This is a genomic window from Bacteroidota bacterium, assembly GCA_020402865.1.
Taxonomy (GTDB): Bacteria; Bacteroidota; Bacteroidia; order Palsa-965; family Palsa-965.
Genome location: JADBYT010000009.1, coordinates 1 through 115,343, shown reverse-complemented (window position 1 = coordinate 115,343; position 115,343 = coordinate 1). Strand labels below are relative to the sequence as shown.

Below are 115,343 nucleotides of genomic sequence, written 5' to 3'. Positions count from 1 at the left end.
GCGATGAAGTGGTGATTGGTTTTCTCAACGAAGATCCCCGCTACCCGGTTATTCTGGGCAGCATGTACAGTGGAAACCGGAAGCCATTTAATACGCTTAATCCGGCCAGTGATAACCCGCTGAAAGCCATCGTTTCCAAGTCGGGTATTTACATTCAGTTCGACGATAAAAACAAAGTGCTTACGCTTACCACGCCCGGCAACAACAATATTGTTTTTAGCGATCAGGATAAAAACATTGTGATCACTGATCAGAACGGAAACAGCATCAAGATGTCATCAGACGGTATTGATGTGAACAGTAGCAAGAATATAACGGTTCAGGCCGGGCAGAATCTTTCGCTGCAAGGGAATCAGGGAGTGAGTATTCAATCTTCGGGAGGCGATGTACAAATCAGCGGATTGAATATCAAGGAATCTGCACAGATGCAATATTCTGCTGAGGGCAGTATGACTGCTCAGGTGCAGGGCGGAACAGAACTGGTGCTGAAAGGTGCCATGGTAATGATTAATTAAACCCATTGATAGTATGCCACCAGCTGCACGAATTACTGATTTTCATGAATGCCCGATGGTAACTCCGGGTGTTCCTCCGATTCCGCATGTGGGCGGACCGGTAGTGGGCCCGGGAGCGCCTACAGTATTGATTGGTGGTTTACCAGCGGCGCGCGTAGGCGATATGCTGACGTGTGTAGGCCCGCCCGATTCAATAGTGAAAGGGTCATCATCAGTGATGATTTCAGGTATGCCTGCCGCTCGGATGGGTGACCAGACGGCTCATGGCGGACAAATACTATTGGGTGCATTTACTGTGATGATCGGTGGCTGATAAGTATTTAAACCGCAAGCAGAATTTTCAGGGATCCGGGTGGGCGTTTCCTGTTGAATTTTCGTTGGGTAACCACCAGCTTGTGTTATCTGCCTACGAAGAGAATATTAATGATTCGATTTATACCATTCTTACCACCAAGAATGGTGAACGCAATTTCAATCCTCAGTTCGGATCCAATCTGCAGCGGTTTATGTTTCGCAGTATGGATGATTCGCTGAAAGGTGAAATGAAAAATGCGGTGAAAGCATCGCTGTTATACAATGAGCCTCGGATTACGGTGCAGAATGTGGAGGTTGTATTTACTGATATTCAAAGTGGAGGGCTGGAGGTGAATATTTCATACATATACAATCAGACCAATACCCGACACAACTATGTGTTTCCGTTTTATCTGAAAGAAGGAACCAATCTCAGGCAGCTGAAATGAAAGGCAATGAAGAAAGCATGATTCTGGCTTCTGTTCAGGAAGCGCTCGTTCCTGCTCCCGATCTGATCGATGGCAGAACGGCCCGGGATCGGCTTGCTTTTTTGGCCCGGTTCGGAAGGCTGATTAATTATTTCGATCAGACGAATACCGTAAACGGAAACTGGCAACCCTTTCTGCTAAAGGATCCGGTTATACTGCTGGCCTATATTGCCTCTGAATCATGGACGCAACGTTTTTGGGTTTACCGGCAAACCTGCAACAGGATGCAGAGCCTGGCGGAAATGCTCAACGCCAATCAGCATACAGCTTTGTTGTTCAGGCAGCTTTTCAATGAACTGATGCCCGTGTACGAATCCATTTCAGAGTGGTTACGTTACATGAAGAACAGCGAGGAAAATTACAATCTGAAACGCTACCTGACTAAACAGGCTGCTGAATTTCTGATTCCGAATTTCTACGCTACACTTGAACTTTGGAATTATCTCAGCAATATATCAGGACTTGATGAGGTGTATAAGCCGCATCAGTATCTGTACGGATTATATCGAAACGTGATCTGGCAGGAAAATTATTCCGGCCAGTATTTTACAGATACATTCGGTATTACAGAGCCAGAAAAAAATATTCTGGAATCTTCCGTTCCGGTGGCAGGCAGTTTACCGGAAATGCATCAGCTGGTACTGGCCTGTTTTAACGGATTGAAGGCGAGTGCTGATCAGGTGTTCAGCATTTACAAAACGGCTGTTCGTCAGGCAGCGGTTGATTATCAATTGCAGGAAGAATTGCAGAGCCGGTTTCCTGATACTACACTGGTGCGCACACTTACGCATCTGATGGAAATTTACAAGAAGCAGGTCAATGAAATTTCCGGCAAGCATCTTGATTTTTATTATCATGATGTATTGCTCCAGAAGGAACAATCAGCTTCACCCGATCAGGTAGTGGTAAGTCTTGGTTTGGCGCCGGGAACAGCTGTATATACACTACCGGCAGGTACAACGTTTAACGCCGGTGTTGACCAGGAGAAGAAGGTTATTCTTTTTAAAAGTGAAGCTACAGCGGGACTGAATGCCGGCGTGATCAGCCAGGTGTGCCGGTTATCGGTTACAGCTGCTCAGGAACTTCTTCTTTCGCCGGTTGCCACTCCGGGTGTGATTCAAACTACGAAAACCGGATCGGTGATCTCGTGGAATACCTTTGGACCACCGGCAAGCGGCGAAGCGAATAGTGCACAATCGGTTCAATTTGGCTTTGCAATCGGCTCTCCGATGTTGTTTTTGCCCGAAGGCAAGCGGATTATCGACATCAGCTTTCGCTTTGCCAATCCGGTTACTGATTTGTTGATGGACAGTGCCAGCGTTTTTCTGAGCGGAACCAAAGCGTGGACACCAGTAAAACCGGAAGTAATGCGTGAACCCGGTTTAACCGATGAAGAAGCCGGATATTTTCTTTTCCTGAAAATTACATTACTACCCACTGATTCACCAGTAGTGGCTTTTGCATCTAATCCCGACGGCGTGGTTTCCGACTGGCCGCTGTTGAAGATTATGTTTGGAAATGCAGCACTGCTTACCGATCCTCCTGTTATTCATTCAGTAAGGTTTAATGTTACTGTAAGTGGTGTGCAACATTTTTTACTTTATAATGATTTCGGAGCAATCAGTCCAAAAAACCCATTTCAACTTTTTGGCCCTGCTCCCGGGATCAATAGCAATTTTATTCTTGGAAGCAGCGAAATTTTCAGTAAACCACTCTTATCGCTCGATTTTACATTTAATTGGAGTAATCTTCCGAATACTGATTTCACTACTTATTATACAGCCTATACCAATTATCTGGCTTCAATTTCTTCCTCGAGTTCCTCAAGTTCATCAAATTCATCGGTTTCCTCAGGTTCTTCAACATCCTCAAGTTCGTCGAGTTCATCGGTATCTTCAAGTTCATCAGGTACTTCCAGTTCATCGGTATCTTCCAATTCATCCGGTACTTCCAGTTCATCCGGCTCTTCATCACCGGCTTCTTCGCGGAATACAACGCCTGAAGCCGGTTGGTTTCGCAAAGCAATCGGCAGAATCGGCAGCGTGCTGCGTTTTCTGGTTACTTTCCGGTGGAGTCCGCCCGTTGTAACCACAGTAGCTGATACTCCTATTGATGAAGTACCGGTTGAGTCTATTTCATTAACTACATTTTCGAATTCGAGTTTCAGATCAATCTTTGGTCTCGGACTTGTAAATGGTTGGATGACATTGCAACTTAATGAAAGTTCATCCTCATCCTCTTTATCGTCCTCATCCTCGTTATCCTCCTCATCCTCTTTATCGTCTTCATCCTCTTTATCGTCCTCTTCACTTGTAAGTTCCTCCTCTTTTTCCTCAATTTCATCTACCTCCTCAATTTCTTCCTCCTCTTCATCTTCTATTGAACCGGATGTCCCGTTGTTTGATTCGCATTCGGTTACAGAACCTCCGCTGTCTGTCCGGAAATTCAGCTTTAAGCTGAATGGTGTGCTGGATAAAGCAGTGCTTGCTCCGTCCATTCAAAACACGAACTTCCAATGGACGGGAGCCGATGCTTCGGGTTTTTTGAGGATGACGCTTGTGGATCCGGTATATGGTTTTGGTAATGAAGTTTATGCAGCAGTTGTATCCTGGGTGGCGCTTCAGAATGCAGCAAAACTGATGCAGCTTTCTCATGGTTCTTCATCCTCCTCCTCCTCTTTCTCTTCGTCTTCTTTGTCAATTGAATTGATGGCTTCTCCTAATCCGCCTTTTGCGCCAAAGGTAGCGGGTATTACTGGCGATTATGAAGCTGTTTGTGTTTACGATTTCACTTCCGCGGAGCAGACTTATCCGTTTCAGTATTTTTATTATACACCGTTTACTAATTATAAGCAATATGACAGTGCAAGCGGAGATTCACCTGCTATGCTTGCGAGTGCTGCATTAGCCGGCTCCGTTGCGGTTTCTTCAGGAAGCAGTTCGTCCGAATCATCTTCTTCCACTCCGTCTGTATCTTCATCATTGGCTGCTTTTTCAACCTCATCAACCACATCATCATCTCCGGAATCATCAATTCAGCCAGTAAACGATTTTTATCTTTTCCCTGCATTTACAGCAGAAGGTTGTTTGTTGATTGGTTTCAATAAACTTACAAGCGGCAATTTACTGAGTTTATATTTTGAGCTGGCATCTGCAGCTAACAAAGGATCTGCCGGTGCGTTGGGCTACTATTATCTCAATTCTACATCATGGCAGCCTCTGCACGTAGTTTCAGACAGCACGAACGGGTTCAGCTGTCCGGGAATACTTGTACTTGATATTCCCAATGACATTGTCGCAGGTTCGGATCAAATGGCGGGAGAGAACAGTTGGATCTGTATCACCGCGAATTCAGGAATAAACAGTTTTGCACAAACAATTTTGCTGGCCACCAATGGCGTTTCGTTGGTAAGAACAGGTAGTGAATACCTTAGCGATACAACAGCTCCGTTTATTGCGGCAGGCAGTATTACCAAACCCGAAGTGCTGATTCCGGCCATAACTACGGTAAATCAGCCATTTGCATCTTACGCGGGGAAAGCAGCTGAGAATGCATCACAACTTAATCTGCGGGTGAGCCAGTGGATCAGGAACAAAAACCGGGCAGTCGGGAAATATGATTTTTACAGTTTAGTTACGCTTCAATTTCCACAAGTATATTACACCTGCGCGGTTTACAACAGACTCCTTCGCAAAAGTGTGGTGTATGTGATTAAAAAGGTAAATACGGTTTCTGATGCCAATGCCTTTACTCCGCTTGTAAGCAGTTGCGACCGTGACAAAATTCTCAACTTCCTTCAGCCGAAATGCCCGGCAAATGAAACACTTGCTGTTAGCAATTATCGTTACAGCATCGTTGCAGTAACAGCTACAATTACAACCACGCTTGGATATGCCCCTTTTTCTGTAGCCGGCGCAGTTTCTGATGCATTAAACCTGTATCTGTCTCCCTGGATTTCTTCTGCCTCCTTGCAGTTGCAGGTGGATGAAGCATTAAGTGGCGAAAATCTGCTGCGTGTGATCAATGCAGTGCCCGGAGTTGAATCAGTGGTTGCCGGTACGCTGTCATTTACAGTTACTACCGGTAGTATTCAAAATGAGGTGAGTGATTTAACAACACTGATAAATGCCCGGGAAGGATTTCTTTTTGTGCCTTCCGGAACGCATGCAATTCAATATTAAGCAATGAGCAGTATCGAATATCAGATCAAGAACAATGCTTCTCCCCTCAGCCAGGATTTCGACAGGCTGAAGGCTGAAGGACTTGGCTATATTCAGATGCATTCAGATACAAGCTGGACTAACCTGAACGATAGCGATCCGGGCGTGACCATTTTAGAACAGCTATGTTTTGCGCTCACTGAGTTGGGATATTGCAATGATTTTTCGATCAGAGATATTCTCACCAAAGCAAATGGAGAACTTACACTTGAAGATCAGTTCTATTTGCCGGAACAAATTCTCACCACTTCGGCAATTTCGGCAAACGATTACCGGAAGTACCTGATTGATGGAATAGCTGCTCTTACAAATGCCGTGCTGAAGATACAGCCCGACAGCGATCTGCCTCAGCCACTCAAAATTTTGTTTCAGTCATCGTCAGAAAATTCTGAAACCCTTGATACGCTTGCCGATGAGGTATATTATTATTTGAATAAAAGCCGTAACCTGGCGCAACTTTTCGATCAGCCGTCCAGGCTTATTCCCAAACTATTCCTGCTCCGGTTTTCACTTGATGTTACGGATGAAACCGAGTTGCCTCAGATTCTTGCAAACATCGGATCAGCTATCTCCGAATATATTTTGCCGGCAGTAAGCCCCAAAGGATTTTCCGTACTAATAGCAGAAGGTTACTCTACGGATGATTTGTATGATGGTCCTGCATTGCTGCACGGTTTTATTCCGGATGCTGCTCTGGGTTCAAAAACCGACCAGATTGATACATTCACATTGATCGATGTAATGCAGGCGGTGGAAGGAGTGAATGCTGTAAAATCCATGCAACTGGCTTTTGAATATTCATCATCTTCTTCCTCTTCCTCTTCCGGAGAAGTGAATTCAGATTCTGACTTTTCAGGAGATTCTTCATCAGTATCAGGCAATACAAATTCAGATTACGTGTGGCTTTCATCAGTTACTTGCCAGCCTGATGAAATTCTCACCCCCGATCTCGCGGCTTCCTATGCGAAAAATCTGATTACAGTGACTGTAAACGGTATGGCACCGTCTGCACTTCCTCCGATCGGAGATCTGAGTGCTTCTCAGTTGCCCTCGCACGATGAATCGGTGAGTTATACTTCCAGCACCGAGGAAGAAAAACGCCTTCAGCCCGGCAATTTCAGAGATATTGGTTCGTATTATTCCATTCAGAATACATTCCCTGGTATTTACGCCGTTGGTGAAAATTCGGTATCTGAAAATGCCAATGATTATACGATTGCACTTTCCCGTCAACTGAAAGGATACCTTACGCTTTTTGATCAGTTGCTGGCCAATCAGTTTTCGCAACTTGCTTATGTGCCTCTGCTTTTCTCTTTTCGCAACGCACTTACGGGTACACCTAGAGATCGTTACGAATATTTTACGAAAAAGAATCATTTTGATTTTGATCGACAGATTTATCCAGTGCCTTACCTGCGTTTTTCGCCTACTTATTTCTATCAGTCGCTATATGATGTGCCTTCAATCTGGCCGTTGTTTAAAGATTATCAGTCCTACACCTATTCCATTCTGCCCGAGGATACTAAGCTGATTGAGAAAAAAGGCCGTGAAAAATATATCCGTTCACCCTATAATGCATATATCCATGGATTAATGATGATCATGGAAGACGACGAAATCGGGTGTGCAAGAAGAAATAAACTGTTGGATCATCTGCTGGCCCGACATGGAGAGTCGCCTGCTGAATTTGATGCTTTGATTCGCGGTTCAATGTATGCGGGTGATACGGATATGGATAAGGTGATATTCAAAAGTTTGTATCTGCAAAATCTGGCATTACTTACCTATTACCGCTGCAAAGCTTACAATTTTCTTGGTGCCGATTCACTTTCAGGAACTTATATTGTAATGCCAGCATCAGGTTCTTCAAGCCCTGTTGTGTTACCCATGCAGAGGTTGGAGAATAAAGCGCATCGCATTGCGCGCATCCGCACCAGCGATTTCATTGTGAATACAGCGGCCATTAATGAACTTGAAAAAATTCCGGCATCAGATTTCGTAAACTATTCGGCCATAGAGCTTCTGCTTTCGTTATTACTTGGCTTGAATCCGTTGTATGCCAATTTTATCAATCATCCGCATGAAGCTGATTCGGGTAAAAACAGTTCCGAACAACCCGATGTTCCTTCGGATACCGATGTGATGGTGCGGCAGGCGTTGTGGTTGATTGAATGGAGAAAGGGATCAATACTGACTGAAACGGCATTGCTTTTACAGTCGCTACTTTTCGGTGCACGGGTTATTGTGAATGGCAATAATTATGATTTTAAAAATGCGAGTTACGAAGTGTTGAAAGCACTTGCTGCAGCCATGAGTTATTATGGACAGACAGGTGATTTTGATCCGGCTTTGGAAATCATTCATACATATTCAGAAACAACGGGCTCTTTATCCGGTTTATCAGTTTCTTCTTCCGGTTCCGGAATTGCAGGTGCTGAAACGTTTACTTACACACTGGAGATTTACGCATCTGATCCTGTTTTGCAACAGGATCTAATTGTACCGGTAGCATTTTTTGCTAATGATTTGTTGTTTTTATTCCCTCAATATATTCCCACACTCAATACCGATGCATTTAAGGGAAGGGCAAATAAAATTATTCAAAGCAGGCTTTCTGTCAATCTTGAATCTCAGCTCTGTTTATTCGATTCTGATCAGGGCGAGCGGTTGATTCCAGCTTATATCACCTGGCACGATAACCTTCGCTTTCTTGATCCATCCACACTTCCGGCAGGTGTTACGCTGCAGCAGGCACAACAACAACGCAAGAAAGATACCACAGCGTCGGCATTCGAACTCATGAAATGTATCTGTTCCATTCTTAACAATACAAATTCATGAGTAGAGCCGGCACACATATCATTACCAAACTGAATTGGGCAACTTCGATCGATAATCGGAAGTATGCTCAACCTTTTCAGGAACGGATAAGCCGGTGGTCAAATCATGACTTTATCCGGATTGTATCGGATGTGTTTGATCGTTTTTGTCCGTCAGATCAGGTTTGGAAAATCAATACGCTTACGCTTGATTTTGGTACGATCGAATACGACTCGTTGGAAGAACATTTGGAAAAGCATGTAATTGAAATGCTTGAGCAAAAAATTACTGAATTGCTTCTCCATAAAAATACAGGCAACGGCGAGTCCATTCAGATTGACGATTTACAAACATCAGTTCTTGATTTACTTGAGACGTTTTTGTTGACCGGTTTTTTGCGTTTACCCGAGCAATTGAAAAAAACATCGGCAGAATCATTATTATATACCCAACTCGAAGAAAATAGCCGTGAGCTTGTAAGGTTGCTGAAACGAATTGGTAAGAACCGTGAGCAGGTTTCGCGCCGGCTCGCGCTTCAGTTCAGCGATTCTCTGATTATTCAAATTGTGGCCCGTATTGAGCCCGGACATCATGAAGCGATTGTGTCTTTTGTACAGGAAATCAGGCAGGCACAGGAACAGCAATCAGTTGTGGCTACCGGCTCTGACGAGTTCAGAAAAACGGTTTGGTTTACCGTATTGAGTTATTTGCTCATGGAGCGCGGTTCTGTGTTTAACCGCTACTCATTTATGAAGAGTTCGCTGCGTAGCATGGCCAACCATTATCATGTGGAATATGCCAGTTTGCTCCTGCTTATTTCTCAGGCTGCACAGGCTGTTCCTACAACGACTTCAAATCGTACTGCTTTTTTGGATACGCTCAACAGGCTGCTTGATGAGTTAAATAACACATTTGCTCCTGTTCAGACGGAAATTTCGTCCGAGCAACCGGCCCGAATGCTTGAAGACTTGTTTGGCGAAGAAGCCGGACCGGTTTCGCAGCGCAGAAAGGAATTTACCGATCTGATACTGTTTATGGCGGAGAACGATTCGGATACCGCAGCATTCACACTCCGTACACTTTTTCGCCAGGGTAAGATTGATGAAACAAAAATCGGTTTGCTTGAGCGTTCGGCGCTTGAATCGGCGTTGGAAGTGTTGGCCGGTGCCAGCCGGCAACTCATATCGGAGAGTATTCGCTTTCTGGATTTTGCCATACAGCAAACACGAATTTCACTTGCGCCGGATTTTGTGATTTCACGTGCACTGATGTATCTGCTCGAAAAGGAAAATCAAAGTGCAGGAAGCCTTTTTTCCGCGCTCGTTGCTGAACTAGCCGGACAGGTGAAGGTTGACATGCGTCGTTTCATTTTCCTGCTGTATCATCTGGCTGAAAAAAATACATTCAGATCGGCCGAACTGGCCGGACTGCTTGATGAAGCTTCCGTGTTTGCCGGAAGTGAATTACTAAATCATAAACCTGCAGGTACGCTTTCTGAAACAGGTTTTCATACACTACTCCGTTTCCTGAAGAAATCCGATTTGCTGGACTTTACTTCAGGACATGCTGTATTACCAGTAAAATGGCTGCTAAGTAATCCGCTGGAAGCCTTTGAAACGGTTACGCCTAAGAACAGGGGAGAGGTTGCTGAAAAAATTGCCCGATCCCTTTCATGCAAAGAAATACATCAGCTTGCTGTTCATGCGTCATCAGATCTTGCTCAGCGAATTATACTAGTGGCCATTCAGCTTGAAGCGAAAGATTTAGAAAAACCATACGCTGCGCTGGCTCGACGGCTTCTGCTCTTCTTCAGACAACTTGCAGTTAAGACTATTTTTTTACCGTTAAATTTTAGCGGAACTTCTGATTTCGCGTATCGCTTACGTCGGTTTCTTATTACAGCTTCCCTGCAAAATCGCCTCGAAACCATTGCTTTAACGGAAGTTCTGGCTTCGCTTTGTGAAGAACCGGAACGAGCCATGCTGCATTCGCTTGCGTTGCATCTGCAAAGTAGAGCCCAGTTGCATGTTAGCCGTTTAGCCGATCTTAATACTATTCTTCAACATCCTGAACAGGCATTTACCGCTGCGCCCGATGTAGCACGCGCTGTATTACGTGACGCTATGTCTGATGAGGTTTTTATACGGTTCAGAAAACAAAACAGTCAGTCACGTACCCGTTTATTGCGCGCAGTACACAGCGGCAGCCAGATGCTATTTGAGGAGTTTTTGCCAAAACTTTTGAAATGGATTAAGCAGGAGAATCCTGCAGTACCGCTGAGTTTTCTGGATGCAAAGCTTAACGATATATTCTGGAGCATATTGCTTGGGCAGACTTCAGCCAAACAAAGCAAACAAGCATTGATCTGCGAAATGGTTCGGGCTTCGGTTTTTCTTTTCCCGGAAACTGTAAAGAGCAGCCAACTTCCCGAATATTTTTTCAGGTATTTTTCAATGGAAGAGTTGAGGCGTTTGTTCCCGTTGGCGACTAAACCGGAAATGATCAAGATGAAGGTGAAATCCGAATCGCGATCACTTATTCAGCTTGAATTGCTCACGTTGCATAAGCTCCCCGGGCCGGTTGAGCGTATTTCTGTTCCGGAGTTAGTCCGCTTGCTCAGGGATTGTATTATTACTAAATCTCATGAGGTTACGGTTCAGCAAAAAGTAATTGATTTTGCTTCGCTGTTTCGTTTAGCGATGCAAAAGCAACCGTCTCAGCTGCGCGCGCTCTTGAATGAAATTGCTCAGGGAGAAGTATCAAGACGGTTTATATCCGAACATATTTCTCTTGAAGAGTTTCTGATGTGGATGCATCCGTTGTTTGTTTCACGTGCAGCTCAACTTGCAGAGACCTTTCGATTTCTTTCACTTCTTGCTGCCCGGTTGTCACCTGCTGTTTCGGCACAACTTGTGTCGAATTATTGGACACTGGTGTTTGATCTGCTCCGGGGAAGTCAGCCTGGTGCCGATGAAATTGAAAAGACATTGAAAGCATGCATTGCGCAGCTTTTACGTGAAGGAGGTACTGATACTGAAACAATTTATGTTGAAATCCGCCGCCGGCAGCCAACACTTTCGCCTATGCTGAATAAGTGCATTGCATCCGTTTATCCTGCCCTGGTAACGTCCGACAAGATACACGAAACAGATACGGCAGAAAGTCTGCTTGAAGAAGCCGCAAGCCGGAACCTGCTTTCCTGCTGGGTACGTAATCTTGTAGCTGAAGGGGAAATTCCGCATTGGGCGGGTGCCGCAGGTGCTACAGAAAACGAACAGTTGCTTGTGCAGATTGTAAAACGGTATCCGGCTGAATTTTATCGCGCATTGCACGGTCAAAAATACACTATTGATAAATTGGAGACTCTGGCAGACAAGTTACCGTTAAAGTATCTGCTCGAAGGCATGTCTGCCTTGTATCCGGAACGTGAAAGTTACTTCGAGCAGTTGCTTGCCGCTTTTCATTTGCTTGGTAAGACGAATGTACAGGGAATTACGGCATCGAAGTTACAGCACGTTTTTTATGGTCTTATTCTTCACGCCTTTATTTCCGGCAATCTCCGGATAATTTCATCTGATCGTATCTGGCAGGAATTCTTTTGGGAACTCATTACCCGGCAGGGATTGAAACATACGTGGATTGTAAGCGGGCTCATGGTGCATCGTTTGCTTTTCCCGCCCGTGTTGCGAATTGCGCTCGAAAAAATGGCTGCAACCAATCATGCAACAACATCAAATGCGAAACAGCCACAGCCCGCACTCAGGTTGCCTTACGATAAAACACAGTCCACTCCAGCCAGTAGCCCCGTTCGAAATGCCGGACTTGTGTTACTGAATTCATATCTCGGAATGTTGTTCAGTCGTCTTGGTCTTACCGCAAGTGATCACTTTGTTGGTAAAATGCAGCAGGAGCAGGCTATTCATTACTCACAATATGTGGTTTCCGGTCTTACGCGAACGGACGAAACAGATCTTTTGCTGAATAAGGTGCTTTGCGGATGGCCTGTACACGAACCGGTTACAGACGGCATCGAAATTTCGGAAGAAAACAGAAAGCTGATTGATAGTTTGATCCGTGCCGCAGTTTCACATTGGCCTGTAATCGGAACCACGTCGGTTGAAGGATTTCGGGGCAATTGGCTTGTGCGCGACGGGCTGCTTACTCAGTATGCTGATAAATGGGAACTCACAGTAGAAAAGCGACCATACGATGTGTTGCTTAATAAAGCCCCGTATTCATTTTCAATTATTCGTTTTCCATGGATGGAATTTCCTGTTCATGTGAAATGGAATTATTAACTCAAAAAAACCGATATGTCATACCAGCATCATCTGAAGAAAATGGACAGTAGTTGAAGAACTTTTGTCAGCAAAAATATTACCCACATAATTAATTGAGTACTCAAATCAAATTTATCAAGCATGAACACGTATAACGACAATCTGCACAATTCAATTGTCTCGTCGCTTTCCACGCAGGAAGTGAACAAGAAGACAATCCACGGGCAGGCCATCGCATCTATGTTCACACTTTTCCATGCGCAGGGAGCAACCATTGACGCATCGGATAAGCTCAAACATGCACGGCTTGACCTCGACCTGAAGAAAAGAATAAACGATTACACAGTTTCGGCATCCAATATTTCTACCAATATGCTGAGCTCCGCCACACAGGCAACCTCCTCCATGAAGCAGTCGATCAGCAATACTGCTGTTGCTGCGGCTAATGTGCAGGTGGCTACTGATGCAATTGTGCGGCTTTCGCGCGATATGGGCGGAGTATATAGCATTGTAAATGCTGCCGATTTCGATTCCGATATCTATAAGCTGACAGCTGATGCACACCACCATATCGGTGAAACAGCCTATCACGCCGAAACGATGTCTGATCATTCCATGCAGTCATCAATTGATACTGCAGAGGTGGTTACTCAGGCTATTCTCGATAAAGCCAAAAATTCAAATACCAGCCTGAGTAATTTTCTGTCCACTTCAACCGGCGATTTTAATGCTGCATCACAGAACGTTTTGCAGGATACACTCGATGTAGCCGCTGCCAGCGTAATTGAACAACAGGCAGAAGGAAATTTCTCGGATGTGGATATTGAATATAAGGGTGCTGTGAAGGCATATTATTCAGTGAACCAGAAACTCAATCTTGATCTTGGGGTTACCTGGCTTGGCGGAAATAATGAGCCCACCGATTTGAATCCTGATACCAGCCGTAAAATTTCCTTCAATCCGATCCGTAATCCGTTCTGGTGGGATATTTATACCCACAATTCAACGGTAACACATGAAGTTAAAGATCCGGATGTTTCTCCGGTGAAGAATTACTACATCATGCTGGCCAAAGATCAGGCGAAATTTACTTTTTCGCTGGTTAATGCTGAAAATATCCTCACCAACGGATCGAAAAGTCAGTATGTGCTGTTACCGTCGTCTTTTGCAGATAACGCAAATTTGCCGCTGGCTTCCAACAGTTCAGCCAGTTCTGCTTCCAGTTCCAGTTCAGGATCTAGTTCACCGTCATCTTCAGCAATCAGCTACACGGTTGTACAGAACCCTTACGGAGCGATTGAAGTGGATATTGATTTCTTTCAGGCAGGCGGATCCCCGATGATTGATACTGACGGCGATCCGGTGGCCATGGGCACTAATTATGTAGTGTTCATTGTTGCAGTGTACAAGGAAGCATACAAAAAGCGGATCAATGTATTTGAAGATTATCTCTCGGCTTTCTCACCCACCTTCGCATTGACGAACCAGTTGCAGGCTGCTGATATTACGACGTACAACATTGCTCCGTCAAATTCTTCTTCTTCGTCTTCGTCCAGCAATTCCTCCACCTCTTCGTCTTCACGTACACGAGCATCGCGCAGACGCGAGCTGGAAGCAGCGGCTCCTGATAAGCCATTAACAGACACCAGTGCCACGCAGCCCTATTCATTTACATTCACGGTGAGTGAATTTCAGCAATACAGTGTGGATTACCGGTTGATGTTTTTGCCGGTAAACGGGTTTGTAAAGAGCGGCATGATGGATCAGACAGATATCCGGAATCTGGAGCAGCAGATTGCTGAATCAATGAAAATTGCTGCCCAGTATGATCCGATGATCGATCGCCTGGAAGATCAGCTTGCCGTGCCGGGTATCTCTGCACAGGATGCTGCAAACCTGCAGGCTGAAATTACCAAACTCAACAAACAACGTGATGCCGCGTTGAGGAATCTGATCGGCACCAATCTGTTAACATCGGGTAGATACGGGGCGTTCCCCAAAACGGCATTTGACGTGGGTTACGTATTCAATCTCACTATTGCAGAACAGGTAAGTGCGGGCAATTATCTTTCAGTGTTATCTACTCCGCTTGCTCCTGATAGCAGTTCTTCTTCATCTTCTTCCGATTCCAGTTCAAGTTCCGCTGTTGTTCCGGCAAGTATGTCCACGTTCTCCTATTCACTCGGTTTTGGTGAAGGAACTACAGATATATTCGGGAATCTTTTGGAAAAGGGACAGTCTTACATGCCCGTAATTCTTTCCATGAATAATGATTCCGGAAGCGAGGAGAATGCAAACGTATTCAATAGCGCCTGGACAGGTAAAATGGATACCCGCACATTTACCATTACCAACGAAGGTATTACCATTAATCCGGTTCCTGTTGAACCCGGTGCAGAAGCAGCCCAATAATCATCTAATTCCATACAGCTATGTCAATAACAACACCTAGAAGACGCTATGGAGTGACCGAAAAGAAAAAATCGGAACTCGACAACCTCACACTGCAGGTGCTTGAGGCGCAGCAACAAGTCGATCAGTTTCAGTCGATTGTTGTTTCTTACACTTCCAAACTCGCCAATTTTCAGACCCGGCTTGCTGAGGCTGATACCAACCGGACAAATGCACTGAATAATGTGAATAGTCTGAATCAGGTTATTCAGAATTTTTCTGATTTGCAAACCAATTCGTTTAACGCATTTAATGCATCGGTAGAGGCGAACATCAAAACAACCCGTGTGGCAGATAACATTGCGAAAGTGATGAATAAACTGATTTACTCGGTTGAACTGATCAACAAGCTGGCAGTTAATGTAGCTCGTAAAAAAGCATTAAATCCGCTGGTTTCTGATGATCTGGTGAGTGCGCTCAATAAATTGGGCAGCGATGCAAATAACACCATTGCATTGTGCATGACGGCCATGCAGTCGGTGTTTACTGCGCAGGCATCCAGTATTGAAGCAGAGGCCTCGTTTGCACTTGAATACTTTCAGGCAAACGGCACCTATCAGTACATTCTGGGGCAACAGAGCGATGGTCTCAAAACCGCCGTGCAAAATTGTTTTGATTATTGGGATAATCACTACTGGGAATTGTACAACGCCACCAATATGGTACAAAACCAGTTGAACCAAAGCCAGATCGATCTCGCACAGGCTACGCTCACGCTGCAATCGCTGCAGGCCGGACTGGCAGCCGGAAATGCAGCCGCGCTGGCTTCCTGATCCATTTTCCAGCCACCGTCCCGAAAATTCAATCGGGACGGTGGCTAAAACCAGTTAGCTATGGATAGTGTTTACCAGAATTTTTTCAGAGGCTGTTATCAGCGTACCGGAGGTTTTGTGCCTTCGGGTGTGCTTGGCGTTACGGTTTTTCCCGGCGATTTCTTTCAATTGCGCAACGGCGAATTTATCCTGCTTGGAAATATTTTCAAAGCCGGCCTTGTGCTACGTGAAGATGTCGATTTCGGATATGCAATCGGGCAAAATCCGGTAATGTGGAACTTCAGTGAGGGCGTTTCAAAATCGTATTCTGGCCGGGGAAGCGGTCATCATCCGGTGGACGGAAATTTTCAGTTCAGTCGCCAGATCATCAGTTTTGCCGATGCAGGCAGTTATCTGTTCAAGTCGGGTTTGCCGGAGTCTGTGAAAATGCTCAATTGGAGCGAGCTTCAAAATGCACTCATCATCAAACTCACGCAAACTGTTTATTCATTCAGGCAACTTTATGTGGTGACTGAGACAGTTGCGGCGGCTGACTGGACATTGGCAATTAGTGGTGCGCACAAAGGAGAACTTGAAATTGCCACGGATGTGGAAAATTTCGGACTGACGGAAATTTTCGGCATGGAGCAATCGTACACGGTACAAACGAAGGGGATTGAATATTACAACCGGGAAACGGGTAAAATTCCTTCGTTCTTCCGCGCAAAAAAACTGGTTGTTCAGGACGAACCACTGGATGTGTTCATTGGTGAGCTGATCATGCAAATGACCGATCGTCACAGTTGGGCTGCTGATTATTTCGATTTTCAGTTCACTCCATCAAACCGGGGCAATGCACCGGTGCCGATGCAGGCTCAGGCCAGTTTGCTCGATATGATGCAGGCCAATCAGTTGAATCCCAATACCGCCCTGCGTTATTTCAAATGGGCTGATTTTTCGCTCGATGATCTTGCTAAACTATTTGTAAGGCATGAATAATCCGGAGTACATACTCACCTTGCAAGCCGAAACAGACTGGCTGGAAGCTGTGATCAATCAGGTCATCCGAACCTATCTTGTGCAGGAAGGCCATGAGATGAACTGGTATGATTTACCCCTGCCTGATCTGGACGATGATGAATCGCCTTATGCGCAGACAGTGAGAAAGTATCAGCTCGACCGGTTTGGCAGGCTGGCACTTGTGCTGGCAATGGCTCCTCATTTTAAACCCGAAGTACTTGATATTTTCTTTGGGAAAAATCAGTTGTATGATCGCGGGTTTACGGAGTTCGGAGGTGTTCTCGATAAATCGCACAGCGGATTTGTCCCTACCGGGCAAACACTTGTTTTCCTCATTGCCGGCAATACACCTGAATGGAGAACCCATGCTATGCAACTGCTTAATCATTCGAACGAGTTGTATCAGCACGCTATTTTGCAAATACCCGATCACGAAGCAAATCTTACCGAAACTTCTGGCATTTTATTGCTTGATCGAAGTTGGTATCACTATTTTCTTACCGGCCGGCATGTTGCACCCGAGAACAGCGATTCTTTTCCCGCGCAGAAAATAACTACGCGTCTTAATTGGGATGATGTGGTACTCGATCCGCGAACGATGGAACAGGTTTCTGAAATACAAACCTGGCTTGAACACGGTGATACAATTCTGAACGAATGGGGATTAAACCGACATCTCAAACCCGGTTACCGTTCCTTGTTCTATGGGCCGCCGGGTACAGGGAAAACACTCACAGCGTCTCTGCTCGGTAAAGCTTCCGGACGCGATGTGTTTCGGATCGATTTGTCGATGCTGGTTTCAAAATACATTGGTGAAACCGAAAAAAACCTGGCTAAGGTTTTTGATATTGCAGCGCATAAACAGTGGATACTATTCTTCGATGAAGCTGATGCATTGTTCGGGAAAAGAACAGCAGCAAATTCTAGTAACGATCGTTTCGCGAATCAGCAAACAGCATACCTGCTGCAACGCATCGAAGATTTTCCGGGAACAATAATTCTCGCCACTAACCTCGACTCCAATATGGATGAGGCATTTACCCGAAGATTTCAGTCAATCATTTACTTCGGTATGCCCGATGCCGAAGAACGCCTCAGGCTCTGGAAAAATGCATTTTCAGGTCACTTCCGGCTTGATAACGAAGCCGACTTATTGCCAATTTCTGAAGAGTTTGAACTGGCCGGCGGATCAATCATTAATGTACTCCGTTTTTGTGCAATTACAGCTGCAAAATCAGGAAATACAACCATTTCACGCACTCAGCTGATTGACGGGATCAGAAAGGAAATGAATAAGAGTCACAAAACATTGGTAAGCTTTCCCTGAACTGCATGAGAGATATCGAAAAAATATTTTTTGAAGAAGTTTCGCCGAAATATGATCCGTATGCCCGGCTTGGAAATGTAATGTTGCGTATCGGTTCGTGGAAAAAATTATTCACCGTGGCTGATGTAAAGTCGATGATCGCACGTGGATTAAACAATACCCTTCATCAAAGAGAGTTCAGAAATGTACTGGTTGGATATCTTATCACAGACTCCAGGCTTTTTCTTGTCTTCGATTTACCACAGTGTGATGTGGATTCTTTTATGCAAATATTTATCAATGAACTGAAACCGATTATTAAAGCATTTTTTCTTGTTCAGATCTCTCATTCGCATGAACCACTTGGGTTTGATGAGGGACGTACACATGCCAGTCTGAACAAAGATCTTTTCGAAGAGTTGCCTTCGATGAATTATTTGCTCATTTATCTGCTTGCAGGGCGTGTAATTAAACTACCCTACACAGATCCACGATTGACACGCTTGCAACACACACTCGATAAGGAACCTTTTTGCTCACGTATAGATTATTCCGGAGCCAAAGGGCCGGTAAAAGTGAAACTGTATAAACCTCCGGTGAAAGTTGTGCTGATCGAAGAAAAAGAAGAGGTAAGAAAACCCCGCCGGCGTCGCCCCAACCGGCCACAATAAACCTAGAACCTGTTAAGCTATACCGATGCATTCAACACACGCACATAAGCCGAATACAACTGTACCTGATTTTCAGACACAGGATTCTGATACTGTGCAGCAGAAGAGCTCGGGATTTTTTTTCGAAGATAATAGGCAGACTAATGCTGGCCGATCCCAAGTAGCAGAAGGAGCATCTGCTGTACAGTTAAAACAAGCTTCAGTTCCGGATACTGATTCAGGCAGCAATCATGCTGATTTTTCTGAAGAAAGTGCATCCATGCAACAGCCCTCAGGTTATTTATCTGATCATCGTTTAACCGGAGTCGTTCAACGGGTTATAGGTCCAGGAGGGATGTTAAATCGTGGGAAAAAGGTTATCCGGAAAGATGGGAAAAAGTTTGTTATTCTGAATGATCACGTATTTCGCGGTCAACTCGAATATCTGCTTGGAGACGATGATGGGAACGAATTCTATGTTCAGGCTGATAATCCTGCGTATGACCTTTTTGATCCTACACGTCCACCGGCGCATAATAAACAACGTGTTGAGTCGTCAGATGAAGCTGATGAACTCGACAACTCAGACGGATTTTCGGGAGAAGATGTACATGATTCCGAAAATGGTACTTCATCAGAAGATAGCGAGTTATCAGATGATGATTTAGAAAAGGGGAAGGACAAAGCCGGCTCCTCAGCTCCGGTATATGTGAAGAAGGAATGGGATAAAGCATCGGCCTTGAAGCGTTTGAGTGAAAGTAAACCTACTGAACCGATTCCGGAAGAGGAACTTGCTGATTTGAATGAATGGTTCAATACACATCTTTCTTTGTTTAATCGTCGTGAATCGGCTGGGTTTAGAAAAGCTATTGGTAAAGCGAAAGAAGATAGCAGCCAGTATTTTGCCACAATCAGTTCGGTTCGTCCTGCTCCTTCGCGGAAAAGGAAGAATAAAGGTGAAAAAGCAGCAGTGAATACATTTGATAATGTGGCTGACTCAGAACTGAGCGATGATGAATCAGAGCCGGATACACGATTGAAGAAATATCCTGCAGTAATGGGAGCTGTTTCGGGCCGGTCACATGTATATGGTATTGACGATAATGCCAGATTCCATTATCTGGTAACCGGCTTACCTTATGCTGATACCTATCTCATGCTTTTCAAAAACGGAAGGCTTGTGCCGAGGAGTATTAACGGGCAGGCAAACATCCGCGCAATTCGCAAACGTATGCGTGATGTATGGGGAAAAATTAAACCATCGTTAGTAATTAGGGATAATTTATTTGCACAATTAAAGAAATTGAATGATGAAGTCAATTCAAAGAATTTGAAAGGGGAGAAATTGATTGCATGTATTACTGAGCGTGATCGAGTTTATAAGGAATTACAGCAGTTATTATCAACGTCAATCAGACCTCATGTAGAGGGAATTCTTTTTGGCAGCAGTTCCAATGCCGGAGCTACACCAGAAGAAATTGAGAAAACACAATCGGCCGCCAAAGCACGTGAAAGTATTAAGGCCGATTTATTAAAGGAAAAGATTCCAACAGCTGCTTCTGAACTCATTGGCGGAGCTGTTCCTAAAGGACTCACTACCGGATTCAATACGTCAACCCACGCCGAACAAACTACAATTAGTTCTGTCGGTTGGGTGAATCTCATTAATCGACTGGTTGCCTCAATTAAAAAAAATAAAAACACCCCGGAACAAATTCTTCATTCTTCTGTCAATCGACTGCAGCTTACACTTAACCGTTCAACTTGTGTAGGATGTGCACGCGAACTTACCGCTGAACTTATACGTTTTTGGATTGAGGTGAGTAAAGCTTTAGGGCTCAGAAGCTGGCGTGAGGCACAGTATATGTTTGAACGATATGTTAGTTTCAGAATTAATTTTCCGGCTATTTATGAAAACGACGCTGAGAAACAATCTGATTATAAGAACCTGAAACGCATCATTTCCGGCTTGCGCGACGCCGGATGGACGGTAGTAATTACCACCGGAGTAAATGCCAGCGAGTCCAGCAATCAGCAAAATCAGGCAGCAAGATTGCTTGTGGACAGTTTCACGGCAGTTCCCAGATTTTATGTTGAAGGCTGGGATGCCAATATTACAGGTTTCAATACTCCTCCCTCGTTAACCGCAGTTATCGGAAAAAACGAGCAGATAACAGTAAATGGTATTCGATACCATCTAACCAAAAGCGGCAACGCATTTACCCGGACAGATGATGAACAGGTAAGTCTGAAAGATGCGAGTGGCATTAAATTTAATCAGGTGGGCGTTCAACGAGCCACGGCCGTGAAACCCAAACCCGGTGGTGATTCTTCCGATGACGATAGTTCTGAAGGTACACACAGCAGCTCTGATGACTCTTCTTTAAGCAGTAGTGAATCAGAGAATGATGACTGGCGGCATGAACCTCATTATGCTTATCCTACCGGACGCATTGAACATATTTTAAACAGCTGTTACATCGCTGCAATCGTACATTTATTCGCCAGCCATAATCAGTTACTGCAACTTTTTGACCGTGATGTTCCGCTTGAAGATGACCCGCTTGTGGATATTAACCTTCGCCGGCAGGATCAGGCACGGGGTATGGCAATTCAGCAAAATAGCAGAATCGGACAACTTGCAACCCGTTTGCGAAAGCCAGATGCGAAGATCAGTAAGTATGATATTAATTATGTAATGACTTTTCTCGGGCAGGTCGGACAAATCTTACCCGCAAATGAAGTGATAGTTCCGGTAAAGGCACTCGAAAGTTCTGCAAAGGCAAAAGCCGAAAAATTAGTTGCCGAAACAACGCCGGTATCTGTATCTTCTTCAACCAGTTCAACAAGCAAGAAAGTAGAGCCAATGGTTGTTGATGTGTCAACAAAACCGGCCAGTTGGGGTGTACAGCAGGATGCCGCTGAAGTGCTTACTCGTTTATTGCAGTATCTCAGGCCCGATAACAACATTACCATCGGGCAGAATAGCCACCTCGGGGCAGCACACGACAATAGTTTCGGCCCGTCAGACCATAATATAAATGAAACTACGCTGCAGCTCGAAATCAATAGTGATGCGATAACTAGTATTCCCGATGCCTTACGTCATTATTCAAGGGTAGAGCCGGATGTTGATTACCGGCAGAAGCGGGTAACCAAACAAGTAAGATTCAACAGATTGCCCAACGTTCTCATTATTAACCTGAAGCGTTTTTTACAAACACCCCAGGGACGAATTAAACTTAATAAAGCAGTCACAGCACCGCTGTTGCTCACCATTCCGCCTGTATGTCTTACCGGAGTACTTGCAGGGCAGAATATACGCTACCGGCTCATTCATTTCAGCAGCCATGAAGGAAAGGGATTTGGCGGTGGTCATTATACATCGTTTGTGCGAAGTAATGCTGATAGCTGGCACAAGCATGATGATATTCACGGAAGAAGTGTACCGGATCATGAAACGTTTACGCAAGCGAAAAATACCAGTTACATCTATGTCTATGAATTAGTGCCCTGAGAAATTATTTGCACACAGCATACAAAGAACAACGCCAAATTCCAAAAAGTAAACACAATGAATACATCGCCAATTCATCGCCCTGATAACAGGCCTGATCATGAGCAGAGCCCTTCCCGAAAGCCTGCTCAGCTGGCCTCGCTTTCGTCGTGTTTAAATCGATAAAATAATACCATGTAAGATGATCAGGCCATATATATCGCAAACGAGAAATACAATGCAACTGGCAGCATTGCATACTGGTAAAAGCAGCGCATCACTTACCGATAACCGGACAGCATCCAACGCGCTTCGTAACCTGTTTCAGGCAAAATGGGATCAGGTAAGTATGGAGAAAAGTATAGGAAGTGCAAGGTCTGTATCCGATGGAACGCCTGTGCAACTGGTATCATACACGAATTTATGGACCACAGAAAAAAGTAAATACCAGTCTGGTAAAGTAGGAAGTGAAAGATTGGATGGTGATGCGGAATGGCTTGCTATTGTGAGATTTTGTAAAGATGTGGTCAAAAATTCAACCGATACGGTTAACGATGTGATTGCAAAAGCAGAACAAAAAAAGGGCGTTTCATTTGCCAATTGGAAAGGAAGCCAGTCAACCGGAACCGGCCAGGAAGCACAGCATCTGGTTTCTGCATCATACGCTACAAAAATACTTCGATGGCCTTATGAATTTATTAACAGCGAGGACAACGGAAAAATGCTTCTGGCTGGCAGAGGAGGAACGCAGGTAAACACAAATCCACAGTACACAACCGCAAAACAGCAAAGCGGAAAACAGCCTGCTCGCGGACTTTTTCATATTGTCAAGGGCGTGGCCCACAATGCTTACGACAAACATCTGAAAGCTTATGTAACCCAGTATTACCAGCAGCATGGATTAACTATCGGACAGGATATTCCCTATGTTCATAAGAAAGCGATTACGGATTACCTGCGTGCAAAACACAAGGAGTTTGATGGTGTCCCAAATCCCAATAGTCTTGGTGTAGATAATTTAGATCTGACAACACCTGTTGCAATAAAGCAAGCACCGCTGGCGGCCAAACCTGTTAAAACAAACAGCCCAACGGTTCCTGCTTCCGTTGGCGTGTTAGGAGGTGCCGCCGGTTTGGCTGCAGGACTCAAATTGGCAACCCTTGCCGGATACGGTGCATTGGGAGCAACCGCGCTGGCTACCGGCGGTACAGTGTTGGGTGGGTTGGCCGCTTATTATCTGACCAAAAAATTAATCGGATAACACTTTTATCTCATGGAAAAACATTCAACTATCCATAAATCAGCAAGTTCATATTTGCCTGTTCAGCAACAGGTATCATCGCATGCGGCAGCACTCAGCGATAACCGGCCTGCATCTGTGGCGCAACGGAAAAAAAGTGAATCAGCGCCGCCATCAGCTGAGCAGCCGGTTCAGCGCAAGCCCAACAATACCGGTCTGCCCGACCAGCTCAAAACCGGTATCGAAAACTTATCCGGGCATTCGATGGATGATGTGCAGGTGCATTTTAACTCTTCGCAACCCGCACAGTTGAATGCGCATGCCTATGCACAGGGCAATCAGATCCATCTGGCGCCCGGGCAGGAAAAACATTTGCCGCATGAGGCCTGGCATGTGGTGCAGCAAAAACAGGGGCGTGTGAAACCTACCATGCAGATGAAAGGGAAGGTGAATGTGAACGATGATCATGCGCTGGAGAAAGAAGCGGATGTTATGGGAAAACAGGCATTGCAGAGAAAAGTCACAGATAGCGATACACCCAATGTTCCGATTCAGACAAACTCAAATCAAACACAAAATCCGGTTCAGCGTAAAGTAGGGTTTGAGTATGAAATAGGTAGTATTGATGTGGAAAAGCGAACCGGTTTTTTCGGGGGAAACTGGATAGCGTATAATAAAGGCGATGTTATTTTGCGCAAAAAAGGATATTCCATTACGGCTGATATTGATCCTGTGGGAGGAACACATGTCGAATTTATTCTTGATCCCATCAATGAACACAGTCCGCAAGACCTGCAGAAGATGCTTATTGCCACTCAGAATATTGTGTTGGATATTCAGGCACTCACCGCACCTCCTGTGAACAACTGGAAACAAGCCAATACAATAGCCCGAATCAATGGATACAATTGGACACGCTTTCTGAGTGTAACGGGTTATCCAGCTACAATAGGCCAGCTGCAGATGACAGGAGGTGTGAGAATAGATAAATTGTATCAGGTAACCAGCGGCTCGGCATTAGGCCGTGAAGCGCCCAATTGGTTTCATGGAGCTGGTCCACTTCAGCCACAGCATTATAAAGAGTACGCCAGAAACTATGAAGCTACCGACCCGTTTGGAAATGTAAGTCAGCCTATTTATCAGCATGCGATCCAGAGTGTGCGTAATCATTATCATTTTCTTACCGGTCCTGAAAAGAAAGCGGTTGCCAGCGTAATAAGTATTCTGGTTCAGCTACCCCTGCATGGTCATAACGCCTTGCCGGGGGCAGTGGGTTTGTTGCAGGCACGCACCGACTATTCCAAAATCATCTTCACGCTTGAAGAGTATTTAAATCAAAACAGGATACTCAGTTTGGGGTATAACCGCTTCCGAGCAGCAGTAATTCAAACACTCAACCCTTACATTCCCGGAGTGAATGCGGGAACACCGGTTTTTTCACCGGCATTTGTAATTCAAGGACAACAGTTTCATCAGGTTAGCATAGGTCAGTGGTTAAGAAACATGATGCCTTCTGATGGTTACATTTTCCGCAGATCGCAGGGCAAAGACTTAATTACCAGCAAGCATTTTCCGGGCACTCCGCAGCAAAAGAAAGAACTGCGCGCATTTGGTGGTTTCGGAAGTAAAACGGATCCGGGCGACAGACCTGTATTTGAATGGAGAGGAATACGGCAGTTTCATCCAAACGAATTGCTGCTGGTTGTAGCTGGAATGGTGAAGTATTTACGAAAAATTAATAAATAAATACAACCGATGTTTCAGCCGAAAAAAAGTTCAGAACAGGCTCCCAAACCTGCCGGTATGCATTATGCGAAAGGTTTTTTGTTAGCAGATAACAGGCCTTCGACAATTGCGCAACGCAAACAACTTGAATCTGCACAGTTATCAAAAGAGCAGCCGGTTCAGAATAAGCCCAACAATACAGGCCTGCCCGACCAGCTTAAAACCGGTATCGAAAACTTATCCGGGCATTCGATGGATGATGTGCAGGTACATTTTAACTCTTCGCAACCCGCACAGTTGAATGCGCATGCCTATGCACAGGGCAATCAGATCCATCTGGCGCCCGGACAGGAAAAACATTTGCCGCACGAGGCCTGGCATGTGGTGCAGCAAAAACAGGGGCGTGTGAAGCCTACCATGCAGATGAAAGGCAAGGTGAATGTGAACGACGATCATGGGCTGGAGAAAGAAGCAGATGTAATGGGACGGCAGGCATTGCAAGGGAAACAAAATTCAAGTCAGTTCAAACAACATGAAGCAGCTGATTCCCCCCTCCACATTGCACAAAGCGTTCAGCGGTTGAGCATCGGATCTGATCAGCATGTTGTGCAATGTTTGTTAACTTCAGCAACATTAACCAATAATATTAATGGTGTTGCCGGTAATTTGCACGATCCTCATATTGCTGCAATAATTAATGCACTTAATGTATTTCATGCTCAACGAAGGCCATGGTTTTACGGGAGACAGCAATATTCTGATGCCGTATTGGCAGCCTTAGATACTATGGAGCATCAGGTTTACGCTTATTTAGTAGCCAATAAAGCCCAACCCGGAGGCGCTGGTACCGAAAAACATGTTATTCATGCACTGCTTAATGAGATTCAAACAGCTCATACTGATGCCATTGAATATTTACATTATTATAATCTTAGACTTTACACTCCCGACAGGGCAGGAATGACAGCTGCGCAATCAACCCGGCTCGATCAAAACTGGAATTCATTGCGACGTAATACAGGTACAGTGAACGTGGATACGCGTGCCAGAAGCTATGGCCCTGGTACTCATGATCAAAATTTGCCCGAATTTGCCAGACATAACCGAGCCATGTTTGCCCGTATCATGAGTCGACCCATGGGACGTAGTCTTATCAATGAGCTTCTTGATAACAGTGATGGCCGAAATATTCCTATTGATATAAGACCATATCATCCTGATCTTGTGGGAATGGGAATAATGACTGGAGCCGAAGCAAATAATATTGATGCCAACGCACTTGCGTTGGGTAATGCAAAATTCAAACGCCGGGGAACTGGTTCGGGAAGCCTTATTGGCATGGAAAGTGGCCTGACCGATGGTGCAAACACAAATACTGATACAGCAGGCCATCAAATACCTTCACCTGCATTTATTGTTGTTGCACACGAATTAATTCATGCACTCCACAATAAACAGGGAAATAACCGAAGAAATATAGCACAACAGCGATATGCTGCTGGCGGTGTGCATCATGGTTGGACCAACAAGGAAGAGCATTCAACAATTGAAACCGGGTTTGGCGTTACTGAAAATAAATTACGGCTTGAACATGGTTTAGGTACGAGACACGGACACTAATTCTAATTTCCTCTACTCATTCTCAATCCGTGGCTGAATCTTTCGGCTGCTCACCGATGAATACTTAATTTAACTTTATTCATCCCTTTTCCCAAGCAACATTCCCACTCTTTCCTGCAATGTCATTTCAACCAGCCTGCCGCTATCTGCCAGCTGCTGTGCCCAGATCATAAATTCCTCAGGATGCAGTTCCTTTTTACCGGTTTTCAAATTGATGAAGGTTAGTCTTGAGCGTAGAATTGATTTGTAGTGCGACCGTTCTTCGTTGAGCATGGCAATTTCTACACACAAATGATCTTTGCCAAGATGAAGGAGTTGTGATTCAATAATTACACGCTCGTCGAATACGGCAGGACGCAGATACGCAATTTCATGTGTGCTGATTACCCATCCGAGTTGCTTGCGGTAAAAATCATGAATATTAAATCCGTAAGCCTCCACAAGGTGCTCCTGACGGGCATTAATCATATAATCAATAAAACGCGCATTGTTCAGATGACCGAACATGTCGCAGTCGTGAAAACGGATTTTTTCGAAAGAAGAAGGTCGTAGTTGCATGACGATGATTTTTGTTGATGGATATGTAGTTGATTAGTATGATTGGTTTTCTGTTCTTTTTGATTTGATTGAATGTATATTCTTTTGAAAAATACCGATCGGTATATTAAATGGTAAAAAAATTAATCTTTCAGTGCATTGATTTGTTTTTCGAGAAAATTCATGGCGATGTGCAATTCCTGATTCCGGCCGGTAAGTTTGGCCTGCATTACGGCACCTTCAATAATACAGGTAAGCATCGTTACAAATTCCTGTACATCGGTTTTCGGATTGATTTCGCCTGAATCAATGCCCTGCTGAACGATTTTTTCAATTGATTTTCGCCAGAATTGCAATGCCTGTCGGGCTTTTTCGCGCAGGGCGGGGTGGGTGTCGTCGGCTTCTACAGCTGTATTTAACAGCGGACATCCGGCGCGCAGAAATTTCAGACTCAGGAAATTCCGGTATTCCTCGGGATATACTTTCAGCCTGTCTGTGGCCGATTGGCGGCTGTATATTTTCTCGCGCAGGTACTCGGTTATACGTGAGAAATTGTATTCGAATGCAGCCAGCGCCACTTCGTCTTTGTTTTCAAAGTTGCCGTAAATACTGCCTTTGGTTAAACCGGTGGCATCTGCCAAATCAGTAAGCGAAGTTCCTGCGTATCCTTTTTCATTGAATACGGGAGCCGTTTTCTCAATAATATACTGACGTGTGCGTTCGGCTTTCGACATGCAGAAGTTTGTTTTCGGGTACAAGTATAATAAAAATACCGATCGGTATATAAATGAGGCCGGTTTTTTATCAGATCATTTCACCAAGTCGCCACCCGGTTTTACCCATTCTTCTTCCGAAGGCAATCCGGCTTGCCGCATCTTTGGCTCAACAACAAAATTGAGCCATGAAAAAGATATTCCTTTCAATTCTCGCAGGTTTGGTTGCCTTGCCGGCTTTGGCCGGAGGTTTCTACCAGCAGCTTTGCGCATTTAATCCCAACTGGAAAAAATATGCCCACCGCGCTCCGGCCGGCGATATGCGCCGCATTACTTCCGACCGCGAATACGTGCAGGCGCATCTCGGTGCGGTGCTCGATATTCTGCACGGAAATCAGACTTCGCACCTCAGCAAAACACAATTGCAAAACCGCATGCAAATGCTGCAATGGTTGGGCGAATACCGCGAAGCCGGACAGTTTCCGCTCAACTACTATCGCCTCGATCGTATTCCGGTGTTTATTGACGAACACAATACGCATTGCGCGGTTGGCTACCTGATGATGAAAAGCGGACATGATGCCCTTGCCCACAAAATTGCTGCGGCCGATAATTATATCTGGGTAAAAGACATTAAAGATCCGGCGGTAATTGAATGGCAATCGTGTTCGGGTTTTACACTTGAAGAACTCAAGCTGATTCAGGGTGTGTATGATTCGTATCTCGTTAATGCTTTTTTCCTGCCTAACAAACACGAAATTCCTCAAAAGCCGGAAGTAATTCTTGCCTACTTCGACGATGAAAAAACAGGAAAGCCCGCAAAAGGGAATCCCAATTATGTATGGCTGAAAGGCGAGGGCAGTGGCGGCATACTGAACGGAAAATGGATTCAGAATTTTGCAGCAGGTATTCCGTGGATTATCGGCTGGTTCGAAAATGGCAAGAAAACCGGACAATGGGCCGAATACTATCAGGGTACCAATAAACTTTGCCGCACCGAAATCTGGCGCAACGATAAACTCAACGGCCTGCGCATCCGTTACGACCGCGAAGGCAACATCATCGAAAAAATTCTTTTCCGCGATGGAAAAGTGGTCACCAAAACCAACTACACAAAGGAAGATACATTGACGTGGGTCCGTCGTCCGCTCAACGATTCGATGCTATATACCGAAGTGTATAATGCAGGCGGCGCACTCATTGCGCAGGGTAAGGAAAAAGTTTACAATCCGGGCAACCTGCAGTGGTTTCAGAACATTGAACTTACGGCGCTCAATACTGCCGCCATTCATGCAAGCTCGCCGGTGGAGTATGTTACATCTTCGGGCAGTGCCAGTCTGGGTCGTTCGCAAAGAAGTATATATAGTCCCGGCCGTGTTCAACTTTTTGGCAGCCCGCAGCTGGTTACTTATCTCAAGGAAGGTACGTGGACGTATTACAAGGAATACAATTACAATGCAGGTAATTTTCACGGTTCGCTGCATCGTTCACTGCGTGCCAATTACAGGCATGTGGCCGGTAAGCTGATTGAAGGAATGAGTATGTTTGGTGATCTTTCGCTTACACTTATGTACGATTCAATACAAGTAACTTATGCAGGCGATCAGGTGCTTGAACTGAAATCGAAAGCGCCCGGTGGCGATGTACATCTGAAAGTGAATTATTATGAGGCCGCTTCTGTATCGCCGAATATAAATTTCATTTATCTCGGCTATTATCAGCAACGTCAGCCACTTATTGTGAAAGAATGCGGACGGTATTCGCCACAGGGCGAGCGGATAGGCGAGTGGCGCTGTTTCAATCAGAACGGACAGTTGTATAAAACGGAGAATTATCTGATTGCGTGGAAAGAAGATTGATTGTTTAACTGAACAAACCGGGCGGCGGAAAGTCTTTTTTGACAAGACTTTCCACTGCCCGTTTACGCAGGCTATTGTTTATCTTTACCCGTACCGATGCAGTTGCTGAACTACTTTTTCTTTATGTGTGTAATGTGTGTGGCAATGATTTTGCCCGCGCAAAATACATTGCGGCAGGATACTTCACAGCGCAATTATGTGCTTCCTGTTAATCAGGCATCCACACAATTGCTTAATTCCATTGCCGAAAACAAGCCTGCGGCTGAGCTGGCCAACAACTATGCTCAGCTTGCCCAAAGCCTGAGTACTACCGGCGATTATGCGCGTGCCGAAGCGTACCTGAACAAAGCCATTGAACTGGAAAAAACGGTAAAAGGGCAGAAAAATTTACCAGCTTATTACCGCGAATTAGCTAAAGTGCAGGAAGCACAAAGGAAATTTGCGCAGGCATCTTCCAGTTATTCAAATGCATCCCTGCTTGCGGCTGATACACTGAACAAACAACTCAACCGCAATGATGCCCGGCGCATGCAGGTAAAATCATCGCCCGAAACTGAGCTTGTGTATCTGAATAACAATGCAAATTTGCTGAATAATTCGGGCAACCGGCGTGAGCAGATTGAAAACCTTACGCAAATTGCAAATACCAATGTATCGCTCAACAACAATACGCAGGCGCTCGAGAATTACCGCGAAGTGCTGAATGCCATTGACAGTATGCCGGCAGGAAATTCGGTGGCGATAAAAAGCAATATGGTGGATGTGCTGGTGGCTTCCAGCAACTTGCCCGAAGCACTTACACTGCAAAAGGAAATTGTGCGCGAAGCACCAACTGCCGCAGTACAGGCCGCCCAGCTGCGCAGCCTCTCTGAAATTTATCTGAAACTCGATAGTGCCGATGCAGCACAGCGTGTGCTGGAAGATGCATACTCGCTTGCGGTGAAGAATGCCAACGTAAAGGAAGCGCGGCAATGTGTACTTGCACTTACATCGTTTTACAGCACCCGCAGACAAGCCGAAAAGGCAAAAGCCCTGCAACAAAACTTTATTCAGCAGCTTGATACGCTGCTTGCGAGAGACAGCAGTCTTATCGACAAGCGACTGTTTCTGCTCAACGAAGCCCGCATAGCGGAGTTGCAGCAGCAGCAAACGCTTAAAGATGAATTGCTGCACCGCCGGAATCGCTCCAACTATATACTTATTGGCTCGGTGCTGCTGCTGCTTACCCTGCTGGGCATACTTGTAAAAGGCTGGCTCTCCATCCGCCGGCGCAACAAACTCATCGCCCTGCAATCGCTCCGGCGTGAAATGAATCCGCACTTCATCTTCAACAGCCTCAACAGCGTGAACCAGTTTATTGCCACCAGCAATGAACGAGAGGCCAACAAATACCTTACTTCATATTCCCACCTGATGCGCAGCATCATGGAAAATTCAAACAAAGACTACATTCCGCTTTCAACCGAAATTGACCTGTTGCGCAAATACCTCGAACTCGAAAAAATGCGCTTCCCCGATAAATTCAACTGGTCAATCGAAATCGACCCGGCAATTAATCCTGAGGCAGAACAAATACCCAACATGCTCCTGCAACCCAACCTCGAAAACGCCATCTGGCACGGCCTGCGATACAAACAAACACAGGGCATGCTCACACTCCGTTTCCGCAAAGAAGGCACGTTGCTGCTTGCGGTGATTGATGACAACGGCATCGGCCTCGAAGAAAGCAAGCGCATAAAAACAGCCAATCAGAAACGCTACGAGTCGCTTGGTCTCAAAAATGTGCAGGAGCGAATTGACTTACTCAATAATTTGTACAAATCAACCATCCGCTTTGAAGTGACCGAAAAAGCCGGCACCGAAAGCGGCACAATTGTAACTCTCCGATGGTAGCGCGCCGCATACAAGCCGTAATCGTGGAAGACGAGCTTTCAGCACGCGAAGCACTGAAGGCCTATTTGCAAAAATATTGCCCGCAGGTAGAAGTAATTGGTGAGGCGCACGATTCAAAACAAGCGGTGGCCGTGTTACACGAATTAAAGCCTCAACTTGTTTTTCTTGATGTGGAACTGCCTTTCGGTAATGCGTTTGATATTCTCGATAATTGCAAAGACCTGCATTTCGAAACTATTTTTGTAACTGCATTTTCCGAATATTCGCTGCGTGCACTCAACCAGAGTGCAGCCTACTATCTGCTCAAACCGGTGAGTATCGAAGACCTGATTGCAGCCGTGGATAAAGCTGCGCAGCACATTGATGCCCGCGAAAGCATTAACCGTAACCAGATTGCCGTTTCAAATTTTCGTGAGCAGCAGGTGCGTAAACGGCAAATTATTCTGCCCACACTTGAAGGCTTTGAGGTGATTAAAATGGAAGATATTATCAGGCTGCAGGGCAATGGTAATTTCACCGATATTCATCTTAAAGACGGCTCAAAGAAAATGGCCTGCCGCTTTCTGAAACATTATGATGAACTACTCGATTACCCGTTTTTGCGTGTCCATAAATCACACATCATCAATCTCGAATGTGTGAAATCATTTCACAAAAATATGGGAGGATATGTGATACTTGAGGATAATTCGCAGATTGATATTTCTGCAAATTATAAGGAAACGTTTTTGCAGTATTTCAAATAAACAGGAGTCTGTCCTTTTAAGCAATCAGCGAATTACATTTACATGCCCGACTGCCTGGCGGGTGCGGTTGCTGGCGTCGGCATACTGAAGTGTCCATACATACGTATCAATCTGTACTTTACTGCCCTTGTACGTTCCATCCCATCCTGTAGCAGGCGATGTGGTTTCGAAAAGCATTTCACCCCACCGGTTGTATATTCTGAAAAGGTAATTTTCGGTGCTGATATTTTCGCCAACGGGAATAAAGATTTCATTTTTCCCATCGCCGCCGGGAGTGAATGTATTGGGTATGTAAAGTGTGGTTTCGAGCACAAAGCAAATTTCCTCTGTGGTACTGTCGGTGCATCCGGCAGCATCAGAAACAACAAGTTGAATTGTGTAACAGTCAGGGTCGGGGTAGGTGAAGTTTGGATTTTGCTGTACCGAAGTACTGGAAGCCGGATCGCCAAATTGCCAGAACCAATTTGTGGCACCGGTTGAGAGATCATTAAACTGCACCTGACCATTAAAGCCGGATGAAGCTGTGAGCTGATAATTGAAATCGGCTACAGGCAGCATGTTTACCGTAACAACCGCATTTTGTGTAACGGTGTCGCTGCAACCATCAGCAGATATAACAATGAGTGAAACGTTTACCGCACCAGGCTGATTGAATGTGGGCGTTACGTTTGCCCCTGTAGCGGTATTGCCGTTGCCAAAGTCCCAGTTCCATTGTGCAATAACACCCGGTGCCTGAATGGTGGATGTACTGGTAAATGCTACCGTACTTCCTTCACATACACTGGTCTGTGCCACATTTAACGCGGCCACGGGTACTGGCCACACCGCAAATGAACTTTGAGCAGAGTCTGTACAGCCGTTGGCATCAGTAGCCACAAGTGTGTATGTAGTGGTTTGTTGGGGAGTAACCGTGAGTGTATTGCCTGCTACTGCGCCGGGCAGCCACAGGTAGTTTATCAGGCCTGTACCACCAGCCGCATTGCCGTTAAGCTGAGCCTGTGTGCCGCTGCATCCGCCTGCCGGGGCATTAATGGCGGCAATCAGCGGGGAGGGTTGTGTAATGATTACGGTAAGTGTATCGATACATCCGGCGGAATCAGTTACAATGCAATCGTAAGTGCCGGCAGAAACATTGGCAATAGAATTGGTTGTGTTGCCTGAGGCGGGCCATAAATAGGTAAAGGGTGCTGCTCCTCCCTGCACGTTTACCGTTGCCGATCCGGTTAAATCGCCGTTGCAGAGCGGCGAGGCTGTGAGCGAGGTAAGGGTAAAGCCATTGTTGTTAACGGGGACAATTTCAGTGGCCAAACCCACTATTGGCGTAACGGGCAGATTAAGATTGCAAAGCAAACTCGTGGCTCCGGTGGTGGCATTAATCGTATAAAGCGAACTAAAATCGCCGCCAATCAGAATTTCGGGATCATTGCAACTTGCACCGGGAACGGAACCCATACCCCAAAACTGGAAATTGGGAATGAAGCACGAAATCTGTGTACTGAACGGGGTCAGGTTAATCTGTATCAGGTTATTGTTGATATCGCTGAGGTAAAGGTTGCCGTTGTAAAATGCCAGATCACCGGCAGATTGCATGGGTACCATGCCCTGAAATGTCCATACACCGGTAGCGGTATTGTAAGAATATAAATCTGTTCCTGCGGCATATAAAACCCCATTACCGTCGCACACCAGCGAATTGAGCGAAACCGGCATTGCCGAAACAAACGACGATGCACCGGTAAAAGGATCAATCGAATACAAATTGGTTCCGTCGGTACCATAAAGTAATCCGCCACAGGTGGCAATATCAAATAAAATCAGGCCCGAATTACCAATAAACTGCGTGTTACAGGTATTGGGATCCACGGCATAAACATCGCCGTTGAACATTCCTACATATACAATCTGCGCCCTTGCCTGACCACGAAATGCAATTATCAGTAGCAGGAACAGTATTGAGCGGTATAGGTATTTTACTCGCTGCATGTTGACTGTGGAGAAGTTAGGCGATTAGTAATGGATACCGGATTAAAAGTATGCAATATATTTTTTTTTATTGCTCGATGATATGGTTTGTCCCGATTATTTCAGGTTGAATTTCGGTCTAAAGACGCCTTCATGCACTTTTTGAAACGCTGTTATTGAAAACGACAAAGCCGGTCAGCAACGACCGGCTTTGTAATTTTATCGCAGTTGCGGAAATGTGCAATTACGAATATTCGTGAATTTTTCTGCATGTCACGAAGTACGTGCAGACCATTTTAGAGCCTGTTGGGGAATTTTTAGTTTAATGATCTCATGCCTTTTTTGATTGCTTTTCCTGGCTTTTTTCTCAGTGACCTTCCGGATATCCGGTCAAAAAGCGCCTCAATCAATTTAAAAATTCATCAAAATCAAATCAAAATTTCCTGTCAGGCTCATAGAATGAAGCAGCGCGTTATGCAATGCGCACATTTACGGCATTAAGGCCTTTTTTGCCCTCTTCTGTATCAAACGTAACCTGATCGTCCTGACGAATTTCGTCTCTGGTTCCGCTGATGTGAACGAAAATTTCCTGTCCGTTGCTGTCATCAGTAATAAAACCAAAGCCTTTGGTTTGATTGAAAAATTTTACTTTACCTGTTTTCATTGTATTGAATGATTAGTATTGAAACAGATGCACGATAAGTGCACCCGGCCTGAAATTGTGTTTACTGCCGGCCAACAGTCTTTAAGTATTCCACGTGCGATTTAACGGCAGCGAGGAAAGTGGGATATTCCGAATAACGGATGTTGTATTCTTTGCACGTATCCTTTACCAGCAAATTAATGGCCGGGTAATGCACATGACTGATTTGAGGAAACAAATGATGCTCAACCTGAAAATTGAGTCCGCCGGCAAACCATGAAACGAATTTGCTTTTTGTACTGAAGTTTGCAGTAGTCTGCAGCTGATGCACAAACCAGTCGCTCATATCGCTGGCTTTTCCCTTTTGGGTTGAATGCACACTTGTACCTTCAGTTACATGTGCCATTTGAAACACAATACCCAGAATGAAACCGCACACCACAGACATTACTGCGTAGCCGGTTAACACAGGCAGCAGTCCGAGACGCAGCGAGGGCAGTGCAATGAAAATACCGAGATAAAGCAGCTTGCTGATCCAGAAAATGAAATGTTCACCACGGCTCATTTTTCTGAATTGGGTGTCTGCAATTCTCCCTCCGAAATATTTTTTAAAATCCTTAATGTAAATCCAGGCAAAGTAAACCATACCATAAAGCACCACCCAGTAAATATGCTGATAGCGGTGATAGCGGTGCAGGGGCTGGTCGTTGCCGGTGCGCAGAAAAGGACGTATGTCAATATCTTCATCAATCCCGTCAATATTGGTGAATGAATGATGATTGTAGTTGTGTTTGATTTTCCAGAGATAAATATTACCTCCAAGCAGATTGAGTGAATAAGCCATTAGTTCATTCACCCATTTTTTATTCGAATAGCTGTTGTGTCCGCCATCGTGCATAATATTAAATCCGATTCCGGCGAATGAAATGCCAAGCAAGGCACAGGTAAGCAGTGCCGCCCAATTGGGTAATACATCAATCATTAACACGGCATAACAACTTACTGCCAGCGTAATGAAAACGATGGTTTTGATATACAGCCTGAAATCTCCAACGGGTTTGAGGTTATTCTGGGCGAAGTAATTATTTACCTTACTCTTGAGTGCAGCCGTAAATAATTTATGATCGTTGGCAAAACGTACTTTCTGCATATTCCTGTTTTGTATAAAAACCAGTGCTCGGCACACGGTCCTGAATCTTGCCCTAAGTCAGGGAAAGATGCAAATTGGGTCGTGAGCTGCAGGACGTTTTTGCAGTACACGATTTCAGGAAAGAGTAGAAAAAACTGCATAAAAGGCGGGGGCCAGAGCAGCAGAAGAGAATACCAGATCCAGTGACTTGGGCGTAAGATACAACTATTTTCTGCCCGACGACTTTTTCTTTGCAAATGCGCCTGATTTGGAACTGCGTTCGTAATGCAGGTGTGTAATTGCTGAGCGGCTACAATTGTGAATCAGGTTGGCTGAGGGTTGGATCGGGTTTAGAGGTATTTTCGGAGAGCTGACGTGAGCGTTCTTCGGCACGGATAATTCCTTCCACAATGGTATTGTGCAGGCCTTTTTCTTCAAATACATTCAGTGCTGCTTCCGTAGTACCGCCGCGTGAAGCTACTGCTTTGATGAGTTCGTTAAACGGCCGGTTTGAATTATTTACCAGCTGGAAGGCCCCGTTCATGGTATGTTTTACCAGCAAACTGCTTTCGGTTTCGGAAAGGCCGAGGTGTTTGCCGGCATCAATCATGGCCTGCAGAATGTAGTAGAAATAGGCCGGACCGCTGCCACTGAGCGCCGTTACGGCATCCAGCAGCGATTCATCTTCGAAATACAAGGTGCGGCCGGTGCTGGCCAGCAGGTGTTCCACTTTCTGTATCTGTGCCCGTGTGGCCGAGAGGTGGGCGCTGAAGCCGGTTATGCCCATGCCCACTTCTACAGGTGCATTGGGCATGGCACGCACCAGCGTGGTGTGTCCCAGCATTTCCTCCAGTTGCGCCAGCCTGATGCCTGCCATAATGGAAAGTACCACTGTGCCCGGCTTCAGGCGGTTTCGGAATTGCGGCGCCACATCCGGAAAATCCTGCGGTTTCACGGCCAGAATCAACACATCACTTTCCAATATGGCGGGGTCATTTACCAGAACTACTTCGCCCAGGTGAAAATGACGGAGTTCATCGCGGCGTGCTTCGTTTTTCTCGGCCAGCAGGAGCTTGCCGGGTTTTACCAAGTTGTAGCGCGTAAATGCACGGGCATATACAAGCCCCATATTGCCGCAGCCGATTATGGAAATTCGCATAAAAGAGGTTTAGATAAAATGCGTGTGGAGCGTGTAATTTCACTGCGAAATTAACAGAAAACCTTAATTCTGTTCACAAGTTTGCCATACTTAACCACCCGTTTACCGCTATTTTTGCCCCACTATGGCAAAAGCGAAGGCCGGTCCGAACGGCGAACCCGCCGAAACACCGCTTATGAAGCAGTACAACAGCATCAAGGCGAAATACCCTGATGCCCTGCTGCTTTTCCGCGTGGGCGATTTTTACGAAACCTTTGGCGAGGATGCCAAACGCGCCGCCGCCGTGCTGGGCATTGTGCTCACCAAACGCGCCAATGGCGCCGCCTCGCACATTGAACTGGCCGGTTTTCCGCATCATTCGCTCGACAGCTACCTTCCCAAACTCGTGCGCGCCGGCATGCGCGTGGCCATCTGCGATCAGCTCGAAGATCCCAAGCTCACCAAAACCATTGTAAAACGCGGCGTTACCGAGCTGCTCACCCCCGGCGTTTCATTCAACGATAAAATTCTCGATCACCGCTCCAACAATTTTCTGGCAGCGGTGCATCTTGGCGAACGCCTCACCGGCGCAGCTTTTCTCGATGTGTCCACCGGCGAGTTTCTGGTGGCGCAGGGCGATATGGCTTACATCGAAAAACTCCTGCAGGGCCTGAAGCCAAGCGAAGTACTTTTCCAGAAAAACCGCCGTACCACCTTCACCGAACACTTCGGCGAAAAGATGTACATCTTCGGTCTCGAAGACTGGGTGTTTACCGAAACCTTTGCCCAGGAAAAACTGCTCAGCCATTTCGGCACACTTTCGCTCAAAGGCTTTGGTATCGAAAACATGCCGGCCGGTGTAATTGCCGCAGGCGCCGCGCTGCACTACCTCAGCGAAACACAGCACGAGCGCGTACAGCATATTGCAGGCATTGCACGCATTGAAGAAGACAGCCACGTGTGGCTCGACCGCTTCACGATGCGCAACCTTGAGCTGTTTGCCTCACCAAACGATAATGCCCGCACACTTATTGATGTAATCGACCGCACGGTTTCGCCCATGGGCGCGCGTTTGCTCAAACGCTGGCTGGCGCTGCCGCTTAAAGATGCAGCGGGCATAAACGATCGTCTTGAGCGCGTGCAGGCTTTGCTGGGCAATGCCACGCTGCGCGAACAGATGGCCGAACTCATCAAACAAACCGGCGATCTCGAACGCCTTGTGGCCAAAGCCGCTGCCGCACGCATCAACCCGCGCGAACTATTGCAGCTGCGCCGTGCGCTCGATGTGCTGCCCGAAATACAGCAGGGCTGCGAATCGGAACCGGCACTGCAGGCCATTGCCGGACAAATCAATCTTTGCACGGCCATCCGCAGCCGCATTGCCCACGAACTCAGCGCCGATCCTCCGGCATTGGTCAACAAAGGCAACGTAATTGCCACCGGCGTGGATGCCGAGCTCGATGAGCTTCGCCACCTGGCGTACTCGGGAAAAGATTACCTGCTGCAAATTCAGCAGCGCGAAAGTGAACGCACGGGCATCACCTCGCTCAAAGTGGCGTTTAACAACGTGTTCGGCTATTACCTCGAAGTAACCAACGCGCACAAAGACAAGGTGCCGGCCGAGTGGATACGCAAGCAAACACTGGTAAACGCCGAACGCTACATTACGCCCGAACTCAAAGAGTACGAAGAAAAAATTCTGGGTGCCGAAGAAAAAATGCTGGCCATTGAGGCAAGGTTGTTTGCCGGTCTGGTGAGTACGCTGGCCGAGTGGATTGTGCCCATTCAGCACAATGCCGTGCAGCTTGCCCGGCTCGATTGCTTTATTGGTTTTGCCACGCTGGCACAGCAACACGGCTACGTGCGTCCGCACATCAACGATTCGTACATCATTGATATCAAAAGCGGCCGCCATCCGGTTATCGAGCAGCAGCTTCCGCCCGGCGAGCCTTACATTGCCAATGATATTTACCTCGATCCCGAACACCAGCAGGTGTTAATGATTACAGGTCCCAACATGGCCGGTAAATCTGCCCTGCTGCGGCAAACGGCGCTCATTGTGCTGCTGGCGCAAATAGGTTGTTTTGTGCCGGCCACACACGCCGAAATCGGGCTGGTGGATAAAATCTTTACGCGCGTGGGCGCAAGCGACAACATCTCTTCCGGTGAATCAACCTTTATGGTGGAGATGAACGAAACGGCCAGCATCCTCAACAACCTTTCCATGCGCAGCCTTGTACTGCTCGATGAAATAGGCCGCGGCACAAGCACCTACGACGGTATTTCCATTGCCTGGTCCATTGCCGAGTTTCTGCATGAGCATCCCACCGCGCGCGCCAAAACACTTTTTGCCACACACTATCACGAACTTAATGAAATGGCCGAACGCTTTCCGCGTATCCGCAATTTCAATGTAAGTGTAAAGGAAGTAGGCAATAAAGTACTGTTCATGCGCAAACTCGTGCCCGGCGGCAGCGAACACAGCTTTGGTATTCACGTGGCCCGCATGGCCGGTATGCCGCGCAAAGTGGTAGAACGTGCCGGCGAAGTACTCGTGCAGCTGGAAAAATCGCACAGCGCCGGCGAACTCATGAACAGCCCTAAAAAGCAGAAAGCCGTTAAGCAGCAGGAAGAAAACTTTCAGCTCAGCTTCTTCCAGCTCGATGATCCTGTGCTCGAACAAATCAAGGAAGAAATTCTGCAAACCGACATCAATCAGCTCACCCCGGTAGAGGCGTTGATGAAGCTGAATGAAATTAAGAAATTGATTGGCGGGAAGTAAACCCGTCACCGGGTTTCACCGGCTTTATCGCGCAAACTCACAGACTTCACAAAAAAAGCGGGAAATTATGTCAGTTTTGCTGACATAGTTTCCCGCAGTTGATGAGCGTATTCACTTGTTTGTTTGTTGGCTCTTCCGTCAGCAGCCGATCATACTTCTTCCTCAAACTCCGGCGCCCAGGCGTTGAACAGCAGAGCGAGGTAGTGATTTTCGTTTTCTGAAATCACATTATCCGTTTTGGTAAGTTTCACGGCAAAATCGAGGAAATGATTACGCTCATCGTCGGTTGAATCATCGTAAAAATCATTCATACACCGCTCAAAATGGGCTTCATACTGATCGGGTGTAAGCATGCTGAGTTCTTCTATTTCGTAATCGAGGTTTACGCGGAAGGGGAAATTTTCCCGGAGGTATTCTACGATAATATCGCCCGCTTCCTTGTCAAATTTACCGTCAACCTGAGAGAGAATCATCAGCAGATGATAGCCCGCCAGCGGTTTATTGAGTTTGTGTGGCATTTTGTATAGATAGTTTAGTTCGTTTCAGTGGTGCTGATTTGCAGTTTAAATGTAGCGCATTTCTATGGAAATAAACAATTTGTTTAACAGGCTTTTAATCGTATTTCCTGCACAACGGCAGGGTTTGTGTGTTTCTTACAGTACAAATAAAACCCTTAAAAACAGTATAATATGAAACTTATCTCAGGAAAAATGATGATTGTGGTTACCATTTTGGTAGCCATTTTAACGGGCTGTACAGTAATCAGGCAGGGAGAGGTAGGGGTGAAGCGCCGTTTGGGAAAACTGGATCCGAAAACCATACAACCCGGAGCCAAGCTGTTTTTCCCGTTTACCACACGTATTATTAAAGTGCCCATCCGCACGCAGAATGTGGAGCTGAGGCTCGATCTGCCCTCGAAGGAAGGTGTAAACGTGTCAACCAGTGTATCCATTCTTTACCACATCAAGCCCGAAATGGCTTCGAAAATCATCGAAACCATCGGGCCTGATTATGAGAGTGTGATGATTTTAAGCGTGTTCCGCTCCAAAGCGGCCGATGCCACAGCGCGCTATGATGCCAAAGACATGTATTCGAGTGCCCGCGCCATCATTGAAAAGGAAATAGCCGACAGCATGAATGCCGTGCTCAATGCACGGGGCTTTGAAATTGAACAGGTGCTGCTCAAAAGCATTCAGCTCCCGCCCGGACTTGCACAGGCCATTGAGCAGAAGCTGAAAGCCGAGCAGGAAGCGCAGCAAATGCAGTTTGTGCTTCAGCGCGAACGTCTTGAAGCCGAACGCAAACGCATAGAAGCCGAGGGCGTGCGCGATGCCCAGCAAATAGTAGGACAAGGCCTCAACGATACCACCCTGCAATGGCTGCAAATTCAGGCCATGCGCGAACTGGCGCTGTCGCAAAACGCCAAAGTAATCCTCATGAACGGCCCCTCGCAGCAGGTCATGATTCAGGCCGACCCGAAATAAGGCAGCCTCATTGGTTCTGAAAGCATACACATCCCCGTCCAAATCAGCCCGCCGCGCCTTCAAAAGCAAATTCGGCGGGCTGATTTACAGTGATTTGTAAAAAAGACGTAAAAAATTTTGCAGAATTGAAACACAGCACTATTTTTGTGCTCCCAAATCAACACGAACGGTTTGGGACGTTCTTTAGAAACACCTGCGGAAATAGCTCAGTTGGTAGAGCGCAACCTTGCCAAGGTTGAGGTCGCGAGTTCGAACCTCGTTTTCCGCTCCAAAAGCCGGTATATCCGGCTTTTTTTTTGCAACCAACCTAAACCGTTGATGCAAGCCCGGGTGGTGGAATCGGTAGACACGAGGGACTTAAAATCCCTTGGCCTTGCGGCCGTGCGGGTTCAAGTCCCGCCTCGGGTACGGATACAGAGCGAGGAACAGAGCGAGAGCGATGTTCCTCGCTCTGTTTTTTTTGCTCTCGTTCTCATTCTCGCTCTTTACCAGCTTCCCTACACAATTGTATTTTCTTTTCCCCGCTCTCGTTCTCATTCTCGCTCTTTACCAGCTTCCCTACACAATTGTATTTCTTTCCCCCGCTCTCGTTCTCTTACTCGCTCTTTACCAGCTTCCCTACACAGTCGTACTTTCTTTCCCCCGCTCTCGTTCTCATTCTCGCTCTTTACCAGCTTCCCTGCACAGTCGTACTTTCTTTCCCCCGCTCTCGTTCTCTTACTCGCTCTTTACCAGCTTCCCTACACAGTCGTACTTTCTTTCCCCCGCTCTCGTTCTCATTCTCGCTCTTCGCCAGCTTCCCTACACAGTCGTATTTGCTTTCCCCCGCTCTCGTTCTCTTACTCGCTCTTTACCAGCTTCCCTACACAATCGTATTTTCTTTCCCCCGCTCTCGTTCTCTTACTCGCTCTTTACCAACTTCCCTACACAATCGTATTTCTTTCCCTCGCTCTCGTTCTCTTACTCGCTCTTTACCAGCTTCCCTACACAGTCGTATTTTCTTTTCCCCGCTCTGTGTTTCTCCACAAAAACCTGAATCTGAGACCTCAGCTTTTCGCGTTGCCTCTTTTTATTTTACCTGTAGTTTTCCCACTACCCGCCTTTTTCTCCTTCACCCCGAATTCCTTCATCAATTCCAACCCATAATTACGGATATAATCAACCACCACAATAGCGCGTTTGCCGCGTGCGGTTAAGCTGTATTCCACCTTTGGCGGCACCACTGCATACACCTTTCGGGTAATGAAGCCTTCTTCTTCAAGTTCGCGGAGCTGGCTGGTGAGCATTTTATGGGTGATGTGCGGAATATCGTTTTTGAGTTCGCTGTAGCGTTTTTTGCCATCGCGCAGCCGCCAGAGTACAGGCATTTTCCAGGTACCGCCAATGCGATCCATGGCAAATTCAACTGGATTGTAGTAGAGTTTGTTGTTGAAGAGAAATTCAGGCATGTGCTGTATGTGTTGATTTTACTGATACTTTCCTAAAAGTGAGTATCGCTTTAAAGAGTAAGTATATTGACTAAGGTAATACATGTTGCCAGATTTGCAGTGTGAAAACAACAAACGCTGTGCTGATGCGGAAGAAAATTTCAGTTAACGGACATGGCGTTCATTCATTCATCGATCACACTACATAATATGTCAACTGTAAAAGAACAAGTGAAGTATGTGCACTTTCATGGTGCGCCTGCAAAGGGAAAAATTCTGCTGGTGCTGAGTTCGCCGGCTGTATCAGGTCAAACGGGCTGGCCCATAGGTTTCTGGGCGGCTGAGCTTACGCATCCGCTGCGTGTGTTTGAGGAAGCCGGTTTTGAAACGGAATTTGTTTCTACCGAAGGCGGTATGGTAATGATGGACGGTTACTCGGATCCGAATGATGCGAGCGGCTATTCGGCGCACGATGTGATTTCGCTGGGTTACTTGCAGAAAGCCGATTTTAAGCAACGGCTGGAAAATACTCGCAAGCTGAGCGAGGTAAGTCACCATGACTATGCTGCGGTGTTTCTGGTGGGCGGACAAGGGCCCATGTACACATTCCGTGGTAACGAAGCGCTGCAGCAACTTTTTGCCTCGTTTTACGAAGCGGGTAAACCAGCTGCTGCCGTGTGTCATTCCACCGCACTGCTGCTCGATGCAAAAAAATCAAACGGCGAACTGCTGGTGAACGGTAAAACGTGGACAGGCTTTGCCAATGCCGAAGAAGACTTTGCCGATCAGGCTGTGGGGCAGAAGATACAGCCTTACCGCATTGAGGACGAGGCCCGCAAGCTGCATGGCACCACGTTTAAAGTGGCCGCGCCGTTTTCCTCGTATGTAATTCAGGACGGAAACCTGATTACCGGACAGCAGCAAAATTCGGGTGCTGCTGCGGCTGAGCTGGTGGTTGAACTTTTAAACGTTCAATAATATGGCACACGCACTAAACTGGTTCGAACTGCCTGCACTTGATCTTGAGCGCGCATTTGCATTCTACACCGCCGTGCTCGACGGCAATGTGCGTAAAGGCACATTTGGTAACGGCGACTTAATTCTTTTCAATGTGCCTTTTGGTACGGGCGAAGCAGTTGGCGGCTCCATTGTGGTGCGGCCCGACCTCAAGCCCTCGGCCGACGGCGCGCTGATTTACCTCAACGCATTCGGGCCGCTGCATGCGGCGGTGAAGCGTGCAGAAAATGCCGGCGGCAAAATACTGGCTGCCGAAATTGATCTCGGTAAGTTTGGCTTTGCGGCTATTCTTATCGACAGCGAGGGTAATAAGGTAGGACTGCTTTCCAATGAAAAGTAAACGGCTTATGTGGTGCGTGGCTGCATTTCTTTCGGGAAGTGCAGCCCTGGCACAAATTCCGGTTGAGTTTTTTGCCGGGCAGCAGCGGGCTACAGCCGATGTGATGTTTTTCCGGTTCTTCAAAAAGAACGACACCACATCGTCGCGCTGGTTGTTTTTCAACCGCAGCCGTGCGGCAGTTGATTACCGTATTACGTCAGCCAGCTTTTTGCCGCAGTTCGGGCTCACCAATGCCGTATCGTGGAATCATGCACGTGCACGGGGCTTTGCGCCGGTGCTGGTGGGGCAGGTGCTTTACACAGGTGTGTATGCAAAAGCAGGCATGCAGTATGCATGGATGAAAAACCACGTTACTGTTTTTTCGTGGTTAGTAAGCGAACTCAAACGGCAGCCTTCGCTCGATTATTTTTTGCTGCTGCGCCTCACTCCCAGACTCAGCGATAAAATAAAACTGTTTACGCAGTTTGAAAGTATCAATACGCTGCAGCTTGCAGCTGATGTGCCGCAAAGTTTTGTACAGCGTTTCAGGGTTGGTCTTGACGCATGGCAGTTTCAGTTTGGGGCCGGTGCAGATGTAAGCTTTTTTGGTCGCAGTGTATATGTACAAAACACCAATGCCGGTGTTTTCATTCGTCATTTATTTTAAGCATGATACTCAAACGCAATTTCAACCCGCTTAAAGTGGTGCAGTATGTGAAAACCGAATTGATGTTTTCGCTTTTCATTTCTGCGTTGGCCTATTGGCTTTACCGGCAAAAACTGCTGGAAGTAAGTTTGCCGTTTTCCATTGCAGCCATACTGGGCAGTGCGCTGGCTATTTTTATCGCCTTTCGCAACAACAGTGCCTACAGCCGCTGGTGGGAAGCACGCACGCTTTGGGGCGGTATCATCAACTCAAGCCGCGTACTCGGCAGACTCATCATTACATTTACCGATAGTCATGCCCACCAGCCCAACTACGAAAGCAGTCGCAGCGAAGTGTTTAAGCGTGAAATGATTTACGTAACCATTGCGTGGGCACATGCACTGCGTCTGCATCTGCGCCGCGAAAACAGCTGGCAGGAACTGCGCCATTTGCTGACTGGGGAAGAATTTGACGCTTTGCAAAAGGTGCAAAACAAACCCAACTACCTTCACCTGCTTGCCGGGAAGAAAATTTATGCAGCCATGAGTAACGGTACACTCGGAGGATTCGACAGTTTCCAGATGGAGGGACAATTGCTGGCGCTGGCTAATTATCAGGGTGGTTGCGAACGGATAAAGAATACACCATTGCTCAGGCAATACGATTTTTTTACACGCGTGTTTCTTTACACGTTTATACTATTACTCCCCTTTTCACTCACCGGCGATTTCTTTCGCATGCAAATCGGCTACCTTGTGGTGCCGGTATCCTTCATTCTCTCGTTTGTATTTGCCATTATCGGTAAAGTAGGTGAGGTGAATGAAGATCCGTTTGAGAACAAAATTACCGATGTACCGCTCACGGCATTGTGCAACACTGTGGAGCGCGATTTGCGTGAAATGCTCGGCGAAACTGATTTACCGGCGAAAAAGGAACCGGAACGCGGATTTTTATTTTAATGATTTACGCAGCTCAAACAGCATTACAGTTCACTAACTTCAGTATCATACAAATACATACACCATGAAAATAGCCATAATTGGAACAGGAAATGTAGGCGGCGCGCTGGCTGCACACTGGGCTGCACGCGGTCATGAAATTAATCTCGGCGTGCGCGATACCGGAAATTTCAAAGGCAAAGAGTTACTCAAGCACGCCAACATACGTGCGTTTACCGTGAAAGAAGCTGTACAGATTTCGGATGTTATACTAATAGCCGCACCCGCCATGCTTGCCGTGGAAGTGACACAGATGCTGGGCGATACTACCGGGAAGGTAATTATTGATGCCATGAATATTGTAATGGGACGAGGCCCTGCGGGATATACGAATACCGCATCAGCCATTCTCGATCACACACAAACGCGCGATGTGGTGAAATGCTTTAACACCACGGGCTTCAATAACATGGTTAATCCGGTGTATGGCAATACCGCTATCGATTTGTTTGTGGCAGGCGACAGTGTGAAAGGACGTGAAATTGCCACACAGCTTGCTCTGGATGCCGGTTTTGAAAACTGCTACAGCATTGGCGGCAACGATAAGTTTGAACTTATGGAGCAGTTTGCCTGGTTCTGGATTAACCTCGCTATGTTTCAGGGGGCAGGACGCGATATAGGTTTCAAACTGCTCAAACGCTGAGTAATTATTGAGAAGGATTTACAGGTAAACTGAGTATGGAAAAGGAAAAAGTAGCGCTGGTAACCGGTGCATATAAAGGCTTGGGTTTTGAATGGTGCCGCCAGCTTTCAGCACTCGGCTATCGTGTGGTACTTACCGCCCGCGATCAGCAAAAGGCCGATGAAGCTGCGGCTTCGCTCAATACTGCTTCGCAGCAGGTGTGGGGCAGGGCACTTGAAGTAACCAGCGAACCTCAGCTTGCGGCGCTTGCCGGTTGGGTGCAGCAAACTTTTGGCCGCCTTGATCTTGTTGTGAACAATGCCGGTGTGAATCCGAAAGATTATGCCGACAAGTCGCGCATGGCTGCCGCCTTTTACCTCGATCAGCTTTCGGCCGCAGAAATGCTTGACGTAATACATATAAACAGTATTGCGCCGCTGCTGGTGGTAAAGCATTTCAGAAAACTGCTTGCGGCAAGTGAAACGCCTGTGGTAATCAATATTTCGAGCTGGCTGGGCTCTGTAAGTCAGCTTGGGTTTGGCGGGCATTACGGGTATGTGGGAAGTAAAAACCTGCTTAACGTGCTCAATAAATCAATGGCTGCCGAACTGCGCAGTGATGCTATTATTTCGGTAAATGTAAATCCCGGCTGGGTGCAAACCGACATGGGCGGCTCGAAAGCCAATTTTACTACCGCACAGGCAGTAAAACAATTAATTGATAATGTATTGCTCAAACTCACTCCGGCACAAAGCGGTCAGTTTTTAAATTACGACGGTTCTGTACATCCCTGGTAGCTTCTTCGTATAGATTTCCCCTTCTGCCAAAACCGGAGCTGATTATCCAGTCTCCGGTTTTGGCATTCCAGCTTTTCAGATTAGTCTGTTTCCTAAGGCCCGCATCTTTTACTAATTAAACTTTCAAAAATATTTGGAAGTTCAGGAAATATCTCTACCTTTACCACACCAAACAGCATTATTCATTTAATACCTGTGTGTTATGAAAACCCGAAAACATTTTTATCCTGCGGCAGATCCCAATAAGCAACCCTCCTCCGGCTGGTATTTTGGCCGGGCAGTGTATGTAAGCCGTATCGACTATCGTAAAATTTTCCTCGTATTTATTTCGGTTGGTATTCCGGCCGGGCTTGCCGGTTTAATTTTTGAACTGAACTGGCTTTGGTATGGTGCGCTGGGTTTGGGTGCATTGGGTGTGTTGCTGTTAATGTATTCGCTTTTTGGTTTATACCGTCAGTACGGAGCTCCGGCCAGAAACTATTTTGCGCGTATGTTGCAAAATGCAGGTGTGAGCGGAAAAATTACATTAGCTGATATTCATATTGGCACCTACCGGCATACCTATCAGTTTGCCAACCTGCTGCCCGAAGCTGTAATTCACTCCATCGACTGCTGGGAAGACGGCTTTTCGTCAGAACAGGCCATCAGCGATGTGCGTGCGCTTGAGCCTGCTCCTGTTCACGAACCCCGCATCAAACCTGTGAAAGCGAAAGACTACAGCATCCCTTTGGCCGATGAATCGTGCGATGTGGTGGTGTTTGGCTTCGGCACACACGAAATACCCGAAGGCCGCGAGCGCGATACAATTTTTGCTGAAGCACGTCGTATCCTCAAACGTGGCGGTAAACTGATTATGTTTGAGCATGGCATTGATTTTCACAACTACCTTATTTTTGGTCCTGTGATTTATCATGTAACCCAGCACAAAGCCTGGCTGGCAAGACTGCAGAAACAATATACCCGCGTAAGCGAAGACCGCATGTATGCCGTGAATATGATAACCGCCGAAAAATGAATACGCAGCCCGAAACCAGTTTTGATGTGGTAGTGGCCGGTGCCGGAATAAGCGGACTGGCTGCGGCTTATACGCTGCAGCAGGCCGGTTTGAACGTATGTGTGCTTGAACGTGAAAGCCGCGTGGGCGGAAGAATGAGTACCGACCGCGTAAATGGTTTTGTAATTGACCGCGGGGCAACCATACTGGGGAATAATTTCAGGCACATGCGCAAACTGAGTGAGGAGTTGCAGCTGAAAGCGATGGAGCAGTCGTTTGAGTTTGCATTCGGACTAAAAGCTGAACGTAAATTGCACATTATTCGTCCGCGCCGTCCTTACGATCTTTTTCGCCGCGGGTTGCTCACACTTTCATCGTTGCCGGCTTTGCTGCGGTTTCTTGGGGGCATGCTTCGTCTTGGAAACAGCTTGCTGCATGGCAACAGCCTGCACACTGCCGCGCGGTATGATGATGAAAGCATCGAAGCGTTTTTGCAAAAACACGGCGGGCACGATTTGCTTTCGAAAATACTTGAGCCGGGGCTGAATGGCCCCATGGGCGGCCATTTCAGGCAGAACTCGCGTTTGATTGTGTGGCAAACGTTCTGGAATGTTCTTTTTCATAACGTGTGGGCCTACCGGAAAGGCATGGATGTGTTGCCCGAAGCGCTTGCTGCAAAACTGCAGGTGCGTGTAAATACTGCCGTGGCGCGGATTGAAACCGGAAAGCCCTGCCGTGTGACGTTGCAAAGCGGCGAAGTGATTACTTCCAAAGCTGTTGTAGTGGCACTGCCGGGCAATATTGCCGCACAGGTTTGTAAAAATCTTCCGGCCGATGTGGAACAAACGCTAAGTGAAACCGCTTACGGAAAAATGAGCATTGTGCATGTGATGCTGAGCAAACGTCCGGCCAACGATGCGCCCGGTATTGGCTTTTATCCGCTTGCCGGCGAATATTGCGAAATAGAAGCCGAACACCTTCGCGGCAAGGAGTTTTGTCCGCCCGGCAAAGGCATGCTTTCGCTTTATTTCTGGGATCATGCGCAGGAAAAAGTTTCTGCACTGAGCGATGAAGCGTTGCAGGAGAAAGCACAAAGTCTGCTCAACCGCCATTTTCCCGACTGTGCCGGCGCAGTAGAAGGCATGCACATTGTGCGCTGGACCGAAGGCATTGCGCGTTTTCCGGTTGGCCGGTTGCAGCAAATGGCGGCGCTGCGGAAACGCATGCAGCAATGGGATTTACCCCTGCAGCTTTGCGGCGATTATTTAGACGGCATTGCTACGGAGAGTGCGCTGGCTACGGGTGTGGGGGCGGGGGAGGTGCTGGTGAGGAAGTGGAAAGTGTTGCATAGTCAATAATGGCGACTGTATGTTTGATTGAGCGTTTATTTGATTATATTTCAATGTTAATTAGATCAAGTCATGCTTAGATTATTTCTTATTTTACTCATATCAGCCTTTTCAGGTATAAAAATAGCTGCACAACCAATTAGTATTGAAAAAAACTATGGAACACCCGGCACAACGGGCCAAATAATTATTCCTTATTCAGAAGGTGGTTTTGTAGCTGAAATAAAGGGAGCCGGATCGCCGGGCAGAATAACAATTTTACGACTGGACACAGAAGGTAATGTAATATGGTCAACCTCATTTCGTGATTCGCTTGAGAATTTATCCGTAGGGTCGATTATTGAAACCCGTGAACAAGGTATTCTTGTAACCATGCTGGGTATATCATCTCTTCATTTGCTTAAACTTAGTGCAACCGGAATTGAGGAATGGACAGTAAAACTTGGATTAACTTATCCCGAAGTTTTCTCCGGTGTATCAGTCGTTCAAAAAAGTTATGGTGATCTTTTCATTGCCACGAGTTTGGGCTCCATGTCGCCTTCGGTACCCTTACATGAGAAGTATATTATGCTCAGCAAACTGGATGAACAAGGCAATTATTTATGGAACAAAAAGATAATAAATGCCACTGCGCAGGTAAAAGAAATCGTAAATACTACTCAGAACCAACTCCTGATTTTTGCTGATAATATTGGTAGTTATGGTTGTTACTCTACTGCGGCAGTTGTTTTGGACACTGCTTCTAATTTGGTTGGAATAACGAATTACCGGATATCAGCCCCGCAATTGCCGGTCAGTTATTTTAATTCGGTTTGGGTAAATGAGCAATTACAGCCTGAAGTGCTAATTTTTCATCGTTCATATCCAAGCAATGGTTTGTTTCTTGTACAACTGGATTTGAATCGTCAGGTAATCCGAACCGACAGTATTTTTCCTCAAACATTTACTCATTTATTCAGTAAAGTGCTTGCTAAAACAGATTCGGCATACATTATCGGGAGTGCAGCTGGCACCGGTGGTGCCGAGTTTGTGGAATGGCCGTTTAACGGAGGTGCGGCACGCGGGCTGAAGTTGATAAATACAAACGGACATTATTCTGGTTTTTCTCGTACACCGGATGGGAGTTTGTATGTGTATGGCTATCACTGTATGAGCAATTCCCAAAGTTGTCAGGTCAGTTTTAATAAATCAGAAATTGCCACCACCGGTAATTTGCCTTTAGCTGGCTGCACTATGCAATCGTATCAAACTTTTGTTGAGCCAGCCAACACAGATATTATTCCTTTAACTCTTTTGCCTCCTGTAATTGATTATCCGCTTACATTTTCCAGTCCTTTGTATATACAGTTAGCCTATACCGTTTCGCCAGTTGTGAATTGTTCAGTAGTGTCTGTTGATGCGAGTAGTGAGCATCCGGTGACGATGGTTGTGTGGCCTAATCCAGCGGAAGATTTTGTGTTACTAGATGGCCAGTTTGAAGGTGAAGATGTACGTATTGAGTGTTTTTCGATGGATGGAAAACTCGTGCAGCGTGAAACGCAGTATGCAAGCAATTCACAGATCAGGTTTTTTGTTCAGTCGCTAAACAATGGTAGTTATTTATTGACGGTTACCCGGCTTACAACAGGGCAAGTAATGCACACGCGGCTTATGGTTTTTCATTAAGTATCAATTTTAGGGAATCGGTTAACTATCAAAATTCCCTATTCCTCATTACCTTTAACCCATTGTGCTAAAACTCAACCTCACCGAAGGCTATACGCCGCGCTGGATAGTATTGCTCATCGACCTGGCTATTGTGCTGGGTGCAGTGGGGATGGCGTATCTGCTGCGGTTTGATTTTGCCATTCCGCAGGTGGAGGTTGATGCTTTTCCGGTGGTTATTCCCACGCTCATTGGCGTGAGGCTTGTAAGTTTTCTGCTGGCGCGCATTCCGTGGGGTATTGTGCGCTATATGAGCCAGCGCGATGCCATGCGCATACTCATTACGCTGCTGTGTGGTACGCTGGTGTTTTTTGCCATCAACCAGATTACCCGTTTTATAAACGGACTTTACATCATTCCGCATTCCATCATTTTCATTGAGTTTCTTACTACCACCTTTGGCATGATTGCCGCGCGGCTTATTTACAAAGCGTTGTGGATGGAACTGAAAAATCCCACGCGCGGCAAAACCGACGTTATTATTTTCGGTGCGGGCGAGTCGGGGCTGATTACCAAGCGCACGCTTGACCGTGATGCAGCCACGCGTTACCGTGTGCTGGCATTTATTGATGATGATAAAGCCAAGCACGGCCGTAAGCTGGAGGGCGTAACCATTTACGGGCCCGACAAACTTCCGCAACTTGCCGGAAAAGCGGAGGGTGCACAGGTTATTCTTTCCATACAGCAAATACCGGCAGCGCGCAAGCAGGAAATTGTAGATTACTGCCTTGCGCATCACATGCCTGTGCTTACGGTGCCGCCTGTGCGGAGCTGGATAAACGGCGAGCTGAGTTCGGGGCAGCTGCGTAAGATACGCATTGAGGAATTGCTCGAACGCGAGCCTATCCAGCTTGATGAGGCCAACATAAGCAGCCAGCTCAAGGGCAAAACCATTCTGGTTACCGGCGCGGCAGGTTCTATTGGCAGCGAAATGGTGCGCCAGCTTGCCCGTTTCGAACCCGGCCTGCTGGTGCTGCTCGATCAGGCCGAATCGCCGTTGTATGATATGGAGCTTGAGCTGGCCGAAATGGGCGGACTCAACTACGAAGTAGTAATTGGTGATGTGCGCAACCGCGAACGGATGCACAATGTGTTCCGCACCTTCCGTCCGCAGCTTGTATATCACGCTGCGGCTTACAAACATGTGCCCATGATGGAGCTCAACCCATCGGAAGCCGTGCGCACAAATGTGCAGGGCACCGTGGTTACGGCTGATCTGGCGGTGGAATTTGGCGTGGAGAAATTTGTAATGGTTTCTACCGACAAAGCCGTGAATCCGACTAATGTAATGGGCGCATCAAAACGCATTGCCGAAATTTATACGCAGGCGCTCAACAACCACATAAATTCTACCCGCTTTGTAACTACGCGTTTTGGTAATGTGCTGGGTTCGCAGGGCTCGGTCATTCCGCGTTTCCGCCAGCAAATAGAAAATGGCGGGCCGGTTACCATTACACATCCCGAAATTACACGCTATTTTATGACCATTCCCGAAGCCTGCCGCCTTGTGCTCGAGGCCGGCTGTATGGGAAAAGGCGGCGAAATTTTCATCTTCGATATGGGCCGCTCGGTAAAAATTATCGACCTCGCCAATAAAATGATTCAGCTCTCGGGACTGGAACCCGGACGCGATATAGAGATCCGGTTTACCGGCTTGCGTCCCGGCGAAAAGCTTTACGAAGAACTCCTCAGCAACAGCGAAAACACCCTCCCCACACATCACGAAAAAATAATGATTGCCCGTGTGCAGCCTTCGGCCTATGAAAGCGTGAACACGCAGGTAAATGAACTCATCGGCCTGTTTGATACACAGCAAAACATGACCATTGTGGCGCTGATGAAAAAGCTGGTGCCCGAATTTATCAGCAACAATTCCGTGTATGAAAAATTAGATCAGGAAACTGTCTGAACCAACAACATCAATAAAAAAGGGAAGCACGGCAAGCGCTTCCCTTTTTTATTTTCGCTTACAAATTATTCAGTGGTGCGGGTCCATACTGAAGTACGACCGAGCAGTGAAACCCCCATGTAGCCGCGCAGGCTCAGCGTATTCTTATCGGTCATTTTTACGGTAAGGCTGTAGCTGTTGCCTGATTTCGGGTCGTAAATTTCACCATCAGCCCATTCCTGCTCTTTCGCATCCCAAACCAGATTTTTCATAATCTCAAGTCCTTTGATTGGACGGGTTTGCTTGGCTTTATCGGAATTTTTCTTGTCGAGTTGGGGTTTTCCGGTTTCGGGATCGTTGGGAGTTTTCAGCCAGATGATGTAGCCGAAATGTTTTCCTCCGGAGGAATACACTTTGATTTTGCCATCTTTTTCCTGATTAAACCAGATGCCATTGATATCAGCATCGGCATAGCGAACGGTAGAAAAAGAGCTGAGGCCGATAAAGGCCAGCAGAAAAACGAGTGTTCTGATCATTTGCTGTAATGGTTGACGGTTTTAAAATATGAAATTTTACAAAATCAATGCCACATCAAAAGCGGGCTTTATTCTGTAAAACACGGCGGGCCCTGATTTTTTCGATGGGCCGGGCCACAAAATGCATCAGCAGAAAGGCAAATACAAGGCTTGAAGCCAGCGAAACCACGCCGTACCACTTCAAAATTTCGGTACCGAAAAACCATTTCCTGAACAGCATTACAATAAGCAAATGACCGATGTAAAGCGGGTAGGAAAGTTCACCGAGCCACCTGTCGGTGCGGAAATGCTGCGACCAGCGGAAGATAAAAGGTAAACTGCAAAAGAAAAAAGTGTAGAATACAAATGGTCTTACATCCTCATCAATAAACCTGAAATAGTCGTAGCCAATGATGCACACAATAATCAGGCTCCAGCCAAGCGGTCCTGCCCATTTGGGCACTGATACGTTTTTAAGGCGATGATAGACCTGCCAGGCCAGACTGCCCAGCATAAACAGGGCAATTTCATTGGGAAAAAAGCGATACGACCACGGATCCCAGCTACGGAATTTTTCAGTCACCAAATAATAGCGTAATGCTCCGCTGGCCAGAATAATAAGTACCTGCAGCCACCATTTTCGTCTGACCAGCAAGGGTGCCAGCAAGTAAAACGTAAGCTCGGCTCCCACCGACCAGGCTTGTGGAACCAGCATAAACGTAAACGTGCGCGGTGAACCTGAAAATGCGCTTGAGGAATAATGCAGCAAACCGTCGTTTTTGCCAATGACCGAAAAAAACAACCAGTCGCTGCCAAACAGAAACAGGTTGACCAGCACAAATGCAAGTATGGTTGACCAGTGCAGGTGCGAAATCGAGCTGATCCACGCATACAGAAAAAACGAATTCCCCAATGTGAAATAGCCAATTACCGATACCAGCAGCACAATGAGCAGCACGGTCCAGTAAAGCGGATAAATACGCAGCAGGCGGTTGCCCATAAACAGTTTCCATGAGCCGGGCCCGTTGTATTTTTCGTTGAGGATAAGGGCCATGTAAAAGCCCGAAATCATGTAGAATGCCTGCACGGAAACCATGCCACCGGTCATTCTTACGCCAAAAATGTGGTAAGAATGAAAAAGTACCACAGCTGCAGCGAGCAGTAAACGCAGGGTTCCCACGCCAGTATATTATCCGTGAACTGTTTCTTTTTTTCCGTAGCGGGCAACTACTTCAGCTTCGTAGGCCAGAAACTCCTGCCAGCGGGCATCTACGTTCACACCTTGTCCGTATTTGCGGGCAAAGCCAATAAATACGGTGTAGTGGTTAGCTTCGCTGATCATAAGCTCGCGGTAGAAACCGGCCAGTGTCGGGTCTTTGATGTTTTCGGAGAGTACGCGGAACCGTTCGCAGCTGCGGGCCTCAATCATGGCCGCAAAAAGAAGGCGGTCAACCAAAGTAGCCTCGCGCGAGCGGTTGGGCGCTTTAATGAACTGCATGAGTTCATTCACATAATCGTCTTTGCGTTCGCGGCCAAGTGTGCCGCCGCGTTGCAAAATAAGCTGATGCACCTGCTGGAAATGGTCGAGTTCCTCGCGGGCAATTTCGCTCATTTTCTCCACCATATCGGAGTATTCCGGGTAATGTACAATGAGGGAAATAGCGTTCGACGCGGCTTTCTGTTCGCAGAAAGCGTGGTCGGTAAGAATTTCGTCGATGTTTGATTCAACGATGTTTACCCAGCGCGGGTCGGTGGCAAGTTTGAGGCCGAGCATCAGATTTCAGTTTGCACAAATTTAAGCAACTCAGGCCAGTTCCTGCTCACACAAAATCGCCCGCCGCGCTGTTCCATACCCGTTTGCCTAACTTCCCGGCATCGGTAAGCCGTTTTATCTCAGCCGAAAGTGTGTCGATTCGGGTTTTGAATTTATCTGCTCCGAGTGCAAGCAGGTTGTTCAGCGCCTTTTCGGTGTTGCCGCCGGTATTTATCGCGTTCAGAATAGCCTCACTCTTGGCCCTGCCCTGATGGCGGATGTCGCAAACTACGAGGCAAACACGGTCGCTCATGCCGTTCATGTTGTAGCGTTTATCGTAGAGGGGCATTTGTTTTTTGAAATGCTCCACGGCGCTGGTAATCTGCAGTTGCCGGTGAGCCTGATCGTTTACGGCCCAGTGTATGAATTTGGCGGCGTTTAAAATTTCGGCCTGCTCTACTTCCTGCAGCGTAGGGTTGAGGTAATCCATCAGCGCCTGCGTGCTGGTTTTGCTTTCAAGGGGAATGATATTCGTGCCGCTGCGCTGAACAATGCGTCCGCCGCTCACTGTCAGATCGGGGAAATAGCTGGCGGCTGCAGGCAGTTGAAGAAGTTTGCGAAAAAACACGACAAAATCGCCGCCGGGCACATGTGCGGCATACTGCATAAAACTGAACGTGAATTTGGCCCGGTCGTAGGTGTTCAGTACGGTTAACGATCCGCCGCTTTCGGCTTTTGCGGTGGGTGCAATAAAGTTTGCCCACCAGCCCAGAGCGGGTTCATAGGCTTCGGGTGTAAATACCGCCCCCATGTTGCGCAGATTAATAAGGCCGGTATTGCCGAGGTAAGTTGTACGACGGCCCACAATAAACGGCGTGGCTCCGTTGAAAGAGGCCAGATGGTTACTGCCGTTTGTACTGAGTGTGATGGTGAAAGGCATAGGGGTAATTTTTCACCAATTTACGAAATCTCAGCCCGCCCGTTTTACCCAGTCTTCCACCCGACGCAACAAAAGCTCCATTCGTACAGGTTTGCTGATATAGCCGTCGGCCTCAAGTTTGATGCCCAGTTCACGGGCATAGGATTCATTCAGGGCCGAGAGGAATAGAATACGGGTTGTGCTGAATTCGGGGTTTCTTCGCAGGCGCATGCAGGTTTCATAACCATTCATTACCGGCATAAGAATGTCGAGAATAATGAGGTGCGGACGGAAGATCAGCGCGGCCTCGTAGCCGGTTTTGCCGTCGGATGCAGTTTCCACCACATAACCGCGGCGTGAGAGGTTGTAGCTTACAAATTCGCGGATGTCGGGCTCGTCGTCGATAATGAGAATGCGGCCGGGTTCGTTTGTCATTTTACGTTGATGCGTTTCGGCAAACGTAGGGCGGCAATGTCAATCAATTATTAAGGCTGTATCAAATGGATATGAGGGGAAAATCAATTTATCGGGGGCACATCCGTGTGATCCTGGTTTGATGGTGTTTGCCGAGCTGTCTCCTCTTTTGTTGTTTCGGCCTTTTCGGCTGCATGGCGATGCCGGCGGTAGAGCACCACACCTATATAGATTGCCAGTGCAGTCAGTACAAGGGCAAACAAAGCCCATACCCAGCCATCGTTCTTTTTGGGGATAACCAGAAAAATAATCACAAAAAGCAGCAGTGTAGCCCCCTCGTTCCACATCCGCAAACGCATGGATGTCCAGCGAAAAATATTCTGCTGCATTTGTTTGTAAATGAAATGGGTTTTAAGGTGATACAGGGTTAGTGTAAGCACAAACCCGAATTTGAGAATAAACCAGATCTGGTTCCAGGGGTAGGGAAATGCAAACGGGTAGGGGTTAAATGCAGTCCAAAGTCCGAATATCCAGCTCAGCGTCATACCGGGCCAGGCGATGAAATTCCAAAGGCGGCGTTGCATAATCTTCAGCTGTTCGCTGAGTATGCCGCGCTCGGGTTCAGGCTTGTCCTGCGCCTCGCGGTGATAAATGAGCAGGCGTGGCATGTAAAACAACGCTGCAAACCAGGTAACCACAAAAATTACATGGAGCGATTTGATGTAAAGCATATACATAAATCCAAAGGTAAGGATTGCCCGCGTTTCCGTACCTTTGTGCTGAAATGGATTCAACCCGTCAGCAAAAATTTTCCCGCCTCATCCAGAAAGAGATGGCGGAAATCTTTCAGATAGATACCCGCAACACCTTCGGGCCGGTAATGATTACTGTAACCATGGTGCGTGTAAGCCCGGATCTGGGCGTGGCGAAAATATATGTGAGTTTATTTCCGGTAAAAGACAAGGAAGCCCTGCTGCAAAGCATCCGCGACAAAGGCCACGAGCTGCGCCGCCTGCTGGGCAACCGCATCCGGCATCAGGTGCGGGTTATTCCTGAACTTATTTTTTACCTCGATGATTCGCTCGATTATGCCGAGCGTATTGATGAACTCCTGAAAAAGTAATTTTTCGCGGCCGCCGCCATGAATGTATCGCTGTTTATAGCCCGCCGCTATTTATTCTCCCGTAAATCGCACAACGCCATCAACTGGGTGACGTGGATTTCGGTGAGTTGTGTGGCGGTGGTTACGGCGGCACTCATCATTATTCTTTCGGCCATGAACGGTCTTACCGGCTTGGTTGAATCGCTTTATAATTCGTTCCATCCCGACGTGCGTATTGCGCCTGTACGCGGAAAAACATTTGCCTTTACCCCCGAACAAATAAAGCAGCTGCGTGCAGTGCCCGGCGTAGCCTGGTACAACGAAATTGTGGAAGAAAGCGCACTGGCCGAAAACGACGGAAAGCAAATAATTGTAACCCTGCGCGGCGTTACCGACGATTATGCCCGCAACTGCCGTTTTGATACAGTAGTACGCGAAGGTACTTTCGATTTGCATCCGCAGGGCTATCAGGGCGCTGTGCCAGGACGCGAAATTGCTGCAAAGCTCGGACTTGGCTTTATGACACCCGTAAAAATGTACATGCCCCGCCGCGACCGCAATCTGGCTGTGGATATGACCAATTTAGACGAAGCGCCTTTTCGGGAAGAACTGTTTTTTGTAAGCGGATTTTACGCGGTGAGCAATGATTTCGACGGGAAATATGTGATTGTTCCCATTGCCAGCGTGCGCAAACTGCTTGATTATACCAACGAGTGCACTTCAGTGGAAATTGGTCTTAAACCCGGAACCAACGCCGCTGAAGCATTGCAGAAAATTGCGGCCATTGCAGGAGCGGAGCTTCGTATTCAAAACCGCTATCAGCAAAACGAAATTCTCTTTCGTACCCTGCAATCAGAAAAACTCTGGACCTCCATCATTCTGCTTTTCATTTTGTCGATAGCCATGTTCAACACCATAGGCTCTCTCACGCTGCTCATTATCGAAAAGAAGAAAGATATAGGCGTACTCTGGAGCATGGGTGCCGACAACCGCATACTGCGGCGCATTTTCTTTACCGAAGGCCTGCTGATTTCAACGGCAGGGGTGGTAATTGGCCTTGTCATTGGTTTGCTGGTTGTTTTTCTGCAACACCAGTTCGGACTGGTGCGGTTTGACGAAGGGTTTGTGGTAGAAGCCTATCCGGTTGATGTGCGGCTGAGTGATATTTTACTCATTACTGCTGCGGTTACGGGCATTGGTTTGCTGGCGGCCTGGTATCCGGTGCGTGTTTATACAAAACGTTTTCAAACGATTAGGTTTAATGGCTGATTGAGTTAACAGATACTTTGTATTACAGTTAACATTCCGTCATTTTCATCGTCGTACAACAGGCCGCATCCATCCCGTTCATAATCAGGGTTAACATGTATTCTTTTCAGGTTATCGAATAATTTTCTGCTTCATATTGCCATAACATACCCGGTAAACGATGGTTCTACATTTGTTGTAGGGGAAATGTTAATCAGATTCATGAATTTAATCAGGAGAAAAGGGAACAGCCGGCGCCGTTTGCGTATGGTAATAAGTGAATATGTAGAACAGCATACGCGAAAAATAAAACAGGAAAATCAGTTGCTGCTCAGGCATTATATGGATGGGCAAACGCGGATGATTGAAATGGATGATAGTTTGCGTTATGCACGGCATCTTCAAAATTCGCTTCTGCCCGACGAGGCACGTTTGCGTGAACTTGCCGGCGATGCGTTTCTGCTCAATATTCCGCGCGATGTGCTGAGTGGTGATTTCTGCTGGTGTTACAGCAAAGACGATCTGTTTATTCTCGCCGTGGCCGATTGTACCGGGCATGGTGTGCCGGGCGCACTTATGAGTATGCTGGGGTTAAACCTGCTCAACCGCGCGGTAATTGATCAGGGGCTTACAAGCCCGGCGCAAATTCTCACGGCGGTAGATCAGGGCATGCAGGAAACTTTCGTGCAGCACACCGAGCAACACACCCGCCGCAGTTACGATGGTATGGACATTGCGCTCTGCACCATCAACCGCAGCACACAAACCCTCCGGTTTGCCGGTGCCATGCGTCCCATGATGCTGCTGCAAAACCACACACTCACCGAAATAAGTGGTGCACGCTATCCCATTGGCGGCATGCGTTTTGAAACCGAACGTACCTTTCCCGAACACACACTACGTTTTGAAACCGGCGCACAACTCTATTTATTTACCGATGGCTTTGCCGATCAGTTTGGCGGCCCTCAGAATAAAAAATTCTCCCGCGAACGCTTGCGTAAACTCATCCACTCCATAGGTCACAATACCCCCTCCGAACAACGCCGGCAACAGTTTCACGAAACATTTGTACTCTGGAAAGGAATGACCGAGCAAACCGATGATGTGCTGGTGGCGGGGGTAAGGTTATAGCGGAGATTTGTTATTACTCCTTGAATATGCGGAGTGGTGATCCTTATATATATCAATTTTTGAATTGAAATCAGTAGTTCTGATGATTTTTTATTGAGAGCGTGTATTAATATTTGTATTGAATAATTAATAAATATAATCATGAAGAAAGTACCTGCAATCACTCTCCTTGCATTTGTCTCAATTATTTTTTCATTCAATGAATTGTTTTCACAAGTACCAACATTGGTTGAAGATTTATTTCAAGGAGGGCAATCTTCCTACCCGAAAAATATTACAGCAGTTGGGAATAAAGTTTATTTTGCTGCGACCAGTAATTTTGCTTCAGGTGAAGAATTATGGGTAAGCGACGGAACTCAAAGTGGAACCTTTCAGTTAGCCGAAATTTATCCCGGAGCTACAGGGTCTGAACCTAGAAATTTTATTGAGGTAAACGGAATGCTATTTTTTACTGCTAAACATCCTACTTATGGAGAAGAACTATGGATGTATGATCCGGTAACTAATGATACTAATTTTCTTAAAGATATATATGCAGGTACCTCTGACTCACAAATTTCTAATATGTTTAATTTTAATGGAACTCTCTTATTTACAGCTATTTCTGCAAACGAAGGGAATGAAATTTGGAAAAGTGACGGAACCCGACAAGGAACCATGTTAATTAAGGATATAAACTTATCTGGTAATGCCATTGATATTGGATTTCCTGCATATTTTACTTCAATTGGAAATTATGCATACTTTGTAGCCGCTGAACCATTTATCGGAAAAGAAATATATAGAACAGACGGAACAGCAATAGGAACAGGTCTTTATGAAGAAATTGATACTAATTATACCTCTAATCCACAGGATCTTATAGCTGTAGATTCCATTCTTTATTTTAGAGCTATTACTGCGCAATATGGAGCCGAACTCTATAAAATTAATTCCAACGTTGGTGGATGGGAAATAGTAAAAGACATTAATCCTCAGTTTACAGGCGCTTACTTTAGTATTAATAATCCGGCAAGCTATAAAATGGTAAATCTTCACGATACATTATTTTTTGTTGCAAATAATGGACCAAGTGGTTTGGGAGATGAGTTATGGATGACATCAAGTCAAGATACAACAGCTCATAATATTTCTAATCTTAATGGAGGAATTGGGGATTCAAATATTTCACATTTATACGTATTTAATGGTAAGGTGTATTTTTCAGCAACTAATGGAGTGAATGATAATGGTCAAGAGTTATTCTGTACAAATGGTACACAATATCTATCACCGGCATTATTCCCCTTTGCAGATATTATTAGTGGCCCTAATTCTTCATCACCCTATTCATTTGTTACGTTCAACAATCGATTATATTTCCTTGCTGCAAGTTTTGATACTCTCTATGAAACAGATGGAGTAAGCTGGCAGAGTATCGCTGGCCAAGCCAGAGTTTCAAACCTCTGCCCGGCATCCAATGCACTTTTTTTTCAGTCTTACGATCTAACAAATGGCTACGAACTCTGGAAATTAACACCCAATACCACCGGTGTTGAATCTACTCTTTCACGTATTTCTCTTTCTCCCAATCCCACCCCAAACACCTTTACAATAACAACCAGCAGCCCCATACAACAGGTTGAAATATATACACTCACCGGTCAGTTGGTTTATACACAGTTAATGTCGCCAACACTCACCCATCAGATTGATCTTGGAAGTTTTGAGAGCGGCATGTATATCGCCACCATCACCACATCCGAAGGAAGATCAACACAGCGAATAATCAAACAATAAAGAACCACAGAATCATATAAAAAACAATCACAGAATCATACAAAAAAGTCCCCAGAATCATACAAAACAGCCTCTGTCATCCCGAGCGGAGCAGAGGGAAGACAGAGGCCTTACCACAAACTCCGCAACGCCTGCCACGTAATCAGTGCTCCGTCGAGAATGGCGATGCAGGCAAAAACGAGCTTACTTTGTTTGATCGAAATCCATTGTGAGAGCCACGGACCGAGGCGACCGCCCCAAAGCACGCCAAGCATGGTAAATATGGCCATATCCCACGGCACACCACCGAAATAGAAGCTGTGCAGCAAGGCCAGTACAATAGAATTTACGGCAAGCAACACCACGCCCAGCCCGATGGCACGTGTGGCGGTTAAGCCATAAACCAGCATGCAGAACGCGGCAATAATTTCGCCTTCGCCAATAGCTACCCAGCCTGTAATTAAGCCACCCAGCAGGGATATAAGGAACACGGGCACCATGGCTTTTTGAGGAAGCTCTTGCAGCGTGCCTGAGCGGTTGAGAGTAACAAGTGTAAGCACACCCGCCACTAACGATACCGGCCCGAACAAGCTTTTCACCACCATGCCATTGGGATGAAACACAAACGTTGCAATGAGTGTACCGATAAGCAGCGATGGAATAGTCCACCAAAGCAGTTTAAGCGGAACTTCGCCACGCTTCAGCCAGCCGCTTGCCCCGCTGCTCATGCCCACGGCCTGTGTTACAAAAGCCAGTTTCAGCGCACTCAGCGGATCGGTTTTATACACAAACATCAGCACAGGAATAAATACTAATCCGCCGCCAATGGCTGTAATATTGCCAATAAACGCACCAAGCACACCAATGAGTATCAGTGGCCAGTTGCGGGAAAGCAAGGAAACGGGCTCGGGAAAAACCGTGAAATAAATTACACCCCAAATTGCGGTGAGCACAAAAAGTGCGGATGTAAAATACCTGAATCGAGGTGTCGGTGCTGTTGATTCCATATACTGAATATTGTCAAAAATAACAGATAGCCCGGCAATCTGTTCAGTAATTTCCAAACAGGCTCCTGCGCATGCGTACGATCATAAAAATAAAGGAACCGGTTTTCCGCATCAGCGAATCACATTGACATGCCTGATACGAATGATGGTGCGGGCTGTGGCGGACTGTACCTGTATTTTCCATACATAGGTATCGGTTATTACCTTTTCTGCATGTCCTTCCACACGGCCATCCCATCCCGCACTCAGGTTATGACTTTCAAAGAGAAGATTGCTCCGGCGGTCGAATATCAGCAGCTCGTAATTGTTGTTTTCAAGGCCGTTGCATGCGGGCATAAACACATCATTTTCCGTCGCCGTTTGGGGTAAATGAATTGGGGGCGGGTGTGATGCACACCTCCTGCAACGTATCATTTGCAGTTGGCGAAACCGTAATGCTGCTGCCTGTGCCCGGAACCAGCGGCAAAAATTGCGAATAAACAGGTGAGTGTATGTTATCTATCCTCAATATTGAATAAAGAAACCAGCCTGTAAAGACTGGTTATCGCACAAAGTGATGTACACGTCGGATTGATTTGTTCATTCATTCCCGAAGGTATCGGGTTGAGCGGGTTATACACATTTATTCACTCACCCCGGCTTACTTCAGCAAGCTGACTCAATTCCTCATCGGTAAACAACCGCGAGCGGATAATGAAGCGTTTTCCGGTAGGAATTTCGAGCGAAAAACTTGAACCACGTCCGTTCACTACATCAAGTGTAAGCTGGGTGTGTTTCCAGTATTGAAACTGGTCATCGCTCATCCAGAAAGGTGTATCGTTGTTTATTGTGCCGATAAGTACATCGGATGCACCGGTTCTGAATTCGCCGCGTGCAAAACACATCGGAGCCGAACCGTCGCAGCAGCCGCCACTCTGGTGAAACATGAGCGGACCAAAGGCCACTTTGAGCATATCAATAAGTTCGAGCGCGGCCGGTGTGGCATTGATACGCAATACAGCCGGCTGATTGTTTTCGGTAAGTTGCATAAACTCGATACCTCTTGCGGTGTTAATTATTACGCTTGCCATCACTGATTTATTTTTGAAATCATCGCCCGGAGTGTTTTTCCGGGCGATGATTGTGAAAACCGGTTAAAAGAAACCGAGTTTCTGTTTGTTGTAAGAGATGAGCATGTTTTTGGTTTGGCGGTAATGGCCAAGCATCATTTTATGCGTTTCGCGTCCGAAGCCTGATTTTTTGTAACCACCAAACGGAGCGTGTGCAGGATACGCATGGTAGCAGTTTACCCACACGCGGCCTGCCTCAATGGCACGCGGCACAGTGTAAAGCTCATGCGCATCGCGCGTCCACACACCGGCACCGAGTCCGTAGAGTGTATCGTTGGCAATGGCAATGGCTTCTTCGGTGGTTTTGAATGTGGTTACGCACACCACCGGCCCGAAGATTTCTTCCTGAAACACACGCATTTTGTTGTGGCCTTTCAATATGGTAGGCTCAATGTAATAGCCTTCGCTGATGTCGCCGCCAAGTTTGGCTGCATTGCCGCCGCAAAGTACTTCGGCGCCTTCTTCCTTACCAATCTGGATGTACGAAAGAATTTTCTCGTACTGATCGTTCGAGGCCTGCGCGCCAATCATTACCGAACCATCAAGCGGATTGCCGGCTTTGATGGCTTTGGTGCGCTCAATTACACGATCCATAAACTTGTCGAAAATGCTTTCGTGTACCAGCATGCGCGAGGGGCAGGTGCATACTTCGCCCTGGTTGAGCGCAAAGAGCACAGCGCCTTCTACGGCTTTATCGAAAAACTCATCATCGGCATCGGCCACGCTGGGGAAGAAGATATTGGGCGATTTTCCGCCCAGTTCCATGGTAACCGGAATGAGGTTTTCGGAAGCATACTGCATAATGAGGCGGCCGGTAGTGGTTTCGCCGGTGAATGCTACTTTGGCAATGCGGGTGGATGTAGCCAGCGGTTTGCCTGCTTCGGGACCAAAGCCGCTCACTACGTTAAGTACACCGGGAGGCAGCAAATCGCCGATGAGTTCCATGAGTACCATTATGGAAGTAGGCGTTTGCTCGGCCGGTTTCACTACGGTGCAGCATCCGGCCGCCAGTGCCGGCGCAATTTTCCAGCTGGCCATAAGCAGCGGGAAGTTCCACGGAATAATTTGTCCTACCACACCAAGCGGTTCGTGCAGGTTGATGCTTACCGTGTGTTCGTCGTGTTCGGAAATAGTGCCTTCTTCGGCGCGGAGCACACCGGCAAAGTAGCGGAAATGGTCGATGCAGAGCGGCAAATCGGCTGCGCGGGTTTCGCGGATGGGCTTGCCGTTGTCAATGGTTTCAACTGTGGCCAGCAGTTCGAGGTTGTCTTCCATTACCTGCGCAATTTTGAGCAGGATATTGCTGCGGTAGGCGGCTGATGATTTGCTCCATGTGGCAAAAGCCTTGTGAGCGGCATCTAATGCCAGTTCAATATCCTCCTTGCCCGAACGTGCAGCCTGCGTAAAGGCTTTGCCGGTAACCGGTGAAATATTGTCGAAGTATTGTCCGCTTACCGGCGCTACAAATTTGCCGCCGATGTAATTGTTGTAGCGGGTTTTAAACACAGGCACCTGTACACCCGGAAAGGCCGAAAGGGCATTCGTATAAGCGGTGCCGTTGGCTGAAGGGGCTGTTGTTTCTACTGAATTTGACATGATGTTGAGTTTTTAGGTTTCAACCGCAAATTGGAAAAATCAATTTCCCGGAGCCTGTATTCAAATCCCGGCCAATAGCACTGATTTCCCAAACTGATAACGATCAGGAAAATACAAGCTCACATTCGTTTAAATTTGGGATAAGTCCAAACAAGCACACTACATGCATCAACTTGGTCAGGTCCCCGTTACTCCGCACCATTTGCTGCGCACTGAAATAGAACAGCGCACCACCTTCAGCCTCAACCGCTGTGAGCTGAATGTGTTTGAAACGCACCGCCGTGCCGAGAAAGTGCGGCTCACCTTTGGCGGGTTTACCATTACCTCCATGCTTCGCGGCAAAAAAATACTGCATGGGGGCAATCAGCCCCTGAACTACATTCCCGGCGAAACCTATCTGGTAGATGCATCGGAAGAAATGGTGATTGATTTCCCCGAAGCGCATTACAAAAATCCCACACAATGCACCGCGCTGGTTATCGAAGAAGATTATCTCAATAAACAGCTTACTTATATTAATGAACAGTTTCCGCGCAATCCTGAACTTAATCAGGAATGGAAACTCAACCTGCATCAGGCATTTTTACGCAACGATAAAACCATTGCCGAACTCAGCACACGCCTTGTCCGCATCTTCCGCAGCACCGATCCGCTCAAGGATGTGCTGGTTGATTTAAAGCTGAAAGAGCTTGTGCTGGCCCTGCTGCGTTTGCAAAACAACACCTCGCTGTTTATTGAGCCGGGACAAACCAACGAACGCTTTCGGGCCGTTATTGAATACATCCGCAAAAACATCACGGCCGAAATTTCAATGGCCGAGCTCAGCAAAATGGCCTGTATGAGCAAATCGGTTTTTTACCGCACGTTTGCCAATGAGTTTGGTATGTCGCCTTCGCAACTGTTGTTGCAGGAAAAAATCAATCACGCCAAAAAACTGTTGGCTGATTCGCAAATGGCCGTGAAAGAAGTGTGCTACGCATCGGGCTTTTCGGATCCGAATTATTTTTCACGCGCCTTCAAAAAGCTCGAAGGTGTTACGCCGCTCGAATACAAGGGTAAATTTGGCAGCCCGTTTTTGTCTGCGCTGTAAATTACGCTTCCTTTTTATAACTGCGTTTCAGCGTACCGTTTTCCAGCCGCTTCACAATTTCAAGTGCGCGGTTTACACGGGTATCAATTCCTTTCGCGCTGTTTATCCAGTAGCTTAGGCTGCGCTTGTAGCCGGGCGTAAGTGCATCAAATTTTTCTTTTACCTGTGGTTCCAGTTCCAGCGCGGCAATAAGTGCTTCGGGCAATTCCACAAAATCATCGGGGCGTTCGTCGCGTTTCAGTTCTACATGCACCACATCGCCTTCGCGCAATTTTAATTTACGGCGCAGCGTGCCGCCAATGCTTATGTAATGAAATCCGCTGCGGCCGGGCATAAGGGCCTGTTCAACCGGCACACCGTTTATGGTTCCTGTAAAACGCACACGGCTTTTGGTGCCGAATACTTCTTCCACCACATGCGGAAAGGTGATGAGGTAAAAGGTGGATTTACTTTTCCACGCTTCCAGCGGGGCCGAAAAGCGGAATGTGTCGGGCTGTTTTTTGCGTGGCATGTGAAGTATAGCTGCCGTTCAGCGTAAAAATAATGCATTCCATATAGTCAAAACCGGCTTTTATGTGTTTATACACGGTTTTAATACAGGTTCCGTATTTTTGCACGCTTGAACTCAAATGTCCTGATACGTTTTTTATTCGTGCTGGTGCTTTTGGCTGCCGGCCCGCTGCAGGCGCAAACCATACGCGGTATGGAGGCGCTGCGCACTGCCGCTGTTCCCGAAATTGACGGCGACGGCAGCGATTCCTGCTGGAAAGCAGCATCCGTAGCGGCCGATTTTGTGCAGCAGCAGCCCAACCCCGGCAATTCACCCCGGCAGCACACCGAAGTACGCGTACTTTACAACGATCAGGCGATTTTTATTCTGGCCGAAATGCACGACTCATCGCCCGACAGTGTGCTGGCGCAATTGGGTGCGCGCGACGATGAAAACACCAATTCCGATCTGTTTGGCGTGTATCTCGATACCTACCGCGACCGCCGCAACGCATTTTACTTTGCAGTATCGGCCGCAAACGTGCAGATTGATGCCCGTGTAACGGTAGATAAATTCGACTACAGCCTCAACAGTGTATGGTACAGCCGCGTAAAACGTCATGCCAAAGGCTGGACCGCCGAACTGAAAATTCCCTATTACTCGCTGCGCTTTCCCAATCAGCCCGAGCAGATGTGGGGACTGAATTTTGTGCGCGGGCTGCGCCGCCACCGCGAGTTTTCGTACTGGAACAACATCGACCAGAACGTGCAGGGTATTGTCAACCAGTTTGGCGACCTTAAGGGTATCCGAAACATATTGCCGCCGCTTCGTTTGGCCATGCTTCCCTACGTGTCGGGCTATGCCGATAATTTTCAGGGTAAACAATCCTATTCGCTCAACGGCGGCATGGATGTAAAGCTGGGCATCAACGAGAGTTTTACACTCGACATGACGCTTATTCCCGATTTCGGGCAAACCATCAGCGATAACCTTGTGCTCAATCTCTCGCCGTTTGAAATCAAGTTCGATGAGCGGCGGTACTTTTTTACCGAAGGAACGGAGCTGTTTAATAAAAACGATCTTTTTTATTCGCGCCGCATCGGTGCACAGCCATCGGGTTTTAACAGTGTGCGCACTCAGCTCGATACCAATGAGGTGATTGAAAACAACCCCGGTGTGGCCAAACTGTACAATGCCATGAAAATAAGCGGCCGCACACCGGGCAACCTCGGCATTGGTTTTTTAAATGCGGTGTCGGCTCCGGTTGATGCGCTTTTGCGCGATACGATGAGCGGCAAAGTGCGCGAAGTGCGTACCGAAGAACTGGCCAATTACAATGTGTTTGTGGCCGAACAGGTAATCGGTAAAAATTCCTACCTCGGCTTTCTCAATACCAATGTAATGCGCAATGGAAAAGCACGCGATGCCAATGTGAGTTCGGCGCAGTTTCGTTTGGTGGAAAAGAAAAACGTGTGGGGCACCGAAGGTTTTGCCGATCTCAGTCTGGTGTGGCCGCGCAATACGGCTGCTCCTGTAAGTGGTTATCGTTACTATATCCGCGCCGGAAAGTTCAGCGGAAAATTTCAGGCCGAAATCCGCCACCGCCTCGTCAGCGATAAGTTCGATCCTACCGACATGGGCTTTCAGGAACGTAACAACGTAATCAGCTACGGCACTACGTTAAAATACAATATCTTCAAGCCCTTCCGCCGTTTCGTGCGCATCACCAGCGATATAAACATCGACTACGGCCAGCTTTATCTCCCGCGCGATTTTACGTTTCTTACCATCAACGGACGCGTAATTGCCACGTACCGCAATTTTATGACAGCCGGTATCAACTGGCTCACGCAGCCTGTGCGCAACAACGATTATTTCGAACCCCGCGTACCCGGCCGTTATATGATTTATCCGCGCAACTACGAAGCAGGCGGATTTATTTCATCCGACTACCGCAAAGTGTTTGCACTCGACATGTCGGCCTCTTACCGCATTTTTCTCGAACGCAACCGTACTATTTTGCGCTACACCATTGCCCCGCGCGTGCGTGCAAACGATCATCTTTTCTTCGTTATCCGTAACGAAAACGAATTTAAAACCGATAATGTGGGCTTCGTAACCATGTATAACGATTCCATCATTATGGGTGTGCGCAACCTGCGTACGGTTACCAACACCATCAACGTCAATTACACCTTCAACAGCACCATGATTCTCACAACACGCATCCGCCACTACTGGTCGGAGGCGCGTTACACCTCGTTTTTTGCACTGAATAATGAAGGAAAAGAGAGCAGCACAGGCTTCAACCGCAACAGCGATATTACGTTCAACGCCTTCACCATCGACATGATTTTTACCTGGCAGTTTGTGCCCGGCAGCGAACTGAGTCTGGTATGGAAAAACACAATTGTGGGCAACACCCAGCAGCTTTTCCGCAACTATTTCGAAGATGCAGATTATGTGTTCAATCAGCCGCAGGTAAACAGTTTGTCGTTCAAACTCATCTGGTTTCTCGAGGCGCAGCAGATCAAGGCGTTTGCGAAAAAGCGGAAAAGTTAGTGCAGTTTCATTTTCCGGTTTCCTTCACTACCTTTCGGTTCATGAAACGTTTGCTCACTTTCTTTTTATTGTTGCTCTGCCTGCCGGCTCTTGCCGATATGCCGGGCAGCAAGCCACGCCCATCAGGCTCGTTCATGGTGGTAAACGCCAGTGCATTTCCTGCGTTTCGTTTTTCACTCTCGCCCAATTACGGCGATACCATCTACTGGCTGCATGATTCCACGCTTATTCACATGCCCGGCGGGCGCGGTGCACCCATCAGCTTTTCGTTTCAGGTAAGCCGTGCCGATAGTGGTAAAACATACAACCTCGGTTATTTCACCGGCGTAAACGGCCATGTAATTCTGCGCATCGACTCGGTGGTGAATGACAGTGTGGTGAAATTTACACGGCTCGATTCACCTTCAACACGTAATGAAGGTTTTGGTGTTACCGCTACGCAGGAGCCGCTTTCGCCGGGTATGCAGCTTTTGCCCGTGCTTGGCGCATCGGCGCTGGTTGCCTTGCTGGTGTGGTGGGTGCGCAGGCGTTACCTGCGTTCGGGTGAGGTGGTAATGTAGTTTATTCAGGAGCAATTCCTGTCGGCAAATTGCCTTTGTAAACGATTTTCTTCGCTATCCAGGTCATTGCGATTGTTTTACTCGTCATCATGCGTGTGCGAAGAAAGTAACTTGTTGTTTTTTCAGAACGAAGTATTTTCTTAGGGCGTGCCCCTTTGCCGCTTTCCCTCAAAAAGGCATCACTCCGGCAAAGGGTCGGGCTGTCGGCTGTAGTCGCGGTGGCGGGGCTGTGTGCTGCTCGCACTGCGCGGGCTTCCTCCGGTCGCCTGCTCGTTGCGGCAGCACAAGGCCCCGCCGCCGCTCGCTGCCGCCTCCATCCCTCACGCGCGTGTAGTGTGTTGTTTTTTTGGGGCATTTGTTTTTTTTGGGATTTGTTTTTTTGGCGTGGTGCGGCCTTCGGGCGTGGTGCGGCCTTCGGGCGTGGTGCGGCCTTCGGGCATTCTTGCCGGGCGCGATGCATCGCGCCCTTACGGGGATTCTTGCCGGGAGTGATGTATCGCGCCCTTACGGGGATTGGGGGCGTTTGATCCACCATAGTATTGCGGCCAGCAGTAGCAGCGTGAGTGTGAGGGGAGTGAGTAGCGCGGGTGCATCGAGCATGTAGGGGAAGCCGCCAAGTGTTACGGCAAGGCCGAGTACCAGCGCGTTGGTCATAGCCGGCCAGCCCGGCAGCAGGCGGTGCAGCAGCAATACCGATGCCGGCAGCGTGGCCTGCAGCAATGCTATGCCGGTGTACAAAAACGCTTCGTGCTTTTCGCTAAAGTGCAGCAGGCCCAGCGACGAAAGCAGCGTGCCGCCAAGCACCTGCAGCGAATTCATTTTGTCGGCCAGCCAGCCGCCGGTTATTTTTCCTGCGGCGGCCGCCAGGGCTATGCCCAGCAGCACCTGCTCGCTGCCGGTGTGTATGGCCTGAAAAATATCCCACACGGCCGAGCGAAGTGTGATCACCAGCAGCAGCAGGAGCATAAACGCATCGTGCCGGTCAAACAGGTGTGGCGGTTTTTCTGCCGTTTTTTTCTCGCGGGCACGCAGCTCGGGGCGCAATGCAAAAAGTGTGGCACCAATGCCCAGCGCGGCTGCGGCCAATGCTGTCCACGTAAATCCATGCAGCTGTGCAAATCCGCCCAGCGTAAGGCCCACAATGCCGGGCGCGGCAAACACACCGGCACCTAAACCTTGTGGCACCTTTAGCTGCAAGGCCCACGCACCGCCCGCCACGTGCACCGCTGCCGATGCCACGCCGCTCAGTACAACTGCCACACCTGTGTGCGTGCTTCCTAACATGGCTGCTGCGGCAATGAGTGTAAGCGCCCCCGCCAGCCACCAGCGCCATTGCGGAAATTTATCGGCTATCAGCGCCAGCGGCACCTGTGCGGCAAAGGCTAAGGCCACATACACCGTAAACCACACGGCGGTTTCACTGCCGGGTAGTGTGCGGCTGCAAAACGCAAGCAGCGCCCCGGCCACAAAATCGTTCAGGCCGTGTGCCGCACCAAGCAGCAAAAGTGTCAGGGAGCTGCGCTGCTTCATTGGCCGAAAAAAACGTGTTCAAGCACACTGCCAATGCCCCAGCTTCCGGCGTTGATAAGCAGTGCAGCAACGGCTCCCCGCCAAAGCGGCCATTGCCAGTGTATGGTTATGATTACAGATTCCACCAGCCACACACCCGTTTCCAGCTGCCAGAGCGGAATAGCCGTGGTGGCATAAAGCCAGTTTATTACCGGCCAGGTTACTAAATTTAGGAGCACGATAAAAAAGAGCGTAAGCTTCAGCGCATACCGCGAAAAGCCGCTGAACAGCAGCCACTCACTAAACACAGTAAAGACAAAAGCACCCCAGAACGGCATTATTTCCTGCGTTTACGAATGATCCACATTACTAAAAACGTAATCAGCGCTACCATTGCGCAAAGCAGCAGAAAGGCACTCAGTACCAATTCGCCGCTAAGTGCATCGAGCATTATTGAAAGTGCGGAAAATACTAACATCTCTCATAAATATAACACGAATACATTTACCTATATTTGGGAAGCAACTTTTAACACATTACACGTCTTATTCATTAACAAGCATAAGTTATGAAATTCAAATTTTTGCTCACACTATTTGTACTGTGTACATCATTTATTGCAAAGGCACAGGATACGCTTTATCGCACCAACGGCGAGAAGATGATCATTCAGGTAACCGAAGTTTCGGCTTCGGAAATCAAGTATAAAAAAGGCGATAACGGAAGCGGCCCTGTATATGTAATTAAAACTGCTGAAGTGCGCAAAGTGGTTTATGCCGACGGGCACAGCGATGTGTTTGTAGCGCCTAAATCACAGTCTCAGCGCCCTGCTTCCAGCAGTTCATCACGCGCACCTTCTACCCGTAACATGTTGCCCGACAGTAATGGCTTCAAGCGGAAACACCTGATCGGACTTAATGTTACTGATCTGCTTCCCGGCATTATCTCGTTAAGCTACGAAGTCAATGTATTTAAAGACAATGTTTCGCTGCGTTTCCCGCTTTCGTTCGGATTGAGCGGACTAAGCGGTTTGCAGCCCGACAATATCGGCTATCCGGATTTCTATTATTACAACCGGAACAAAGTATTCAGCTCCGGATTCGATCTTCGCTATTATCCCTCGGGTCAGAATTTCTCAAGCTATTTTGTAGGGCTTACATGGGAATACGGACAGGTGAATTATACGCGTCCCATTTTTGGGCCCTTTCCGCAGCCCGGCGCGGGTGAACTCACCCGCACGTGGTTTTCATCAGTGGGTGTGGTAAATGGTGTGCTTATTCAGCCCAGTCAGAATCTGAATGTATCACTCTTTTGTTCGCTTGGCACACAGGTAACCGGCCTCGATGATGTGAGCGGTTATCGTGCCATGCTTCGCGGAGGCATTGTGCTGGGCTGGCGCTATGGAAACGGTTCAACCGAAAATGCCCGCAAACCGCGCGAAGGGGTAATTCGTGTAAGCGAGTAATTGTATTTCATTTTTGCCGCTACAGCATAGATTCGCAATAACGGCAACATAAAAACCCTGTCATTTCTTTCCCACAACCGGTGCAGGAAGAAATGACAGGGTTTTTAAATGTCTTCAAAAGGCTCTACCAGCAGGCCTTCTACGTTGGGGCGCACTTCTAATTTTTCTTCGCCGAAATTGAGGAGCACAGCGTCTGTGCGGTATGATTCACCTTCTTTCACAAGGTCGCAGCTTATCAGTGTGTGGTGAAGTACAGGTGTCCAAAGGTCGTTTTGCGAAAGATCGGCTGAGCGCATGCCCAGCTTGCCGCCAAACTCGTGAAGCAAAAGGAAATGCTGCTTTTCGGCATCAAAGTCCATGGCCAATGCCAGCGCCGCTTCCGTTTCTTCGGAGGTGCCGATGATGAGTTTTTTCCCTTCCGAAAATTCGAGTTCGAGTTTGTCTAAAAACTCAAAAGCCTCGCCCGGTTTGGCCACGTTCTGCCAGTAGTGATAAATCACCCGGTTCAGTGTATGTCCTTCCACAGCCTTCAACTGCTTCAGATCGTCCCAACTAAAATAATTGCTCATGTTGTGGAAATTACAAACCTATCTTCTTCGCAATCTCTTTCGGAATTGCGCTTTTGTGTACGAGGATGCTTACTGTTTTGTATTGGAAATATGCTTCCGAGCAATAAAAATAGCCGCCAAGTTCATTGCTGGTGCCCCATGAGTTTTTTACCATGTAGTAGCGTTTCCCGGTCTGGTCTGTTGAAATGCCGGTGAGTTGCATGCCGTGGTCGTCTTGCGTACTCAGGTTGTCGAATGCTTCCTGACGCATGAGCTGGGTGATTGTTTTTTCCTTGCACGGAGCCAGCCAGAGCGAATCTCTTTCGCCTTTGCGCATATCGTCCATGCTTTTTTCCGGCACAATGGCCATACCACTTCGGTGCGAGAAATACGATTCAGATACATCTGCGCCCCAGGCAACCGTATAACCATTCATCAGCGCATTGTCGGTAATGGCGCTGAACTCGTTGAGCGGCACATTCTGAAACATGCCCCACGACCAGTTGTCGGGAATTTCCAGTACAAACGGTTTGTAAAAAGGCTGGTGCGTAAATGAAGTAAGCCCTACATAATCAGCTGCATTGAAACCCAGCGAAGCTGCATACTCTTTTGAATTCATTTTCTTACCGTTCACCTCAAAGGTAACAGGAGGCGCACCGAGGTAGGCGTCCAGCACAGCTGTAAATGCGGCAAGCCAGTTCGGATTAAGTTGCTTTTCTTCAAGTCGCAGCTGGGCATCAAGAATGGCTTTGAGCACATTGTCCATTTCGCCGTGTTTCACTTTGCTTTCACCGGCAGGCATACCGGCGTAAGCACTTTGCGGCATCAGTCCGTATTGCGCAGCAAGGTTTATCACATCATGCGGTTCGCCACCCGGAGCAAAGTTTGTTTTGCCCATCATGCGCATGTACTTTTTCGCTTTCTCAATATATCCGCAACGCACCAGCCACATTTCCGAAAGATCCGTTTCGCCTTTACCCATGCGCATAAACTCCGATTCGAGAAACGATTGTGTAGAGAAAATCCAGCAGGTGCTTGAGTGGTACTGATCTTTTACACTTGTGGCTTTTGCTTCTTTCACCACGGTAAATTTCAGTGTGCTTTCGGGTTTATTTTTTTTCTCCTGTGCCGAAAGCGGAAATGCAAAAAGCGAGGCCGCCGCCGCGCCAATCAGAAACTGAATTGATTTCATTGATGTAATGTAAGTTGGTGTGTAGTTTGAACGTTCTGTTTATCGCAGCGTTGGTCAGGTTTTCTGGTGCTTTTTTCGTGCGGCGGGAAACAGAATATTGTTAAGAATTAAACGATAGCCCGCCGATGTGGGATAGAGTTCAAGTTCTGTGGGCGGTTCTTCTACCTTATGGCGGTAATCTTCCGGATCGTGGCCGCCGTAAAACGTCCACATGCCTTTCATATACTCGCCATGTATGTAGCGGGCTTCGTTAATGGCTTTGTTTTCGCCCATAATGAGCACGCCGGGTTTGATTTTCGTTTTATCAAAACCGGTGGTTTGTCCCCAAAATCCTTTCACCATGTTTTTATGGTTCTGGCAAAGCATGGTGGGCACCGGATCCCATTTGGCCGAAAAATCAAACAGTGTAAAATAATCATTGTCTTCATTCAGTCCGCGCATTTCGCGGGTGAAGTAGGTGTCCACATCCGAAAATTCGTATTCGCGCGGATTGGTTTTGAGCACGAAATTCTGGAAGGCGAAGCACTTCGAGAAATCCATTTTGTTGTTCATTCCCGGATCGGCCGGGTCGCCGTCAAACATGCTTTCGCAAATATCCACGCCCTCGGCCGCAAGGGCAATGTCATAAGAATCGGTGGCCGAGCACATGGCAAACAGAAAGCCGCCGTTGCCCACAAACTCGCGTATTTTATGCGCCACCGCCAGCTTAAGCTGCGATACTTTCTGGAAGCCCAGTTTCTGTGCCGTGGCTTCGTTATCGGCCACTTCGGCCCGGTACCACGGTGCATTGGCAAAACCGGCCCAGAAACGGCCATACTGCCCGGTAAAATCTTCGTGATGCAGGTGCAGCCAGTCGTAAAGCGGCAGCTTGCCCAGCATTACTTCTTCGTCATACACTTTTTCGTACGGAATTTCGGCGTAGGTAAGCACCAGTGTCACGGCATCGTCCCACGGCTGTTTGCCGCCGGGTGTGTACACGGCAATTTTGGGCGGCTTTTCAAGTTTCACCGCATCCATGTTTACTTCCGGGTTGGCAATTTCGGCCAGTATGGCGTTTGTCTTGGCATCGGGAATTACTTCAAACGACACGCCGCGCACAAGGCATTCGTTTTCAAAAGCCTTATCGTATTTGAACAGGAAACTGCCGTAGCGGTAGTTGAGCAGCCACTGTGCCTCTATGCCTTTTTCGAGCACCCAGTAGGTAATGCCGTAGGCTTTGAGGTGGTTGCGCTGTGTTTCATCCATCGGGATGAGTATGTAAGCGGCACGCAGCGGAATCATCAATCCGCTGAAACACACAAGTAAAATGAGTAAGCGATGCAAACGTTTCATTCCTTTACACAATAGCTTTTGCAATTGTTAAAGGTACGGATTTTTGCGTGTGTTACCGGCTCAGAATCTTAAACTCCGTGCGGCGGTTCAGCTGGCGGTTGGCCTCGGTGTCATTCGATGCCATGGGCTGATCAAAACCATAGCCGGCCCACACAATGCGCTCGGCTTTTATGCCTTTGCTGATGAGGTAATCGGCCACGGCTTTCGCGCGGTCCTGCGAGAGTTTTTTGTTCATCTCGGCCGAGCCCCGGTTGTCGGTATGCCCCGAAACCTCAATGCGCATGGTGGGCACATCGTTCAGCAGCGCCACTAAGCGGTCAAGCTCAGTAAACGATTCGGGGCGGAGCGTGGCTTTGCCCACATCAAAAAACACATTGCGCAGCACAATGGCACTGCCCACGGCCACCGGCTTCAGGGCTATGTCTTTCTGCACTTCCTGATAGCTGGCTATGGCCGGAATGTCGAAGTTTTCGGAGTGAAACAAATAGCCTTCGGCCTTCACCGCTATGCCGTAGTTTTTACCTGAGGGCAGCGATACGAGGTACTTTCCGGTGGAACTGTTTACCGGAAACGTAGCAATTACCTGCTGCCGCTCGTTGTCAACCAGTTCAATGGTAGCGCCCACGGGCTTCTGCGTCATGGCATCGGTTATGGTGCCTTTGAGCAGGGTAAGCTGCGCGGTTTTTATTTCTACCTGCTGCGCGGCTGTAATGGTTTTCACCGGCACATTGTTACCTGCAATCAGGTTGTCTTCGCTGCTGAGTGCCAGCGGCTTTTCGGGACCGAGGAACGTAATTTTGTAAATGTCTTTTTCGCCCAGTCCGTCGGCTTTGTTCGATGAGAAATAGCCGCGCCGGCCATTGCCCGATACTACAAAAAACACATCATCGTCGGGGCCGTTAATGGGCCAGCCGAGGTTTTCGGGCTCGCTCCATTTTCCGTCTTTCCATTCGCATTTAAAAATATCGTAGCCACCCATGCTTTTGTGGCCCTGCGAACTGAAATACATCGTTTTTCCGTCGGGATGCATAAACACACCTTCTTCGCCGTACATGGTGTTTATGCCCGGTCCGAGGTTCTGCGACTCGCCCCAGCGCCCTTTGGCATCCATGGTCGAAACCCAGATGTCGCGGTTGCCCAGCGTGCCCTCGCGGTCGCTTACGAAGTAAAGTTTTTTTCCGTCGAAAGAAACCGACACCGACGATTCGTGCCCTTCGGAATTGATGTTTTTGTTCATCCGCTCCGGCTCCGACCAAAGTGTGCCCGTAAGGATGCTTTCGTACAAATCGCCGCCGTTGCGCGGACGGTAAATGTACATGCGCTGCCCGTCGGGCGAGAGGCCTGCGGTGGCGTCGTGGTCTTCGCTGTTTACCGGTTTGCCCATGTTTACCGGCGTGCTCCAGCCGCTGCTGGTCCATGTGGTGAGGTAAAGGTCTTCGAAATACTGATTGTCTTCATCGCGCTTGCCGCCGGTGGTGCCGGGACGGCGCGAAGTGAAAATCATGGTTGCTTCGTCGGCGGTAATGATGGGTGTATATTCCGCATCGCTGCTGTTTACCGCATTTCCGAGGTTGTCGATAAACACGCGCACCGGATTTTTCTCGTATTCCTTGCCGTTCAGGCATTCGCCTATTTTACGGTTGGCATCGGCAATTTTGTCGCGGTTATCGGTAGGCTTTGCGTTGAGCGGCTGCTGCCAGGCGCGGTAAGCGGTAATGGCTTTGTCCCACTGCGCCGTTAAATGATAGGCGCGTCCGAGGTAGTATTGCAAATCGGCATCCACATTCGGATTCAGCTTCTGCGCTTTTTCGAGATAGGCCAGCGCCATCATTTTTTGTTTGGGAATATTGTAATAACATACACCCAGCCGAAAATTCAGCTGCGCATTGTTCGGATTAAACGCATTGGCTTTCAGATAGGCATCGCGCGCCATGATAAAACCTTCGGCACCCGCGCCGGCCAGTTCGTTTATGCCGTTGGGGTAATAGTGGTTTTCGGACACAAAGCGTTTCAGCACGCTGTTTTGAACGGCCATGGCCTGCTCAAACACGCTGTTGCCGTCGTCGAAATTGCGGCGGGCTTCTTTAATTTCCTTTTTGTCTTTTCCCGGAAAGTTCTTTTCGTCAAACGACACATCCTGCGAAAACACAAGCACCGGCATGCACACGGCAGCCACAATAGTCAGTATCTTTTTCATACACATGCCTCCTTATTCGCAATCGTTGAGATATTGTTTGGCTTGTTCCGAACCCAGCGCGGCGGCCTGTTTAAAATCGCTGCAGGCGGTGGCATCGCGCAGCATTTCTTTGGCAATGCCGCGGTTCAGGTAGGCTTCGGCGTAGCTGTCGTTCAGCTGAATGGCTTTGTTGCAGTCTTCCACTGCGCCTTTGTAATCGCGCTGCCTGTAGCGCACCGCCGAGCGGTTTACGTAGGCAAAGGCATAATCGTTTTTGAGCTGTATGGCGCGGTTGAAATCGGAAATGGCACCGGCATAGTCGCCCAGTTCAAACTTGGCGCGTCCACGGTTGTTGTAAGCCACGTAGTAATCGGTTTTCAGGTTCACGGCCACGGTGTAGGCTTCCACGGCGCCTTTCAGATCGCCTTTCATACGGCGCACGCTGCCCAGGTTGTTGTGTACAAAGTACAGGCCCGGATTTACGCGGTTGGCCTGCTGATAATCGGCCAGCGCCCCGTCTAAGTCGTTCAGCTGCCGTTTGCAGCTGCCACGGTCGTTCCAGTAGTAGGCATCTTTGGTGTTCAGCTGCAGGGCTTTGTCAAAATCGCTCAGGGCCGTTTTGTAATCGCCTTCTTCAAACAGCAGCACGCCTTTCTGGTGCCAGGCCTTGTCGTTTTGCGGATTGAGCGTAGTGGCTTTCGAAAAATCAACCAGCGCGCTCTTTTTATCGCCCATCGAAAGCCGCGCCATGCCGCGCCCGTACCAGGCATTGTCGTTGCCGGCATTCAGCTCAATACACTTCGAAAAATCGTCAAGCGCACCGTTCACCAGCGTAAGCTCCATGCGCGAAAGGGCACGGTTGTAATACGCCTGCTCAAAATCGGCCCGCAGCTCAATGGCCTTGTTAAAATCGGCAATGGCCTCGGTGTACTGCCTGCTGTTGAATTTGGTGGTGCCGCTGTTGTAAAACTTCTCGGCTTCCTGAGCCGGCGGCAGGGTAGTGGCCTTTACCGTATCGGTTTGCGCAATCGCCCCGGTGCTGAAAACGAGCAGCGTTGCAGCCAGTAGTAAGTAGTGCCTCATAAATGGATTTCCGGTTTTGGTAAACCGAATATAGGAAATTTCATAAGATAAGCAGGATGAGATTGTTTTGATTTTGAAAGTCGAAGTAAGGGTAGATTCACGATATTTATTGGTTAGAGATATAACTCCCAATGAAACTAAATAACACGCTCAATAAATTGATTGCCCCTTTCGTAACTATTTTCGTTTGTTATTTATTGGGATGTACAAATAGTAGTGTTAGTCATCATCATCGCTCCCGAACTGTCGATTCACTGTGTCAAAATGATTCATTATATCGTAAGTACTATAGAAATTATCAAACCGGTTTTGAGATAGACGATGCCATTCTTAGAGGAAAAAATAGTCATAAGAAAACAGTAATATGCTTTAATAGTTTAGCCTGTGTCAATTGCCGGGATTTTGAGAATAAAATACTTTTTAGTGATAGTATAAAATCGCTTATTCAGACAAATTTTATTTTCGAAAATTTATTTGTGGATGAAAGAATAAGGTTGTCTGATTCGAAAAGAGCTGCATTGTCTGCTAACAAACGAAATTTTGTTTGGACAGGAGAGTATTACAGCGGTTTTCAAATTGAACTTACGCACAGTGGGCATAATCCGGTATTTGCACTTTTAGATGGAAACGGGAAGGTAATTTCTACTTATACGGGAGATTTGAGTCGGGATAAATTTCATAGTTGGTTGTTGGAGAATCAGTAGTCAATTTTTAATGATTTATAGTTTACTTTTTGATTCTTTTAGAATAAGGGAATGCACATGAAACACTTATGCAATTCTAACCGATTATAGATGTATAACGTCCCAGAATATTACAAGCCATATTATAAAACTATTGCGCGCAGGCTTTTAGTATCACTTTTTGTTAGTGTAAATAATTGTCAGTGTCATTTTTGTTGCCCTGTTTACTCGATCAAAAATAACTTCATTTTCAGTCCTCACTGCATAATCTAAGACATAGTCTGGTTTATGTCCGTCAATATAATTCAGTCTGATTGTGTCATTGTTTTCTGTCCACGTTCCAGCATAAAAGTCATGTAAATACGCTGAATTTGTTCTAATAGTAAAGAAATTATTTTCTCGAAGATATAAACTAAAAAAACTTATCGCACCGTCATGATGTGCATATAAAATTACTTTTGATGTTCTGATTACATCACTACTTCTTTTTATTTTTCTACTTTCTTTACTACCATAACATGAGGTGAAAGAAAGCAAATACAATAGAATGATGAATTTAATTGTGCTCATTTTTATTGCATAATTACTGGAAGCTCTTAGCTACAAAATACGGAATTATTATATTAAATATTGTTGATAGATTCCGCACCATGCAAATACCGTCCTAAAGAATCCCCCCCAACAAAACAACACAAAACAAAAAAGTGCGGAAGCACCATCCCGGCACCCCCGCACTTTATACTCATTAAAACTACCTACAACTTCGCCGTAATACTGATCTTCTGCGTAGTTACTCCCGCCTCTGTTTGCAGCTGCAGGAAATACACGCCCGGCGCCAGTGCCGAAAGATCGAGCGGCAGCAAAGTAGGATTGTTTTGCTGACCGGCTTTAACCGTTTGACCGGCTACGTTAATTACCGACCACTGTACTTCGGCGGCAGGTGTCTGGCTGAAATCAACCGTGAAGAGGCCGCCGGCCGAGGGATTGGGATATACCGCCGGTGTGCCTGCCTGAAGGCTGTTTACGGCAAGAGCACCTACGGTAATGTTAATGTTGTCGATGTACAGGAAATTGCCGTAGCCGCCAATGTTGCGCAGCGCAATACGCACTGACGACTGGCCAATGTAGCTGTTGAGGTTCACCGTTTCGGTGCGCCACTGCGAAGCGTTTGGCGTAAAGACGTTGCTATTGTCGGGCGCAGTGGCCAGCGTGGTGCCTCCTTTGAGGAACACCTGTGTCCAGGTGAGGCCGCAGTCGGTGCTTACAAATACGCCGAGTGTGTCGGAGTAGGTGCTGCTATAGCGGGCGTAAGCCACATCAAACGTAATGGCGGCGGGGGCGGTTACACTGCCAAAGTTGAGCACGGGTGTAACGTAGCTGTCGGTTTTGCCTGCTGTGTTGGTGTTGAAATTATCCACAAACATGGAGGCCGTACTGCCGTTGCCCACGGTGGTGGAACGTGCCCAGGTTACATCGTTATCGGTGTTGATGATCTGCCAGTCGATACCGGGGAAGGGTGTGTTCTGGAAATTTTCGGCCACGGGCAGCATGGCGGTGCCGATCACGGTAAAGGTGAAGGTGGAAACGGTGGTATTGTTTGCATTGTTTCCGTCGGTGCCGTTGTTCGGGTTCGATACGGTTACCGTGAGTGTGTGCGAGCCGGCAGGCAATGCGATGTTGCCCAGCGTTACCGTAGCAATTTGAGCGCTGTTGAGCGAGCCGGTCCAGTTGTAGGCGGTGGGCGCATTGGTATCAATCTGCCAGTTAATGGTGCAGCTGGTGAGTGTGTTGAGTCCGGCATTGCGCAGATTTACCACAATATTTTCGTTTTGTGTGGCGGAGCATCCGCTGTAATTGCCCGAGGGCGAAACCACGGCGGCCATTTGCGCATCGAGCGCAGCGGTGGGTGTGTTGGGGTCGTACCCGTCGAGCGTTACGGCATTGGTGTTGCAGGGATCCAGCCAGTCGCGGAGGCGTGTGGCGGGCGTGGTGCCGGTGTTCCACGAGGTGGAGAATTTACCGTAGTAGTCGTTGAGGCTGCTTGCGGGTACATTGCACGCCGAGGGGCCTCCGAAGAGCTGCCCGATGATGCGGTGGTTCTGATCAAACAGGGGCGAGCCTGACGAACCGGGTTCGGTAACGCCTGATGTCCACTGCGTGGTGCGCCAGCAGTCGGCACTGCCGTAGGTGGCAGAAATGGTGGGGTTGCGGGCCCAGGTTATTTTTTTGATGTCGCCCGCAGGGTGGTGTATGCAGCAGGCGCTGTCGGCCACTACGTTTGCGTTCGACCAGCCTGAGTAATATACGTTGTAGCTGGCCGGAATGGCTGAGTTGATCTGGCAGAGGTGTACATCGGAGCCGGGGTTGCTGGCGCGTGCAGTGCCGCCGCTGAGCGATTGCGAGCTGGGGTTTGTGGCCGGATTGGTGCAGCCTGCGGCTTCCCAGTTGAAGCGGAATACCCAGCTTCCGTCGGCACTGCCGCAATGGTCGGCGGTGAGTACGTAGGGCGTGCCGTCCTGGCAGGTATTGTTGACCAATGCGCCGGTGCAAAATTCGCTGCCACCCGACACGAGGCACACCACCGAGCGTTTCTGATCGCTCCAGCTTGCGCCTCCGGGGCAGTTTGCATTGTTGTTGCACGAGCCGGAGTCGCCAAAGCCGCGCGAAATATTGCTTACATATGCGGCCACACCACGGAAACCATGTGTAATGCGGTAAATATTCAGTGTGCCCTGACCGCTTACGGCAGCAGGCTCTGAATATTCTACAACAACTTCTTCGCCCGCAATAAGCTCGGTTCCAAAAAGCTGATCGGCAAAGTTCGACGATGAGGTAAATGCGCCGAGAATTTGCGAATGATCAGGGCTGTAAACAAACAGCTTTGCCCCTTCGGGCAGGTGGAAATTGTTGAAGGCCAGGTTTACCGAAAGCGCGCCCGGACAGCGCACTCCCATGCGCCAGAAACGGGTGCCGTCGGGCAAGGTCTGCCACACGCCTGAATTGCGCAGGTTGTAGTTCGCATAGTGGTTGTAGCCAAATTTGTAAGCCCCTTTTACGGCATCCTGCTGCAAGGCGGCACTCATTACCGAATCGACATTGAAAGCAGGTGTAATGGCTACGGGCACGCGCGTGGCGGCATCCGAAAATTTGAAGCTCAGCGGCTGTCCGCCTTCTCCCTGGCCGGCAAACATCAGGAATGGTGTGAGCAAACCACCCAGAATTCCGGCTAATTTGATTTTTTTCATTGGTGTGTTGAGTGTAATTAGAACTGGATTTAATTTGGCAATCAAATTACTAATGCCAAGATAGTGGTTTTAGATTATTTTAGGGTAATGGTTTTAAGTGAATTCAGTTCTTATCTTTACAGAAACATGAAGTAGCTGTTATGGCAAAATCAAAAAAGAAGAAAACATCCCTGCTCACAGAGAAGTCGCTGGCTTTTCTGGAGGCATACATCAATAATGCATCCCCTACAGGTTTCGAATCATCCGGCCAGCGCCTCTGGCTTGATTATGTACGCCCGTATGTAGATACTTACATTACAGATAATTACGGAACAGTTGCGGGTGTAATTAACCCTGATGCAAAATATAAAGTAGTGATTGAAGCACATGCCGATGAAATTTCCTGGTTTGTGCATTACATTACTAAAGAAGGATTTATTTACCTGCGCCGCAACGGTGGTTCCGATCATCAGATTGCACCTTCCAAGCGGGTGAATATTCATACCGATAAAGGCATAGTGAAAGCCGTTTTTGGCTGGCCGGCCATTCACACCCGCGAACCGGGCCGTGAAGAAGCGCCCACGCTGAAAAATATTTTTCTCGACTGCGGCTGTTCGAGCGATAAGGAAGTGGCCGAACTGGGCATTCATGTAGGGTGTGTGGTGACTTATGAAGATGAGTTCATGATGCTCAACAACCGCTACTTTGTGGGGCGCGCGCTCGACAACCGCATGGGTGGTTTTATGATTGCGGAAGTGGCGCGTTTGCTGCACGAGAAAAAAACAAAGCTGCCTTTTGCGCTGTACATCGTAAACTCGGTGCAGGAAGAAGTAGGCCTGCGTGGTGCCGAAATGATTACCGAAACCATTAAGCCCGATGTGGCCATTGTAACCGATGTAACGCATGATACGCAAACGCCCATGATGAACAAAGTGGCGCAGGGCGATATTGCTTCAGGCAAAGGCCCGTCACTTACCTATGGTCCGGCGGTACACAATAAACTGCTTCAGCTCATTATTGATACGGCCAACAAAAACGAAATTCCGTTCCAGCGCGAAGTTGCCTCGCGCACAACCGGCACCGATACCGATGCCTTTGCCTACTCAAACGGCGGTGTGCCCTCGGCGCTTATCTCCTTGCCGCTGCGCTATATGCACACCACCGTTGAAAGTGTTCACCGCGATGATGTGGAAAATGTGATCCATCTCATCCTTGAGTCGCTGCGAAACATAAAAAGCGGACATGATTTCCGCTACATTCGCTGAACAAACAAGCCCTGCTTGCTTTAGCTGTTTCACGTATCCTCCACCGATAACGTAATTTGATATGGCCATTCTGGGTTCTATTCTGAAAAATACGCTGGCGCTTCAGAAGAAGTTGCCCAAGCTGCGTCGCCGCGATGCCTGGCGGATGCAGGAACGTACCCTGAAAAAGCTGCTGGCAAAGGCCGAGTTTACTGCTTTTGGCGAACATTACCAGTTTACCCGCCTGCTTGCCGATGCCGATACTGTGGGCGCATTCCGCCGCACGGTTGAAGTGCATGATTACAATTCCATGTTTCGCAAATGGTGGTACCGTACCCTCAACGGCGAAGCATTTGTATGCTGGCCCGAACGCGTAAAATATTTTGCCCTCAGCTCCGGCACTTCCGAATCGTCGAGCAAGCATATTCCCGTTACCAAAGACATGCTGCGTGCCATCCGCCGGGCCAGTATCCGCCAGCTTATGGCACTCAATCATTACACCCTGCCGCCCGATTTTTTTGAAAAAGGCATACTGATGATCGGCGGAAGCACACACCTCAATTACAACGGCACCTACTACTCCGGCGATCTCAGCGGCATCACCACCGGAAACATTCCGTTCTGGTTCCAGCATTTTTACAAACCCGGCCGGCGCATTTCGCGCGAACGTGAGTGGGACAATAAACTCGACGAAATGGTGCGCAATGCCAAAAACTGGGACATTGGCGTTATTTGCGGCGTGCCGGCCTGGATCCAGATTTTGTTTGAACGCATCTGCGAGCACTATAACGTAAGCCACGTGCACGAAATCTGGCCCAATCTTGAGCTGTACGTGTGGGGCGGTGTATCCATCAAACCCTACAAGAAAAGCCTCGATAAACTGCTCGGCCGTCCCATCAGCTACCTCGAAACCTATCTGGCCTCCGAAGGCTTTATGGCGTTTCAAAACCATCCCGATGCCTCTGCGCAGCGCCTTCAGCTCGACAATGGCATCTTCTTCGAGTTTGTGCCGTTTAACGAAGATAATTTTGCCAACGACGGATCGATGGTGAGGAATCCGCAAACACTCACCATTGCCGAAGTGGAAGAAAATACTGAGTATGCGCTGCTCATCAGCACCTGCTCAGGTGCCTGGCGCTACCTCATTGGCGACACCATCAAATTCGTTTCTGTAGAAAACGCAGAAATACTGATTACCGGCCGCACCAAACAATTCCTCAGCCTTTGCGGCGAGCATCTCTCGCAAGACAATATGAACCGCGCGGTGGATCTTGCGTCTGAAAAACTCAATATCACCATCAATGAGTTTACCGTGGCCGGTATCAATTACGAAAACCTCTTTGCACATCACTGGTACATCGGCACCAACGATCAGGTGGATGTAAACACACTGCGCACTTGTATTGATGATATCCTGAAAGATCTGAACGACGATTACCGGGTAGAACGTACAGCAGCTCTGAAAGAAGTAATTGTGGAAATTGTCCCCGTTGAGGCGTTCCGCGAATGGATGCGCCGCCAGGGTAAAACCGGCGGACAGCACAAGTTCCCGCGCGTAATTAAAGCCGATCGGCTGGAAAGCTGGAAAGCGGTTGTTGGCGAATTCAAAACTCAAACCGTATAACTCATGTTCAGCGCCATCGGTCAGGGAATGATTCTTGGTCTTGCGCTCAGTTTTTCACTGGGGCCCGCTTTCTTCGGACTTATCCAAACCAGTTTGCGCTATGGTTACCGTTCGGGCATAGCCATGGCCGGTGGCATATTTATCAGTGATCTGGTCTATCTGCTGCTTACCTATTTCGGAATTTCGAAAATCATTATGGACCCGAAATATTCCATTGTGGTTGGACTCACCGGCGGTGTATTGCTGATCGGCTACGGACTTGCGCAGATTTTGCGTAAACCTCAAATGCAAAGCATAGACAATGGCGAAGCGATAGAGCCGGTTACACCCACCATCGGCTCAATGGCGCTCAAAGGATTTCTCATGAATATGTTTAATCCGTTTGTGATTATTCTCTGGATGGGCGCTTTCAGTCTGGCCTCCAAAAATTTCGAGTTCAATCCGTTGCTCATCTTCCTGTTTTTTGCGGCCACACTGCTCACCATCCTCGGCAGCGATGTACTTAAATCACTCGCCGCCGGCCGCATCAAGCAATACCTCAACGAAACATTCATTCACAAGGTAAACATCATTGCAGGATTAATTCTCCTTATCTCAGGCGCTGTACTCATCGTACGCCTTTTTGTGGAGAAACCCTGGAATCACCATTAACCATTCCCTCCATGAAACAAGCCCTCTCCATTTTTGCCGTTGTGCTGCTGCTGGCCGGTTGCGGTCAGCTCGGCGAGCAGATCAAGAAGAATATGGAAACCGGTAATGCGTTGCGCGCACATTTCGAAACCGGAACGGTAACGGTAACCACCAACATTAGCGGCAACGGCAGTTCGGAAATTGAAACAGGCACCTCTGCACTGGGCAAACGCCTCGGTTTCGACAACCAGCGTGTGGCTATTGCCATGGCAGTAAAAGCGCAGGAGCTGGGCGCGGCAATGGGTGCCGAAACAGAAGTGAAAATAGACGATGGTGCGGTGAAAAATGTGTACAAACTCTCGGCTGCTGAAATAGCGTCGTACGCGGCTTCGGCAGCTTCGGCAAACAGATACCTGAGCGGCATGCTGGCCGGAAATAAAGACGCGCTGCTCAAAGACGGTGATGCCACTTACCTCGGCGAAGACCAGATCGGGCAGGTGCTTAATATTGCCACACAACAATTCAGCAAAACAAGTAATGTAAAGTTGAGCCGCCTTGCCGGTATTCTGGATACCAATATCGACAATACACAGATTCCGGTGCATGCCGTTACATATTGGGTTGAATTAAGTAACGGCGAAACGAAGAACTGCACGTTTTTTGTACAAACCGGCGACGGCCATAAGGTGGCCGGGTTTGATATTCGCTAACTAACGTTTAATTACCGCTCCAGCACTGTTTTGATGTCGGGGCGGAAATACAATTCGCTTTTCAGAATTTTCCCGTCTTCGCGGAAAATCGGATTTCCGTCGGCATCTAATTTCGACATGTTGCTGCGGTGAATCTCGTCGAACACTTCTTCAATTTTATGTTGAAGTCCGTGGCGGAGAATCGTGCCGAAGAGAATGTATAGCTGATCGCCGAGGGCATCGGCAATTTCCACCAGATCGCCTTTGCGGCAGGCATCGAGGTATTCTTCGTTTTCCTCCTTCATCAAATTGAATCGCAGTTCGGCTTCGGCCAGCGGAATATCGCCCGTGGGCTGGTGGCGGTTGCCAATGCGGAATACATCGTGAAATTCGCCTACCGACATAATTTTGGTAAGCAGCATGGAGGTGTTGATCTGGCTCATGGTGGTGTATGAATTAAACACCGGCCGCAGGAACACAGTTCGAGCGGCCGGTGTAATGTGGCAGTGTGTGAATATTATTTCTTGCCGCCCTTGGTCTGACGATAAGTGGCGTTGAGTGCGTTCAGCACATCGGCCGTTACATCAAGGCTGTCGTTGGCGTAAAGCACATTGCTGGCACTGCCGTAGCCCAGAATAAAGTCGATGCCCTTGGTTTTGCTGTACTCTTTGAAGTAGGAAGAAACCTCGGTTACAATCTTTTCGTTTTTCTTAAAGGCATTGTTCTGCAGCTGGCTCAGTTCGCGTTCCATTTTAGCCAGCTCTTCCATGCCGGCGTTGATTGATTTTTCTTCGGCCTCGGCTTCAGAGGCAGAGATGGTTTGTGCCTGTGCCCGCTGCTGGTATTTCGAATACTGCTCCTGCACCTCCATCTGGCGCTTCTGGTAGCGCTGATCGAGACTTTTCATGTACGCTTCCGTTTCGCGGGTAAGATCAGTAATGGCATCGTAGCGCAGGTTAATGGAGTCGATATTTACATACAATACACGCGCACCGGCCAGATTCTTGGGCACATCAAACATAAGTTTGGGCGATACGGAATCTTTTTTTACAGATACCGGGCTTTCTGTACCGGACGCATTGCCCTTGAAATGCAGGTAAAATAAAACGGCTACCGCAGCAAGCAGTACCACATTGAGCAACAGGGAAATTCGGTTATTCACGAGCGATGTTATTTGTTATCAGCGCAAATATAATAAAAGCCGGTTGCCTGCGGAGGATGTCGGGGCCGGGCTTTAGCAAGGTTTAACAGCTTATTACTCCTGCGGCACAAAACTCAGGGGCAGGGTAACCACGGTGCGCACCACTTTTCCGCCTTTACGGCCGGGCAGCCACTTGGGCATTTTCAGTACGGCCTGCATGGCTGCGGCATCACAGTCGGGGCTCAGTGAGCGGGTAATGGTGGCGTTGCTGATACTGCCATCGGTTTCCACCACAAAACGCACCATGACCATGCCCCGCACATTATTTTGCCAGGCCGTGGGCGGATACACGAGGTTCTTTTTCAGCCACGCATTCATGGCTGCCTCGCCACCGCTGAACTGCGGTGCTGCATCGGGACTGAGGATAATCTGTTCATCCTTTGGCGAAGGGCGGTACCGGCTTTCGTCGTTATCGTTCTGAATGCCGCTTATTTGTTGCGCCATTGCGGCGGCATGCGCCAGAATGGAATCCTGCTCGGCCTTTTCGGCCGGAGTAAGCGGATGCGGTTTACGCACAGTAAACGTATCAATGTAGGCTACCGTGTCGGGGATTGATTGTTCCTCCGCGGCCAGCGTATCGGCCGGTGGCGTTTGTTGCTCGGGCGCTTCCGGCGCACAGGAGGTAAAACCCAATACGGCCGCAAAAATCAACCACCTCATTTTGTGCCGAATTTTACGGTTACGTTCATTTCCATCGCCACCGTTTTTCCGTCTTTTCGGCCGGGGTTCCATGGCGGCATGAGTTTGGCCACACGCAATGCTTCTTCGTCGCATCCGTAGCCGAGGCTTTTGAGTATGCGGAAATCAGTAAGTGTGCCATCCGTTTTTACAAGAAAACTAACTACCACAAAGCCGGTAATGTTGTTTTTCTTCGCCTGCTCGGGATAGCGTGTATTATCGGTCAGAAACTTATCGAGTGCGGCACGGCCTTCCTTATAAGCAGGCGCCACCGGTAAAGCCGGCGGGTGCGGACGGTGCTGATGCATTTGTGCGGCAGCGGCACTGTCGGCTTTAAGAGTCGAATCCTCTTGCAAGGCCTTATATGCTTGCGCGTCGGCTATACGCACCGAATCGCGTTTAGCTGCTTCATAGGCTGCCCTCAGCGAATCTGCTTTCAGCATCGAGTCGCGCACCCGGTCCATATCGGCCGATGCAGTTTGCTGTGTGGCGTCTTTTTTCTCGCATTTATTGCTTTGAAGAATAAAAACAGCCAGCAACAGGCAGGCCGCAAGGGAAAACGATTTTTTATTCATAGGGTAAAAATACGCGAAAACTATGCCGCACATGCATTTGTACAAAATGTTCGGGCAGTGAAGTGAGTTTTTGTATAAATTCGTTTTATGCGTCAGGCATTTCCAAATTCTAAATCAAGACTGCTCAACACAGCATTAATCGCTGGTCTGGCAGGTTTGATTTTCTTCCTCTTTATGCTCAATGCCGAAACGCATACTCCGGGGCAAACAAGTACCGGAATGGCTGTTGCGTTCTGGCTTAATCTCTTTTTACAACCCCTTTGCCTTGGTGCTGTTTGGCTCACACGCAAAGCCCCGCGCAATATTGCCTTCAGGCTGCTGGTATGGATATACATTGTAGCCGGTGCCGCTTATATTGTATTTCCTGTCGGACTGGGGCTGCTGAAGCGATAAAGGGTGTTTAGATTACCTCTTAACAGTTAAAAACGCCCAGTTACTAATTTTTTTACTAAACAATTTTGCGGTTCGGCCGAATGGATTAGTTTTACATCCGGAATGCTGCATCGACCTTTTCCCCCCGATTCTCACAGCTTCCGATTTAGTGTATGGCAAAGGTTTCGATGGCCGAAATTGCCCGTAAGCTTGGCGTATCGCCAACTTTAGTCTCACTGGTTTTGAGCGGAAAAGGTAGCCAGTTTGGGATTAAGAAAGAAACTCAGGAAGCGGTAAGAAAATTAGCTGCCGAGTTGAATTATGTCCCCAACAGTGTAGCCAGTTCACTGCGTACGGGACGCACAAAAATTATCGGGCTGATAGTGCCCGACATTTCCAACCCTTTTTTCTCGCGCATAGCCCGCAGCATTGAGGATGCCGCTTCTACAGCCGGTTATTACCTGATGGTGTGCAGTGCCGATGAAGATACGGCGCGCGAAAATCAGTTGCTGCACATTATCCGGCAAAGCCAGCGTGCAGCAGGCATTATTGTGTGTACAGCACAAACTGATGTACAGCCGTTTTCGGAAATGATTGAGCAAAACTATCCGCTGGTGTTTATCGACCGCGATTTGCCGGGTTTAAACCGGCAGTTTGTGGGCGTAAACAACCGCTCAGGTGCCGAAAAGGCAGTTGAGCATCTGATTGCTGCAGGGCGCAAGCGTATTGCCATGCTTTCTATCGGGCCTTCCCACCTCAGTTCGGTGCGCGACCGTGTGCTTGGGTGGAAAGATGCACTGGCGAAGGCCGGCATGGCCGACATCACCAATCTTTTGCGCGAAGTGCCTTTCAGCGATGTTGACAAAGCCACTGCGGCGGCCGTAAAGGAGCTTACGCAGGGGCCTGATGCGGTGGATGCCATTTTTACGGCAAACAACCGCCTTGCCATTGCGGCAATTAATGCCCTGCGCGAAGCAGGCAAACACATTCCCGACGAAGTGGCGCTGGTCAGCTTTGACGATATTGATGTGTTTCCGCTCTTGCAGCCGCCGCTCACCGCAATGGCTCAGCCGGCCGAATCCATTGGCCGCGAAGCTGCCGAGCTCCTGCTGGCACTCATCAACAAATCAAAATCGCCTGCCGAAGCGCACAGCATCGTTCTCGATGCCGAACTCAAAATCAGGCGATCGGTGTAACCTGCATGCGCATGAGCAATGATTTCAGTCACCGTGAACTTATCCTTACGGCCGACGGCTCTCACTCGCTGTTCGTACCGGCACTGAATGAACATTATCATTCAGTGCACGGTGCGATACAGGAATCACTGCTTGTATTTATGCGCATGGGGTTTGACGAGGCGCTTAAAAAAAGGCAGGCATTGCGCATTCTCGAAATTGGTTTCGGCACCGGATTAAATGCCTGGCTTACTTTGCTGGCAACAGGCCATGCGCAAGTGCATTACACGTCGCTCGAAGCCTATCCGGTTGATCCGCAGCAGGCCACACAGCTCAACTATGCCTTGCACGAAGGCGCGCAGGGCGATGCAACCGTGTTTGCGCAATTGCATGATGCGGTGTGGAATGAAGCCGTTCCGATTACTACCGGATTTACGTTGCAAAAAATGCACTGCACACTTGATGCATTTACACCAAAGCCCGGCGAATTTGAGTTGATTTATTTTGATGCTTTCGCCCCGCGTGTACAGCCTGAATTGTGGACACAGGAGGTATTTGAGAAAATGTATTTTGCATTGGATACCGGCGGCATACTAACCACCTACTGCGCCAAAGGTCAGGTGCGCCGTAACATTCAGGCCGCCGGATTTATGGTGGAACGTCTGCAAGGTCCACCCGGCAAACGCGAAATGCTGCGCGGCCGGAAAGCATAGTTGCACTTTTCGCGCTGCATTAGTTTACAACTTCCATTCGGCATTGCATTCGCTGCACCAGCAAATACGCGGCGGCGATAAAGGCAGGTCAATACCCAGCGCCACCACACCCGATAGAATTGAACGCCAAAACGGCTGCACCGTAATGTAAATGCCGGCGGCATCGCACTCCATGCACACACCTTTGTTGAGGCGCATTTTTTTGCCGTTGTGTGTTACAAATTCGGGCTTGCCGGGTTGCGGCGTCTTGTTTTCTTGCAGGGCAGCAAGTACTGTCTGCGCCTGTGCGGCATCGGCCTGACGTATTTGTACGCGGATGCCGCCAAGGGTATTGGCCAGAAACGGATCCACACTTATGGTCATGGCATCGGGAATAAATGCTTCAATGCCTTCGGCTTCGAGTTTACCAGCCAGCAATTCGGCTTCGTAGAGGTAATAAAAGCGGGCTATGGTGATCAGATCATCCGGGAAATCGGGCATTTCATCCGGCTTTTCGGGGCTATCTATTTCAGTCATTGGATTAAGGTAATAAAAAAACGGAGAGGTTATTTACCTCTCCGCAATGTTGTATATAAAACCGGGGTATGCTTAGTTGTTGAGCATTACAGGCATTACAAGCATGAGTGTGTCTTCGGCGTCGTTGGCTTTGTTGCCGGGCAGAAGAATACCTGCGCGGTTGGGTGCCGAGAGTTCGATCACTACTTCGTCGCTGTCCACGTTGGTAAGCATATCGAGCAGGAACTTGGAGTTGAAGCCGATTTCCATATCGTCGCCGGAGTAGGAGCAGGTGAGGCGTTCTACGGCTTCGTTGGAGAAGTCGAGGTCTTCGGCGGAGATATTGAGTTCGCTGCCGGCAATTTTGAGGCGTACCTGATGGGTGGTTTTGTTGGCGAATATAGATACACGGCGAATGGAGCCGAGCAGGGCGCCGGAATCAATGCTCAGTTTGTTGGGGTTGTTTTTGGGAATTACGGCTTCGTAATTCGGGTATTTACCATCAATGAGGCGGCACACAAGTGTGGTACCCACGGTGCCGTCGGCAGCGATGCCCCACGAGAAGCGTGCGTTGGTGGGATTGTACTCAATGCGTACAATGCCTTCCACGCTGTTCAGAATATTTTTGAGCAGGTTGAGCGGTTTGCGGGGAAGAATAAATGAAGCGGCACCGGTTGATTTTACATCACTGCGGCGGTAGCGTACCAGTTTGTGTGCGTCGGTAGCCACAAAAGTGGCGTTTTCTTCGGTAAACTGCACAAACACACCCGACATTACGGGGCGGAGCTCATCGTTACCGGCGGCAAAAATGGTTTTGGCCACCGCGCGTGAAAGCACGCTGGCATCCATTTCAATGTTGTTGGCGTTTTCGAGTGAAGGCGCTTTGGGGAATTCATCGCCATTCTGACCGGTGATTTTGTACTTACCGTGGTCAGAGGCAATTTCAATGGCAAAACGCTTTTTGTCAACCGAAAATGTAAGTGGCTGCTCGGGGAATGTTTTGAGGGTGTCAATGAGCAGTTTTGCCGGCACAGCTACATTACCGCTGTCTTTCGACTCCACATTGAGCTGTGTGGTCATGGTTGTTTCCAGGTCGGAAGCCGAAACGGTAAGCTGCCCCTTGTCTATTTCAAAAAGGAAATTATCAAGTATAGGAAGGGTGTTGCTGGAGTTGAGCACACCGTTCAGCATCTGAAGCTGGCGAAGCAGTGTTGAACTGGAAACAATAAATTTCATAGCTGGTTTTATGTAATTATCCTGCAAAATTAGCCCTTTCAAAACCGAATGCGGGGCATTGCCCCGCATTTTTTAACCAACTTTTGAACAGGTGTTAACAAGTTGAAGTTGAGTTCAATTAATTGTTAATGAGTAGCTTCGCTTATTTCCTGCAAAATTTCTGCTGCAATACCCAGCTTCTGCGCGAGTATCATTACTTCCGGTTCGGGATACTCGTCTTTAATTTCAAGCACAATCGGATAATCAAGACCCGATTTTAACCAGATGGAATAATGCTGATCCAGACTTTGCCATCGGTTTTCTAATACTTCAAGCATGGTATAGGCTTCTACTGCCATACAACCAGCCTTTAATGCTGCATAAATTTCGGGATAATCATTTTTTAAGCCGCGGAGTGATTTGCGGAAACAGCCGTTTTCTTCGAGTATGGTTTCGAGGGATCGTCTTCTCAGCATCAGTTTGCAAATTTCTGGTTCAACTTCACATCATTGATTTTCAACTTCTCTTCCAGATCAAGCAAACTATTTTTGGCGTGTATGGCGTGTATGCCATCTTCGAAAGAAGCAGCTACGAGGCTGATGCCGAATGCATCTTTCATTTTGGATTTGGCGTCTTCCATGTTTTTGCCGGTAACAATGGGACCGCCGGAAATGTTGGAGAGGAATAAAGTAACCTCGCCATTTTTGTGGTTAATTATGGATGAAATTTCAACCGACTCTTTAGCTTCCTTCATGTTTTCTTCCTTTTTTAATTTCCCCAAAGGTATAATCCGCCCACACCCCTTGTCAAGGGTTTCTCCAAAAAAAACCAAAAATTATCCGAAAATCTATTCCCCGGCCTTCCTGAAATATTCAGGTGTAATAAGCAGTTTGCCGAATACGAAGTATTGTACCTGCACCATTTCCTTTTCCATGCTGCTGTAAGCATACATTCTGTCGGGGTCGTAGGCTGGCGGCATGGCTGCGGTGGAATCCTGCGGGGCCATGCCATCGTTCTTTTTCAGGTACAAGGCCACGCGGTTTACTTTACCCTGCGCATCGGTAACCGTAATAATATGCTCAGGTGTGCTGCGTAGTATTGAATCCTGCTGCGTGGGTTTGAGATTGACAGCGAGTCCTTCGTGACCAATGAAATTGAAATACGACAAATATTGTTTCACGGCTACCGTGTCAAACGGCAGGGGCTGTCCGCTGGTGGAATAAAGTCCGAAACCGTTACTTGGCGAGGTCTGGCGCACTTCAAACGACTGTTCCTTTGAAGCACGGTGTTCTACTTTGATGGAGCGGATGTTGGGCACAAAATACTTAAACACCGTCCGCTCGCGCCAGTCGTCGGGATTGGTGGAATAGCGCGGAGTGAGGTAGCCGTTAAAGCCTTTGAGTTCCATAATAAACGGCTCCGATGAGTTTGCACCGGTTTCAGCATCACGCAGCAGCATGTAAGTGCCCAGCATGTCGGGTGTTTCGCCGCCTACGAAATAGACTTTGGCTAGTTTATCGCCCTGATAAATTTCGACTTTGGTGCCGCTGGCGGCGAGGTTTTTGATGATATTTTCTTTAGCCAGACGGCTCACCGGTTCGCGTACGGAAAGGCCATGAATGGTGTTCATGAGTATTTTCATCGCATCGCGGCGAACGGGGTATTTACCATTTATCAGCCAGGTGCCGTTGCTTTCTTTGGTAAGTGTAAGCGATTTGGGTTGCTTGGTGGCAAAGAAAACTTTGGTTACCGAGGCGGTATCACTCACCGCAAAATCGCGGAGTTCTTCACTTAGGGTGGTTCCCTTATTGCGGGTAACGAGCCAGAATACAAGGCCGCCAAGGCCAAGCACAAGGAGTAAAGGGAGTAATGCTTTTTTCATACTTAGATTATTTGGCGGGATGGCGTTTCAAATATGGGCACAGGAATCGGGCAAATGCAAAAAAACTTGCCGGTGGTCAGCGTCAATTTTCAGACGGTTGCATTCAGGTTGTTTTCGGTTGCAATGGCTTGCGGCTGCCATAGCGGCGGATGCGCAAAATCATGCGCGCAAAGCCAAAGAGTGCTACAATAATTACCGGCACTCCTGTATTTATGGCCTGCCATTTTAAACGGTGCTGCGAAATGCTGTCGCGGTCGAGCAAACGAAGTTTTACCTCGCGCGAGCGAAGCGAAAGCAACTCTTTCCCGTCGAGCAGGTAGTTCATGCAGTTGAGCAAAAACTCCTTGTTGGCGTACAATGCCCCGCTTTGCGGCGAATTGCGGTCGTAACCCAGCGGCATGGCCTGTCCGTTGCGCACATCGTTTCCGGCAATTTCGCCGTCGCCAATCACAATCATACGCGTTTCGGGGCTTTGCTCCTTGTAACCGATAATGGGATTGGTTTTGATCTCGGCCGGCAGAAATTTGCTTTTGAAGTACGAGTCGAACTTTCCTTCCAGCAATACCGCAACCGGCTGAAACGGCTTGTTGAGCATGCGCCGGTCGAACTGAAAGCGGGTCATGGCGAGTGAAATACGGGTGGGCGTATTCACCACGCGCGATTCTTTGGAGCTGGTGAGCAGGATGGTTTTCTTTACCGGCGAGGTGGTTTCCACGGTATCTACCGTGCTCAGGTAAGTACTGCGGATAGCATCGAGGTTGCGCACTATGGGGTGCTGGCTTTCGGGCCGCAGCATGGGGTAGAAAAGCCACGGACGGCGTTCGATGCGCGGCTGTGCGCCGGGCGGAGCTACGTTTATGGCTATGGGTGTGCTGTAACGATCCTGCACCAGATTGCTGTTCAGGCGTGCGCCCCAGCGGAAAAGCATGTCTTCTACGCCAAGCGTGTTGGGCAGTCCGTAAGTATTGCCAGTAAGTGCAAGGCTGTCCAGATCCACATACACCGGATCCACCATCCACAGCACGCGCCCGCCATACATTACAAACTGATCCACGATAAACTGTTCTTTGTCGCTCAGGGCTGTATCGGGTCGTGCTACAATGAGGGCGGCATATTTGTTTCGGATCTGATCGGCCTTTTGCATGGTATCGCGCAGGCCACGCAGCTGGTCGTTGAGGGTTACATATTCCAGATCGTAATACTCGCCCAGCGCGCCGGCAAAATCGGCCATGTAAAGTGAGTCGAGTTCGCCATGGCCCTGCAGCACGGCTACGCGCGGACGGTTTACGGTTTGGAGTTTGCGTATTGCGTTTGAAAACTCGTATTCGAGCTCCTGCACCGAGTTGTTCAGTTGTTCATCGCCACTGGCGCCGCGACGGGTGCTGAGCAGGTTGATGACGGTTTTCTTTGCATTGTAGGTGACAATAGCGCCGGGAAAAATGCGCTGTGTGGAAGTGGCTCCGTCTTCGCCGTTTACTTTTACTTCGAACGGAAGCAGGCCGCGCTCCATAAGCTGTTCGGCAAGTTTCTGGCGTTGGGCGGCATCGGGATTTTCGTTCGGATCAATGAATTCGTATTCAATGTTGTCGCCGCCCCATGCCCGGAATTCATCCAGCATGATGCGGGTTTCGTCGCGCAGCCGTTTAAAGCCGCCGGCACCCTGCGGAAAATCGCCTTCGAGATACACCTGCACAAACACCACATCTTTGAGTTTGCCCAGCATATCGCGGGTACCTTCATCAAGCGTGTAACGCTTTTCGGCGGTGAGGTCGAAACGGGCAAAAATATAGTTGGATGCCGTATTGAGCAGCACGATAATGCCCACGCCCAGCAGGAGATTCAGCAGATCGGATTTGCGGTTGTTTTTCTTTTTCACGGCTTTACCATTTCCGGCTTTCGAGCACGGTGCGTGTACATAAGAGGAAAAGGAAATTGAAGCTCAGGAAATACACCACATCGCGCGTGTCGATAACGCCGCGGCTGAGTGCATTGTAATGTGCATTGATGCCCAGCGATGCAATAAATGTATCGGCCGCGCCAAATAGTGAAAGTGAACTCACCTGCTCAAGCCCTACGTAACAGAAAAAACTCAGTACAAAAGCCAGCACAAAGGAAATAATCTGATTGTCGGTGAGCGACGAACTGAAAATGCCCATTGCCACAAACGAAGAGCCGAGCAGTAAAAGACCAATGTAAGAGCCCCACGTACCGCCCGTGTCGAGATTCCATTCAGGATAGCCCAACTCACCTACACTGTAAAAATAAACCAGCGTGGGAAGCAGTGAAAACAACACCAGCACCAGTCCGGCAAAATACTTGGCCAGAATAATCTGCATATCGGTGAGCGGACGGGTAAGCAGGAGTTCAATGGTGCCCGACTTCTTTTCGTCGGCAAAGGAGCGCATGGTAATGGCCGGGATGAGGAACAGAAACACCCAGGGCGCAATGCTGAAGAGTGTGTCGAGCCCGGCGTAGCCAATATCGAGTACATTGGTTTCGCCCGGCACAATCCACATAAACAGGCTGATGGCGAGCAGAAACACCACAATAACAATATACCCGATAAGGGAACTGAGAAAGGCGCGTATTTCTTTGACGAATAATGAATACATAGCGTTGCGAGCTGCCAAAAATACGTATTTGGCCGGATTTTTAGTGTTTAATGTGCACTTGGCAGTGAAAGGCGGGCAGGTGGTTGCCGGGTTTGGTTAAGTGACGGGAATTGAAGGTGTTTTATTGCACAGGAGATTGGAATATATAGCCGGGATTGAGCGGAGGACCGGGCGCAGATTTTTTTTCTGCGGCCGGGCCGGAGGGAAAGCCCGGGCAGGTGGAATTTTATTGCACACTCAGGTTCGCTCCAACTTCCACTTTTTCACCTTCCCGAAAAAAAGATCATCTTTGCACCGCCTGCATTACTATGAAGCAATACTAACATGCTTGTTCAAAAATTCGGAGGCACCTCAGTGGGAAGCGCAGCCCGTATGCGTGCACTGGTGCCGCTGATTACCGTGGCCGAACCTAATCTGGTGGTACTCTCGGCCATGTCCGGAACCACTAATCAGCTGGTGGCTATTTCGGCCGAACTCCTTGTGGGAAACCAAGCGGAAGCGGCCACGCTTATTGATGAAATGGAAACGCGTTACCATGCGGTAACCGACGAACTGCTGGAGAAAAACCGAAAACCGGGCCACGAATTTATTGAAGCGCATTTTAACCGCCTGCGCAACCTGGCCGCCGACCTTTTTACTGCGGCCGAAGAAAAAGAAGTGCTGGCCACCGGCGAACTGCTGAGCACCGGATTAGTGCAATTTTTCCTTGAAGAAAGCGGCATACAGTCGGCCCTGCTTCCGGCGCTGGAATTTATGCGGCTCGACGACAAGGAAGAGCCCGACATGCGCTATATAGCCGAACACCTGAAACAGCAATTGGCAAAACATTCCGGCGTAAACCTGTTTATTACACAAGGCTACATTTGCCGCAACAGTAAAGGCAATATAGACAACCTGAAACGAGGCGGCAGCGACTACACCGCCACGCTGGCCGGAGCCGCCATTGGCGCACGCGAAGTGCAGATATGGACCGATATTGACGGCATGCACAACAACGATCCGCGCATTGTACCGCATACCTTTCCGGTGCATGAACTCTCGTTTGACGAAGCCGCTGAGCTGGCCTATTTTGGCGCAAAAATTCTGCACCCTACCTGCGTGCTGCCTGCACAAAAAGCCAATGTGCCCGTGCGCCTGCTCAATACCATGCAGCCCGATGCCAAAGGCACATGCATAAGCGGCGCTCTGCAAGGCGACCGCATTACAGCTGTGGCCGCCAAAGATGGCATTACGGCTATAAACATACGCTCCGGACGCATGCTGCTGGCCTACGGTTTTCTGCGTGCCGTGTTTGAAGTGTTTGAACGCTACCGCACACCGATTGATTTAATTACCACCTCGGAAGTAGCCGTGTCGCTTACAATTGACGACAATACACACCTGAGCGAAATAGAAGAAGAACTCCGCGAGTTTGGCGAAGTAACGGTTGACCGCAACCAGAGCATTGTGTGCATTGTAGGCTCGTTTGGTGCTGATACACACGGCTATGCATCGCGCGTGTTTGCCGCGCTGCGCACAATTCCGATACGCATGATTTCTTACGGCGGAAGCGAACATAATATTTCGGTGCTGGTGGACACGCAGCGCAAAAACGACACGCTGCTGGCGCTGAACGAAGGTCTTTTTGCCGACGAATTTTTAACACGCGGCATACAATGAGCAGCACTGCGTTTACCACCAACAAGGCAAAGCTGCTTTCGCACTTCGATACGCTTGCCACGCCGTTTTACTATTACGATACGCAACTGCTGCGCCATACGCTTGATGTGCTTACTAAGGCTGCAGGTGCACACGACTTTCACGTACACTATGCGTTGAAAGCCAATGCCCATCCTGAATTGCTGCAACTGATACGCCAGGCCGGACTTGGGGCCGACTGTGTGAGCGGCAACGAAGTGCAGCGTGCCATTGACTGCGGTTTTGCACCTTCACAAATTGTATTTGCCGGTGTGGGAAAAACCGATGCCGAAATAAAACTGGCGCTGCACCACGACATATTCTGCTTCAACTGCGAATCGCTGCAGGAACTTGAAGTAATTGCCGCGCTGGCTGCTGATGCCGGAAAAACTGTGCGCGTGGCGCTGCGCGTAAATCCTAACGTGGATGCACGCACACACCACTACATTACTACCGGACTGGAAGAAAATAAATTTGGCATTGGCCTGCACGAAATAGGCGAGGTGATAGCTCTGTTTAAGCAACACCCGCACGTGCAGTGTATGGGGCTGCATGTACACATCGGTTCACAGATTACCGATTTGAATGTGTTCCGTGCCTTGTGTACAAAAGTGAACCGCCTGCAGCAGCTTTTCGCGTTGTACGAATTGCCGCTGCCGCACCTTAATCTGGGCGGAGGGCTTGGTGTAAATTACTACGAGCCTGATTCCGAGCCGGTAGCTGATTTTGCCGCGTACTTTGAAATATTCGCAAAGTTTATTGAACGTCGTGCCGGTCAGCAAATTCATTTTGAGCTGGGGCGTTCCATCATTGCGCAATGCGGTTCGCTGATTAGCCGTGTGCTGTATGTGAAGAAAGGGTTGCAGACCAATTTTGCCGTGCTGGATGCCGGTATGACGGAGCTGATACGCCCGGCGTTGTATCAGGCTTATCACCGCATTGATGTGCTATCACCTTCTGCGGGTGAGGTGCAGAAGTATGATGTGGTGGGGCCGGTGTGCGAATCAACCGACTGTTTTGCGAAGGCGCTTGAACTGCCCGAACTCAAACGCGGCGATCTGGTGGCGTTGCGCACGGCCGGAGCCTACGGCGAAGTGATGGTGAGCAATTATAATTTGCGGCAGCGGGGTAATGCGGTGTTCAGCAGCGAGCTTTTTAAGTCGTAAGAGCCGTTTATCCATAGCAGAAACGGGTTCATCTGTTGCTTTGCCCGGTTGTGTCGAAATAGCTGGGCGTGCTGAGGTATTCTGGTTAAACTTGCTTCCATGAAAACGAAGTTGATACTCTGGGCAGGTGTCTGTTTCCTGAACCTGCAGGCATGGGCTCAGCCGGTTGGAAACGGTGAAGGCAGCGATGGCATTCGCGCTTATCTGAACGATGAGGCCTGGGCCCCGCGCGAACGGTTTGTGGATTTTCAGCACATGCGGCTTGAACTTACATTTGAACCTGCGCAGGGTTTGGTGAAAGGCAAAGTCACACACCGTTTCACACCGCTGCGCCCCAAAGTAGATTCGGTTTGGCTCGACGGGCCGGGCATACGCGTAAGCAGTGTAACGGTAAACGGAAAACCGGCTACCTGGCGCAGCGAAAAGCAGGGCATGTGGATACATACAGGCCGCTCATTGCCTTACGGCGAAACCGACAGCCTTACGGTGGTGTATGAAGCCAATCCGCAAAAAGGCCTCTATTTTATTGGCTGGAACGATCCGGCCAATATTTGCCGCAAACAGATCTGGAGCCAGGGACAAGGCATCGACAACCGAAACTGGATTCCGTTTTACGACGAGATGAATGATAAACTCACTACCGAAATGATTGTGACTTTCGGTGGTGAATATAAAGTATTGTCGAACGGTGTGAAGAAAAGTGAGAAACTGAACAAAGACGGCACGCGCACCTGGCACTACCGTATGAACAAGCCGCATGCACCTTATCTGGTGATGCTGGGTATTGGTATTTACGACATCAAACAAACCAAATCGAAATCGGGTGTGCCGATTAATCTGTATTACTATCCCGAATGGAAAGACCGCGTAGATGCAACATACAGATACAGTGCGGAGATGATGGATTTTTTTGAAACCGAAACCGGTGTGCCTTACCCCTGGGAAAGTTACTCGCAGATTCCGGTGCAGGAATTTATGTATGGTGCCATGGAAAACACCACGGCCACCGTGTTTGGCGATTTTCTGTTTGTGGATGAACGTGCCGAACTAGACCGCGCGTATGTAGGCGTAAATGCACACGAACTGGCGCACCAGTGGTTTGGCGATTATGTAACCGCCCGAAGCGATGCGCACCACTGGCTGCAGGAAAGTTTTGCCACCTATTACAACATGCTTTTTGAGCGCGAAGTGTATGGCAAAAATTATTTTGATGTGCAGCGGTACGATGCCATTAACAATTCGCTGAATGAAACCAAGCTGAACAACCTGCCGGTGGCGCACAGCCAGAGCGGTTCGGTGCGGCATTACCCGAAAGGTGCGTTTGTGCTCAATATGCTGAAGAATGTGGTGGGCGGGCGCGAAGTATATAACCGGGCCATACAGCATTACCTCAAAAAACATCCGTATGCCAATGTCGATTCGCACGATTTGCTGGTGGCGTTTAACGAAACCACAGGCATGTCGCTCGACTGGTTCTGGGATCAGTGGATTTACAGAGGAGGAGAGCCGTGGTATGAAGTGAATGCGGAAGAACTAAAAGGCTCAGCCGGAGCAGTGACCCGTTTTACGGTAGAGCAGGTGCAGCCGCAAAACCAAACCACCGGCCTGTTCAGCATGCCTATTTGGTTTGAAGTGCATTATACCGATGGAAGCAAAGAGCGTGTGGAGAAATGGATAAGCCGTAAAACCGAAACGGTTGACATTGCCAACACTTCCGCAAAAAAAGTGGCGTATGTGCTTTTTGATCCGAACAGCGAGGTGATGAAGAAGGTAACATTCCGCAAACCGTTTGATTGGCTGAAAAATCAGGCGCTTAATGCCGAAGGGCTGCTCGACCGGCATGCTGCGTTGATGGCTTTGCGTGAATTTCCGCTTACACAGCGCCGCGAAGTGTTGCTGAATGTTTTTTCCAAAGACAATTATCACTTTTGTCGTTCGGAAGTGTTGAGCCAGCTGGCCAATGATCCTGATCCGGCTTCACAAGCTATGGTGCGCGATGCGATTAAGAGCGGCGATGCCAATGTGCAGAAAGCCGTGCTTAACTTCACCACTTCAATTTCCAAAGACCTGCTGCCTGATTTCGAAAAGCTGCTTACTGCACGTTCGTATCAGGTGGTGGAAATGGCGCTCGACAAGCTCAGCTTTGAGTACCCGGCCAACACGGCAAACTACCTTAAAGCCACAGATGGTGTGGAAGGTACGTCGGGCCGGAACGTGCTCGTGAAAAGGCTCGAAGTGCAGGCGCGTTTCAATGCCACACCTGAGGCTTTTAAGCAGCTTGTTAATCTTACCAGCGTGTCGTACGAATTCCGTACACGGGTAAACGCTGCCAATGCGCTGAAACGGTTAAACTATTTCGACGAAGCACTAATGAAAAACTTGGTGCAGGCCGGTTTCAGCAGCAACACACGTTTGGCCGGGCCGTGTATTGCTGCTATGAAATATTACTACGAACAGGCCTCAAACCGCCGCACAATAAGCGATTATATATTTGGCCCGGGCTGGAACGACTGGCAGCGGGCAAGGCTTAAAGCCACTTATAACTGAACATAACACCATACTAAAACCGCCCGGACATATACATCCGGGCGGTTTTAGTTTACATGGTGACGGAACATTATCGTGGCCGTGTACCCGCAGGTTTAGATTGTGCGCGGCCGCCGCCAGCCTTTCCGGCCTTATTGCGTGGCGCAGTTTGTGCCTTGGCGGCCGGGCGGTTTTGTGCTTTTACGGCCTGCTTGTTTTGCTTTGTTTGTGTATTACGCTGTGTATTTTGTGCAGCAGGCTGGTTGCGTTGCGTTTGCTGGCTGCGCTGCACCTGTGCCGGATTGTTGGCGCGGCGGGCAGCTGTGCGGCGTTGTACGCTGGGGGCAGCAGCCCGGTGCGGACTATATACGCGACGCGCGTGATGTACACGGTAAACGGTTACCCGGCGGCAATACACATGCCGGTAGCGAACCACGCGCGCATGGTGCACACGCCAGGCAACCGGATGCCACGGCGACCACCACACCGGATAAGCACGCCAGCGCCACGGCGAACGCCACACCACATAGCCCGGCGCATACATGTAACGCACGCCAGGCCAGTACCACACATTCACAATTACAATGGGCGCACGGGCCATACCGTTTGGCGAATAAGCCGCCGGCCCGCGACCTGATTTTTCTTCCACCTCATCGGCCGGTTCAAGAATATAATCTTTACCGTAAAGCTCCTCATCGCCCACAATCTGAAGCACGGCATTGTTTTCGCCGCTTTTCTCAATACCTATTACGGCTATATCCTGCGTTTCCGTTTCACTCACCGCCACACGAAGCACAAGTGCATGCGTGTCTTTGCTCATGTTGTCAACCACCTGCACATAGTCCACATTCCCGTCTTCATCAAGATCGAGGTTGTTTACTTCGTTGCTTTGTTTGTTGATGGCTTCTTCAAAAGCAGAAATGCTTTCGGCTTTTTTGAAAAGCTCAAGTACACCGTAGAGATCAAAATTGTCGCCCGGCAATCCGAGTGAATCAGCATCGTTGCTTTGTGCTTTAACCACGGACGGAGTGAGCAGCAGGAGGAAGAGAAGGTAACGCATAGTGGCTGTTTTGTATTTTGACGCAGCTGGTGGAAGAAGGTTTAATCATAAATGATTTTTTTTGTAAATACCTGTTTTGTCGATGATACCAGACTTATATCATAATCAACGGTTCGATCTTTTATGTGGTCTTTTCCAGTTAAAGTTTAGTTTTATCCATCTAATGATTTTCTTCGATAATGCATCTCACTTCCGATTTCCTTATGAAACGCTTGTCTGCACAATCTAACGTTTTTTTCAGATACTAAAGAAACCGTAGCAAAACCACCCTTTTGCGTTATCATTGAAAAAAACTCAGTTATGAATACAAGGCAAACATTCATCGTTTTTTTACTTCTTTTCTCACTAACAGCAAATGCACAACTTCTCAGTTTCGATAAAAGCACATTACTAAGCAATGCTCCCGCATTACGTAAAACAGTTCAATGCGCCAACGGCGATCTTGTATCTGTATTTTCGGGTAACGTAAATGTTCCGAATGCATTTTCAGTAATCAGGTATGATGAAGATGGGGATTTTGTCTGGCAAAAAGAGTACCTGAATCAAAGTGTATCCAGTTGCAGTGCCAACGATGTAACAGAAGCATCAAACGGAGATCTCATTATTGCATTTTCGGCGCTCAATAACACACAGACTTCAGGCCTTATTCGCATAACCAGTCAGGGAACTTTACTTTGGGAAAGACTCTATTCAACAGGCAGCATGCTCAGCGATGTGTTTGTGGCTTACTCTAAAGTAGTTGAAGCTACAGACGGAAGTATTTTCCTTGCTTTAGCTGATATTAACGTGTCGCAAAATCCCAGCACGGAAGCTATGATTTTGTTTCGCTTTTCGGCTTCAGGGAATTTACTTTGGGGGAAAAGTCCCGGTCTGGCCCCCCCAATGGTAGTTGTACAAATGCGTAAGGCTGCGGCCGGTGGCGTACATATTGGTGCTTCAAGTAATATTAATGGAAATACGCATCTAATTACTTTCGATTCTGCCGGAGTTGTTACCCGCTCATTAAAGTACAACTATACGCTTACCGGAAATATTACCGATTTTGTGACTGATGCAAACCACCGGCCCAAAGCCATACTTGGTTGCGATTATCAGACCTGGACACGTTTGGTGGAATTAGACAGTACTGGTAATGTTACGGCAGTAAATGAGGCATCAATTGCGGCAACCTCGTGGGGGACTGATTTACTGTGGCTTGGCGGAGGTTATGTTTCACTTCACGAAATGTCGGGCGGCGGAACCATGCTCTGCAGCTGGTCTGCAGGGCCTTCTCTTACCAATGGTTTGCAGTTTACAAACTCGTCATCGTTTACGGCATTCGATTTTTTTGCTGCAGCCGACGGTGGAATCTACCTGTCAGGTATATCTGCTGCAAGTCCGCAAACGCAAAAAACAAGGTTTATTAAAACCAAACCGATGATTGGTTTCAATTTCCCGTCCGACGGATGTGCCCAGGCTACGGCTGATTTTACAATCGTTTCGGCCGGGATGGCCAATCCATTGCCGCAAGCATTGGTAATTTCAGCCTACAGTCCGGTGGTCGAAAATTCGTCTTTTCAGGTACAAACAGCATCAGCCAATGTAATCAATAACTGTTCACTTGTTTCAATTGATGAAACATTGCAGACCGGGTTTGAGGTGTATCCCAATCCGGCCACAGACCTTGTGAATGTATCTGGCCGTTTTTCGGGTGATGTAATGGTTGAAATTTATGCGGCGACAGGGCAGCTTTTACTTCAATCACAAATGCACTCAGGAACAAATAGCCTGACACTAAATACAAGTATGCTTCCAGAGGGTGTCTATTTACTTAAACTATCTGATGGTAATAGACAACCCCGCTCAGCCAAATTGGTTATCAGTCGATAATTAAGTGGCTGTTCAACGATTATTTCATAAATCTGTCATATGCATTTTTGCACCATACTTCGGTGTGTATTAATTCGAGTTTGTGATATTCCATTTTGAACCATACATCGTTCACTTTTTTGCCCGTCTCAACAGTTTTGTTGGGATGGGCAAAAGTCGATTTGTCTGACCTAATGGCTTCATAACTTATTTTAAATACAATTTAAACTACCATGTTAAGGTAAATCGATAAACTAATTATTGTTTTATATTTAGATTTATTCAGGTGATTAAGCCTTTATTTTTATGCATTTGTAGATCAATAATCTAAAGCAATTAGTTTCATTTATTCACTTTAGTGATTTATTTTTTTTGATTATCTGTATTACTTTGGCGGAAAAATTACAATGAAAATATATATACAAATATTAGCATCTTTATTTATTGGATGCACAGGATTTTCGCAGACTTCAAGTTTTGATAAAATTACGGTAATGTCCAATGATCCCGTATTTTCTGAAATGGCCGGTTGTGCTAATGGTGATTTTGTAACGGTCTATTCATCAGCTCAAACTGCGAATAATGCCTTTAATGTAAATCGTTACGATGCAGACGGGAATCTGATCTGGTACATTGAGTTTTACAATTCGAGTGTTGACTATTCGGGAGGGAGTGATATTATTGAAGCCTCCAATGGAGATATTCTTGTTTCCACCTCATCGTTAAATACCAGCACGAACAGGCTTTCAGTGGGGCTTTTCAGAATAAACAGTGCCGGTGCTTTGCTATGGGAAAAGGAGTATTCATCGGGCGGCCCTTCAGGATTTGATTTGGGAGGTAATTCCAAATTGGTTGAAGCGAGCGACGGGAGTATTTATCTGGCTACGGATGAAAGTAATTTTCCATCTGCCGAAGCAATTATTTTATTGCGTTTTTCGGCTTCGGGTAATTTACTTTGGGGAAAAACATTTGGCACTTCGCCAAGACAACAACTGGCTACAATAAATGAAGCTCCTGCTTCCGGAGTACATATCGGCGCACAAAATGTACCCGGAAACGATGTGAATTTATTTACAATTGATTCAGCAGGTACGCTGGTTAGTTCGAAACAATGTGCGCAATGGGGATTTCTACAAGCTATTGTGACTGATTCGGCCAAATCAATTAAAGCGTTGCTTTTATGGAATTCAGCTTCAGCCAACCGATTAGTTGAATTAGACAGTGCAGGGAATATTTCCCAGGCAAGATGGTCTCCATTCAGTACTCAGCCTTTTACCAATGCCTTATTTTACCACTCCGGAGGGTATGTTTCTGTACATGGTAATAACACTTTCGGTACAAGATTGTGTAATTGGTCGGCCAGCCCGTCGGTGAACAATGGTATTAATTATGCAGATTCCACAACGTTTTCAGCTGAAGCTTTTTTTCAAATCAGCGACGGGAGCATTTATCTTGCAGGTGAAAGTACAGATTATTACAAAACCCGCATTATTAAAACCAATCCGATGTCGGGCACCGACTTTCAGTTTGGCGGATGTACGCAGGTAAGCACAAATTATACGCTATATTCGATTAATCTAAGTAATCCTGTTCCGTTTGCCGTTACATTATCGCCTTATACACCGGTTAACGAAGTGTCATCGCTTTCCACACAATTGATGTTGGCTACAGTGACTGATAATTGCATCAATCAGGTATCGGTAGCGGAAAATAGTGAGGCTGTGATCAATGTATATCCGAATCCGGCTTCGGATGTGCTTGCCATTGAGCTGAATTTTTCGGGTAATGCTTTGGCCGAAATCATTGCTGTTGATGGTCGCACGGTGATGCGTGTATCTGTTCCGTCAGGATCCTCCGGCCGGCAGCTTGATATCAGCAATCTTCCGGAAGGAATTTATCAGGTTCGGATTACAGATTCCGCGAATAAACCTCACACTGCCAAGCTGGTTGTGAATCGTTAGCATAAAAAACAAACAGCCCCTCTCGCGAAGGGCTGTTTGTTTTTTTATTGTGCATTCAGGCTTTGGCCTTGAACGAGTTGATGGCATTTACTGTAAATTCAGAAAGCACAAGCGTGCCACTCATCAGTGCGCGTTCGGTGAGGAGGGTGTCCCAATGGTCGGTGCCCTGCCAGAACACTTTTTTAAGCATGCTCATGGCCTCCGGGTTGCTGGCGGCGAGCCGTTTTGCGAGAGCATTTACGCCTTCATCAAGCGCGGCAGAATCGTCATACACATCGGCATAGAGTCCGTGCTGTTGTGCCCATTGTGCATTGCGCCATTCGCTGGCGTTTATGGCTAAGTTGGTAAAGGCGGATGTGCCCATTTTGCGTTCTACGGCGGGGCCTACCACAAACGGGCCAATGCCAACAGCCAGCTCCGAAAGTTTTACTGAAGCCGCAGAAACCGCCAGTGTATAATCGGCTGCCGAAGCAAGGCCCACACCACCGCCCACGGCTTTGCCCTGCACGCGCGCAATCACGAACTTGGGCGCTTTACGCATTGCGTTGATAACCATGGCAAAGCCCGAGAAAAACTGCTTGCCGGTTTCTATGTCCTTGATGCTGATCAGTTCATCAAATGAAGCGCCTGCGCAAAACGCTTTTTCACCTTCACTTCGCAGCACAATTACCCGGGCTTCGGGGTTATTACCCATTTCGGTAATGGCCTCTGCCAGTTTACGCAGTAAAGCCCCGGGCAGCGAATTGCTCTGGGGATGAAAAAATGTAACGGTGCCTATACCGTTTTCAATTCCGGTGGTTACGTGTCCCTGATCTGTCATGCCGCAAAGATAAACGCCCGGCGAAATAATAAAGCAGCCGGGCAAACGTTAATGATGCGGTTTGCACCAATTACGTATTTTTAAGTCCTGAATGAAAAAGCTGTTTTTACTCGTTTTTGCCGTGTGGCTTGGTCCGGCTGGCCTGCAGGCGCAAATTGGCGGTTCTGCCGCGTTCGGATTTACGGATCTGCCGCTTTCGGCCCGTGCGGCTGCATTGGGCGGGAAGGCGCTGAGCGTGTATGACCACGACCTGAATATGGCCGTATGGAATCCCTCGCTGCTTTCAAAACGGACCTCCAGCCAGCTTGCGTTTAGTTTTGTGGATTATTTCACCGATATCCGCGTGGGATATGCGGCCTTTGCCTGGCATGTGGATTCCATTGGCACATTTGCATTGAGTGCGTCCCGCATCAATTACGGCGATTTTACCGAAACCGACAACACCGGTGCCATCATTGGCGAGTTTACCGCCGGTGAATATGGCATTACCCTCGGCTACAGCCGCCAGCTCGACAGCATGTTTACCGTGGGGGCCAACCTCAAATTTCTGCAGTCAAACCTCTACCTCTGGCAGGCCAACGCACTGGCTTTTGATGCGGCAGTAACCTATCACCGCCCCGCCAAAAACTTCTCGGCTTCAATTATGATCCGTAACACCGGACGCATGCTTTCGACTTATACCTCAGGCAACCGCGAAAGTTTACCGTTTGAAATTGAAGCCGGTTTCTCAAAGAAACCTAAGCACATGCCCATCCGGATCTTTATGACGCTGCAGCATCTTCAGCAGTGGGATTTAACGTATATCGACCCTGCAAATCCTCCCCAAACGGTTGATCCGCTCACCGGCGATTCAATTAAAGTAAGCCGTTTCCGCACCTTTGGCGATAAGGCCGCACGACACGTGGTGGTGGGCGCTGAAATATTAATCGGTAAAGCCATGTTCCTGCGCGGAGGCTTTAATTACCAGCGCCGCCGCGAAATGCTGATTGATTCACGTCCGGGTATGGTTGGCTTTTCGTTTGGTGCCGGTATTCGTATTTACAAATTTAATATCAGCTATGCCCGCTCGGCCTATCACATTGCCGGAGGTACAAATACGTTCTCCATTACCAGTACACTTTCTGATTTCTACCAGAAGAAGTAACCGAAATGAATAAAGCAAAGCGGCCTCACAAATTTGTGTGGCCGCTTTGTGTATGGATGAATAGTGTGACTTACAATTTTTTCAGTTCGGCCTCAGCCTGCGTTTTATAAGGGCCTTTGGCGTTAACAATTTCCTGAAGCAGTGTTTTGGCTTCTGCCTTTTTGCCGAGTTTGATCAGCGCCAGTGCTTTTTGCCACTGTGCATCGGCGTAGTTGAGGTTGGTTTTAACGGCCAGCACTTTATCGAATTCAGTAATGGCTTCGGTGTATTTTTTGTTCTGCATATACTGCATACCCCGCGAATACGAAGGATGCACAGCCACGTTGGCACCTGCTGCGGAAGGCTGCGAAGCCTCAGCGCGTTGCTTGGTTTTGGTAGCCGAACTTTTCTTCGGGGTGGCTTTTTCGGCAACCACCACATCACTCAGTTGCTCCTGCTGGGCATTTTGACTCCATGTTGTGCTGGTTGTGCTACCGGTTGAAACGGTTGTGCTATTGGCAAATACAGCCACACTGTCTGCCATAGCAGCCGGAGCAGCCTTCCTGTCTTGAGCAGCCAGATCGGTTTTGGCTTCGTCTTTCTCAAGTTCCTTTTCCCGAAGTTTAAGATCTTCGGTGGCAACAAGCATTTCGGTCATGCTCATCGCGTCATCGGCAACAACGGGAGGAGCGGCTTCGGGAGCCATTTCTTCAAATGCGGCAACACCACTCATTTCCGACTCAGACACTTCTTCTTTTGAGTAGTAAGAAGTGGTGCCGATTTCGATGATTGGTTCCGGCAGCTTTGAGGCAGCGGAGGGTGAATCCGTGCGGGCAGCTGATTGTTCGGAAGGAGGCGCGGGGAGAGGCTGGCCGGGTGAGCCCGGTTTTTTTGCTGCTGTGTTTTCGGCCAGCTGCTTGTTGCTGCCGGGCGCAATTATGGTAATTGTAGCCGCAATAACGAGAATAACAGCCACGCTGGCGGCAATGCTCAGCCAGAGACGGCGGCGATTGTGTGTGAGCGGAATTACTTTAGGCTCGTTTTTTTCTTCCTGCCGCGTTGTTCCGGCCGGGGCTGCGGCCATGGTTACTTCGGCCGGAAAGGCAAGGGCTTTTTCGCGGTCATTTACAAGATGCCAGCCGTCAACTGCATCGCTGCACATGGCACAGTCGGTAATGTGCAGTTCGGCTTCGTGTTGTTCGGCCGCACTCATTTTGCCGTCGATATAGGCAAGCAACTGTTCCTCCGTTAAACACGGCGACTGCGGCAGGAGCGGATATGTGAACGGATCAGCCATGCTGTTGTTTGGTGAGGAGGATTTTTAAATTTCGTTTTCCGTTTTGGATGTAGCTTTTTACTTCCGTTAAGGTATAGCCGGTTTGATCGGCCACCTGTTGATAGCTTTTTTTCTGAAGGTAAAACAGTTCAATGCAGTTGCGCTGATGTTCGTTTAAATGCTGAAGGCTGTTTTCCATTTCACGTAGCAGCCATTCATGTTCTGTTACACCCTCAGGATGCACCGAAGTTTCGGTTTCCATAACAGCCCCTAAATCTTTTTGCAATTCCTGCTCATGCAGCCGCTTTGATTTCCGGCTTCGCAGATACATCAGGCACTCGTTGCGCGCAACTGCATATAACCAGCCCTTAAACTGAGCTATTTCGTGGCGATGAAGATCGGTAAGCAGTTTTTCGAATACCTGCATCTGAACGTCCTGGCTCTCATCTTCATCGGCAAGGTATTTCATGCATACACCATATACCAGATGCCGGTACCGCCTGAACAATTCGCCGATTAGCATCTGATTGCCATCGGCTTTAAATTGTGCAACAAGCTCGGCATCGCTCAGCCCGCGTATATGTGAAGAGTAAACTACCACAGTATGGTGTGAAAGTACAAACTTCTGCGCAGCAACAATCATTCCTGCCTGATCAAAAATCTGAATCGTTACATGAAATATTTTGAACGATCAAAGGCAGGATTTGAATTACGAACGGGAATGGTTAGCTTTGCCTTCGGGATTTAATTGATAATTTAATATGTTGATTATCAATTATCTAAAGTTTGGCTAAATAAATTTATTTTTTCGGCACAATTCCTGCTAAGCCAAAATTAACCCCGCTAAAAGATTAGAAGCCATGAAAAGATTATTTACCCTTTTGTTTTTACTGCTTTGTCTGACAAACTCCTTTGGTCAGAATAAACTGGCAGAACGCAATCCCTGGTGGTGGGGAGCCGATCTTGGCGCCTCGTTTCAGACCAGCGATATGCAGCCACGGGCCGGAATGGCATTTGGCATTCACGCTACGAAGTTTACCCGCAAAAGTATGCCGGGGCCTTTTTTCTTCGGCCTTCGTTTTCGTTTTATCGACGGGCGCAACTTTGGCTACAACTACAACAAGCTGAATATTGCGAATAATCCGGTACTGAATTCGGGCAGCACAAACTATCTGGCCGATCCGGTAAACAATGGTGATATATTCAGTAATTATCGTTTTCGTTATGATGAGTTAGCTGCTGAACTTCTTATCGGAAGCAACGGTCTTCGTAAGCATGGTGTGCTGCTGTATGCCTATGGCGGCGCTGGTTTGAACTATTGGAAAACCACCACTAACCTGCTTAATGCCTCAGGAAATTTGTATGATTATTCCAATATCAACAACCCGGGTAATCAGGAAGTAGTGGCCGATCAGCTTGATGCCATGCTTGATGATACCTACGAAACCAATGCCGATGGCAGTGTAGATGGTGCACAATGGTCGTTTATGCCTTCGGCCGGCTTCGGGTTAGGCTATGAATGGAATGCATTTGCTTTTGGTGTTGAACACCGCACCACTTTTGCATTGAATGATGTGATTGACGGAACCCGCTTTAATCACACCGGTGCCGCTACACCGAATAAAGACATGTATCATTATGCCGGTTTGTTTTTCCGCTGGCGTTTCGGAGCCACAAGCTCTTCAAGTACCGTTAACAACAACCAGCCTCCGTTGCCTCCTACGCCGGTTGTAACGCCTCCTGTTTACAATCCCACTCCTCCGGTTATCACACAACCCGATCCCGATCCCATTCCCACCAATCCCACTCAGAATCCCAACATGAGTGCGCTGCCTCCGCCGCAGGTTGATTTTACCGTGCCCGCTACCAATCCCTATACGGCCACAACGGTAAACCAGCAGCTTACTGTGCGTGTGAAAAACGTGTTGCAGCAGAGCCAGATCAGCCTTACCATTAACGGTCAAATCATGCCGCAGTCGGCCTTTAACTTCAACCCGACTTCGCAGCTCATGACCTTCAGCCATACGCTGCAGCCGGGCAACAACACCTATTATGTAGTGGCTACCAATGCCGCAGGTTCCGACAATGATAATCAAACCATCATTTTCAAATCGGGCAACAGCAACAACGGTGTGCCTCCCACAGTAAACTTTACCAACCCGGCCGGCTCGCCCGTTACCTGGACACAGATAAACCAGCTGATTACTGCCACAACACAAAATGTGGCTGCCGCTTCTAACGTGCAGATTACCCAGAACGGGCTTAATGTGACTAATTTCACATTCAATGCCAATACGGGCGTAGTTACTTTCCCTGCTAACCTGCAAAACGGAAGCAACCTCTATCAGATTACCGTTACCAACCAGTTTGGTATGGCGAATGACGCTACTACCATTCTTTACAACAATACGCCCGCCCCTGCCAAACCGGTGGTAACCATTACCAGCCCGGCTTCATGCCCGCACACCACCAAAGTGCAGAACATGACCATTACGGCTACAATTACCAACGTAACGGCAGCCAGTCAGGTGAATGTACTGTTCAACGGTGCAGCAGTAACTAACTTCAGCTTTGCACTCAACGGCACGGTAGCCACAATCAGCTTCCCTGTGGTGCTCAACAGCGGTGTAAACAACCTCAGCATTACAGGCACCAACAGCGCCGGCAGCGATGCCGAAACCTGCCAGATCACCTACAAGCCCAATTCGCCCACGGTGCAGCCTCCGGTGGTAACCATTACCAGCCCGGCTTCATGCCCGCACACCACCAAAGTGCAGAACATGACCATTAC

The 115,343-nt window shown here is 48.0% G+C and carries 97 protein-coding genes and 2 tRNA genes (1 of these 99 running past the window's edge); 55 read left to right on the top strand and 44 right to left on the bottom strand.

Features of this window, described 5'->3' with window-relative positions; translation table 11 throughout:
* The 15 genes from vgrG to IM638_07700 form a co-directional block, all read left to right on the top strand.
* A protein-coding gene (vgrG, locus tag IM638_07770) for a type VI secretion system tip protein VgrG (protein MCA6362921.1) crosses the window boundary here: on the top strand, nt 1-515 show its end. The gene continues 1,288 nt to the left of window position 1, outside the view; 515 of the gene's 1,803 nt are visible here — the last part of the coding sequence; its start codon lies beyond the left edge, outside the window; it ends in the stop codon at nt 513-515.
* Nucleotides 516-528: 13 nt separating this feature from the next.
* Nucleotides 529-828 carry a PAAR domain-containing protein gene (locus IM638_07765; protein MCA6362920.1) on the top strand — a complete coding sequence of 100 codons (300 nt, stop codon included), beginning with the start codon at nt 529-531 and terminating at the stop codon, nt 826-828.
* Entirely contained in the window at nt 821-1,258 is a 438-nt protein-coding gene (locus IM638_07760) for a GPW/gp25 family protein (protein MCA6362919.1), read from the top strand. Before IM638_07765 ends, IM638_07760 begins: the two co-directional genes overlap by 8 nt.
* A complete protein-coding gene (locus IM638_07755) occupies nt 1,255-5,478 on the top strand; it encodes a hypothetical protein (GenBank protein MCA6362918.1) in 4,224 nt (1,407 codons plus the stop codon). The genes IM638_07760 and IM638_07755 overlap by 4 nt, the downstream gene beginning before the upstream one ends.
* 3 nt (nt 5,479-5,481) lie before the next feature.
* Nucleotides 5,482-8,358: a hypothetical protein gene (locus IM638_07750; GenBank protein ID MCA6362917.1), complete on the top strand. Its 2,877-nt coding sequence runs from the start codon at nt 5,482-5,484 to the stop codon at nt 8,356-8,358.
* 728 nt (nt 8,359-9,086) lie between these two features.
* Nucleotides 9,087-12,635, top strand: a complete 3,549-nt coding sequence (locus IM638_07745) for a hypothetical protein (GenBank protein MCA6362916.1) — start codon at nt 9,087-9,089, stop codon at nt 12,633-12,635.
* 123 nt (nt 12,636-12,758) lie between these two features.
* Nucleotides 12,759-15,029, top strand: a complete 2,271-nt coding sequence (locus tag IM638_07740; protein MCA6362915.1) for a hypothetical protein — start codon at nt 12,759-12,761, stop codon at nt 15,027-15,029.
* A 20-nt stretch (nt 15,030-15,049) separates the two neighbouring features.
* Nucleotides 15,050-15,841 carry a hypothetical protein gene (locus IM638_07735; GenBank protein ID MCA6362914.1) on the top strand — a complete coding sequence of 264 codons (792 nt, stop codon included), beginning with the start codon at nt 15,050-15,052 and terminating at the stop codon, nt 15,839-15,841.
* 60 nt (nt 15,842-15,901) lie between these two features.
* The gene (locus tag IM638_07730) at nt 15,902-16,819 is read left to right on the top strand and encodes a hypothetical protein (GenBank protein MCA6362913.1); all 918 of its coding nucleotides are present in this window, start codon (nt 15,902-15,904) and stop codon (nt 16,817-16,819) included.
* The gene (locus tag IM638_07725) at nt 16,812-18,167 is read left to right on the top strand and encodes an ATP-binding protein (protein ID MCA6362912.1); all 1,356 of its coding nucleotides are present in this window, start codon (nt 16,812-16,814) and stop codon (nt 18,165-18,167) included. The genes IM638_07730 and IM638_07725 overlap by 8 nt, the downstream gene beginning before the upstream one ends.
* A gap of 5 nt (nt 18,168-18,172) precedes the next feature.
* On the top strand, nt 18,173-18,817 hold the full coding sequence (locus tag IM638_07720; protein ID MCA6362911.1) for a hypothetical protein: 645 nt from the start codon (nt 18,173-18,175) through the stop codon (nt 18,815-18,817).
* 25 nt (nt 18,818-18,842) lie between these two features.
* Nucleotides 18,843-22,313: a hypothetical protein gene (locus IM638_07715; GenBank protein ID MCA6362910.1), complete on the top strand. Its 3,471-nt coding sequence runs from the start codon at nt 18,843-18,845 to the stop codon at nt 22,311-22,313.
* A 217-nt stretch (nt 22,314-22,530) separates the two neighbouring features.
* Entirely contained in the window at nt 22,531-23,553 is a 1,023-nt protein-coding gene (locus tag IM638_07710; protein ID MCA6362909.1) for a hypothetical protein, read from the top strand.
* A 12-nt stretch (nt 23,554-23,565) separates the two neighbouring features.
* On the top strand, nt 23,566-25,278 hold the full coding sequence (locus IM638_07705) for a DUF4157 domain-containing protein (GenBank protein MCA6362908.1): 1,713 nt from the start codon (nt 23,566-23,568) through the stop codon (nt 25,276-25,278).
* Between the two features lie 9 nt (nt 25,279-25,287).
* The gene (locus IM638_07700) at nt 25,288-26,877 is read left to right on the top strand and encodes a DUF4157 domain-containing protein (GenBank protein MCA6362907.1); all 1,590 of its coding nucleotides are present in this window, start codon (nt 25,288-25,290) and stop codon (nt 26,875-26,877) included.
* A gap of 75 nt (nt 26,878-26,952) precedes the next feature.
* Here the strand turns inward: IM638_07700 and IM638_07695 are convergent, their stop codons facing one another.
* Nucleotides 26,953-27,435 carry an acyl-CoA thioesterase gene (locus IM638_07695; protein ID MCA6362906.1) on the bottom strand — a complete coding sequence of 161 codons (483 nt, stop codon included), beginning with the start codon at nt 27,433-27,435 and terminating at the stop codon, nt 26,953-26,955.
* 122 nt (nt 27,436-27,557) lie between these two features.
* Nucleotides 27,558-28,148 (bottom strand): TetR/AcrR family transcriptional regulator, encoded by a 591-nt coding sequence (locus IM638_07690; protein ID MCA6362905.1) that lies wholly within the window; start codon nt 28,146-28,148, stop codon nt 27,558-27,560.
* Between the two features lie 167 nt (nt 28,149-28,315).
* Between IM638_07690 and IM638_07685 the strand changes: the two genes are divergently transcribed.
* The 3 genes from IM638_07685 (at nt 28,316) to IM638_07675 (ending at nt 32,625) form a co-directional block, all read left to right on the top strand.
* Nucleotides 28,316-29,986 (top strand): hypothetical protein, encoded by a 1,671-nt coding sequence (locus IM638_07685; GenBank protein MCA6362904.1) that lies wholly within the window; start codon nt 28,316-28,318, stop codon nt 29,984-29,986.
* A 96-nt stretch (nt 29,987-30,082) separates the two neighbouring features.
* The gene (locus IM638_07680; GenBank protein ID MCA6362903.1) at nt 30,083-31,879 is read left to right on the top strand and encodes a histidine kinase; all 1,797 of its coding nucleotides are present in this window, start codon (nt 30,083-30,085) and stop codon (nt 31,877-31,879) included.
* Nucleotides 31,873-32,625 (top strand): response regulator transcription factor, encoded by a 753-nt coding sequence (locus IM638_07675; protein ID MCA6362902.1) that lies wholly within the window; start codon nt 31,873-31,875, stop codon nt 32,623-32,625. The genes IM638_07680 and IM638_07675 overlap by 7 nt, the downstream gene beginning before the upstream one ends.
* A gap of 24 nt (nt 32,626-32,649) precedes the next feature.
* Here the strand turns inward: IM638_07675 and IM638_07670 are convergent, their stop codons facing one another.
* The 4 genes from IM638_07670 to IM638_07655 form a co-directional block, all read right to left on the bottom strand.
* Nucleotides 32,650-34,608 carry a gliding motility-associated C-terminal domain-containing protein gene (locus IM638_07670; protein ID MCA6362901.1) on the bottom strand — a complete coding sequence of 653 codons (1,959 nt, stop codon included), beginning with the start codon at nt 34,606-34,608 and terminating at the stop codon, nt 32,650-32,652.
* Nucleotides 34,609-35,059: 451 nt separating this feature from the next.
* Nucleotides 35,060-35,251 carry a cold shock domain-containing protein gene (locus tag IM638_07665; GenBank protein MCA6362900.1) on the bottom strand — a complete coding sequence of 64 codons (192 nt, stop codon included), beginning with the start codon at nt 35,249-35,251 and terminating at the stop codon, nt 35,060-35,062.
* Between the two features lie 61 nt (nt 35,252-35,312).
* On the bottom strand, nt 35,313-36,380 hold the full coding sequence (locus IM638_07660) for an acyl-CoA desaturase (GenBank protein MCA6362899.1): 1,068 nt from the start codon (nt 36,378-36,380) through the stop codon (nt 35,313-35,315).
* Between the two features lie 289 nt (nt 36,381-36,669).
* Nucleotides 36,670-37,518, bottom strand: a complete 849-nt coding sequence (locus IM638_07655) for a pyrroline-5-carboxylate reductase (GenBank protein ID MCA6362898.1) — start codon at nt 37,516-37,518, stop codon at nt 36,670-36,672.
* Nucleotides 37,519-37,642: 124 nt separating this feature from the next.
* On the opposite strand from IM638_07655, the gene mutS reads away from it, so the two are divergent.
* Nucleotides 37,643-40,279 carry a DNA mismatch repair protein MutS gene (mutS, locus tag IM638_07650; GenBank protein ID MCA6362897.1) on the top strand — a complete coding sequence of 879 codons (2,637 nt, stop codon included), beginning with the start codon at nt 37,643-37,645 and terminating at the stop codon, nt 40,277-40,279.
* Between the two features lie 149 nt (nt 40,280-40,428).
* On the opposite strand, the gene IM638_07645 is transcribed toward mutS, so the two are convergent.
* The gene (locus tag IM638_07645; protein MCA6362896.1) at nt 40,429-40,797 is read right to left on the bottom strand and encodes a TerB family tellurite resistance protein; all 369 of its coding nucleotides are present in this window, start codon (nt 40,795-40,797) and stop codon (nt 40,429-40,431) included.
* A 171-nt stretch (nt 40,798-40,968) separates the two neighbouring features.
* Between IM638_07645 and IM638_07640 the strand changes: the two genes are divergently transcribed.
* From IM638_07640 to IM638_07630, 3 genes are all read left to right on the top strand, one after another.
* On the top strand, nt 40,969-41,763 hold the full coding sequence (locus IM638_07640) for a prohibitin family protein (GenBank protein ID MCA6362895.1): 795 nt from the start codon (nt 40,969-40,971) through the stop codon (nt 41,761-41,763).
* A gap of 195 nt (nt 41,764-41,958) precedes the next feature.
* A tRNA-Gly gene (locus IM638_07635) sits at nt 41,959-42,034 on the top strand.
* Nucleotides 42,035-42,087: 53 nt separating this feature from the next.
* Nucleotides 42,088-42,171, top strand: a tRNA-Leu gene (locus tag IM638_07630).
* A gap of 638 nt (nt 42,172-42,809) precedes the next feature.
* Here the strand turns inward: IM638_07630 and IM638_07625 are convergent.
* Nucleotides 42,810-43,211, bottom strand: coding sequence for a helix-turn-helix transcriptional regulator (locus tag IM638_07625; protein MCA6362894.1), 402 nt, complete (start codon nt 43,209-43,211; stop codon nt 42,810-42,812).
* 189 nt (nt 43,212-43,400) lie between these two features.
* Between IM638_07625 and IM638_07620 the strand changes: the two genes are divergently transcribed.
* The 10 genes from IM638_07620 to IM638_07575 all read left to right on the top strand — a co-directional run bounded on the left by IM638_07620 (nt 43,401) and on the right by IM638_07575 (nt 53,545).
* Nucleotides 43,401-44,168, top strand: a complete 768-nt coding sequence (locus IM638_07620) for a type 1 glutamine amidotransferase domain-containing protein (protein MCA6362893.1) — start codon at nt 43,401-43,403, stop codon at nt 44,166-44,168.
* Nucleotide 44,169: 1 nt separating this feature from the next.
* Complete coding sequence (locus IM638_07615; GenBank protein ID MCA6362892.1) at nt 44,170-44,547, top strand: VOC family protein; 378 nt, start codon at nt 44,170-44,172, stop codon at nt 44,545-44,547.
* Nucleotides 44,537-45,193, top strand: a complete 657-nt coding sequence (locus IM638_07610) for a hypothetical protein (protein ID MCA6362891.1) — start codon at nt 44,537-44,539, stop codon at nt 45,191-45,193. Before IM638_07615 ends, IM638_07610 begins: the two co-directional genes overlap by 11 nt.
* A gap of 2 nt (nt 45,194-45,195) precedes the next feature.
* A complete protein-coding gene (locus tag IM638_07605) occupies nt 45,196-46,131 on the top strand; it encodes a hydrogenase (protein MCA6362890.1) in 936 nt (311 codons plus the stop codon).
* Nucleotides 46,132-46,195: 64 nt separating this feature from the next.
* Nucleotides 46,196-46,813: an NAD(P)-binding domain-containing protein gene (locus IM638_07600; GenBank protein ID MCA6362889.1), complete on the top strand. Its 618-nt coding sequence runs from the start codon at nt 46,196-46,198 to the stop codon at nt 46,811-46,813.
* A gap of 35 nt (nt 46,814-46,848) precedes the next feature.
* Nucleotides 46,849-47,589: an SDR family oxidoreductase gene (locus tag IM638_07595; GenBank protein ID MCA6362888.1), complete on the top strand. Its 741-nt coding sequence runs from the start codon at nt 46,849-46,851 to the stop codon at nt 47,587-47,589.
* 202 nt (nt 47,590-47,791) lie between these two features.
* A complete protein-coding gene (locus IM638_07590; GenBank protein MCA6362887.1) occupies nt 47,792-48,604 on the top strand; it encodes a methyltransferase domain-containing protein in 813 nt (270 codons plus the stop codon).
* Complete coding sequence (locus IM638_07585; GenBank protein ID MCA6362886.1) at nt 48,601-49,941, top strand: FAD-dependent oxidoreductase; 1,341 nt, start codon at nt 48,601-48,603, stop codon at nt 49,939-49,941. The genes IM638_07590 and IM638_07585 overlap by 4 nt, the downstream gene beginning before the upstream one ends.
* A 63-nt stretch (nt 49,942-50,004) precedes the next feature.
* Complete coding sequence (locus tag IM638_07580) at nt 50,005-51,597, top strand: T9SS type A sorting domain-containing protein (GenBank protein MCA6362885.1); 1,593 nt, start codon at nt 50,005-50,007, stop codon at nt 51,595-51,597.
* A gap of 151 nt (nt 51,598-51,748) precedes the next feature.
* Complete coding sequence (locus IM638_07575) at nt 51,749-53,545, top strand: polysaccharide biosynthesis protein (GenBank protein ID MCA6362884.1); 1,797 nt, start codon at nt 51,749-51,751, stop codon at nt 53,543-53,545.
* Nucleotides 53,546-53,610: 65 nt separating this feature from the next.
* On the opposite strand, the gene IM638_07570 is transcribed toward IM638_07575, so the two are convergent.
* From IM638_07570 to IM638_07545, 6 genes are all read right to left on the bottom strand, one after another.
* Nucleotides 53,611-54,060, bottom strand: coding sequence for a DUF2147 domain-containing protein (locus IM638_07570; GenBank protein MCA6362883.1), 450 nt, complete (start codon nt 54,058-54,060; stop codon nt 53,611-53,613).
* Nucleotides 54,061-54,115: 55 nt separating this feature from the next.
* Nucleotides 54,116-55,219 (bottom strand): acyltransferase, encoded by a 1,104-nt coding sequence (locus IM638_07565; protein MCA6362882.1) that lies wholly within the window; start codon nt 55,217-55,219, stop codon nt 54,116-54,118.
* A gap of 9 nt (nt 55,220-55,228) precedes the next feature.
* Nucleotides 55,229-55,813: a tRNA-(ms[2]io[6]A)-hydroxylase gene (locus IM638_07560; GenBank protein MCA6362881.1), complete on the bottom strand. Its 585-nt coding sequence runs from the start codon at nt 55,811-55,813 to the stop codon at nt 55,229-55,231.
* A 46-nt stretch (nt 55,814-55,859) separates the two neighbouring features.
* Entirely contained in the window at nt 55,860-56,732 is an 873-nt protein-coding gene (locus IM638_07555; protein ID MCA6362880.1) for a hypothetical protein, read from the bottom strand.
* Between the two features lie 30 nt (nt 56,733-56,762).
* Nucleotides 56,763-57,146, bottom strand: a complete 384-nt coding sequence (locus IM638_07550) for a response regulator (protein MCA6362879.1) — start codon at nt 57,144-57,146, stop codon at nt 56,763-56,765.
* An 83-nt stretch (nt 57,147-57,229) separates the two neighbouring features.
* Nucleotides 57,230-57,862 carry a CopD family protein gene (locus IM638_07545; protein MCA6362878.1) on the bottom strand — a complete coding sequence of 211 codons (633 nt, stop codon included), beginning with the start codon at nt 57,860-57,862 and terminating at the stop codon, nt 57,230-57,232.
* Nucleotides 57,863-57,909: 47 nt separating this feature from the next.
* On the opposite strand from IM638_07545, the gene rbfA reads away from it, so the two are divergent.
* The 4 genes from rbfA (at nt 57,910) to IM638_07525 (ending at nt 62,385) form a co-directional block, all read left to right on the top strand.
* Complete coding sequence (rbfA, locus tag IM638_07540; protein MCA6362877.1) at nt 57,910-58,248, top strand: 30S ribosome-binding factor RbfA; 339 nt, start codon at nt 57,910-57,912, stop codon at nt 58,246-58,248.
* An 18-nt stretch (nt 58,249-58,266) separates the two neighbouring features.
* Nucleotides 58,267-59,496 (top strand): FtsX-like permease family protein, encoded by a 1,230-nt coding sequence (locus IM638_07535; GenBank protein ID MCA6362876.1) that lies wholly within the window; start codon nt 58,267-58,269, stop codon nt 59,494-59,496.
* Nucleotides 59,497-59,697: 201 nt separating this feature from the next.
* Nucleotides 59,698-60,606, top strand: a complete 909-nt coding sequence (locus tag IM638_07530; GenBank protein ID MCA6362875.1) for a serine/threonine-protein phosphatase — start codon at nt 59,698-59,700, stop codon at nt 60,604-60,606.
* Between the two features lie 141 nt (nt 60,607-60,747).
* Nucleotides 60,748-62,385 carry a T9SS type A sorting domain-containing protein gene (locus IM638_07525; protein MCA6362874.1) on the top strand — a complete coding sequence of 546 codons (1,638 nt, stop codon included), beginning with the start codon at nt 60,748-60,750 and terminating at the stop codon, nt 62,383-62,385.
* A 110-nt stretch (nt 62,386-62,495) separates the two neighbouring features.
* Here IM638_07525 and IM638_07520 read toward each other — a convergent pair whose 3' ends face one another.
* The 4 genes from IM638_07520 to IM638_07505 all read right to left on the bottom strand — a co-directional run bounded on the left by IM638_07520 (nt 62,496) and on the right by IM638_07505 (nt 66,076).
* Entirely contained in the window at nt 62,496-63,371 is an 876-nt protein-coding gene (locus IM638_07520; protein MCA6362873.1) for a sulfite exporter TauE/SafE family protein, read from the bottom strand.
* Nucleotides 63,372-63,482: 111 nt separating this feature from the next.
* Nucleotides 63,483-63,707, bottom strand: a complete 225-nt coding sequence (locus IM638_07515) for a gliding motility-associated C-terminal domain-containing protein (GenBank protein ID MCA6362872.1) — start codon at nt 63,705-63,707, stop codon at nt 63,483-63,485.
* Nucleotides 63,708-63,997: 290 nt separating this feature from the next.
* On the bottom strand, nt 63,998-64,399 hold the full coding sequence (locus IM638_07510; GenBank protein ID MCA6362871.1) for a DUF779 domain-containing protein: 402 nt from the start codon (nt 64,397-64,399) through the stop codon (nt 63,998-64,000).
* A 105-nt stretch (nt 64,400-64,504) separates the two neighbouring features.
* Complete coding sequence (locus IM638_07505; protein ID MCA6362870.1) at nt 64,505-66,076, bottom strand: aldehyde dehydrogenase; 1,572 nt, start codon at nt 66,074-66,076, stop codon at nt 64,505-64,507.
* Nucleotides 66,077-66,239: 163 nt separating this feature from the next.
* Between IM638_07505 and IM638_07500 the strand changes: the two genes are divergently transcribed.
* Nucleotides 66,240-67,166 (top strand): helix-turn-helix domain-containing protein, encoded by a 927-nt coding sequence (locus IM638_07500; GenBank protein ID MCA6362869.1) that lies wholly within the window; start codon nt 66,240-66,242, stop codon nt 67,164-67,166.
* Between the two features lies 1 nt (nt 67,167).
* On the opposite strand, the gene IM638_07495 is transcribed toward IM638_07500, so the two are convergent.
* Complete coding sequence (locus IM638_07495) at nt 67,168-67,677, bottom strand: DUF1905 domain-containing protein (GenBank protein MCA6362868.1); 510 nt, start codon at nt 67,675-67,677, stop codon at nt 67,168-67,170.
* 141 nt (nt 67,678-67,818) lie between these two features.
* On the opposite strand from IM638_07495, the gene IM638_07490 reads away from it, so the two are divergent.
* Both IM638_07490 and IM638_07485 read left to right on the top strand, forming a co-directional pair.
* Entirely contained in the window at nt 67,819-70,218 is a 2,400-nt protein-coding gene (locus IM638_07490) for a carbohydrate binding family 9 domain-containing protein (protein ID MCA6362867.1), read from the top strand.
* A 41-nt stretch (nt 70,219-70,259) separates the two neighbouring features.
* Nucleotides 70,260-70,778: a hypothetical protein gene (locus IM638_07485; GenBank protein ID MCA6362866.1), complete on the top strand. Its 519-nt coding sequence runs from the start codon at nt 70,260-70,262 to the stop codon at nt 70,776-70,778.
* A 504-nt stretch (nt 70,779-71,282) separates the two neighbouring features.
* Here the strand turns inward: IM638_07485 and IM638_07480 are convergent.
* Genes IM638_07480 through IM638_07470 form a run of 3 tightly spaced genes read right to left on the bottom strand, consistent with a single transcriptional unit; the run spans nt 71,283 to nt 72,765 of the window.
* Nucleotides 71,283-72,308 carry a hypothetical protein gene (locus IM638_07480; GenBank protein MCA6362865.1) on the bottom strand — a complete coding sequence of 342 codons (1,026 nt, stop codon included), beginning with the start codon at nt 72,306-72,308 and terminating at the stop codon, nt 71,283-71,285.
* The gene (locus IM638_07475) at nt 72,305-72,625 is read right to left on the bottom strand and encodes a hypothetical protein (GenBank protein ID MCA6362864.1); all 321 of its coding nucleotides are present in this window, start codon (nt 72,623-72,625) and stop codon (nt 72,305-72,307) included. Before IM638_07475 ends, IM638_07480 begins: the two co-directional genes overlap by 4 nt.
* Nucleotides 72,625-72,765 carry a hypothetical protein gene (locus tag IM638_07470; GenBank protein MCA6362863.1) on the bottom strand — a complete coding sequence of 47 codons (141 nt, stop codon included), beginning with the start codon at nt 72,763-72,765 and terminating at the stop codon, nt 72,625-72,627. Before IM638_07470 ends, IM638_07475 begins: the two co-directional genes overlap by 1 nt.
* A 90-nt stretch (nt 72,766-72,855) precedes the next feature.
* On the opposite strand from IM638_07470, the gene IM638_07465 reads away from it, so the two are divergent.
* Complete coding sequence (locus tag IM638_07465) at nt 72,856-73,752, top strand: hypothetical protein (protein ID MCA6362862.1); 897 nt, start codon at nt 72,856-72,858, stop codon at nt 73,750-73,752.
* A gap of 104 nt (nt 73,753-73,856) precedes the next feature.
* Here IM638_07465 and IM638_07460 read toward each other — a convergent pair whose 3' ends face one another.
* Genes IM638_07460 through IM638_07440 form a run of 5 tightly spaced genes read right to left on the bottom strand, consistent with a single transcriptional unit; the run spans nt 73,857 to nt 80,083 of the window.
* Nucleotides 73,857-74,321: a hypothetical protein gene (locus tag IM638_07460; GenBank protein MCA6362861.1), complete on the bottom strand. Its 465-nt coding sequence runs from the start codon at nt 74,319-74,321 to the stop codon at nt 73,857-73,859.
* A 10-nt stretch (nt 74,322-74,331) separates the two neighbouring features.
* Nucleotides 74,332-75,492 (bottom strand): aminopeptidase, encoded by a 1,161-nt coding sequence (locus tag IM638_07455; protein MCA6362860.1) that lies wholly within the window; start codon nt 75,490-75,492, stop codon nt 74,332-74,334.
* A gap of 54 nt (nt 75,493-75,546) precedes the next feature.
* Nucleotides 75,547-76,824: an asparagine synthetase B gene (locus tag IM638_07450; protein ID MCA6362859.1), complete on the bottom strand. Its 1,278-nt coding sequence runs from the start codon at nt 76,822-76,824 to the stop codon at nt 75,547-75,549.
* 52 nt (nt 76,825-76,876) lie between these two features.
* Nucleotides 76,877-79,021, bottom strand: coding sequence for an OmpA family protein (locus IM638_07445; protein MCA6362858.1), 2,145 nt, complete (start codon nt 79,019-79,021; stop codon nt 76,877-76,879).
* 12 nt (nt 79,022-79,033) lie between these two features.
* Nucleotides 79,034-80,083, bottom strand: a complete 1,050-nt coding sequence (locus tag IM638_07440) for a tetratricopeptide repeat protein (GenBank protein ID MCA6362857.1) — start codon at nt 80,081-80,083, stop codon at nt 79,034-79,036.
* Between the two features lie 131 nt (nt 80,084-80,214).
* Here IM638_07440 and IM638_07435 point away from each other — a divergent pair, with 131 nt between their 5' ends.
* On the top strand, nt 80,215-80,787 hold the full coding sequence (locus IM638_07435; GenBank protein ID MCA6362856.1) for a hypothetical protein: 573 nt from the start codon (nt 80,215-80,217) through the stop codon (nt 80,785-80,787).
* A 153-nt stretch (nt 80,788-80,940) separates the two neighbouring features.
* On the opposite strand, the gene IM638_07430 is transcribed toward IM638_07435, so the two are convergent.
* Nucleotides 80,941-81,336, bottom strand: coding sequence for a hypothetical protein (locus tag IM638_07430; protein MCA6362855.1), 396 nt, complete (start codon nt 81,334-81,336; stop codon nt 80,941-80,943).
* Nucleotides 81,337-81,521: 185 nt separating this feature from the next.
* On the bottom strand, nt 81,522-84,011 hold the full coding sequence (locus tag IM638_07425; protein MCA6362854.1) for a T9SS type A sorting domain-containing protein: 2,490 nt from the start codon (nt 84,009-84,011) through the stop codon (nt 81,522-81,524).
* Nucleotides 84,012-84,151: 140 nt separating this feature from the next.
* On the opposite strand from IM638_07425, the gene IM638_07420 reads away from it, so the two are divergent.
* The 4 genes from IM638_07420 to IM638_07405 all read left to right on the top strand — a co-directional run bounded on the left by IM638_07420 (nt 84,152) and on the right by IM638_07405 (nt 88,198).
* Nucleotides 84,152-85,255, top strand: a complete 1,104-nt coding sequence (locus IM638_07420; GenBank protein ID MCA6362853.1) for a M42 family metallopeptidase — start codon at nt 84,152-84,154, stop codon at nt 85,253-85,255.
* Nucleotides 85,256-85,316: 61 nt separating this feature from the next.
* Entirely contained in the window at nt 85,317-86,858 is a 1,542-nt protein-coding gene (locus IM638_07415) for a GH3 auxin-responsive promoter family protein (GenBank protein ID MCA6362852.1), read from the top strand.
* 3 nt (nt 86,859-86,861) lie between these two features.
* Nucleotides 86,862-87,509, top strand: coding sequence for a LysE family translocator (locus IM638_07410; protein MCA6362851.1), 648 nt, complete (start codon nt 86,862-86,864; stop codon nt 87,507-87,509).
* Between the two features lie 11 nt (nt 87,510-87,520).
* Nucleotides 87,521-88,198, top strand: coding sequence for a hypothetical protein (locus IM638_07405; protein MCA6362850.1), 678 nt, complete (start codon nt 87,521-87,523; stop codon nt 88,196-88,198).
* Between the two features lie 11 nt (nt 88,199-88,209).
* On the opposite strand, the gene IM638_07400 is transcribed toward IM638_07405, so the two are convergent.
* From IM638_07400 to IM638_07385, 4 genes are all read right to left on the bottom strand, one after another.
* Entirely contained in the window at nt 88,210-88,596 is a 387-nt protein-coding gene (locus IM638_07400; protein MCA6362849.1) for a nucleoside triphosphate pyrophosphohydrolase family protein, read from the bottom strand.
* A 98-nt stretch (nt 88,597-88,694) separates the two neighbouring features.
* Entirely contained in the window at nt 88,695-89,339 is a 645-nt protein-coding gene (locus IM638_07395) for an OmpH family outer membrane protein (GenBank protein ID MCA6362848.1), read from the bottom strand.
* A 93-nt stretch (nt 89,340-89,432) separates the two neighbouring features.
* Nucleotides 89,433-90,038, bottom strand: a complete 606-nt coding sequence (locus tag IM638_07390; GenBank protein MCA6362847.1) for a TonB family protein — start codon at nt 90,036-90,038, stop codon at nt 89,433-89,435.
* The gene (locus tag IM638_07385; protein ID MCA6362846.1) at nt 90,035-90,631 is read right to left on the bottom strand and encodes an energy transducer TonB; all 597 of its coding nucleotides are present in this window, start codon (nt 90,629-90,631) and stop codon (nt 90,035-90,037) included. Before IM638_07385 ends, IM638_07390 begins: the two co-directional genes overlap by 4 nt.
* An 87-nt stretch (nt 90,632-90,718) precedes the next feature.
* Between IM638_07385 and IM638_07380 the strand changes: the two genes are divergently transcribed.
* The 3 genes from IM638_07380 (at nt 90,719) to mnmD (ending at nt 92,891) form a co-directional block, all read left to right on the top strand.
* Nucleotides 90,719-91,024, top strand: coding sequence for a hypothetical protein (locus IM638_07380; GenBank protein MCA6362845.1), 306 nt, complete (start codon nt 90,719-90,721; stop codon nt 91,022-91,024).
* A 152-nt stretch (nt 91,025-91,176) separates the two neighbouring features.
* A complete protein-coding gene (locus IM638_07375) occupies nt 91,177-92,199 on the top strand; it encodes a LacI family DNA-binding transcriptional regulator (GenBank protein MCA6362844.1) in 1,023 nt (340 codons plus the stop codon).
* An 11-nt stretch (nt 92,200-92,210) separates the two neighbouring features.
* Nucleotides 92,211-92,891 (top strand): tRNA (5-methylaminomethyl-2-thiouridine)(34)-methyltransferase MnmD, encoded by a 681-nt coding sequence (mnmD, locus tag IM638_07370; protein ID MCA6362843.1) that lies wholly within the window; start codon nt 92,211-92,213, stop codon nt 92,889-92,891.
* A 24-nt stretch (nt 92,892-92,915) separates the two neighbouring features.
* On the opposite strand, the gene IM638_07365 is transcribed toward mnmD, so the two are convergent.
* The 7 genes from IM638_07365 to gldF all read right to left on the bottom strand — a co-directional run bounded on the left by IM638_07365 (nt 92,916) and on the right by gldF (nt 99,095).
* Entirely contained in the window at nt 92,916-93,407 is a 492-nt protein-coding gene (locus IM638_07365; GenBank protein ID MCA6362842.1) for a DUF2007 domain-containing protein, read from the bottom strand.
* 72 nt (nt 93,408-93,479) lie between these two features.
* Nucleotides 93,480-94,622 carry a DNA polymerase III subunit beta gene (gene dnaN, locus IM638_07360; GenBank protein ID MCA6362841.1) on the bottom strand — a complete coding sequence of 381 codons (1,143 nt, stop codon included), beginning with the start codon at nt 94,620-94,622 and terminating at the stop codon, nt 93,480-93,482.
* A 125-nt stretch (nt 94,623-94,747) separates the two neighbouring features.
* Nucleotides 94,748-95,077, bottom strand: a complete 330-nt coding sequence (locus IM638_07355) for a hypothetical protein (GenBank protein MCA6362840.1) — start codon at nt 95,075-95,077, stop codon at nt 94,748-94,750.
* Nucleotides 95,077-95,355 (bottom strand): hypothetical protein, encoded by a 279-nt coding sequence (locus IM638_07350; protein MCA6362839.1) that lies wholly within the window; start codon nt 95,353-95,355, stop codon nt 95,077-95,079. The genes IM638_07355 and IM638_07350 overlap by 1 nt, the downstream gene beginning before the upstream one ends.
* A 93-nt stretch (nt 95,356-95,448) precedes the next feature.
* Nucleotides 95,449-96,483: a hypothetical protein gene (locus IM638_07345; GenBank protein ID MCA6362838.1), complete on the bottom strand. Its 1,035-nt coding sequence runs from the start codon at nt 96,481-96,483 to the stop codon at nt 95,449-95,451.
* 103 nt (nt 96,484-96,586) lie between these two features.
* Nucleotides 96,587-98,359 carry a gliding motility-associated ABC transporter substrate-binding protein GldG gene (gene gldG / locus IM638_07340; protein MCA6362837.1) on the bottom strand — a complete coding sequence of 591 codons (1,773 nt, stop codon included), beginning with the start codon at nt 98,357-98,359 and terminating at the stop codon, nt 96,587-96,589.
* Between the two features lie 4 nt (nt 98,360-98,363).
* Nucleotides 98,364-99,095: a gliding motility-associated ABC transporter permease subunit GldF gene (gene gldF / locus IM638_07335; protein MCA6362836.1), complete on the bottom strand. Its 732-nt coding sequence runs from the start codon at nt 99,093-99,095 to the stop codon at nt 98,364-98,366.
* Between the two features lie 324 nt (nt 99,096-99,419).
* Here gldF and IM638_07330 point away from each other — a divergent pair, with 324 nt between their 5' ends.
* The 3 genes from IM638_07330 to IM638_07320 all read left to right on the top strand — a co-directional run bounded on the left by IM638_07330 (nt 99,420) and on the right by IM638_07320 (nt 104,485).
* The gene (locus IM638_07330; GenBank protein MCA6362835.1) at nt 99,420-100,754 is read left to right on the top strand and encodes an aspartate kinase; all 1,335 of its coding nucleotides are present in this window, start codon (nt 99,420-99,422) and stop codon (nt 100,752-100,754) included.
* Nucleotides 100,751-101,938: a diaminopimelate decarboxylase gene (gene lysA, locus IM638_07325; GenBank protein MCA6362834.1), complete on the top strand. Its 1,188-nt coding sequence runs from the start codon at nt 100,751-100,753 to the stop codon at nt 101,936-101,938. The genes IM638_07330 and lysA overlap by 4 nt, the downstream gene beginning before the upstream one ends.
* Nucleotides 101,939-102,037: 99 nt before the next feature.
* On the top strand, nt 102,038-104,485 hold the full coding sequence (locus IM638_07320; protein MCA6362833.1) for a M1 family metallopeptidase: 2,448 nt from the start codon (nt 102,038-102,040) through the stop codon (nt 104,483-104,485).
* A 70-nt stretch (nt 104,486-104,555) separates the two neighbouring features.
* Here IM638_07320 and IM638_07315 read toward each other — a convergent pair whose 3' ends face one another.
* Complete coding sequence (locus tag IM638_07315) at nt 104,556-105,524, bottom strand: hypothetical protein (GenBank protein ID MCA6362832.1); 969 nt, start codon at nt 105,522-105,524, stop codon at nt 104,556-104,558.
* A gap of 300 nt (nt 105,525-105,824) precedes the next feature.
* Between IM638_07315 and IM638_07310 the strand changes: the two genes are divergently transcribed.
* Both IM638_07310 and IM638_07305 read left to right on the top strand, forming a co-directional pair.
* On the top strand, nt 105,825-107,393 hold the full coding sequence (locus IM638_07310; GenBank protein MCA6362831.1) for a T9SS type A sorting domain-containing protein: 1,569 nt from the start codon (nt 105,825-105,827) through the stop codon (nt 107,391-107,393).
* Between the two features lie 473 nt (nt 107,394-107,866).
* Nucleotides 107,867-109,333 (top strand): T9SS type A sorting domain-containing protein, encoded by a 1,467-nt coding sequence (locus IM638_07305; GenBank protein MCA6362830.1) that lies wholly within the window; start codon nt 107,867-107,869, stop codon nt 109,331-109,333.
* Between the two features lie 55 nt (nt 109,334-109,388).
* Here the strand turns inward: IM638_07305 and IM638_07300 are convergent, their stop codons facing one another.
* A complete protein-coding gene (locus IM638_07300; GenBank protein ID MCA6362829.1) occupies nt 109,389-110,153 on the bottom strand; it encodes an enoyl-CoA hydratase/isomerase family protein in 765 nt (254 codons plus the stop codon).
* Nucleotides 110,154-110,244: 91 nt separating this feature from the next.
* On the opposite strand from IM638_07300, the gene porQ reads away from it, so the two are divergent.
* Entirely contained in the window at nt 110,245-111,297 is a 1,053-nt protein-coding gene (gene porQ, locus IM638_07295) for a type IX secretion system protein PorQ (GenBank protein ID MCA6362828.1), read from the top strand.
* 70 nt (nt 111,298-111,367) lie between these two features.
* Here porQ and IM638_07290 read toward each other — a convergent pair whose 3' ends face one another.
* Nucleotides 111,368-112,573 (bottom strand): hypothetical protein, encoded by a 1,206-nt coding sequence (locus IM638_07290; GenBank protein ID MCA6362827.1) that lies wholly within the window; start codon nt 112,571-112,573, stop codon nt 111,368-111,370.
* Nucleotides 112,566-113,195: a sigma-70 family RNA polymerase sigma factor gene (locus tag IM638_07285; GenBank protein MCA6362826.1), complete on the bottom strand. Its 630-nt coding sequence runs from the start codon at nt 113,193-113,195 to the stop codon at nt 112,566-112,568. The genes IM638_07290 and IM638_07285 overlap by 8 nt, the downstream gene beginning before the upstream one ends.
* A 217-nt stretch (nt 113,196-113,412) precedes the next feature.
* On the opposite strand from IM638_07285, the gene IM638_07280 reads away from it, so the two are divergent.
* Nucleotides 113,413-115,343 (top strand): hypothetical protein (locus tag IM638_07280; GenBank protein MCA6362825.1); only part of this gene is annotated, 1,931 nt, incomplete at its 3' end.

Coding starts and splice junctions, on each gene's coding strand:
- dnaN (MCA6362841.1), bottom strand. CDS start 94,622: ATGAAATTTATTGTTTCCAGTTCAACACTGCTTCGCCAGCTTCAGATG.
- IM638_07680 (MCA6362903.1), top strand. CDS start 30,083: ATGCAGTTGCTGAACTACTTTTTCTTTATGTGTGTAATGTGTGTGGCA.
- IM638_07505 (MCA6362870.1), bottom strand. CDS start 66,076: ATGTCAAATTCAGTAGAAACAACAGCCCCTTCAGCCAACGGCACCGCT.
- IM638_07355 (MCA6362840.1), bottom strand. CDS start 95,077: ATGCTGAGAAGACGATCCCTCGAAACCATACTCGAAGAAAACGGCTGT.
- IM638_07380 (MCA6362845.1), top strand. CDS start 90,719: ATGCGTCAGGCATTTCCAAATTCTAAATCAAGACTGCTCAACACAGCA.
- IM638_07600 (MCA6362889.1), top strand. CDS start 46,196: ATGAAAATAGCCATAATTGGAACAGGAAATGTAGGCGGCGCGCTGGCT.
- IM638_07765 (MCA6362920.1), top strand. CDS start 529: ATGCCACCAGCTGCACGAATTACTGATTTTCATGAATGCCCGATGGTA.
- IM638_07750 (MCA6362917.1), top strand. CDS start 5,482: ATGAGCAGTATCGAATATCAGATCAAGAACAATGCTTCTCCCCTCAGC.
- IM638_07535 (MCA6362876.1), top strand. CDS start 58,267: ATGAATGTATCGCTGTTTATAGCCCGCCGCTATTTATTCTCCCGTAAA.
- IM638_07625 (MCA6362894.1), bottom strand. CDS start 43,211: ATGCCTGAATTTCTCTTCAACAACAAACTCTACTACAATCCAGTTGAA.
- gldF (MCA6362836.1), bottom strand. CDS start 99,095: ATGTATTCATTATTCGTCAAAGAAATACGCGCCTTTCTCAGTTCCCTT.
- IM638_07705 (MCA6362908.1), top strand. CDS start 23,566: ATGGAAAAACATTCAACTATCCATAAATCAGCAAGTTCATATTTGCCT.
- IM638_07445 (MCA6362858.1), bottom strand. CDS start 79,021: ATGAAAAAGATACTGACTATTGTGGCTGCCGTGTGCATGCCGGTGCTT.
- IM638_07570 (MCA6362883.1), bottom strand. CDS start 54,060: ATGATCAGAACACTCGTTTTTCTGCTGGCCTTTATCGGCCTCAGCTCT.
- IM638_07725 (MCA6362912.1), top strand. CDS start 16,812: ATGAATAATCCGGAGTACATACTCACCTTGCAAGCCGAAACAGACTGG.
- lysA (MCA6362834.1), top strand. CDS start 100,751: ATGAGCAGCACTGCGTTTACCACCAACAAGGCAAAGCTGCTTTCGCAC.
- IM638_07585 (MCA6362886.1), top strand. CDS start 48,601: ATGAATACGCAGCCCGAAACCAGTTTTGATGTGGTAGTGGCCGGTGCC.
- IM638_07485 (MCA6362866.1), top strand. CDS start 70,260: ATGAAACGTTTGCTCACTTTCTTTTTATTGTTGCTCTGCCTGCCGGCT.
- IM638_07665 (MCA6362900.1), bottom strand. CDS start 35,251: ATGAAAACAGGTAAAGTAAAATTTTTCAATCAAACCAAAGGCTTTGGT.
- IM638_07670 (MCA6362901.1), bottom strand. CDS start 34,608: ATGCAGCGAGTAAAATACCTATACCGCTCAATACTGTTCCTGCTACTG.
- IM638_07605 (MCA6362890.1), top strand. CDS start 45,196: ATGATACTCAAACGCAATTTCAACCCGCTTAAAGTGGTGCAGTATGTG.
- IM638_07610 (MCA6362891.1), top strand. CDS start 44,537: ATGAAAAGTAAACGGCTTATGTGGTGCGTGGCTGCATTTCTTTCGGGA.
- IM638_07430 (MCA6362855.1), bottom strand. CDS start 81,336: ATGAGCACAATTAAATTCATCATTCTATTGTATTTGCTTTCTTTCACC.
- IM638_07515 (MCA6362872.1), bottom strand. CDS start 63,707: ATGCCCGCATGCAACGGCCTTGAAAACAACAATTACGAGCTGCTGATA.
- IM638_07460 (MCA6362861.1), bottom strand. CDS start 74,321: ATGAGCAATTATTTTAGTTGGGACGATCTGAAGCAGTTGAAGGCTGTG.
- rbfA (MCA6362877.1), top strand. CDS start 57,910: ATGGATTCAACCCGTCAGCAAAAATTTTCCCGCCTCATCCAGAAAGAG.
- mutS (MCA6362897.1), top strand. CDS start 37,643: ATGGCAAAAGCGAAGGCCGGTCCGAACGGCGAACCCGCCGAAACACCG.
- IM638_07415 (MCA6362852.1), top strand. CDS start 85,317: ATGGCCATTCTGGGTTCTATTCTGAAAAATACGCTGGCGCTTCAGAAG.
- IM638_07615 (MCA6362892.1), top strand. CDS start 44,170: ATGGCACACGCACTAAACTGGTTCGAACTGCCTGCACTTGATCTTGAG.
- IM638_07560 (MCA6362881.1), bottom strand. CDS start 55,813: ATGCTCGGCCTCAAACTTGCCACCGACCCGCGCTGGGTAAACATCGTT.
- IM638_07735 (MCA6362914.1), top strand. CDS start 15,050: ATGTCAATAACAACACCTAGAAGACGCTATGGAGTGACCGAAAAGAAA.
- IM638_07435 (MCA6362856.1), top strand. CDS start 80,215: ATGAAACTAAATAACACGCTCAATAAATTGATTGCCCCTTTCGTAACT.
- IM638_07510 (MCA6362871.1), bottom strand. CDS start 64,399: ATGCAACTTACCGAAAACAATCAGCCGGCTGTATTGCGTATCAATGCC.
- IM638_07425 (MCA6362854.1), bottom strand. CDS start 84,011: ATGAAAAAAATCAAATTAGCCGGAATTCTGGGTGGTTTGCTCACACCA.
- porQ (MCA6362828.1), top strand. CDS start 110,245: ATGAAAAAGCTGTTTTTACTCGTTTTTGCCGTGTGGCTTGGTCCGGCT.
- IM638_07500 (MCA6362869.1), top strand. CDS start 66,240: ATGCATCAACTTGGTCAGGTCCCCGTTACTCCGCACCATTTGCTGCGC.
- IM638_07690 (MCA6362905.1), bottom strand. CDS start 28,148: ATGTCGAAAGCCGAACGCACACGTCAGTATATTATTGAGAAAACGGCT.
- IM638_07450 (MCA6362859.1), bottom strand. CDS start 76,824: ATGAAACGTTTGCATCGCTTACTCATTTTACTTGTGTGTTTCAGCGGA.
- IM638_07350 (MCA6362839.1), bottom strand. CDS start 95,355: ATGAAGGAAGCTAAAGAGTCGGTTGAAATTTCATCCATAATTAACCAC.
- IM638_07475 (MCA6362864.1), bottom strand. CDS start 72,625: ATGCCGTTCTGGGGTGCTTTTGTCTTTACTGTGTTTAGTGAGTGGCTG.
- IM638_07405 (MCA6362850.1), top strand. CDS start 87,521: ATGAAACAAGCCCTCTCCATTTTTGCCGTTGTGCTGCTGCTGGCCGGT.
- IM638_07645 (MCA6362896.1), bottom strand. CDS start 40,797: ATGCCACACAAACTCAATAAACCGCTGGCGGGCTATCATCTGCTGATG.
- IM638_07495 (MCA6362868.1), bottom strand. CDS start 67,677: ATGCCACGCAAAAAACAGCCCGACACATTCCGCTTTTCGGCCCCGCTG.
- IM638_07365 (MCA6362842.1), bottom strand. CDS start 93,407: ATGACTGAAATAGATAGCCCCGAAAAGCCGGATGAAATGCCCGATTTC.
- IM638_07745 (MCA6362916.1), top strand. CDS start 9,087: ATGAAGAGTTCGCTGCGTAGCATGGCCAACCATTATCATGTGGAATAT.
- IM638_07375 (MCA6362844.1), top strand. CDS start 91,177: ATGGCAAAGGTTTCGATGGCCGAAATTGCCCGTAAGCTTGGCGTATCG.
- IM638_07290 (MCA6362827.1), bottom strand. CDS start 112,573: ATGGCTGATCCGTTCACATATCCGCTCCTGCCGCAGTCGCCGTGTTTA.
- IM638_07620 (MCA6362893.1), top strand. CDS start 43,401: ATGTCAACTGTAAAAGAACAAGTGAAGTATGTGCACTTTCATGGTGCG.
- IM638_07595 (MCA6362888.1), top strand. CDS start 46,849: ATGGAAAAGGAAAAAGTAGCGCTGGTAACCGGTGCATATAAAGGCTTG.
- IM638_07410 (MCA6362851.1), top strand. CDS start 86,862: ATGTTCAGCGCCATCGGTCAGGGAATGATTCTTGGTCTTGCGCTCAGT.
- IM638_07755 (MCA6362918.1), top strand. CDS start 1,255: ATGAAAGGCAATGAAGAAAGCATGATTCTGGCTTCTGTTCAGGAAGCG.
- IM638_07310 (MCA6362831.1), top strand. CDS start 105,825: ATGAATACAAGGCAAACATTCATCGTTTTTTTACTTCTTTTCTCACTA.
- IM638_07740 (MCA6362915.1), top strand. CDS start 12,759: ATGAACACGTATAACGACAATCTGCACAATTCAATTGTCTCGTCGCTT.
- IM638_07300 (MCA6362829.1), bottom strand. CDS start 110,153: ATGACAGATCAGGGACACGTAACCACCGGAATTGAAAACGGTATAGGC.
- IM638_07470 (MCA6362863.1), bottom strand. CDS start 72,765: ATGTTAGTATTTTCCGCACTTTCAATAATGCTCGATGCACTTAGCGGC.
- IM638_07550 (MCA6362879.1), bottom strand. CDS start 57,146: ATGACAAACGAACCCGGCCGCATTCTCATTATCGACGACGAGCCCGAC.
- IM638_07700 (MCA6362907.1), top strand. CDS start 25,288: ATGTTTCAGCCGAAAAAAAGTTCAGAACAGGCTCCCAAACCTGCCGGT.
- IM638_07590 (MCA6362887.1), top strand. CDS start 47,792: ATGAAAACCCGAAAACATTTTTATCCTGCGGCAGATCCCAATAAGCAA.
- mnmD (MCA6362843.1), top strand. CDS start 92,211: ATGAGCAATGATTTCAGTCACCGTGAACTTATCCTTACGGCCGACGGC.
- IM638_07520 (MCA6362873.1), bottom strand. CDS start 63,371: ATGGAATCAACAGCACCGACACCTCGATTCAGGTATTTTACATCCGCA.
- IM638_07545 (MCA6362878.1), bottom strand. CDS start 57,862: ATGTATATGCTTTACATCAAATCGCTCCATGTAATTTTTGTGGTTACC.
- IM638_07660 (MCA6362899.1), bottom strand. CDS start 36,380: ATGCAGAAAGTACGTTTTGCCAACGATCATAAATTATTTACGGCTGCA.
- IM638_07390 (MCA6362847.1), bottom strand. CDS start 90,038: ATGAGGTGGTTGATTTTTGCGGCCGTATTGGGTTTTACCTCCTGTGCG.
- IM638_07655 (MCA6362898.1), bottom strand. CDS start 37,518: ATGCGAATTTCCATAATCGGCTGCGGCAATATGGGGCTTGTATATGCC.
- IM638_07330 (MCA6362835.1), top strand. CDS start 99,420: ATGCTTGTTCAAAAATTCGGAGGCACCTCAGTGGGAAGCGCAGCCCGT.
- IM638_07315 (MCA6362832.1), bottom strand. CDS start 105,524: ATGCGTTACCTTCTCTTCCTCCTGCTGCTCACTCCGTCCGTGGTTAAA.
- IM638_07555 (MCA6362880.1), bottom strand. CDS start 56,732: ATGCCTTTCACCATCACACTCAGTACAAACGGCAGTAACCATCTGGCC.
- IM638_07320 (MCA6362833.1), top strand. CDS start 102,038: ATGAAAACGAAGTTGATACTCTGGGCAGGTGTCTGTTTCCTGAACCTG.
- IM638_07640 (MCA6362895.1), top strand. CDS start 40,969: ATGAAACTTATCTCAGGAAAAATGATGATTGTGGTTACCATTTTGGTA.
- IM638_07345 (MCA6362838.1), bottom strand. CDS start 96,483: ATGAAAAAAGCATTACTCCCTTTACTCCTTGTGCTTGGCCTTGGCGGC.
- IM638_07455 (MCA6362860.1), bottom strand. CDS start 75,492: ATGAAATCAATTCAGTTTCTGATTGGCGCGGCGGCGGCCTCGCTTTTT.
- IM638_07530 (MCA6362875.1), top strand. CDS start 59,698: ATGAATTTAATCAGGAGAAAAGGGAACAGCCGGCGCCGTTTGCGTATG.
- IM638_07720 (MCA6362911.1), top strand. CDS start 18,173: ATGAGAGATATCGAAAAAATATTTTTTGAAGAAGTTTCGCCGAAATAT.
- IM638_07440 (MCA6362857.1), bottom strand. CDS start 80,083: ATGAGGCACTACTTACTACTGGCTGCAACGCTGCTCGTTTTCAGCACC.
- IM638_07710 (MCA6362909.1), top strand. CDS start 22,531: ATGCAACTGGCAGCATTGCATACTGGTAAAAGCAGCGCATCACTTACC.
- IM638_07580 (MCA6362885.1), top strand. CDS start 50,005: ATGCTTAGATTATTTCTTATTTTACTCATATCAGCCTTTTCAGGTATA.
- IM638_07385 (MCA6362846.1), bottom strand. CDS start 90,631: ATGAATAAAAAATCGTTTTCCCTTGCGGCCTGCCTGTTGCTGGCTGTT.
- IM638_07675 (MCA6362902.1), top strand. CDS start 31,873: ATGGTAGCGCGCCGCATACAAGCCGTAATCGTGGAAGACGAGCTTTCA.
- IM638_07715 (MCA6362910.1), top strand. CDS start 18,843: ATGCATTCAACACACGCACATAAGCCGAATACAACTGTACCTGATTTT.
- IM638_07575 (MCA6362884.1), top strand. CDS start 51,749: ATGGCGTATCTGCTGCGGTTTGATTTTGCCATTCCGCAGGTGGAGGTT.
- IM638_07685 (MCA6362904.1), top strand. CDS start 28,316: ATGAAAAAGATATTCCTTTCAATTCTCGCAGGTTTGGTTGCCTTGCCG.
- IM638_07480 (MCA6362865.1), bottom strand. CDS start 72,308: ATGAAGCAGCGCAGCTCCCTGACACTTTTGCTGCTTGGTGCGGCACAC.
- IM638_07695 (MCA6362906.1), bottom strand. CDS start 27,435: ATGCAACTACGACCTTCTTCTTTCGAAAAAATCCGTTTTCACGACTGC.
- IM638_07420 (MCA6362853.1), top strand. CDS start 84,152: ATGGCAAAATCAAAAAAGAAGAAAACATCCCTGCTCACAGAGAAGTCG.
- IM638_07525 (MCA6362874.1), top strand. CDS start 60,748: ATGAAGAAAGTACCTGCAATCACTCTCCTTGCATTTGTCTCAATTATT.
- IM638_07285 (MCA6362826.1), bottom strand. CDS start 113,195: ATGATTGTTGCTGCGCAGAAGTTTGTACTTTCACACCATACTGTGGTA.
- IM638_07465 (MCA6362862.1), top strand. CDS start 72,856: ATGAAATTCAAATTTTTGCTCACACTATTTGTACTGTGTACATCATTT.
- IM638_07730 (MCA6362913.1), top strand. CDS start 15,902: ATGGATAGTGTTTACCAGAATTTTTTCAGAGGCTGTTATCAGCGTACC.
- IM638_07305 (MCA6362830.1), top strand. CDS start 107,867: ATGTCCAATGATCCCGTATTTTCTGAAATGGCCGGTTGTGCTAATGGT.